Origin of the sequence: Cryobacterium sp. M15 (assembly GCF_002929675.1) — a bacterium.
GTDB classification, from domain to species: Bacteria; Actinomycetota; Actinomycetes; order Actinomycetales; family Microbacteriaceae; genus Cryobacterium; species Cryobacterium lyxosi.
Genome location: NZ_PJJW01000040.1, coordinates 1 through 113511 on the forward strand (window position 1 = coordinate 1; position 113511 = coordinate 113511).

Sequence of the window (113511 nt, forward strand, 5' to 3'; positions counted from 1 at the left end):
AAGACCATCTAACCCAGTGTCGGTGTCGCTATCGCTTCCGGTGCCGTTGAGGGGTGTGGTGGGTTCGAACCGTGGCGTGCGAGACCGGGCTGACAGGTAGGTGTCGAAGAGGGTGTCCATGATGCCGCGCAGCTCGGGGGTGACGTCGGCGCGCAGCGGGTATAAGCCGTGGCGCAGCAGCCCGAACGTCAGCGTGCTTTTCGCTTCGACGGTGTCGTCGTTGGGGGCGGTGCCGTCGGGATCGAGCCGGCCCTGCCACTCCACGGCTTGCGCCCGCAGCAGGTCGGGCGTGAAGCGGATGCCGGCTCCGGGTAGTCCGGCAGTTTCCGGGGTGATCGCCCCGGTCGCGGAGGCGACCAGGGCACGTTCCACACGGTCGAGGTCGTCCTGCAGCACTTTTCCGTGCAGCGCGGTCAACGTGCTGGCGATGATCTCTGCCGATTCCAGGCCCAGGTCGCCGCTGACCAGTGCTTCGGCGGCGACGGGGTACCGCGCTGGCACGGGCAGGCCCATCGGCGTGCGTTCCACGACGGTCTCGCCCAGCTTGAGGCGCCGTTGAGCTTCGCGGCTGGAGATGCCGGCGAGTTGGGTGATGAATTCAACCCGGTTACGGCATCCGTGTTGGTAGGCGAGGGACCCGTTGCCACGGTCGGTCTCAGCGCGCACGCCGATGTCGGCGGTGGCTCGTAGCCTGACACCATCGACCTTGCGGCCCAAACCCTCTAGAGCCACCATGACCGCGACAGCTTCGCTGTCATCGAGCTGCCCAAACTGCACCCCATCAAACGCCAAAGCCAGAATCGCACCGGCCTTTGCAACGGCCGCAACCCGAGAACCCTCAGGTTCCGGCACGGAGCCAGTTGCAGTGGGCGGGGCGGTGAGGGTCATGGCGTCAGTGCCTCCTTCACCCCCAACTATAGCCCGAATCGACCACTAAAGCGAGTAAATCTCAGCATAAAAATGATGTCAGATCAGAAGTTTCTTCTCATCTTCAAGAAGGCAAAAACTCGTCGTTTTAGTGGCCCAACGCAACTACTTTCGCATTCTCGAGAACAGTGGCCGGAAGGGGATCGTTTGGTTTACCGTGCCGACAGAATGTCGTCGCCTTCGCTGCCCATCTGCCAGGTGCGACCAGCCATATTTCTTGAATTGGGCGGGAGCACCATTTCTCGAGGATTGCTAGATTTAGGTATGCGAGAACTCCAGGCGCGAATCATCGCCGAACTCAACGTGTCACCCACTATCGACCCGGCCGCTGAAGTGCGCCGTCGGGTGAAATTTCTCAAGGAGTACCTGAAACGCACCGGCGCACAGGGCTTCGTGCTCGGCATTAGCGGCGGCCAGGACTCCACCCTCGCCGGCCGCCTTTGCGCCCTGGCGGCAGGCGAACTGACCGAGGAAGGGCATCCGGCCACCTTTGTGGCAGTGCGCCTGCCGTACGCAGTGCAGCGGGACGAAGTGGATGCTCAACTTGCTTTGAAATTTATCCGCCCGCCCTCGCAGGCTACTTTCAACATTGAACTCGCCGTCGATGGATTTGAAAGTGAATTCCTGGCGAGCCTCGAGGTGGCTATGACGGACTTCACCAAGGGCAATATCAAGGCTCGCTCACGCATGATCGCCCAATATGCCGTGGCCGGTCAGCTCGGCCTGCTCGTGGTCGGAACCGACCATGCTGCCGAAGCTGTGACCGGATTCTTCACCAAGTACGGCGACGGCGGCACCGACATTCTGCCCTTGACCGGGCTGACCAAACGCCAGGGCCGCGCCCTGTTGATGGAGCTGGGTGCGCCCGAACAGCTTTATCTGAAGGACCCCACCGCTGACCTGCTCGACCACACTCCCGGCCAGACCGATGAGGCCAACCTCGGTCTTCAGTACGAGCACATCGACGACTTCCTCGAGGGCCGGTCGGTCGAAGATGAAGTGGCCGAGGCCATCGAGGCACGCTATCTCAGCACCGAGCACAAGCGGCGCGTACCTGCGTCATTGTTCGACACGTGGTGGCACTCGTCGCCGACGCGGTAAACAAAACACGAGCCGGTCAGCGCTGAGAAAGCGCCGACCGGCTCGTCGGTTGTCTGAGAAGAGCGACTATAGGGTGGGGGCCGCCGAGGAGCGCGTGAGCGGGTCGGTGCCGCGCACCTCGAGCTTGTTCACGTCATCCAAAAGGCGCTGGGTTTCGGTCGAAGCGTCCGAAGCCGTCGAAGCGGACGAAGCAGTTCGGTTGACGACCGCCGGTGTGAGCGGCGCGGCCCGCATCGGAGTGGGCGCCGAATCGGTTGGGTTGTACTGGTCGTGGTGCTGCTGGGCCACCCACGCTTCCTGCTCTGCCAGCAGGCTCTTCTCGGTGGAGGAGTTCTGCAACTTCCATCGGTCGAGATCGCCCTGAAAAATCTTGCGTGCGCGGGCGGGCTTGTTTTGCCATTCGATCAGTCGGTCACGAAACTCCACCAACGCCGGCTCCAGCTGGTATCCGAACGTGGCGGAGGTGCGCTTGAGTTCGTAGAGTTCGTGGGCAGCCCAGTTCGCGGCGATTCCCGATCCGCGAATTGGCAGCAGCCGTACCTGAATATCGGCCTGGGCGACCGCTCGGTCGCTCATGACTTGTTCCTGCGGTGTGAGCGAATTCCACACGGATGCCTCGGTGGCGGCATCGACGAGGGTCGCGATAGCAGCCACCTTGATCTCGCGATCGCGCTGGGTAATGAGCCGTTTGATGGCTCCGCGCGAGATCAACGCGGCCAGCACGCTGGCAATGACGATCGCGCCGATGAACACGACCGCAGTGAAAATCATCGGTTGGGTGTTGACGTCGGTAAACCAGGCTACGAAGTTATTCCACCATTCCATGTGCAGGATTTTATCCGTGCCGAACCCTGTTCTCTGGGATCAGACGCGGCGTGCCCTCAGGCAAGTGCACTCCTTGCCCTCACGAGGGTGTACTTCTTAGTGCGTTACTAGCGAAAGCAGTCCACCGCATCGTCGATGCGACAGAACTCGCCGAGGTCTCGGGTGCGGGTCGCGAAGACGATTCTCCGGGCGCTATAGCGGTTGCCGTCGACATCGACGTGGTGTTCGATATACCCGATGACAGCGCCGGCTGGATCGACAATGCGCCACAGCCCGTCGCGCACGAGGATGAAGTTGCGGCCACGCACCGTGGGAAGTGCCGTTGCGGGGCGTGCTGTGATGGAAATTGCTGTGCGAAGAATCGGTGCGATGAGAGTGGTCATTTGTGCGCCTCCGTAATAATGCCGCAGTATCCCAGCCGCCCTGGGTGTTTTTTGAGCGTACGGGCGACCACCGACATCCGCTTTAGGCGAACAGGCGGCGTGAATGCCGGTTCGACCGGAGGCTGCAGCAAGCAAAGAGTTATACTGATACGGTGCAAACTTTTGTGGTCGCAGGTGGATGTTTTTGGTGTCTCGATGCCGTGTATCGGGTCTTACGCGGAGTAAGCGATGTCGTGTCGGGGTACACCGGCGGTACGACAACCAACCCGAGCTATGAAGCGGTCTGCACCGGTCATACCGGTCACGCCGAAGCCGTCGCGGTGACCTTCGATCCCGATGTCATTCCGGCCAGCGTGATTCTTGATGTATTTTTCACCCTGCACGACCCCACCCAGCTCAATCGCCAGGGTAACGATGTGGGTACCCAGTACCGGTCGGCAATGTTCTATACCGACGACGCGCAGAAGCAGCTGTTTGAAACGGCCCGCGATCGCGCGACCGAATGGTGGGGTGCCGGCATCACGACCACGATCGAGCCGCTTGGCGAGTACCACGAGGCCGAGGACTACCACCAGGACTTCTTCACCAAGAATCCCGGACAGGGCTACTGCATGGCGGTCGCCGTGCCCAAGGTCAACAAGATTCGCAAGTCGTACTCGGAGTACCTGGTCAGCTAGTTCCTCCTCCACAGTCGTTTCGCTACCCCGTTCTCCACTGATCGTGCGCAGCGTGCGCCGCGGCGTTGTTCCGAGCGGCACACTCACAGTGTGCGATCCGGGAACGGCAAAGAATGGCACGAGTTGCCGTTTCCGGGTCGCTTGCGCCGGGTGTTCGCTCGGCGGCTTACGTGCGAGTCCTCACGCGCTGACCGTGCCGGGAGAAACTATGAGCGACCACATCACCGTATCCGGAATCATCGGCACCGTCCCCCGCCGCAGTGTGGGCAAAAACGGCGCCCCGATCACGTCCTTTCGACTGGCCTCCCGCCAGAGTCATCTGGACCGCGCGAAAGATGAGTGGGTTGAGGACGAGAGCAGCTGGTACTCCGTCACGACATTTCGCCAGTTGGCCACAAATGCGGCGTCGTCGCTCAGTAAGGGCCAGCACGTCATCGTGAGTGGCCGACTGGTTATTCGCACATGGTCCAACGCCGAAAAATCCGGAATTGACGTCGATATTCTGGCCGACGCTCTCGGACACGACCTCACTTGGTACACCACGACGCCGGTGCGCAGCAATGCTTCCTCCAAAACCCCTGCCGAGCAGACCAGGCCAGAACAGGTAGAGCCTGCAGAGTCCGCCGAATCAGCCACCGCGTATGAAGCGGAAAGTAGGCAGATCGACCGTTCCGACGACGGCTTTGTTCCGATCGACATCGACGCTGATCAGGATGCGTATGCCCGTTTAGACTCGTAGCATCGTCCACGTGCGTGGACTGGGGGAGGCAAATCTTGGGCGTGGCGAAACCAGCATGGCAGAGTGTGGGTGCGAAAACAGCGCGGCGACGTGCACGCTGCCCGCGGTTCGCGCTGGGTATGGTGAGCGCTGGGCTGCTCCTCGGGGTAAGCCTGACCGCGTGCACCGGCGTCCCAGCAAAACCCCCCGCTAACGACACGGCGCCGTCCAACTCCGGTGCGCCCGAGCCGTCGGCCACACCGGCGCCTGACGCGACGCTCGTGCCCGACGGAACCGCGGCCGAGAACCTGGTGTACTTCAACTTTCTCGCCGCCGCCGTCACCAAAGCCAACCCCGCAGCCGACGGACGCGCCTACATCGATGCGCTCGTGGCCGGCGGGTTCGACCGCGCCGCAATGGAGGTGACCTTTGATCGAACCCAGGCCGACCTGGCCGCCGACTCCATCCAGTTCTCCGTACGCTTCGCCGGGGAATGCCTGATCGGCCAGATCGGGCCGGCCAGCAACGGCTTCCACAGCGTGGTCGCGCCAATTTTGTCGACCGGTTTGTGTCTTGTTGGGTCCACCCGGCAAATAGACTGGTAAACACTATGGCCGAATTTATTTACTCAATGGTCCGCGCTCGCAAGGCGATCGGCGAAAAGCTGATTCTTGACGACGTCACCATGTCCTTTTTTCCCGGCGCCAAGATCGGTGTGGTCGGCCCGAACGGTGCCGGAAAGTCCACCATCCTCAAGATCATGGCGGGCCTGGACACCCCCAGCAATGGCGAAGCGAGACTCTCCCCGGGCTACACCGTCGGTATCCTGATGCAGGAGCCGCAGCTTGACGAGAGCAAGACCGTGCTGGAGAACGTGCAAGAGGGCGTCGGACCGATTAAAGCCAAGGTCGACCGCTTCAACGAGATCAGCCTCGCCCTCGGCGAGCCCGACGCAGATTTCGATACGCTGCTCGCCGAAATGGGCGTGCTGCAGGAAGCCATCGATGCAGCGGATGCCTGGGACCTCGACTCGCAGCTGGAACAGGCCATGGACGCCCTGCGCACCCCGCCGGGAGACTCCGAAGTCTCCAACCTGTCCGGTGGTGAGAAGCGCCGGGTGGCCTTGACCAAACTGCTGTTGCAGAAGCCTGACCTACTGCTTCTCGACGAGCCCACCAACCACCTCGATGCCGAGAGCGTGCTTTGGCTCGAGCAGCACCTCGCCAAGTACCCGGGCGCTGTGCTCGCCGTCACTCACGACCGGTACTTCCTCGACCACGTGGCCGAGTGGATCGCCGAGATCGACCGCGGACACCTGTACCCGTACGAGGGCAACTACTCAACCTACCTCGAGAAGAAGCAGGAGCGTCTGCTCGTGCAGGGTAAGAAGGACGCGAAGCTGTCGCGTCGTCTCGCCGACGAACTTGAGTGGGTGCGTTCCAACGCCAAGGGCCGCCAGGTGAAGTCGAAGGCGCGACTGGCTCGCTACGAAGAGATGGTCACCGCCGCCGAAAGCACCCGCAAGCTCGACTTCGAAGAAATCGTGATTCCGGTCGGCCCGCGCCTCGGCGCCCAGGTGATCGACGCAACCAAGCTGGAGAAGGGGTTCGACGGGCGCATACTCATCGAGAACCTCAGCTTCACCCTGCCGCGCAACGGCATCGTCGGCATCATCGGCCCGAACGGAGTGGGAAAGAGCACCCTGTTCAAAACCATCGTCGGCCAGGAACCCCTCGACGGCGGCGAGCTCAAGATCGGCGAAACGGTGGACATCTCCTACGTCGATCAGGACCGTGGCGGCATCGACCCGAACAAAACCCTGTGGGAGGTCGTCTCGGACGGCCAGGACTATATCCAGGTCGGCAAGACCGAGATTCCGTCGCGCGCCTACGTGTCGACCTTTGGGTTCAAGGGTCCAGACCAGCAGAAGAAGGCCGGTGTGCTCTCCGGCGGTGAACGGAACCGCCTGAATCTGGCGCTCACCCTGAAGCAGGGCGGCAACCTGCTGCTCCTCGACGAGCCCACTAACGACCTGGACGTTGAAACTCTCGGCTCGCTCGAGAACGCGCTGCTCGAGTTTCCCGGTTGCGCCGTGGTGATCACTCACGACCGGTGGTTCCTCGACCGGGTGGCCACGCACATCCTCTCCTATGAAGGAACGGATGACAACCCGGCCAACTGGTATTGGTTCGAGGGAAACTTCGAGTCGTACGAGCAGAACAAGATCGAGCGGCTCGGCCCGGATGCAGCCAAGCCGCACCGCTCTGCGTATCGCAAGCTCACCCGCGACTAAACAGAACAGGTAAATCTGGTGAAGCTGCACGTACCGATTCGCCTGCGTTGGTCCGACCTCGATGCTTACGGCCACGTGAACAATTCTGAGATGCTTCGCCTGCTCGAGGAGGCGCGCATCCTGGCGTTCTGGGTGACCGAAGACGACGGAGCGATCGGAGCGAGTACGGCCGTGCTCGACGGTCGCCCCGGGGCGTCGACCCTGACGTTGATCGCGCGCCAGGAGATCGAATACCTCGCGCCGGTGCCCTACCTGCGCCAGCCCCTCGACGTGAGACTCTGGCTCGGCAAACTCGGCGGTGCCAGCCTCGATGTCTGCTACGAGGTATACAGCCCGGAGGGCGTCACACCCGAGGTTCTGTACGCCCGGGCGAACACCACCATTGTGCTCGTCGACGCGACGAGCGAACGCCCGCGCCGCATCAACGACACGGAGCGGGCGGCCTGGACGCCGTACCTCGATGCACCGATCGAGTTCGCGCGGCGGTGATAATCGCCGCACTCTGCGGCTAGAGTTCCCGTAATACCGGTACTACTGAACCACACACGCGTTCACCGCGTGTTAAGCAGGGGAGGTACTTATGGCCGATGAGCGCGCCGAACTCTTGCAGGCACTGCACGATGAACACGCACCGCTTTTGTGGCGCTATGTCGTACGGTTGACGCAGGATCCGGCCTTTGCCGATGATGTGGTGCAGGAGACGCTGCTTCGAGCGTGGCAGCGCCCTCGCCTGCTCGATCAGACCGAAGTGTCTGCGCGCGCGTGGCTGTTCACGGTGGCCCGAAACCTGGTGATCGATGACCGGCGCTCGGCCCGTGCCCGCCATGAGATTCCCACCGACCAACTGCCCGAGGTGCCCACCGACGATCAAACCGATGCCTTGCTCGATGCCTGGCTGGTCGCGGACGCGCTGCACGATCTCTCTCCCGACCACCGGGCGGTCATTGTCTGCGCATATTATCGAGGCCAATCCGTGGCCGAGACTGCGCGCGACCTCATCATTCCCGAAGGCACCGTGAAATCGCGGCTGCACTATGGACTGCGAGCCCTGCGACTCGCACTGCAAGAACGTGGAGTGACGGAGCGATGAACACTCCAGCAGATCTATATGCCGATTGGGACGGCGCGTATATGCTCGGCGCCCTGTCACCGGGCGACCGCCGGGACTACGAACGGCATCTCAACGACTGCGTCGCCTGCAGCCAGGCGGTCGCGCACCTCGTCGGCTTGCCGGGGCTGTTGGCCCAAGTCCCACTCGATCAGGCATTGCAACTCGGCCCGTCCACCGAGACGTCCACCGAGACCAGAGCGGATGCCGCGCACTCCGCCACCCTGTTGCCCCGCCTGGTGCAGGCGGCGCGGGCCAGTGTCCGGCGCGCCCGTCTGCTCGCCGCCGGAGCCGTGGTCGCGGCCGCTGCGATCGCGGCATCCGCTGCCCTCGTCGTACCGGGGTGGCTCGAACAGTCGGGCGCGAGCGTTACCGCACCGGCCGTGGCTATGGCCGCGGTGGTTCCCAGCCCGCTCACCGCATCCTTTCGCCTGGCCGGCGAAGACTGGGGCACCCGGATCGACGCGAACTGCAGCTATGCCACGAGCGCTAACGATTTCGGTCCGCAGGCCTACGCCCTGTTCGTGACCGACCGGGACGGGCAGGAGACCCTCGTCGCCAGCTGGATCGCTGGTCCCGGAAGCACGATCACCGCTACCGGCACCACGAGTGTGGCGGAGAACGATATCGCCAGTGTGGATATTCGCTGGATGCCCGACGAGCGGGTGCTGTTGGAATCCACACCGACCTGGTAGGTGCTCGAGTTACTCGAGGATGATGGGGACGCGCAGCATGCCCTCCTGCGCAACGGTGGCCAGGAGCACGCCGTCGCGGCTGAAGATACTGCCCGTGGCCAGGCCGCGGCCGCCCTGAGCGCTCGGTGAATCCTGCACATAGAGCAGCCATTCATCGACCCGACCGAAACGGTGCCACCACATGGCATGGTCAAGGCTTGCGACCTTGAGGCCGGGGGAAGACCAGGCGATGCCGTGCCGACGCATGATCGGCTCCATGATCGAATAATCGCTGGCATAGGCCAGGGCGGCGCGGTGCAGATCGGGGTCGTCGGGCAAAGGAGAAAAAGTCTTCATCCACACGGCTTGGCGAGAGGTGTGCTCACCGTTCACCTTGAGGTAGATCGGTGAGGGGACATGCCGCATATCGAAGGGGCGCTCGCTCGCCCAGTAACGGGCCACCGAATGATCGATGTGTGCAAGCGCATCGGATGCCGTTGGCAGGCTCTCCGGGTCGGGGATATCCTTCGGCATCTCGATGTGGTGCTCCAGGCCCTCATCGGCGTCCTGGAACGAGGCGATCATCGACAGGATGGGCACGCCCTCTTGGTAGCACTGCGTGCGGCGGGTGGAGAACGAGCGACCATCGTGAATGCGCTCGACCGAGAAGGTGATCGGCGCTTTGACATCGCCGGGACGCAGAAAATAGCCGTGCATGGAGTGCACGTGGCGTTCGTCGGGAACGGTGCGCATCGCGGCGACCAGCGATTGGGCCAGGACCTGCCCGCCGAACACGCGGCCAAGCGGCATCCACTGGGACGGACCGGTGAAGATATCTTCGCTGGTGCGGGCACCGGTGTCGGTCAGATCGAGAACGGCCAGGAGGCCTTCCATCGGCTTGTGCATGCTGTCTCCTCGGGCAAGTTCGCGACCGCGGCACGCGGATGTTTCGTATCTTGGTAGTTTAGGAGGTGATGAGCCAGTCATTCACTCTTACCGATTCCCAGTCCCTCAGCGATTTGATCGTGTTTCTCTCACGATCCGGCCGCGTCCTCGATGGTTCCGTGCGTCTCATGGCGTCCGAGGGCGTTCTCGCGGTCTACACCGCCATTTTCTATCCGCGCGGTCTGCTCGACGCGAGCCCGACCGTGCTCGGGCTGCGCACCTTCGCCCTGACGGAGCCGGTCGACCTCGACAAGGTCGTGCCGGTGCGGTCCCTGCTAGAACGCCTCAAACGCCTCGAATCCACCGCGCGTGACCTCACCGTGCCGGTGGTCGTGACCGTTCCGCTGGAGGTGAATACCGTGACCTGGACCGGCATCTCGCCGCCGAAGGGCGGCTGGGAACCACACGGCCAGACGCCGGCATCTCACCTCGAAGCGGCCGCTCGGAAGGGCATCGACGAGGTTGCCGCCGCCGTGCCGGAGGGCACCGGAGAGTTGATCGTTGAACGCGTGCGCTCTGAGGTCTGGGGCCGTCAGGTCGATGGGCTCGAATTCGTACCGACCGGGGCCGGTTTCGCAGCCTTCAGCCTGGGCTTTCTCGCCGACGACGAACCGGTGCACCTGTTCGAGTCGGGCCTGTGGACCCGCCTCAGCACGAGTCGCGGCCACGTTTTGGTGCGACGCAAGCCGTGGACTCTCAAGGCCTGACCGGCTAGAGGCTGCACTGTCGGTCGCGAGGACTCGATGGTGGCGGACTGCCGCTGTCGGCCGTCACCGGACGGCCCACATCATGGATTCTCCACAGGCCGGCGGCCTTGGTGGTATCTACGCCGTAACCCGCTTGCATCCGAAGTCACCACAGCAGCGACAGGGGCTGGTGCGTTGGATGCCCCTAGGCTGTGGGGCATGCCGATACTGTTGCAGCTCGATTCGTCCGCCGACCTCGTGACCTCGCGCTCGCGTGCGATTACGGCGACTTTCGCGGATACCTGGCGCGGTCTGAGCAATGAACACACCGTCGTTCACCGTGATCTGCACCGGGAACCGTTGCCCCACCTGACCGATGCCGCGCTGCACTTTCCAGCACGGCTCCGCCCGGAGGGCGCGCGCCCCAGCGCGGAGCAGGAAACGCTGCAGCAGCTCCTCATTGCGGAACTTGTCGCGGCCGACGTGCTGTTGATCGGTGTTCCGCTGTACAACTACTCGATGCCGTCGACCCTGAAGGCGTGGATCGATTACATTCACCTGCCGACGGTGACCGCTCCGTTCGACGACCCGACCAGTCAGCAGCCCCTCGCTGGTCGCCCGGCCGTACTCGTTTCCACTCGCGGCGCGGTCTACGACCCGGGAACCTCCACGGAGTTCGACGATCACGCGCTACCGGCGCTGACCCTGATTTTGGCGAATGCCTTGGGAATGACCGTCGAGACGATCGTGGCCACCCGCACTCTCAGCGAACGGTTCGGTGCGCCCGCCGACGAGGTCGACACGCAACACGAAGAGCTGGCCGCGGCGCACGAGTCCGCTGCCCGGGCCGCCCGCCGTCTGGGCTGACGGACGCCGCGACGACGTGACGCTGAGTGCAGTCGGCGTACATCCAGGGCTGCGCCGCAACGTCGCCTTCTGGCAGGCCGTGCTGTTGACCGGTACCGGCGCGGTGCTGGGCGGAATCCTCGGCCTGCTGGGGCCCACCAAGCTCGGGCTGGTCGGTCTGCTGCCTTTCGCACCGCCGTGGCACCAGGTTGCCCTGCTCGTTCTGGGGTTACCCGTGATCATCGCGGTCGGCAGCTGGATCCTCGCCCGTCCGGCCGAATTCGAAGAGCGTCTGCAGCGCACGCTGAACTGATCCTGGTCAGGATGCTGCTGGCCGACACCGCTCACGTTGATGCGTTGCATGGCGACGATTGCGGCCTGGCAGGCCTGCCCACCTGCGTCGCCCAGCGCGCTTACTTGGCGGCGAGCAGGCGCGCAACGCGGGGCTTGACCTCGGTGGCGAGCAGGGTGATGGACTCGAGCAGGTGTTCCTGGGGGAGCCCACCGTGGTCGCCCTGCAGAAAATGACGCATGTGGCCGAGGTGCCTGTGCAGCGCGACAATGCGTTCCGCGACGTCGTCAGGGTCGCCCACGAAGTAGGCGCTGGGTGCATCGACCTGAGCCAGATAGGAACTGCGCTGCGGCACCGGCCAGCCCCGCAACCGACCCATCTCCACGTTCAAGTTCACCCAGCCCGGATACATCCGCTCGACGGCTTCCTTCTTGGTCGGGGCCACCAGGCCGAAGGTCGCCACCGAGACCTTGATGTTGTCGCCGGTGTGGCCGGCCTGCGCAGCTGACTGCCGGTAGAGGTTGGCGAGGGGCGCGAACCGGTGCGGCTCTCCGCCGATGATGGCGTAGGCGAGGGGGAGACCGAGGCGCCCAGCACGAGCCGACGACGGCGCGCTGCCGCCGGTCGCGATCCAGATGGGGAGTGAGCCCTGCACCGGGCGCGGCACGACGTCGAGCTGGGGGATCGACGGACGTGCGGTGCCCGACCAGGTCACGTTTTCGGTGGCGCTGGTGTTGAGCGTGAGGAGCAGGTCGAGCTTCTGGGCGTAGAGCTCGTCGTAGTCGTTCAAGTCGTAGCCGAACAGCGGAAAAGTCTCGACCGAGGAGCCGCGGCCGGCGGTGATCTCGATTCGGCCACCGCCCGAGATCGCATCAGCGATGGCGAACTGCTGGAAGACCCGCACCGGATCATCCGTTCCGATGATGCTCGCCGCGCTGCCCAGTTTGATCTGACTCGTCGCGGCGGCGGCCGCTGCGACGATCGCACCGGGCGAGGAGGCTGGCATCGAGACGGTGTGGTGCTCACCGACACCGAAGTAGTCGAGCCCGGCCTTATCGGCCAGCACGATGGCGTCGAACAGGTTCCTGATCGCTTCCGCGGTGGAGCGTGAGCTGCCGTCGGGGTTGAGCTGAGTGTCGCCGAAGCTGTAGGCGCCGATCTCCATGGTGTTCTCCATTGTGTACGGGATAGTGAGGCGGCGTCCGGGAACGGGCGCGCCTTCTGGTGCAGAAACCCTCCGACGACCTCACGCGTCGTGCGCGAGTCGCCGTAGCTAGTTTCGCGCCTCTGTTGCCAATTCGCGCAGCCCTGTGGACAGGATGCGCGCGTCGCCCGGAGCGTGTGCGGGCTCTCGTTCTCGTGTCCGTGACGATGACACGCAGAAGCGATGTTGACTGGCTCTTCCGCGAGACTGGACGGGTACACCCAAAGTATATACAAAATGTATCAAAATAGTAGTATTATGCGGGTATGGGTTCACTGTTACAAATTCGGAACGTGCCCGATGAAGCGCGCCGGGCGCTGAAGGCCAGGGCCGCAGCTCAAGGCGAGTCCCTCAACACGTATCTGCTCGATCTCGTTTCCCGAGAGGTCGCTCGTCCGACGGTCAGTGAGGTACTCGAACGCGCAGCCCGTCGAACGGAACACGCGCAGGCGTCCGCGCTCGAGGCGCTCGCGGTCGCACGAACGGAGCGCACTGGCGAGGTGCAGGACCGGTCCGGCGCGTGATCGTTGTCGACGCCGCCGCTGTGATTGATGCGTTGACCGCGGTCGCTGGTACCGATGGTCTACGCTCCCGCCTGGCAGCTGAAGAGCTGCATGCGCCGAGCCTGCTCGATTATGAAATCGTCTCCGCCTTACGCGGCCTCACGCTGGGCGGGCACCTGAGCGCGGCTCGGGCGCAGGACTTGTTAGTCGACTTCGAAGATTTGCCGATCCGACGGTGGCCCTCGGCTGAACCGCTGCGCCGGCGGGCGTTCCAGTTGCGCGACACTGTTTCGGCCTACGACGCTGCCTACATTGCTTTGGCCGAAGCGCTGCGTTGCCCGCTGCTCACCCGCGACGCACGATTGGCCCGAAGTAGCGGGCACAGTGTGCGGATTGAAGTGCACTAGCGGGCATCAGCTGCTCACGCGGATGTCTGTCGGTACCGCCGCGCCCTAGTCTTCGAAGCTGTTCACCATCGCGAAGGCGGCGCGTTCCATATAATCCCAGAGAATTCCCCGCTGCAACGGTGGCAGATTGGCGGCGTCCACGGCGACTTTCATATGGCCCAGCCAGCGGTCGCGGGCATCCGGGTTGACCTTGAACGGAATGTGACGCTGACGCAGACGCGGGTGGCCGCGCTGCTCGCTGTAGGTTCCTGGACCGCCCCAGAACTGCTCGAGGAACATAACCAGGCGGTGTTCGGCCGGTCCGAGATCTTCTTCGGGATACATGGGCTTCAGCACCGGGTCGGTGGCTACCCCGACGTAGAAGTCGTGCACGAGCTTTTCGAAGAACGGGGTTCCGCCGACCTCGTCGAAGAAAGTGGGCACTGCGGCGGGACCGTTCTCACCCTCGCGCAGGTACACGTCGGCACGGCCTGCAGGCTGATCGGTGGGGTGTCGTTCAGTGGTCACGTGGTGCGGCTTTCTTCTGTTGGGTGGGTTCAGTGTCAGTCAATGCCATCCCCACGAACTTCAGGGTCGGGCGTCTTCATCGGAGCCGGAACATTTTTGGGCTTGCGCGGCCCACGGGGCTTGCGTACCGCGACCGGGCCGGTGCGCACGCCGGCGACGGCGTCGGGTACGGCCGCAGCGGCCTCTTCGGCGGCATCGAGGGCGCCATCGGCCGGTTCACTGGTCGACCCCTCAAGGGTACCGTCGCCGGTGGTCATGACCACGCTGTTGAGCGGCGTGAGTGGCACTCCCATACCGTCGAGGGCCTTCTTCATGTGCAGGCGCAGGTCACGGGCGAAGTCCCACTTGGCCGAGACCCGGGTCTTGACCACGAGCCGGGTCACGAGGGCTTCGGCGCTGATCGACTCGAGGCCCCAGATCTCGGGCTTTTCGAGAATGAACGCGCGCCACTTGCGACTTGAGGCGAGGGCAGTGGCCACGCGCAGCAGCTCGTCTTGCACAGCCTCCACGTCGGAACTGTAGGGGATGGCGAGGTCGATGATGACGCGCGCCCAGCCCTGCGACATGTTGCCGACCCGCAGAATCTCGCCGTTGCGCACGAACCAGAGCGTGCCATCGATGTCGCGTACCTGAGTGATGCGAATTCCGACCGTTTCGACGACACCGGATGCGAATCCCACGTCGACGATGTCGCCCACGCCGATCTGGTCTTCCACGACCATGAACAGGCCGTTGAGAATATCCTTGACGATGTTTTGTGCGCCGAAACCAAGGCCGGCGCCGAGCGCGGCGGTGAGCAGAGCGAAGGAACCGAGAATGTCCTTGTTCAGGGTCGTGACGATGAGCAACAGGGCGGTGATCAGGATGAACACGTTCACGATGTTCGCCAGCACTGCCCCGAGGGTGCGTGAGCGCTGGACAACGCGAACCGCCGCGAGCGGTGACACATTGAGTGCCTGGGTGTCGTCGACCTTCTGATTCTTCTTGACGCCGGAGACGATCTGCTGCACCACGCGCCGAATGACGAACTGCAGAACCCAGCGCAGGGCGAAAGCGATGATGATGATCATCGCGACAGCGAAGGCTTTTCCTCCATAGTCGGCCCAAGCTATTTGAGCGAAGTGGGCGCCGAGGTCAGTCCAGAAGGTGTTCCAGTTCATATCCAGACCAGTCTACCGAGAGGCCGTTTGTGGAACCCGGGAAGTGACCCCGGCCACGGTATCGACGCCTGCGACACGCGGTCGCCGCAGACCGGTCTCGGCACCGCAGGCAGTGGCATCCTCTCGGTAATCGTGGAGTTTGCTGTGAACCTCACGGGATGCGTGAAGCCCGCGGCCAGTGGTCGGCTGGCTGCGGGCTTCATGGTGTTCCCTGCCGACGGCTAGTCGGCGTCGCGCGCCTGTACCTTCAGCGATCGCTCGACTCCGGCCAGGTTCTCGACCACGAGGCGGCGAAGCGCTGCCGGCTCCGGGTTCGCATCGAGCCAGGCCCGGGTCGCGTCGGCGAGGGCCTGGTTGTTTAGCGGCGCCGGGTAGAGACCGATGACGAGCTTCTCGCCGATCGAGAAGCTACGCGCCTCCCACACGCGCTGCAGCATCTCGAAGTAGGTCGCGACAAACGGCTCGAGCAGGGCTGCGTCGTTGACCCGCAGGAACCCGGCGGCCGTCGTGCGCACGATGGTCGTCGCTGCCGTGTCAACGTCGATGAGTGACGACCAGGCGGCGAGCTTGCCGTCGGCGGTGGGGAGGGCGGCCCGAGCCAGGGCGGCCGACTGGGCGCCGGTGGCCGTGTTGTCGGCCGTGAGCGCCGCGTCGATCTCAGTGGCGTCGGCGCGTCCACCGGCCACAAGGGCGGTGAGCAACTCCCAGGCCAGGTCGGTATCGACCGTGAGGCCCTTGAGCACGGTGCTGCCCGACCGCAGGGCAGCTACGTTCTCGAGGTCGGCTGGGTTGGTCGCAACGGCGGCGAAGAACTTCACGAACTGGAACTGGGCGTCGCTGCCGGCCACAGCATTCTGGGCCAGCGTCCACAGTGCCGCGGCGACCTCGGTCGTGACGGCAGCGCGGTGTGGCTGGCCGACGTAGTAGTTCGCTGTGAGGACGACCTGGCCGAGTACGGTGCGCAGCGTGGTTGACTCGGTTTCGGTGGCCACGTTGTTCAGCACCAGGCGCACGAAGTCGCGCGCCGTGGTTTCAGCGTCGCGGGTGGCGTCCCAGACCGAACCCCAGACCAGAGCGCGGGCGAGCGGGCTCTCAATGGCGGAGAGATGTTCCAGCGCCACCGCCTGCGAGGCCGGGTCCAGGCGAACCTTGGCGTAGCTGAGGTCGTCGTCGTTGAGCAGGATCAGGTCGGAACGCTGGCGACCGACGAGGGCGGGGACATCCGTTCGCGAGCCGTCGACGTCGAGCTCGACCCGGTGCGTGCGCACGAGCTTGTGGGCGTCGTTGAAGGTGTAGAAGCCGATGGCCAGGCGGTGCGGGCGAATGGTGGGGTAATCGGCTGCGGCGCTCTGTAGCACCGTGAAGCCGGTGATGACTCCGGCCTCGTCGACGGTGATCTCGGGGCGCAGGGTATTGACGCCGGCGGTTTCGAGCCACAGCTTCGCCCAGTCGCGAAGGTCCCGGCCGCTCGCCGCTTCGAGTTCCACGAGCAGGTCGCGCAGCTCGGTGTTGCCCCACTGGTGCTTCTGAAAGTAGGAGCCGACGCCGGTGAAGAACGCCTCGATACCCACCCAAGCGGCGAGCTGCTTGAGCACGGAGCCGCCCTTGGCGTAGGTGATGCCGTCGAAGTTGACGAGCACGTCGTCGAGGTCGCGGATGGTGGCGACGACCGGGTGGGTCGAGGGAAGTTGATCTTGCTTGTAGGCCCAGCTCTTCTCCATCACGGCGAAGGTGGTCCAGGCTTCGTGCCACTCGGTGGCTTCGGCGGTGGCGATGGTCGATGCCCACTCGGCGAAGCTCTCGTTGAGCCAGAGGTCGTTCCACCAGGTCATCGTGACGAGGTCGCCGAACCACATGTGGGCAAGCTCGTGCAGAATCGTCACAACCCGGCGTTCCTTGACGGCGTCGGTCACCTTGGAGCGAAAGATATAGGTTTCGGTGAAGGTGACGGCGCCTGCGTTCTCCATGGCGCCGGCATTGAACTCCGGCACGAACAGCTGGTCGTACTTGTCGAAGGGGTACGCATATCCGAACTTCTCCTCGTAGTAGGCGAAGCCCTGGCGGGTCTTCTCGAGGATGTAGTCGGCGTCGAGGTACTCCGAGAGGCTTTTGCGACTGAACACGCCAAGTGGGATGGTGCGTCCGTCGCTTGAGACGAGTTCGCTGCGCACGACGGCGTACGGGCCGGCGATGAGCGCGGTGATGTAGCTCGAGATGGTGTGGGTGGGCGCAAACGCCCACGTGCTGGCGCCGTTGCCGGCATCGATGGGTTCGGGCGTGGTGGAGTTGGAGACGACCTGCCACTCGCTCGGCGCCGTGACGGTGAAGGAGAATTTTGCCTTCAGGTCAGGCTGCTCGAACACCGCGAACACGCGGCGGGAGTCGGGTACCTCGAACTGGCTGTACAGGTAAACCTCGTTGTCGACCGGGTCGACGAAGCGGTGCAGGCCCTCACCGGTGTTGGTATAGAGCGCGTCGGCGACGACGACGAGCTCGTTCTCGGTCTGCAGGCCGTCGAGCTGGATGCGGATTCCGTCGCTCACGACGGCCGGGTCGAGCACGGCACCGTTGAGGGTCACCGAATGCACCTGCGCTGTGATGGCGTCGATGAAGGTCGAGCCGCCGGGGGTGGCGTTGAAGCGCACCGTGGTGGTGCTGCCGAATGTGGTGGGGCTGGTAGTGAGGTCGAGTACAACGTTGTAGCTCGCTACCGTGACGAGCGCGGCGCGCTCGGACGCTTCCAGGCGGGTGAGGTTCTCTCCAGGCAACTTAATTCTCCAATTCGATTCACGATTCGATTCGCGACGGATTCCATTTGGAACGGTGCAGCTTCGGCGCTCGTGGCGCCAACGCACCCCGCAAGCCTAGCCATGATTAGGATGTGGGCATGAGAGCGAGCACCGATCCCGGCGTCGCGACCGCTGAACGCTACCGGGCCTTCGCCGAGGTTGAAGCCCGCGGAATGAGCACCTGCTACGAACGCTGGGCCGCTGGGGTTGCGGCTGATCCTGAGATCGTGACCCTGATCGATCTGCTGCCGCCGGTCAAGCGGCAACCGAACCTGGTGTTCAGCGCGGCCCGGTTGCACGGGGCTGTTGCCGGGGAGTACCCGGCTTTCGCGGCCTGGCTGCGCGAGCACTGGGCGCTCGTCGCCGCCACCTGCCTGACCCACGCCACCCAGACCAATGAGCCCGGTCGGTGCGCTGCGTTGTTACCGGCCCTGGCGGCGCTCGCCGGGCCGCTCGCGATAATCGAAGTGGGGGCATCCGCCGGTCTCTGCCTGCACCCCGATCGGTACAGCTACCGGTATCGGTCTGCTGATGGCGGCGAGTGGATGCTGCACCCGACCGACGGCCCCAGCCCGGTCGTTCTGGACTGCGCCGTCACCGGCCCGGTGCCGCTGCCCGAGCGGATGCCCGACATCGTGTGGCGGGCCGGAATCGACCTTCACCCGCTCGACGTGCACAGCGACGCGGACGTGGCCTGGCTCGAGGCGCTGATTTGGCCGGAGCACGACGACCGTCGCTCCCGGCTGCGCGCCGCGGTTGCCGTGGCCCACCAGGAGACGGTCGAGATCGTACCGGGGGACCTGAACGACCAGATCGAGGCGCTCGTCACCCGGGCACCGGCCGAGGCAACGGTTGTCGTGTTCCACACCGCGGTGCTCGCCTACCTGAACGAGCGGGACCGCAATCGGTTCGCCGCGCAGATGACCCGACTGCCGGTGCGCTGGCTATCGAACGAGGGGCAGAGTGTGGTGCCGGGGGTACTGGAGCGGCTTGGAAAGGCTCCGGCGAAGGAATCCGCTTTCATTCTTGCCCTGGACGGCGAGCCAATTGCCTTGACCCAGCCGCATGGTCGCAGCCTGCACTGGCTCGGGTGACTCGGCGGGCGGCTCGGTCGACGGCCCCGCTGACAACGGCGCCGCGCTACCGGTCGCCCAGCCGAAGGATGCGGATTGGAGCTGCTCGCCGATTCCGATGACGTGGTCGGTGATGGTGCCGAGGATACCCTCCGGCAGCACGATGGTGGCCGTCGCTACGACGGGTCGTTCCAGAAAGGTGATTCCGGCTCCGGCTCCGGCTCCGTCATTGGTTTGCACGAACGAGAGCACCTGTCCGCGCAGCACGCTGTGCTCGATCATGCGTGCGCGCAGGTGCTCGAGAAAACCGGTGACCGTGTGCGGCGACTCGGCCATGATTTCGAGCTGGGCCGTGTTACGCCCGAATTGCGGGTTCGATACGCCCCGAAGCGCGGCCGGATCGGAGCCGACCAACGCGGTCAGGGCGATGTCCGCGTCGACGAGTCGATGATCCAGTCGCCGACGGCCCGATGTTACCAGGCGCCGGGCTGGTAGTCCTTGAGGAAGACGCCGTAGAGGTCTTCGCCGGCCTCGCCGCGCACGATCGGGTCGTAGACCCGGGCTGCGCCGTCAACCAGGTCGAGCGGCGCGTGAAAGCCCTCCTCGGCCAGGCGCACCTTGGTCGGGTGTGGCCGTTCGTCCGTGATCCAGCCGGTGTCGACGCTCGTCATGAGAATGCCATCATCGAGCATCTCCTTGGCGCTCGTACGCGTGAGCATGTTCAGCGCTGCCTTGGCCATATTGGTGTGCGGGTGGCCAGGGCCCTTATAGCCGCGACCGAAGACGCCCTCCATCGCTGACACGTTCACAATGTAGGTACGACGGGCAGCGGATGCCGTGAGCGAGCCGCGCAGACGGCTCACCAGCAAAAATGGTGCGGTCGTGTTGCACAGCTGAACTTCGAGCATCTCGAGCGGATCGACGTCTTCGACGTTGGCCGTCCAACTGTTCACGTCGTGCAGGTCGGGAACAAGCCCGCCGGCGTCAATGGCGGTGCCGGCGGCAAGACGCTCCAGTGACGAAGACCCGGCGGCGAGAGCCAGCCGGGTAAGGTCGTCCGCTGTGAGCGCGCCGGCGCCGGACGCGGCCGCGAGCAGCGGATGCCCGGAGACCGACGCAGCCAGGGCGAGCGGGTGCGCATCATTGGTGTGCCCGAACGACACGATCTCGGGCAGGGGACCGTCGGGCAGCGGAGCATCCTCGGCCTCGACCAGGGGGGAGTACGAGCCGCGCGAGCGTCGCACGGTCTGCGCTGCATTGTTGATGAGAATGTCGAGCGGACCCTGGGCAGCGACGGAATCAGCCAGGGCGATCACCTGGGCCGGGTCGCGCAGATCGATTCCGACGATGCGCAGGCGGTGCAGCCAGTCCTTGGAGTCGGGCATGGCGGCGAAGCGGCGAACGGCGTCGCGCGGAAACCGGGTCGTGACGGTGGTGTGGGCGCCGTCGCGCAGCAGGCGGAGTGCGATGTACATGCCGATCTTGGCACGGCCGCCGGTGAGCAGTGCGCGTTTGCCGGTGAGGTCGGTCCGAGCGTCACGCTTGGCGTGACTGGAGAGAGCGCAGCTCGGGCAAAGCTGGTGGTAGAACGCGTCGACCACGGTGTACTTCTGCTTGCAGATATAGCAGGCGCGCGGAACAAGCAGCTCACCGGCGGTCGCCGCGCTGGTACCGAGGGAAAGCTGGGCGCCCCGGGTCTCGTCGTCGATGCGGGTGGGCGCGCCAGTGGCGGTGGCCGCGATGACGCTGCGATCGGCGTCGGCGATGACCGCGCGTTTCTCGATGCGACGCACCATCTTGACCGACTTGAACATCTTGGCAGTGGCCTGGCGCACGGTGACGAAGTCGGGGCTGTCCGGATCGATGTCGGCCAGGGAGGCGAGCACGCGGAGGGTGACGGCGAGATCCTGTGGATCGATTCCAGCGAACTCGGTAGCCGGTGCTGCCGACTCGGCGGCGGTAGTGGGCGCGGAAGTCATTAGAGAATCCTACGCGGACCGACTGGGATCATCTGCGTCAGCGAAACGACGGCGCCCGTACGAAAAGCCCATTCGAACGCACTCCGACCAGGTCCGAGATCCCACGGGGAGAAGTCCTGGAACTGGCTGTTTCATGCCTTCCTTATTTGTCAGGTGGAGGCGCGTTGCGCGCGCGCCTCCACCTGATCATCGACTGGGCCCGGCGAACAGATACCGGGAAGCACTACACCTTCGTCGATTCCTGAGCCGGAATGGCGCTGGTCGGCGGCTCGAAGGTGTGGTCGAACGGCATCTGGTCGGTATCGAGCAGGGGATTGTCATCTTGCGTTTTGACGAGTTCATGCGCTTCCTCTTCGCTGTTCACGCTCGGCATGGAGCCAGGAAGATGACGGTTGGCCGATTCCCGCAGGAAGAAGATGGCGATCGCACCGATGAACGACGTGCCCATCAGGTAGAACGCCGGCATCATGTCATTGCCGGTGCCCACAATGAGCGCCGCGATGATGAATGGTGTGGTCCCGCCGAATATGGCTACGGCGAAGTTGTACGAAATACCCATGGCACCGTACCTGCTCGCCGTCGGAAACAAGGCAGGCAGGGCGGAGGCGAGGTTGGAGACGTAGAACGTGACCGGGAACGCGATGAACGCCAGGCCGAGCAGAGTCGACCAGACGTCGCCGATACCGATCAGCAAAAACGCCGGGTAGGCCAGTACGACCGTGCTGATTGCTCCGATCCACAGCACCGGTCGGCGCCCGATGCGGTCGGACAGGCGACCCGCCAGCGGGATGCACAGGGCCATGACGACGAGAATAGGAATTGTCAGTGCTGTGCCGTGCAATTCGTCGTAGCCCTTGTTCTCGGTTAGATAGGTGGGCATATACGAGGTGAGGGCGTAGCCCACCGTGTTCGCGGCGGCGACGAGGATCATCGCGATGATGATGTTGCGCCAATACGCCTTGAATATGGCGATCGGGCTCTTCGGGGTGTCCGCCGTGGCGCCGATGGGATTCTTCTGCGCTTCCTCCTGGGCGTCGAGAGTGGCCTGGAAGGCGGGCGACTCGTCGATCTTCAACCGGAAGTAGATTGCGACCAGGCCGAGCGGCCCGGCGATGAGAAACGGAACCCGCCAGCCCCATTCCTCCATGACCGACTGCCCGAGCGTGAGCTGGAGTACCGAGACGAGTGAGGCACCGATGGCGAAACCGAGGTAACTGCCCATATCGAGAAAACTCGCAAAGTAACCGCGCTGTGTGTCGGGCGCGTGCTCGCTGACGAAGGTTGTCGCCCCCGCGTACTCGCCACCGGTTGAGAACCCCTGTACGAGCTTGACGAACACCAGCAGAACCGCTGCCCAGACGCCGATTTGGGCGTAACCGGGAAGGATACCGACGGCAAAGGTCGAGGCGGCCATCAGCGTCAGCGTCGTGGCGAGCACCTTCTGCCGGCCGATGCGGTCACCCAGCCAACCGAAGAACACGCCGCCGAGTGGGCGGGCGAAAAAGGTAGCGGCAAAGGTTCCGAGCAGAAACAGGGTTTGCACGGATGCGTCCGCCTCCGGCAGAAAGACCGGACCCATCGTGGTGATCAGGTAACCGAAGATACCGACGTCGTACCACTCCATGGTGTTTCCCACGATGGTGCCACCGAGGGCACGCTTCATGATGGGTTTGTCGACGACGTTCACGTCGGACACGGCGATGCGTCGGCGGCGCAAGGGTCTCGCGGGCTTTTTCCTCCCGGTCGAGGCGTTTGTGGCGTCGAGATTCGGGTTGGATGTACTTCGGTCAGTGGGCATGAAATTTCTCTCGTGGAGATATTGTGCTGCGAAGTCAAGGATGTACTGCGTGGTGCAGTTTTTTCAGTTGGACAAGAGTACCCCTAAATGGGGGCATTGCCTAAATAGCAAATCTCGGTAGCGGGGAGGGCCCCGCGAGTTCTGCTTAGGCTGGAGGTATGACTGATTCCGTAGATTTCTGGTTTGACCCCTCGTGCCCCTGGGCCTGGATGACTTCGCGCTGGGTGGACGAGGTTGCGCGCCTGCGTAATCTCGACGTGACCTGGCACGTGATGAGCCTCGCTGTACTCAACGAAAACCAGGATGTGAGCGCGGAATATGCGGCATTCTTTCCGCGGGCGCTCAAGTACACCCGACTCGTGGCCGCCGCTGCCGAACTGCACGGCCAGCCGATGGTCAAGGCGCTGTACGACGCGCTCGGCACCCAGATTCACCCGGGCGGTAGCAACAATCCCGACGAGGTCATTCCCGCAGCGCTCGCCGAGGTGGGCCTGCCCGCCAGCTTCGCGGCCTTCGCCGACAGTGAGGAGTATGACCCCCAAATGCGCGCGAGCCACTTCGACGGCATCAATCGGGTTGGCCAGGACGTCGGAACCCCGGTGATCGCGGTCAACGGTGTGGCGTTCTTCGGCCCAGTCATCTCACCGGCACCCATGGGGGACGCCGCACTGGCCCTATGGGACGGCGTCGTGGCGCTCGCGAGTTACGACGGGTTCTTCGAGCTCAAGCGCAGTCGTACCCGCGAACCAATTTTCACCCCAGTCGCCAGCACTAAATAGACTGATCACATGCGCATCCACATCGCCACGGACCATGCCGGTCTCGACCTCAGCCACCACCTGATCACGCACCTGAGTGCGGCCGGTCACGAGGTCATCGACCACGGCCCCCGGACCTATGACGCCCTCGACGACTACCCGGCGTTCTGCATCAACGCCGCGCAGGCAACCGTCGACGACCGCGAGTCCGGTATCGAAGCGCTCGGCGTCGTATTCGGCGGTTCGGGCAATGGCGAACAGATCGCCGCCAACAAGGTATCCGGAGCCCGAGCAGCCCTCGTCTGGAATCTCAGCACGGCCCGGCTCGCTCGTGAGCACAACGACGCCAACGTCATTTCCATCGGGGCCAGGGAGCACACGATCGCGGAGGCCACGAGCTTTATCGATGCCTTTGTTGCCGAGCCGTTCAGTGATGAGGAACGGCACACGCGGCGCATCCGTCAGCTCGGCGAGTATGAGCGAACCGGAACCATCGCCGGGAAAAACGTCGACGGCAGGTGAACTGAGGTGCCAGAGGGTCACTCCGTTCATCGCATCACCCGCCAGTTTCAGCGCAATTTCATCGGCCACCGCGTGACGGTCAGCTCGCCGCAGGGCCGGTTCGCGACTGGCGCCACCCAGCTCAGCGGACATTCGGTGACAGATGCTCGCGCCGTGGGCAAGCAGATGTTTCTGGAGTTTGATCACGGATTGTGGTTGCGCATCCACTTGGGATTGTATGGCGCCTGGGATTTCAGCGGCGAGGTGCTCATGGATGCCACGATGGCGTCGGCCAACGGCCGGATGGGCCAGACCAATCAGCACGGCACCAAGGTCGCGGCGGGGGCCGAGGCCGCGACCTTTGACGCCGATGGTGAAAATTCGATCTTCAGTATCGGGGCGCCGCGGCGCACGCGGGTGCGCATGTCCGAGCAGGAAAAGGAGATCGAGCCCGTCGATATCTTTCCCCCCGAACCGGTCGGCCAGGTACGGGTGCGGCTGCTCACCGACACGGTGTGCGCCGACCTGCGTGGACCGACGGCGTGTGAGGTGCTCGACCCGGCTCAGGTCGACGCTGTGATCGCCAGGCTCGGACCCGATCCGGAACTGGAGAACACCCCCGCGGCCGAGGAACGCTTCGTTTCTGTCGTGCGAAAAAAACCCACGCCGATCGGCCGGCTGTTGATGGACCAGAGCGTGGTCAGCGGAATCGGCAACGTCTATCGTGCCGAAATACTCTTTCGTGCCGGTCTCAACCCGCACACTCCCGCCAAGTCACTCAGTGACGAAACCGTGCGCGCGCTGTGGCAGGACTGGGCCCACCTCTTGCATAAAGGTGTTGCCACTGGCCAGATGATGACCATGGACAAGCTCGAGGGCGCCGGGTACCGGCGCGCCATGAGGAGTCGGGCCCATCGGCACTGGGTCTACAAACGCGAAGGCCTGCCCTGCCGAGTCTGCGGTACGCACATCGTGCTCGAAGATATGGCGGCCCGCAAACTGTACTGGTGCCCGCGATGTCAGGCGTAACCGCTCCTGCTGCACGGTGAGGGGGCCAGCACGCGTGGTACTCGGGTGTCGGGCATGCTGCGAAAATAAAGTCATGATCCATCGTCGATTTGCCCGGCCACTCCGGCGTGTTGCAACCATCGTCAGCGGTGCCATCGTCGGAGCGGTCGTCATTACCGTCGCACTGACCGCCTGCTCGAGCGACAACGGCGCCGGCGTCATCGACACCGTCGGCAGCATCGACTTCGTCAATCCGCTCGCGATCCCGCCGCTGGCCGAATCGACCGTGAATGCCGCGGGTGAGCGAGTCTTCGACCTCGCCGCCCAAGAGGGAACGAGCGAGTTCGTGCCGGGCATCAGCACCGCCACCTGGGGCTACAACGGCAGCTACCTCGGCCCCACCCTCGTCGCCGAGCGCGGCGAAAACGTGCGCATCAATGTCTCCAATAACCTCCAGGAAGCTACGAGCGTGCACTGGCACGGCATGAACCTGCCCGCAAAGATGGACGGCGGCCCGCACCAGATGGTCGAGCCGGGCGCACAGTGGAGCCCGAACTTCACGATCGACCAGCCCGCCGCAACCCTCTGGTACCACCCGCATCCCGCCGGCACAACCGAGCACCAGGTAGAAATGGGCCTGGCCGGCCTGTTCCTGATCCAGGACGACGAGGAGGCCGCACTCAACCTGCCCCGCAGCTACGGAGTCGATGACATACCCGTTGTGGTGCAGGATCGCCGCTTCGACGCTAAGGGCCAATTCATCAGCAACGTGCGTGGTTACATCGGTCCGATCGGCGATGAGCTGTTGGTCAACGGCACCCTCGCGCCGTACTTCGACGTGACGACCGAGATGGTGCGCTTGCGCCTGGTCAACGGGTCGTCGGCGCGCGTGTACGACTTCGGGTTCAGCGACGGCCGGTCCTTCGACCTGATCGGAACCGATGGGGGACTGCTCACTGAGGCGGCACCGATGGACGGCATCCGCTTGTCACCGGGGGAGCGCGCCGAGATCCTCGTGAAAGTGATCCCGGGTGAGACTGTGAAGCTGCAGTCCACCCCGCCCAACCTCGGCACCTCGGCCCGAGCGGCGACCCGCAACGCCGGTGATGACACGCTCGACGTGCTGGAGTTGCGCGCGGCCGACACTCTCGGCAGCATCGGCGCCGTATCGACGACCTTGGCGAACATCGAGCCACTCCAGAAAGCGGATGCCTCCGTCGACCGCTCGTTCACCCTCAACGGCTACACGATCAACAACCGGCTCATGGACATGACACGCATCGACGAGACCGTCGAGGCCGGTGCCACCGAGGTGTGGACCGTCGATAATGCCATGCCGTTGCCACACAACTTTCACGTTCACGCCATGCAGTTTCAGGTACTGCGGGTGGGTACCGAGCTACCGTCGGCCGAACTCTCGGGCTGGAAGGACACGATCTATCTCGAGCCCGGTGTGCGCTACGAACTCATCATGCAGTTCGCGGAATATACCGATCCGGACTTTCCGTATATGTTCCACTGCCACATGCTTGCCCACGAAGATGCCGGAATGATGGGCCAGTTCGTCGTGGTCAAGCCCGGTGAGCAAGCCGGCACCCCGCCGACCGCACACGACGTCATCGTTCCGCAAGAGAACCTGGCCGTGGGAAGCGGGCCGCGCCCGGTCAGCACGACCCACGGCCACTACACCGATTAGGCGCTGAGCCGATTAGGTGCTGAGCCAATCAGCTGCTGAGCCGCAGGGCTGCTGAATTACACGGTACTTTTTTCGGCTCAACATTATTGCCTACCCCTGCGCGGTTGACCAGTCCCATTTTGGGTGTTTGTGAGCAATTCTCATAGCAAGTAACTTTCAGGTATTGATCGGCACCTGGGCTGATTTCTCACAGAATGGACGACCCGACATGAAGTTTTTCACCCAGATTTCCGCATTCGCCAACAGCCTGCGTTCAGAAGAAAAGGGCGCGACCGCAGTGGAGTACGGCCTCATGGTCTCGCTCATCGCCGTTGCCATCATCGCCGGCGTCACCCTGCTCGGCGGCAACCTGCAAGCCCTCTTCGATGGAGTCGCCGGCGAAATCAACGCCCCGGTAGTAGCTCCTTAGCTTTATCGAAGCGGTCGGCTAATCGCCCGACCGCACGCCACGATGGTGTTGTTCGGCGGCGGCCTCCTCAGGGAAGTCGCCGCCGCGCAAGCAGAAAGGACCTGCGATGTTGGAGTTACGTCGACGACTGATGCGCCTGCATTCCGGTGAACGTGGCGCCGCAGCGGTGGAGTTCGCGCTGGTACTGCCAATTCTGATCATTCTTATTTTCTTCATCATCGAGTTCGGCCGGCTGTACAACATACAGATTTCGCTCACCGGCGCCGCCCGTGCGGGTGCCCGTTCGATGGCGATTCACCAGCCTACAGACGTCGGCGGTGCGGTTGCCAACGCGAAGGCAGCCACTCTTCAGGCTGCTCCGTCCGTACCCCTCACTCCGGCCGAAGTCACCGTCACCCCAAGCAGCTGTGCGGCCGGTTTGACCGTCAAGGTCAAGGTCACGTACACGGTCGATCTCATCTCGGGTTACTTGCCATACACATCGATACCGCTGACTGGGACAGGAGTCATGCTGTGCGGTGGCTAAATCATCTGCTACGCGCCGAGCGCGGCTCCAGCGCCGTCATGGTCGGCATCCTCATGATTCCCCTGCTGGGGTTCTTGGCGATCGCGATCGACGTCGGCGCCCTTTACGCCGAAAAAGCCCAACTGCAGAACGGTGCGGATGCGGCGGCACTCTCCATCGCCCGCAACTGCGCAATCGACGGCCTGTGCAACTCCCCGACCACGGCCGTGACGCAGGCAGATTCCTTTGCGGACGCCAACTCCAACGACGGCACCTCCAACGTTCTGACGCCGACATTTCACACCACCAGCAGCGTCCCCCCCACCACCAGCGTTCGCGTCGAAGCAAGTACGCGCGAGACGTCGGGGGCGAACGCGCTCAGCCATCCGTTTGCCCGCATGATCGGTACAGACTCGACTACGGTCAAAGCGGCAGCAACCGCGACCTGGGGTGGGCCCCAGTCCGGGCCGGTGTTTCCGCTGGCACTGTCGTATTGTGAATTTCTGGCCACAGGACTTCTGCCGACACCGGGCCTCGTCACAATTCGCTACGACGAGAATAAGACCTGCAAGAAAACACCATCCAGCCCGGACATTCCCGGCGGTTTCGGATGGCTCGACCAGCTCGCCAACACCTGTGAGACTCAAGTAGACCTTGCGGACGCGAGCGTTGGTAGCAACCCCGGCAACGATCCGCCAAAGTACTGTAACGAAGTGCTCGCCGGACTCGAGAACCAGACCGTCCTTATCCCTGTCTTCGACGCCTCGACCAATCCGGGCGGCAAGGGAACCTTCCACATTTACGCTTTTGCCTCGTTCACGGTGACCGGCTGGAAGTTCGGCAATGGGTCCCTGCTCAACAACGTTGACCCGGCTGCTCCGGCGTGTATGGACGACAAGGCCAAGGCCTGTGCCGGTAACGCTCGATTCATCCAGGGCAAATTCGAACGATGGGTCGAAGTCGACCCCGACTTCGTGCTCGGTGGCCCGACGCTCAACGGCTTCGTCGTCAGACTGACCAAATAGGAGATGCCATGAAGACTCGACTCATCGGTGCGATCGTCGCGATCGTCTTGGCCCTTGTGGGCACCTTCGCGCTCACTGGCTACGTGCGTGGTGCCGATGCCCGAGCCGCCGACGGCGCAGCCCTGGTCTCCGTGTTCGTCGTGACGACTCAGATTCCGCAGGGCACCAAGGCCGAAGACATCACCACGTTCATTGAAGAGAAGCAGATTCCTGCGGTGGCCGCCGTTCCCGGCCGGGTGACCAAACTCAGCGCACTGGCCGGCACGGTAGCGGATGCCGCGCTCGTGCCCGGCGAGCAGCTGATCAGTTCCCGTTGGGTCGAAGCGGCCGACCTCGCCGCCCGCGGTGACGTCAAGGTTCCGGACGGCATGCAGGTTCTCACCCTCGCCCTACCGCTGGAGCGAGTCGTGGGCGGCGTGCTCAAAGCCGGCGACACCGTGGGGGTGGTGATCACCGCGACCAAAACTGTCGACGGAACGGAAGTTCTGCTGAGCAAGCAGGTCTTCCACAAGGTACTGGTCACGGCAGTGCAGGCCGGCACCACCACGACGCCCGACGCCGGAGCCGACGCTGCCCCGGTGAGCGTCATCATGGTCACCCTGGCTCGCACCACTCCTGACATCGAGTCTTTGGTCTGGGGCCAGCAGTTTGGAACGGTCTGGCTCACGATCGAACCCGACATGGCCTCCGAGGCAGGATCCCGGGTCGTCGATGGGTCGGAGCTGTTCCGGTGAGGCAGATGCAGAGTTTCGGGCCGCTCCCGCAGGGTAGCCTCGGCGGAGTAAGCCCCGTACCCGACCAGGTGGTCATCGAAATGCCTGATGAACCCGTCGGCCCGGCAGCGGCGACGAGTTTCCAGCCGGCGGCACAAGACCTTCCTCCGGCTGGCAGCGCACCGCGGCGACGCATTATCGCGGTCGTCGCCCCGAAGGGCGGCCTCGGCAAAACCACGGTCGCCACGAACCTCGCCGTCGGACTCGCCCGGCTGGCCCCGCACTCCGTCGTACTCATCGATGCTGACGTGCAATTCGGAGACGTTGCCATGGCGCTGTCCCTGGAACCGACGCTGACCCTGCCCGACGTCGTTCTGGGGAGCGCCGTCGACGACCTCATGGTGCTCAAGTCGTCGCTGACCGCACATCCGAGCGGCTTCTACACGGTGTGCGGTTCCGACCAGCCGGATGCCGGCGATCGCGTCACCGGGGAACAGCTCGGTCATCTCATCAATCAACTCGCCGACGTGTTTCGGTACATCATCATCGACACGGCGCCGGGCCTTGGCGATCATGCCCTTGCTGCTCTGGAACTGGCCACCGATGCCGTCTTCCTCTGCGACATGACGGTGCCCAGCGCCCGGGGGTTGCGCAAAGAGCTCGCCGTGCTCGAGCGCATCGGCATTATGCCGCCGCAGCGTCACGTCGTGCTCAACCTCGCCGATCGGCGCAGTGGGCTGAGCGTTCGGGACGTCGAGGCGACGATCGGAGTGCCGGTCGACATCGCCATTCCGCGCTCTACCCTGGTCTCGGTGTCGACAAATCGCGGCGTACCGGTGCTGCAGGAGGGCGGGCGCAATCCCGTCACGCGCGCGCTGGACAAGCTGGTCGCACGGTTTGACGCCGGTGCCCCGAAGAAAACCTTTCAGCTACACAAGAGGGTGGTTGTCTCATGAGACTCAATGAACGAATGGACGCCGCACTGCGCGACGGTCCGCTGCCCCGCGTCGACCGCACCGCACCGCTGCATCCGCTGCCAAGCGTGCCTGACGACGGCGTCGTGCCGGCGGCCCGCACCGCCCCACCAGTTGAATTGGCGCCGATCGCCGTCGATCCGCTCGCCGACATCAAGGAGCGGGCCGCCCAAGAATTGTTCGAGCGCATTGGGTTTCGGCTCAACGATTCGAGCCTCACCGAAGAGCAGCTGCACAGCTACGCGCGCACCGAGCTGGGCAATATCGTCACCGACGAGCAGGTGCCGCTCAACTCCGATGAGCGGGCCCGCCTGATCAATGAGATCGGCGACGATGTGCTCGGCTACGGGCCGCTTGAATTGCTGCTCGACGATGACACCGTGACCGAGATTATGGTCAACGGGCACGAGCACATCTGGGTGGAACGTTTCGGCAGGCTCTCCCGCAGCGATACGCGCTTCACCAGCGAGGCCCAATTGCGTCGGGTGATCGAGCGCATCGTGTCCAAGGTCGGTCGACGCATTGACGAATCGTCACCGCTCGTTGACGCCCGCCTCGCCGACGGCTCACGCGTCAACGCCATCATCCCGCCGCTCGCCGTGGACGGCTCCTCCCTCACCATTCGCAAATTCGCGCGCGAACCGTTCACGGTCACCGACCTCATCCGGTTGGGAACGATGAGTATCGAGATGGCCCAGGTGCTCGACGCCTGCGTCAAGGGGCAGCTGAACATCATCGTGTCGGGTGGCACGGGTACCGGCAAGACGACACTGCTCAACGTGCTGTCCGGGTTCATTCCCGAGCACGAGCGCATCGTGACTATCGAGGATGCCGTCGAGCTGCAGCTGCAGCAGGAGCACGTGATTCGGTTAGAGTCGCGCCCCGCCAACATTGAGGGCAAGGGCGAGGTCAGCATTCGCGACCTCGTACGCAACTCCCTGCGCATGCGCCCCGACCGCATCGTCATCGGTGAGTGTCGCGGCGGCGAGACCCTCGACATGCTTCAGGCCATGAACACCGGTCACGAGGGATCGATTTCCACGGTGCACTCCAACTCTCCGCGCGATGCCATCGCCCGCTTGGAAACGCTCGTGCTCATGGCGGGTATGGACTTGCCGGTGCGAGCGATCCGGGAACAGATTTCCGCCGCCATCGACGTGATCGTGCAGATCAGTCGAATGAAAGATGGTTCCCGGCGCATTACCCACGTTACAGAGGTGCAAACCATGGAGGGCGAGATCGTTACCCTGCAGGACGTGTTCGTGTTCGACCATCACGCCGGGGTCGATCCCGATGGAAACCTGCTCGGTCGCGCCGTTGCCACCGGCGTTCGCCCACGGTTTGCCGAACGTTTCGGCGACCTCGGTATCGCCCTGGACCCGAGCGTGTTCCAGGCCGACCTGCTGACGCGAAGCACGAAGGCGCTGCGATGAACACCGCGACCTTTGCGATCGGCGTGCTCTGCGTTGTCGTCGCGATGCTCGTCGTCGTGTTTCTCGTCATCGCGCCGCCGATGTTGCGGGTGCCGTTAGATCGCCGCCGCGCTCCGGGGGCCGTGCAAGCCTCCGGGCTGACCAGGCTCACCGATCGCACGGTCGGGGCGATCGACCGGGTCATTCGGCGACGCAACGTGGTGCCGTTCACCGCGTCGGAACTGGAGCAGGCCGGAATCCGACTGCAGCCATCCGGTTTCATGCTCATGGTGATCTCGGCTGCGACAGTGTCAGCCCTGCTGGGTCTGCTGCTCAGTGAGGGCACTATCTGGGTGCTCCCGATCATGACTCTGTTCGCGGCGCTGGCCGTCGTCGGAGCCAAGGTATGGCTGCGGCTGCGAACCGGGCGCAGACGCGCCAAATTCGCCGATCAGCTGGACGAATCCCTCAGTCTTCTGGCCGGCGGACTGCGCGCCGGGCACAGCCTGATGCGGGCAGTGGATGCCGTTTCTCACGAAACAGAACAGCCCACCTCCGACGAATTTGCGCGCATTGTGAACGAAACGCGCATCGGCCGTGACCTGAGCGATGCGCTCGAGAGCACCGCTGTACGCATGCGCAGTGACGATTTTCAGTGGGTGGCCCAGGCTATCTCGATCAACCGGGAGGCTGGTGGCAACCTCTCAGAGGTGCTCGGCCAGGTGGGACACACCATTCGGGAACGCAATCAGGTTCGGCGCCAGGTCAAGGCGCTCGCCGCCGAGGGAAAACTCTCCGCGTGGGTGCTCGTCTTGTTGCCGATCGGAGTGTTTGCCTTTCTGGTCATCACCCAGCCCAACTATTTCAACGGGTTCCTCGGCAACATATTCGGCATCATCGCGCTCATCGTGGCCGCCGTCCTGCTCATTGTCGGGTCGCTCTGGATGATGGCCGTCGTCAAAGTGAAATTCTAAGGAGAAGCGGATGTCGACACTGCTCGCCTTTTTCGCGGCCCTCGCCGTGGCGGGTGGCCTCGCCGCGCTCGTGGCTATTCTGGTCGGCTCACGCCGAACCGATCCCGTCGCCGACGCCGTCACCGCGCTGCCCGGAATGAGCGGCCCCGGGCTGCTGACTTCGCGCACGGGTTGGGTCGCTTCTGGCCGGAATTTTGCGCCGAAGGGGTATCTGGGATTTCTCGAACATCGTCTCAACCTGGCCGGCCGCCCGGCAGCGTGGACCCTCGACAAGATTTTTATGGCCAAACCAGCTTTGGCCGGTGCCGGGCTCCTGCTCGCCGTGCTGTGGATCAGCAATGACCCGATTCCGCTACGCATTCTGCTCGGCAGCTTATTGGTCGTGCTGTGCTTCTTCGTGCCAGACCTGGTGCTCTATAGCCATGGTCAGGAACGTCAAGCGACCATGCAGAACGCGCTCGCCGACACGCTCGACCAGATGACCATCTCGGTCGAAGCCGGTCTCGGGTTCGAAGCAGCCATGAGCAAGGCCGGAACAAACGGGTCAGGGCCGCTGGCCGAGGAGCTCATTCGCACCCTGCAGGACATGAGCATAGGCCGAACCCGCAAGGACGCGTACCAGGCACTCGCCGAACGCACCGATTCCGCCGATCTGCGCCGCTTCACCAGATCGGTCATTCAGGCCGATACTTATGGCATTGCAATTGCCGACGTGCTTCGTGTGCAGGCGGGGGAGATGCGCCTGCGGCGCCGCCAGCGTGCCGAGGAACAAGCCATGAAGGTACCGGTCAAGGTAATCTTCCCGCTCGTTTTCTGCATTCTGCCGGTGCTGTTCATCGTGCTGCTGACCCCCGCGGTGATCAACATCGTCAAGGCCTTCTCGCTCTAAGGTGCGCACAAAGAACCGCCTCCACTACAGCAGCGGACACGGTTCTTCGTGGGGTGACGGTCACAGCCGCAGCCGAAACGACTGACCGAACAAGGGAGGGGACGACGGGAATCGAACCCGCGTCATAAGTTTGGAAAACTCAGGCTCTACCATTGAGCTACGTCCCCAGGCTCAATATTTGAGCACTCGAGTATCCTAGTACAGGAAACCGGGGGACGTTTGCCAGTGCGGGCGCATCCGTTCGAACGGCGTGCATTAGACTGGGCGAGGTCAATCCGCCTGTCGTGAGCTTTCGCTTCCGCCAACAGATTGGTTCCCCAACAAAGCAGTATCGATGGGTCGAAGTAGATCCGGGGCGTAGCTCAGCTTGGTAGAGCGCTCGTTTTGGGGGCGAGAAGTCGCAGGTTCAATTCCTGTCGCCCCGACATTATCCGCAGCACACCGTTTCAATACACAGGAGAGTCTCGAGTGAAGTCCACGGTCGAAAAACTGAGCCCCACGCGCGCCAAGCTCACCATCACGGTGAGCCCCGACGAGCTGAAGCCAGCCATCACCCACGCCTACGGCCACATCGCCGAGGACATCAACATCCCCGGTTTTCGTAAGGGAAAGATCCCGCCGGCCATCATCGACCAGCGCGTCGGCAAGGCCGCTGTCCTGGAACACGCCGTCAACGAGGGTCTCGACGGTTTCTACCGTGCGGCTGTCGAAGAGAACAAGCTGCGCCCCCTGGGTCGTCCAGAGGCCGACATCGTCGAATGGCCGAGCAACACCGACTTCTCCGGTGACCTGCTCCTCGCTATCGAGGTTGACGTACGCCCCGAAATCGACCTGCCCAGCTACGCCGGCCTCAAGCTCACCGTTGATGCCGTCGCGGTATCCGACGAAGAAGTTGCCGAAGAACTCGACAAGCTGCGTAGCCGGTTCGGTACGCTCATCACCGTCGATCGTCCCGCCAAGACCGGTGACTTCGCTCAGATCGACCTGAACGCCGCAATCGACGGCGAAGAGGTCGACACCGCCAGCGGCATCTCCTATGAGGTCGGCTCCGGCGACCTCATAGACGGTATCGACGAAGCGCTCGACTCGCTCAGCGCGGGCGAGACCACGACCTTCAATTCCGACCTCATGGGTGGGGACCACGAGGGTGAGACGGCTGAGATCACCATCACCGTGATTGCCGTGAAGGAACGCGAGCTTCCCGCCGCCGATGACGACTTCGCTCAGATCTCGAGCGAGTTCGACACGATCGCTGAGCTCACCGAGAGCCTCAAGGTCCAGGTCGAGAAGTCCAAGGCCTTCGGACAGGGTAGCCAGGCCCGCGAGCGTCTCATCGAGACGCTCCTCGGCTCGGTCGAGGTTCCGATCCCCGCCGCGATCATCCTCGACGAGGTGAACCGTCACCTCGAGGGCGAAAGCCGCCTCGAGGACGACACACACCGCGCCGAGGTCACCGAAGCCAGCGAGAAGACCTTCCGTCAGCAGATCCTGCTCGACACGATCGCCGAAGCTGAGCAGGTCAAGGTCAGCCAGGACGAGCTCACCCAGTACCTCATCCAGGGTGCAAGCCAGTACGGCATGGACCCGAGCGAGTTCGTTCAGACGCTCAACACCAACGGCCAGATTCCGTCGATGGTTGCCGAGGTTGCCCGTAACAAGGCCCTCGCCATTGCCCTGGGTCGGGCTGAGGTCGTTGACTCCAACGGCAAGCCGGTCGACCTGAGCGAGTTCACGGGCCCGGTCGACGATGAGGGTGCTGGCGAAGAGGATGCTGCTGACGCGGCCGTTGACGCTGCACCCGTTGACGCTGCACCCGTTGATGCTGCACCCGTTGATGCTGCACCCGTTGCCGAGGCTGACGCAGAGGTCGACGAGAAGCCGAAAAAGAAGAAAGCCGCTGCTAAGAAGTAGCGTGCGTAGTACTACTCCCTAAGCGCGTGCATAGGCCGGCCGGATTCACTCCGGTCGGCCTTTTGCATGCTGTGGGAGCCTGGGCGTGCGCCCGGTTATCTGCCGAGGGCGAACACAGCCGTTTTCCGCCGCGCGCTCCGATAGATTCATTGAGAAGCGACAACTGAAACGGAGCACGACATGGCCGACCCGACACCCACTAACGGTGTATTTGACCGACTGCTGAAGGACCGCATCATCTGGCTCGGCTCAGAGGTCCGTGATGAAAACGCCAACGAGATCTGCGCCAAGATTCTACTTCTGGCAGCCGAGGACTCAAAGCGCGACATCTATCTCTACATCAACTCTCCCGGTGGTTCGATTACCGCTGGAATGGCGATCTACGACACGATGCAGTTCGTACCCAATGACATCGTCACGGTCGGCATCGGGATGGCGGCCTCGATGGGCCAGTTCCTGCTCACCTCGGGCACCAAGGGTAAGCGGTACATCACTCCGAACGCTCGTGTGCTTTTGCACCAGCCGTCCGGCGGATTCGGAGGCACGGCGGCCGATATCCAGACACAGGCACGCCTCATCCTCGATATGAAGCAGCGACTGTCGGAGATCACAGCCGCGCAGACCGGCAAGACCCCCGAGCAGATCAACGCTGACGGTGACCGCGACAACTGGTTCAGCGCTCAGGAAGCCCTCGAGTACGGTTTCGTCGACCACCTCCGCGCATCCGCTTCGGATGTCATCGGCGGCGGCGGCACCGATCCCGACGCCGACGCCACCAAGTAGTCCGCCGAAACTGAACAGGAAGAAATCATGACTATCCCCACATTCGGTGGAACGGCCTACAGCTCGATGGGCGGCTCGACCAAGAACTCGCCCGAATCCCGCTATATCCTTCCCACCTTCGAAGAGCGCACCGCCTACGGGTACAAGCGCCAGGACCCTTACGCAAAGCTGTTCGAAGACCGCATCATCTTTCTCGGTGTGCAGGTTGACGACGCTTCGGCCGATGACGTGATGGCCCAGCTCCTCGTGCTTGAGAGCCAGGACCCGGATCGCGACATCACCATGTACATCAACTCGCCCGGTGGATCGTTCACCGCCATGACGGCGATTTACGACACCATGCAGTACATTCGACCCCACGTGATGACGGTCTGCCTCGGACAGGCGGCATCTGCTGCGGCCGTGCTTCTGGCCGGCGGTACCGCGGGCAAACGTCTCGCCCTGCCGAACGCGCGCATCCTCATTCACCAGCCCTCGGTTGGCGGCCAGGGCGGCGGCCAGGCCTCGGATATCGAGATTCAGGCGGCTGAGATTCTGCGCATGCGCGTCTGGCTCGAAGAGACCCTCGCCCACCACTCCAACCGCAGCGTGACGCAGGTCAACAAGGACATCGACCGCGACAAGATCATGAGCGCAGCAGAGGCCCTCGAATACGGTCTCATCGACCAGGTTCTGACCAGCCGGAAGAACCTTCCAATGCTCGTCAAGTAGCCTGTGGCCTGAACCGGCCTGACCGGCGCGTCGCCTGCGGGCGGCGCGCCGTTTCGGTTTATTGCGTGCTGCACCTAACTGTCGGATGCACGGACTAGGCTAAATTGCAGCGAGACCAATGGAGGAGGCTGACATGGCCCGAATCGGTGAAAGTGCCGACCTGCTCAAGTGTTCCTTCTGCGGAAAGAGCCAGAAGCAGGTGCAACAGCTCATCGCCGGCCCCGGCGTGTATATCTGCGATGAATGCGTCGAGTTGTGCAACGAGATCATCGAAGAGCGCCTGGCTGAAGCCGGCTCTGAAGACACGACCGGCGAGTTCGACCTCCCCAAGCCCAAAGAAATCTTCGGCTTCCTGGAGGAATACGTCATTGGCCAGGAACCTGCCAAGCGTGCCCTCGCCGTTGCCGTTTACAACCACTACAAGCGTGTCCGGTCCCGGGCTACACTCACCGCCGCCGAGGCTATCCACGACGACGTCGAGATCGCCAAGTCCAACATTCTGCTCATCGGCCCGACCGGTTGCGGCAAGACCTATCTCGCCCAAACCCTTGCCAAGCGCCTCAACGTTCCCTTCGCCGTAGCGGATGCGACGGCCCTCACCGAGGCCGGGTACGTCGGCGAAGACGTCGAGAACATTTTGCTCAAGCTCATCCAAGCCGCAGACTACGACGTCAAACGGGCCGAGACAGGCATTATCTACATCGATGAGATCGACAAGATCGCCCGCAAGGCCGAAAACCCGTCGATCACCCGTGATGTTTCGGGCGAGGGCGTGCAGCAGGCGCTCCTGAAAATTCTTGAGGGCACGATCGCCTCGGTTCCCCCGCAGGGTGGGCGCAAGCATCCGCATCAGGAATTCATTCAGATCGACACCACGAACGTGCTGTTCATCGTGGCCGGCGCTTTTGCCGGGCTCGAAGACATCATCTCGTCCCGCGCCGGCAAGAAGGGCATCGGTTTCGGAGCTCCCCTGCACGTCAAGGGCGACGACATCAACCTGTTCAGTGAGGTTTTGCCCGAAGACCTGCACAAGTTCGGACTGATTCCCGAATTCATCGGGCGTCTGCCCGTCGTCACGACGGTCACGCAGCTTGATCAAGTGGCCCTCATGCAAATTCTGACTGTGCCCAAGAACGCGCTCGTGCGACAGTACCAGCGCATGTTCGAGCTCGACGGGGTTGAGCTCGAGTTCGAACAGCCGGCACTCGAAGCCATTGCCGACCTCGCCGTGCTCCGAAAGACCGGGGCCCGAGGCCTGCGAGCCATCCTCGAAGAGGTACTCGGCCCGGTCATGTTCGAGGTTCCGTCGAGCACCGACGTGGACCGCGTCATCATCACGCGCGATACGGTGTTGAACAACGCGCCCGCTGAGATGGTGCTGCACAAGACCCACCAGGTGAAGTCGGCCTAAGTCGGGCTCATCGTGCGGGGGCCTGCGCTCATGACACCGACGAACGCTTGGCGGCGGTGTCACCCGTTTGGGCCAATCGTGCCCGCAGGATGATCCCGGCTACCGTGCGCTCGATGGTCAGCGCCGATAGTGCGGCGCTCAGGGCGAGGAGGGCGCCGGTCACTTCAAGTCCCTCTTCGATGCCGACGAGCAGGTGATACGGCAAGCTGCCGCGCGATAGGTCATCGAGGCGGCCTCCCACGACGATGCCGCCCATGGCTTCAAAGCCAACGGCGCCGAACAGGTAGATGGCTCCCGCGACAATGAGTCGGCGGCGAAGCTGTCGGTCGATCGAACGGGCGACCCAGAGCATGAGCAGGCCGGCGACAATGGCCAATGGCACACCGATTGTGAGCCAGGCAAACGTGAAGCCGGTGCCGAGATCGAATCGAGCCAATTGTTCGTGCAGTTGGGCGATTTCGTCGGCCGACAACTCGAGGGCGATGGCGGCGAGAATGAAGTACGGTGCACCCCGTTTTGCTTCATTGCGAACGGCGAACCCGACGGCGACCAAGCACAACGCGATGCCGGAGAGGAGCAGCCCAGACGCCCACGCCCAGAGGTTCCCTTCACCGTCGGCGTAGAGCAGGCTCGCCAGGGCGCTGAGAATGCGCCAGCCCGGGGTCGTGATGTCGATGTTTTCGCGTAGGTAGTGTGACACAACCCCACCCAGCAACATGAGTGCGAAAACGATGGCGACGACCCAGAGAAACCAGCGCACCCCAGGGCCGTGAGAACGAACTGTCGGAATGTCCATGGGCACGTAGCTTACGGTGCCGACGCCGTTAACACATCCCAAATACTGAGGGTCCTGGAAAGTATTTGCTCGGCGGCGCCTGCGGCCCATCCCGCTAGGTGTTTGTCCTAATTGAGGCCGCGTCGGTCGAGCAGTGGCTGCAGATCGGCGTCCCGGCCGCGCCAATGCCGGTAGGCCTCGAGCGGATCCTGAGTGCCGCCGACTCCGAGCAGGCGATCACGAAAACGATCGCCGTTGGCGCGAGTCAGGCCGCCATTATCCCTGAACCATTCCACGGTGTCGGCATCGAGTACCTCGCTCCAGATGTAGGAGTAGTACCCGGCGTCGTATCCTCCCGAGAATGTGTGCGCGAAATACGTGCTCGCGTAGCGGGTGGGAACAGCCGGATTGTCCAGTCCAACAGAAGCGAGGGCATCCGCTTCGAACCGGGCGACGTCGGCGACGGTGGTGTCGGCGTCAATGCGGTGCCAGGCCTGGTCGAGGAGTGCTGCGGCGAGATACTCGCTGGTCAGGAAGCCCTCGTTGAAAGTCGATGACGCCTGGATGCGGTCCACCAACTGCTGCGGCATCGCCTCACCGGTCTGGTAGTGACGGGCGTAGTTGGAAAGTATTTGGGGCCAGAGCATCCACATCTCATTGACCTGACTGGGGAATTCCACGAAGTCCCGATACACGTTGGTTCCAGAGAACTTGGGATAGGCCGCGCGGGCCAGGAGCCCGTGCAGGGCATGACCGAATTCGTGGAACAGGGTGGTGACCTGGTCGTAGGTGAGCAGAGTCGGCTGCCCGGCAGCAGGTTTCGACACGTTGAGGTTATTGCAGACCACGGTCGTATCGGTTCCGAGCAGCGCTGACTGCGAGACCAGGGCGTTCATCCAGGCTCCGCCGCGCTTGGAATCGCGAGTGTAGAAGTCGCCGATGTACAGACCAAGCGCAGAACCCTCTTCCGTGGTGACCTCGAAGACGCGCGATTCGGGGTGCCAGCCGACCAATTCGGGCTTCGCCGTGAAGGTCAGCCCGTAGAGCTGGTTGGCCGCGTAGAAGACGCCATTGGTCAGTACGCTTTCGAGTTCGAAGTAGGGGCGCATGGCCGCGGTGTCCACGTCGTACTTTTCCTGCCGCACCTTCTCGGTGTAGAACGCCCAGTCCCAGGCAGCCAGCTCAAAACCGCCGCCCTCGGCATCGACCACGGCCTGCAGGTCGGCCTGTTCCACGCGGGCATTGCGGGCAGCGTTTGGCGCGAGGCGCCCGAGCAGGTTCCAGACGGCATCGGGTGACTTGGCGGTTTCATCGGCGGTCACGTAAGCGGCGTGACTGTCAAACCCGAGCAGGCGGGCGCGCTGGGCGCGGAGGTGAGTAATCTCGATCACGAGAGGCCGGTTGTCGTTGGCCGCTCCCGTCGCATCCGAGCGGATGCCGCGGGCTCGGCTCGCCGCGAGCAACCGTTCGCGCACCCCCCGGTCGGTGAGGCTCGCAAGGTAGGGGTGCGAGGTGGGGAGCACAAGGTTGATCAGGTATTTGCCGTCGAGCTGGCGTTCCCGAGCGGCCTCGGCCGCCGCCGAGATCTCGCCATCCGTGAGTCCGTCGAGCTCGGCCACGTCGTCAATGACGAGGGCGAGCTCGTTGGTGTCGGCCAACAGGTTCTTTTCGAAGCGGGTGGTGAGGGTCGACAGCCGCGAGTTGACATCACGCAGTGACTGTTTGTCGTCATCGCTCAGGCCGGCGCCGGCCAATGTGAATTCGGTGAAATAGCGGTTGATGAGGTACAACGATTCGGCGTCGAGTGGGAGGCTGGAGCGCTGCTCGTGCACGGCTTCGAGACGCGCGTAGAGGACGGGATCGAGCCGGATCGCGTCGGTGTGGGCGGCCAGCAGCGGCGCGAGTTCTTCTTCGAGCTCGTTCGTGAAGTCGCTGGAGTCGGACGAACTCTTGTTGAAGAAGACCGCAGAGACACGGGCGAGCATTTGTCCGCTGCGCTCGAGGGCGACGAGCGTGTTGTCGAAACTGGGGGCATCCGCTGTGCCGGTGATGGCGCTGACTTCGGCGAGCTGCTCGGTCATGCCCTGCAGAAAGGCCGGCCGATAGTGTTCCTCGGTAATAGACGCGAAGGGCGGCAGCTGGTACGGCAACGTGCTGCGCGTGAAAAAAGGGTTGTTCGCTGTGGAAGCCATGCGTCCACACTAGCCAAGGCAGCCGCCACGCTCGTGCGGGGCCAGCTGCGCGTCGGAGTTCTGACGCCGATGTCGGACATCGAGCAGCCCACCCGCCCGAGTTACGAGTTACTGGTGCGCGACCACTCGGCGCGCACGGCGCTGAGCGCATCGTCGAGGCTGACTCCCCGTCGATGTAGGGCCTGCGCGAAGAGTCGCGCACTCGCACGAGATTCGTCGTCGATGCCCTGACCGGCGCGCACCCTGGTGCCACTGCCCCGACTGGTCGAGATGAGCCCCGCCGCCTCTAACGCGGCATAGGCACGCGCGACGGTGCCCGTCGCTATCCCCAGATCGGTCGCGAGCTGGCGCATCGAGGGCAGCCGCTGGTCCGCCACGAGCGATCCAGCCCGGATCTGATCCGCCAGCTGGGCCCGAATCTGCTCGAACGGCGGTGTGGCCTGGTCTTCGTCGATGGTGATCATGTGCCACGGCTCATGAGTGCTGAGTGGATGCCGCATTCGCTGTCGAGGCGCGTGCCGGATAAACGCGGCCGAGTGGCTGCGTGGTGGCATCCAGGATCGAGAGGCTGACCAGAACCCCTCCGAGTAGAGCGACGACCAGCCCGGCGACCAGCTCGGTGAGACCGAAGGCGGCGGCTGGCTGCACAGCGGAGATAGCCCCGCCGGGCAGGAAGGTGATTGCAGCGTTTCTCGTGGCCCAGCCGGCGACGAGCAACACGCCGCCGGAGTAGAGAAACAGTGCTCCAGAACTGAGCTGCATGACGACGCGCGTGGCCAGAACTCGCACGGACCGATCGAGCTCGTCGAATTGTTCTGAGCGCGCTGCCGAGGCGATTCGACCGAGTGCGAACAGTGTCGCCGCGGCAAGCAGCACGGTCAAGCCGATCAACGGCACACCGTAATACCAGCCCGGGTAGGGGCCCGCTGTGCGTGAGCCGATGGTGATCGAACGAAAAGCGCCGTCAGGCGGCGCGCTTGCGGCCAAACCGGCGATGATCGCGAAGACGACCACGGCCACTGCAGCACAAAGCGGCAGCAGGAATCCCCAGGCCGGTCCGTACGTCCACACTCGGCGCGGCACCAGGTTCGCCGAGCGGCGTTTAGGCCGGTCGGTCACGATGCGAGTGGGGGTCAGTGCGAAGACCAGCAGGCCGATTGCCGCAGCGACGCCGGGGGCCAGCATCAGCGGCAAACCATACCAGCCCGGTTGCGCCTGGTTGACCCGGTCGAGCGCCCAGAGCGTGACTCCGCCGGCCGCGAGGGTGCCGACGTTGCGAAGCATGATCGAGCGCGCGAACCTGCGCGCGGTCACCGTGCCAATCCCGGGAACCGTCACGACGAGACGGGCCAGGCTTTTTCGGCTACCCACCCGAACAATTCCGACCACCAGGAAAACGAGTAGGAAGTAGATGAGAAACAACATGCACGCCGCCTTTTGTGTATCACTCAGGTGATACACAAAAGGCTAGCAGGCGTGTCATCGCGCAGCTACACGTGAGACCCTAAATCCATTCCTCGTCATCATCGTCGACGTTGGTTGACGGCTGCGTGATGGTTGCGCTGTCGTCGACCGGGTTGAACCGGATGATGGTGCCATCGTCGAGCTCGATCACCGGCTTGGACTCCAGCCAGGTCAGGGTCCAGCGCCACGTGCTGCTGTCGACGGCCAGCGCCGCGACGTCTTCTTCGACCGATCGCACGGCGATCTCAACAACCTGCGGCAGCCCCGCCGGCAGGGTGCCGCCCAGGGCCCATCGGGTGCCTAACTGCATGATCTAGACGTCGATCTCGTAGGTGACCCAGTCGGTACGCGTTCCGAGCTGGTCGTAGAGCACCTGCGCGGTTGCGTTCTCGGCGGCGGTCACGAGCTGAATCTGGGCCAGCTTGTGCGCCCGGGCATAGGTCTTGGTGAATTCCATCAAAAGGGAGCCGACGCCATTCTTGCGCGCGTCCTCGGCCACATAGAGATCGTCCAGGAACAGCGCCAAGTCGCCGCTAAGGGTGCGCGGAACGGTGCGATAGTGGGCAAAGCCGACGAAGTCACCATCGTCGTTGACCGCCACGGCACCAACAAGGGCGTTGTTCGCGTCGATAATCCAGCTCCACACCTGCAGGGCTTTCTGATCGGTCAGTTCTCTCTCGTAGAACGCGCTGTAGCCTTCGAACAGGCCCAGCCAGGCAAAAAAGTCCTTGTCGCCCAGTGGGCGAACGGTCACTGACATCTGGTTTCCTAACTTTCCAACACGGTGGCGAACACGATGTCGGTCACAGCGAGTTCGCTGCCGTCGACAAAGGTCAGATTGTGAATGCGACCAACAGCTTTGAGATCAGCGGCGGCCAGGGTGAGCAGGGCGATCTCGGCGGGAGCACCGCATATTACTGCGGAATCCACCTCGGACTTTTGCGACGCCTTCGCATCCGTTTTGGCACGACGGATTCCCGTCAAAGCGCGGCTGGCCAGATCGAGCAGAGCGATATTGCCGGTGGCAACCTCGTCACTGCCGAGCAGATCGGCTGCGACCGGCCATGGCGCGGTGTGCACCGAGCCGTCGTTCGACCAGGACCAGGCTTCTTCGGTCGCGAACGGAACGAACGGCGCGAACAGGCGCAATAGTGTCGCCAGTGCAGTGCGCAGCGCGGCAACGGCGGAAGCCTGGCCGGGCCCGGGCTCGCCGTAGGCACGTTCCTTCACCAGCTCGAGGTAGTCGTCGCAGAAGGTCCAGAAGAAGCTTTCCGTGGTCTCCAACGCGCGCGCGTGATCGTAGTTCTCAAACGCGGTCGTGGCTTGGGCGACGACCGCGGTGAGGCCGGCGAGCATGCTCTGGTCGACTGGTTCGGTGATCGGGGCCGTACTGCTGCCCTGCGACATGGAGACGAACTTGCTCGCGTTCAGAATCTTGATGGCGAGGCGACGGCCGATCTTGATCTGCGTCGGGTTCTGTGGGTCGAAGGCCGCGTCGGTGCCCAGGCGCGAGGATGCCGCCCAGTAGCGCACCGCGTCGGATCCGTGCTTCTCGAGCATGTCGGCCGGGGTGACGACGTTGCCCTTCGACTTCGACATTTTCTTGTGGTCGGGGTCGACGATGAAGCCGCTGAGCGCGGTATGCTGCCACGGCGACACACCGTGTTGCTGCTCGGCGCGCAGCACGGTGGAGAACAACCAGGTGCGGATGATGTCCTGGCCCTGCGGGCGCAGCGAATAAGGGAAGACGAGCTGGAACAGTTCCGGGTCTCGCTCCCAGCCACCGGCAAGTTGCGGAGTGAGCGAGGACGTGGCCCAGGTATCCATGACGTCGACTTCGCCCACGAAACCGCCAGCCTCGCCGCGCTGGTTCTCGGTATAGCCGGGCGCGGCATCCGAAGAGGGATCAACCGGCAGCAGGTCGCGCGTGGCGACAATCGGCTGGTCGAACACCGGGTTGGCGTCGGTGTCGAGCGGGTACCAGACGGGCAGAGGCACGCCGAAGAAGCGCTGGCGGGAGATGAGCCAGTCGCCGGTGAGACCATTCACCCAATTCTCGTAGCGCACCTTCATGAATTCAGGGTGCCAGGCCAGCTCGGTACCGTGCTCGAGCAACCGTGCGCGCAGTTTTTCGTCGCGGGCACCGTTCCGGATATACCACTGGCGAGTCGAAACGATCTCCAGCGGTTTGTCACCCTTTTCGAAGAACTTGACCGCGTGCACGATCGGCTTCGGCTCGCCGATCAGGTCACCGCTGGCTGTCAAAAGCTCAACCACGGCGGCCTTCGCGCCGAACACGGTCTTGCCGGCAAGCTGCGCATACGCATCGCGGCCGACGACGGAGGTGATCGCCTCCGGGGCTTCTGCGATGATGCGACCATCGAAACCCATGATGGCGCGGTTGGGCAGGTCGAGTTCGCGCCACCAGACCACGTCGGTCACGTCGCCGAAGGTGCAGATCATGGCGATTCCGGAACCCTTGTCCTTCTGGGCGAGGTGGTGCGCGAGCACGGGAACCTCGACACCGAACACCGGCGTCGTCACGGTAGTGCCGAACAGATGCTTGTAGCGTTCGTCATCGGGATGCGCGACGAGGGCGACGCACGCCGGGAGAAGTTCGGGGCGGGTTGTCTCGATCTCGATCGTGCTGCCGTCGGGCTTGAGAAACGACACCCGGTGATACGCGGCGGGCATTTCTTTGTCTTCGAGTTCGGCCTGGGCCACAGCGGTGCGAAAAGTGACGTCCCAGAGGGTCGGCGCCATCGCCTGGTACGCCTCGCCGCGTGCGACATTGCCAAGAAAAGCGAGCTGCGAGGTGAACAGCGCCTCCTGGCCGATGGTGCGGTAGGTCTGGGTCCAATCGACACTCAGGCCGAGGGTACGCCAGAGGGCTTCAAACTGCTTCTCATCTTCTTTGGTGAGGGTTTCGCACAGTTCGATGAAGTTGCGGCGGCTGATCGGCAACTGGTCGGCGGCCTTGGAGCTCTTGCCGTCTCCACCTTCGAACGGTGGAACAAAGTTCTCGGTGTAGCCGAGCGAGGGGTCGCAGCGCACGCCGTAGAAGTTCTGCACTCGGCGTTCGGTGGGCAGACCGTTGTCATCCCAGCCCATCGGGTAGAACACGTTCTTGCCGCGCATCCGCTGAAAACGGGCAACGACATCGGTGTGGGTGTACGAGAAAACGTGGCCGATGTGCAGTGAACCAGATGCGGTCGGCGGGGGAGTGTCGATCGAGTAGATCGTCTCGCGGGTGGCGTTCGCTCGTGCAAATCGGTAAGTGCCGTCGGTTTCCCAGCGGGACTCCCACTTGGTTTCGAGCCCTTCGAGCGCAGGCTTTTCGGGGACGCGGTCGGCGTGGGTCATAACTCTCCGGTTCGGTGTATTCGGCACCGTGTGAATGGTGAGGTGCCCGAGTGTGCCCATCCAATCTACCCGATCGGCTCTTTTTCCCCGAACGGGGGCCTTCCTCCCCAGCGCGAATGCGCTCGTTTCACACGGGTGCGCGGGGCACTGCGGCGAGTAACTGCGCCGAGTATGGATGCTGTGGCGTGGCAAAGACGCGCTCCGCCGGGCCGATTTCTACGATGCGCCCGTCACGCATGACCGCGATCTGATCACTGATGTGTTGCACGACACCGAGATCGTGCGAGATGAAGATGAGGCTGAGCCCGCGCTCTCGCTGCACGTCGTCAAGGAGATCGAGCACTTGGGCCTGAACCGTCACGTCGAGTGAGGAGACGGGTTCATCACAGATGAGAATCTCGGGTCGACCGGCTAGCGCCCGGGCGATACCAACCCGCTGTCTCTGCCCGCCGGAGAGTTCGAGCGGGCGTCGGGGCAGCACGGTCGGCGCAAGGCCGACCTCGTCGAGCAGGCTGGTGAGTCGCGTCGTCGTGTGCGGTGCGCCGCGCTCGTGCCGCAGGTTCAGGGCGTCGGTGAGGATTTCGGCGACACTCCAGCGCGGATCGAACGAGCCGAGGGCGTCCTGATAGATCGCCCCAACGGATGCCCGCAGTCCGCGCCTGGTCTTTTCGCTGGCCGCGCTCCACGGCTCGCCGAAGACGTGAACTTCACCGTGCTCTGGCGCCAGCAACGCGAGCAGAAGACGAGCTACCGTGGTTTTGCCGGAGCCGGATTCGCCGACGATGCCGAGGGTACTGCCGTGGTGCAATGTGAACGAGACGTCGTCGACGGCGAGCTGGCTGGTGCCATCGGGGCGTCGAAAACTCTTCGACAGCCCGATGGCTTCGAGCACGACGGTGCTCTCGAGCGAAACCTCAGCGCCGAAATTGGTCGAGGTGCTGAGAGTGCTCGGTGTGCTGAGAGTGCTCGGTGTGTCGGGAATGCGCGGTGTGTCGGGAATGCTCGGTGTGTCGGGAGTGCGCGGTGTGTCGGGAGTGCGCGGTGTGTCGGGAGTGCGCGGTGCGTCCGGCCTGGCGGACGGGCTCAGTCGCGTGCCGCGTGGTTTGTCGGCCGGTATCGCGGCGACCATTCGCCGGGTCTGCTCGTGCTGGGGCGAGCCTAGAACCTGTGTTGTGCGGCCGGTTTCCACGAGCTGTCCGTCGTGCATGACGGCGACCCGGTGTGCGACCCGACTCACCACGGCCAGGTCATGGCTGATCAGAAGCACGGCGGTTCCGGCACCGGTGATCTGTTCAAGCAGTGCCAGAATCTGCGCCTGTACGGTGACGTCGAGCGCCGTCGTCGGTTCGTCGGCGATCAGCAGCGGCGGGTTCAACGCAATTGCCGCCGCAATCAAAGCGCGTTGACGTTCGCCGCCGGATAGCTGCCCCGAGAGCTTGCGCACCTGCAATTCGGGGTGCGGCAGTCCGACCGCGTCGAGCAGCTCGAGCACCCGCCGTGCCCGGCCCGCAGCACCAAGAGTGGTGTGCAGCCGGAGCGAATCAGCGATCTCTCGGCCGATCGGCCTCAGCGGATCGAGCGAGACCAGGGCATCCTGTAACACCAGGCCGACGTCCTTGCCTCGTCGGGCCTGCCATGCGCGATCGGTCAGCCCCAGAACGTTCTGCCCGCCGAGCTCGAGCCGGTCGGCACTGACCCGGGAATTCCTACCGGCCAGACCAAGCAGGCTGCGGGCGGTCACACTCTTGCCCGAGCCGGATTCGCCGACGATGGCGAGGCACTCACCCGGGGCGACGACGAACGACACACCGCGAACGACCGGTTCGGCCGAGCCGAAATCAACCCGCAGATTGCGCACGGTCAACGCGGCAGCACTGTCACTTGTGAGTACCGGCCCATTCATACGTGCCTCATCCGCCGGTCGATGCTGCGGCCGAGTACCGTGGCGGTCACGGCGGTCAGCACGATGAACAGGCCGGGAAAGAAACTCATCCACCAGGCCGAGGTGATGTAGGTGCGCCCGGCCGAGAGCATGGCGCCCCACTCCGCGGTCGGCGGTTCGGCGCCGAGCCCGAGGTAGCTCAGCGTTGCCGCCCAGACAATGGCCTGGCCGATGCCGAGGGTTGCGAGAACGAACAGGGGGGCGAGGGTGTTGGGCAGAATGTGGCGCAGCAGAATCTGCCACCGAGTGCGGCCGAGCACGGTCGCCGCCTCGACGAACGCTTGTGATCGCACGGTAATCAGCTGGGCCCTGATGATGCGCGCATACCCGGGTGCTGTCGACAGTCCAACAGCAATCGTCGCGGTGACCACGCCGGGGCCGAAGATGACAATGAACAAAAGCGCCAGGAGTAACCCCGGAAAAGCGAAAAGTACCTCAAGAAATCGATTGACGGTGAAATCGATGACACGGCCCAGCATCCCAGCCAGGGTGCCCAGCACGATGCCGAGCCCTAGTCCGATCGCGGTAGCGGCAGCCCCGATCACGAGTGAATACTGAGTGCCGTGCACGACTCTGGTGTAGATGTCGCGGCCCGATTCGTCGGTGCCGAACCCGTGTGCGAAGTTCGGCGGCTGGAACGCCGAGAGCGGGTCGATCGCGAGGGGGTCGCCCGGTGCCAACAACTGTGGCACCACCGCTGATGCCACCAGGAACAAGGCGAGAACGCCAGCTGTTGCCTCGGCAACCCCGAGACGGCGCGACGGGCCGGACCGGCGGGATTGGGCCGCGAGGCCGGCCTGCACTTCGAGGTCGCTCATGTCAGACGCAATCGCGGATCAACGAGGCGACTGGCAGCATCCGTGAGCAGTGTCATCAGGATATAGGCGACCGCGACGATCATGACCACGCCGATCACCACCGGAACGTCCCGAAGCGTCACGGCATTGAGCAGGGTGCGGCCGAGGCCGGGGCGGGCGAAAATGGTCTCGACGACGACCGCACCGCTGATCAGGGAACCGAACGCCCATCCGGAGAGGCTGATCGCTGGCAGCGAGGCGTGGCGCAGCGCGTGCACCCAGCGCACACCACGCTCACTCTCGCCGCGGGCGCGAGCCGAGAGTACGAAGGGGCTCTCCAGCGCGCCGAGGAGCGATTCGCGCATGATCTGCCCGAGAAATCCGGCCAGAGGAACGGCCAGGGTGAGAACCGGCAACACGAGCCCGGCGATCTCGCCGGTGCTGATCGGCGGCAGCACGCCGAGCCCGATGCTGAACACGACGATCAACGAGGTCGCGAGCCAGAAGTGTGGCAGTGCGGCCGCGACGATTTCAAGGCTCGACCCTACCCGGGCGGCGACTTTGCCGCCGCGGGTCGACCAGGTGGCGAGGGCGAGGGCGAGCAGCCAGGCGAGAATAAGGGCAAGAACGGCCAGGAGCAGGGTGCCGCCGAGCTGGCTGAGCACGAGCGGTCCGACATCCATGTTGAGTGCATACGACCGCCCGAGGTCGCCGGTTATGAGCCGGCCCAGCTGGGCGAAATACTGCACGATCACCGGTTGGTCGAAGCCATATTCGGCGCTCACGGCAGCAAGCGCCTCCGGCGAGGCTTGCGATCCCGGACCCCCCAGAACGGCCTGGGCGGGGTCACCCGGAATGAGTCGCACCGCAAAGAACGTAATGGTGGCCACCATCCACAGCACGAAGACCGCTCCGGCCAGTCGGGCTGCGAGTCGGGAAAGCACAAGGGCCAACATCTCGAGCGCGACGGGGAATCGAGCGCGCGCGCTGGCACCGTCCCGGTCGGGGAGAGCCCGGCCCGGTCCGGGGCGACCGGCCGGCGCTACCGGTTCAGCCACGCGTCGTACAGCGTGGGAACGGCCACGGTCGGCAGGGTACGCAGGCCTATCACGTCGCTACGCAGCAGAAAGTGGTTCTGTTGGTCGTAGAGCGGCAGAATGTAGAAGCCCTCCAGAATGCGGTCTTGGGCATCGGAATAGAGTGCCGCGCGTTCTGTGGCATCCGCCGTGCTCGCAGCAGTCGTGAGCAGCTCGTCGATCGCGGGGTCACTGACCTGGGCGAGATTGGCGAAATAGCCGCTCGGTGCCGGCACGATGCTGTCGGAGTGGTACAGAATGCGCAGTACGTCGGGGCCGACCTTGGTGTACGGCGCGCTGACCGCGTCGTAGTCGTTGCTGGCGAGGGCGGCGTACCAGCTGGAAAGATCCATCGGGCGCAGTTTTACCTCGAAACCGGTGGCCTTCGCCGTGGCCTGGATCTGCTCGAATACGCTCTGCTCGGCGGGAATGGACTGGTTGGTACTCACCGGAAACTCCACCGTCAGGCGAACGCCGTCTTTGATGCGGTAACCGTCGGCATCAGTCTCGTTCCAGCCGGCTTCATCGAGCAGGGTACCGGCAGCGGTCGGATCATAGGCGAACAGGGCGGCGTTCGAGACGGCGGTCGGCTCGACGCTCGACAGTGCCGAGTACGAGCGGGTCGCCGTGCCCTGGAACAGGCTCGACACGGCGTCGTCGACGTTCGCCGACCGGATGAACGCCTCCCGAACGCGCACATCGTCGAAGGGAGCTTGACCCGAGTTCAGTTCGATGCGGTTGGAAGAGCCGGGACGCGGGGAATCGAGCTCTTCGAGTGAATCACTCTGTTCGGCCTGCACGATCGTGTCGGGCTGGGCGTTGTCGATCACGTCGACCTCGCCGGACTGCAGGGCTGCGTACCGCGAAGCGGAATCGGGAATGAACCGCCAGATAACCGTGTCGAGGTAGGCGGGACCGGAATGGCCGGCATCCGCTGGCGGGGAAACGTAGTCATCGTTGCGCACCAGGGTGATGGCGTTCTGTTTCACCCAGCTCTCCACGATAAACGGGCCGGTGCCGACCGGGGCAGCGCAGTTCTCGTCCTGGCTGCGTTCGAGCGCCGCCGGCGATTCGATGGCGAGCCACGGCTGGGACAGCGATTCCAGCAGGGCACTGTCGGGTTCGCTGAGGGTGAAGCGCACGACGGTGGGGGAGACCGCCTCGGTGCCGGTGACCTTACCGAGGGCGAGGTATCCGGTCGAGGACAGCGTCGTCGGGTCTTGCAGATGAGCAATGTTGGCCTGCACCGCGCTCGCGTCGAAAACCGTGCCGTCGGTGAAAGTCACGTCGTCGCGCAGGGTGAATTCCCAGGTCAGGCCGTCGGCGCTCGGAACCCAGGACTCGGCCAGCCAGGGGATGATCTGGCCACTGCTGTTGCGGGAGACGAGCGACTCGAGGTATTGGGCGCTGACCAGCGCCTGGGGAAAGTTTCCGCCGACGTGCGGGTCGAGGCAGCTTGGTTCGGCGTCGCCCGAGGCGTAGGTGATCGTGCCGCCACTTTTGGGCTCACCGACCGATTTGGTCGAACCGGCCGCGGTGCAGCCGGCTACGAGCAGCCCGAGGGCGACCAGGCCGGCGAGGGAACCAAGCGCACGAGTAGTGCGCCGTGGAGCGGTTCGCGCCGGAGTGCCAGTTGGGGCGGGGCTGTGGGAGGCGGGCCGGGTAGGCATTCACAAACTCTTTCCCCGGCATTCGCTGCCGAGTTGATAGCACGTTGAACCGGCCCCTCGTGCGAATGAACCGGCCTTTAACACTAACGCCGCCTGCGTTCCGGTAGAATCAAACGCGAATGACAGTGACCCGGCTATCACCGGGAAGTCTTCGGAAGAACGGATGCTCACCCCCGGGTGGACAGCTCAGTAGAACCGAACGAGTCGGGCCCGTCACAGCCTGTGAACAAGCGGTCGCCCGGCAAGTGTGGGCGGCAAGCGAGGTGGTACCGCGGCGATTTCTACAGGATCGTTCGTCCTCGTGGAGCAGGGCCCCTGTGACCCGTCCCGGTAGGAGAAGCAATTTGTACCCCAAGAAGCGCAACGCCCCCAGTGGCAGCACCCCCCTGAACGGTGAGCCGACGCCCGGCGCGAACATCGTTCCGTCGCCGAACTTTCCCGCGCTGGAAGCCGACATACTCGCCTTCTGGAAGAGCGACGACACGTTTCAGGCCTCGATCGACCTGCGTGAAGGCGCCGAGGAATGGACTTTCTACGACGGACCACCCTTCGCCAACGGCCTGCCCCACTACGGTCACCTCCTCACCGGCTACGCCAAAGACCTGTTCCCACGGTTTCAAACCATGCGCGGCAAGCAGGTACACCGCCGTTTCGGCTGGGACACCCACGGCCTGCCGGCCGAGCTCGAGGCCGAACGCAAGCTCGGCATCACCGACAAGAGCCAGATCGAAGAGATGGGCCTGGCCGCGTTCAATGCCGTCGCTCGCGAGTCGGTGCTCGAGTACACCAAGGACTGGGAAGAGTACGTCACTCGCCAGGCTCGCTGGGTCGACTTCGACAATGATTACAAGACCCTCGACATCACGTTCATGGAATCGGTGATCTGGGCCTTCAAGCAGCTGCACACCAAGGGTCTCGCCTATGAGGGCTACCGGGTGCTGCCGTACTGCTGGCGCGACCAGACCCCGCTGTCCAACCACGAACTGCGCATGGACGACGACGTCTACAAGATGCGCCAGGACCAGACGGTCACCGTGACCTTTCCGCTGATCGGCGCTAAAGCCGAAGCGCTCGGCCTCACAGCGGTCCGGGCCCTGGCCTGGACCACGACCCCGTGGACCCTGCCGACGAACTTCGCGCTCGCCGTGGGCCCCACAATTGTCTACGCCGTGGTGCCGGCCGGCCCAAACGGAACGCCAGACGCCGAGGTGCTGCGCGAGGGGGCAGTGGCGTCAGCTGAGGTGCTCGGCGCCGAATACCTCATCGCGATCGACCTGGTCGGCAACTACGCGAAAGACCTCGGCTACGAGAACGCAGCGGAAGCATCCGCTGCCGTATCGCGCACCGTGCTCGGCAGCGCACTCGAGGGGGTCTCCTACGACCGCCTGTTCGACTACTACGCCGACGCATCGATCTGGGGCACCCAGAACGCGTGGCGCATCCTCGTCGCCGACTATGTCACCACGAGCGACGGCACCGGCATCGTGCACCAGGCGCCCGCCTACGGCGAGGAGGACCAGAAAATCGGTGAGGCCGCCGGCATCCCGGTCATCCTCTCCCTCGACGACGGCGGAAAGTTTCTCAGTGACGTTCCCGAGGTCGCCGGAGTGCTCTGGAGCGATGCCAACAAGCCCCTCACCGCGCTGCTCAAAGCCAACGGCCGGCTGCTGCGCCAGGCCAGCTATGAACACTCGTACCCGCACTGCTGGCGCTGCCGCAACCCCCTTATCTACAAGGCGGTGTCGAGCTGGTTCGTGCGCGTCACCGACTTTCGCCCGCGCATGGTCGAGCTCAACCAGGAAGTGAACTGGGTTCCGGAGAATGTGAAAGACGGCCAGTTCGGCAAGTGGATCGGCAACGCCCGCGACTGGTCCATCAGCCGTAATCGGTACTGGGGCTCGCCCATCCCGGTCTGGAAAAGCGACAACCCCGAGTACCCACGAACGGATGTCTACGGCTCACTCGACGAACTGGCCGCCGACTTCGGCGTACGCCCCACCGACCTGCACCGCCCCTACATCGACGAACTCACCCGCCCGAATCCCGACGACCCCACCGGCCAGTCCACGATGCGCCGCATCGATGACGTGCTCGACGTCTGGTTCGACTCCGGCTCGATGCCGTTCGCCCAGGTGCACTACCCGTTCGAGAACAAGGACTGGTTCGAGGCGCACAACCCGGCCGACTTCATCGTCGAGTACATTGGGCAGACCCGCGGCTGGTTCTACCTGCTGCACGTGCTCTCTACTGCATTGTTCGACCGGCCCGCGTTTAAAAACGTGGTCAGCCACGGCATCGTGCTCGGCAACGACGGCCAGAAGATGAGCAAGTCGCTGCGCAATTACCCCGACGTCAATGAGGTCTTCGACCGTGACGGCGCCGACGCCATGCGCTGGTTCCTGATGAGCTCGCCGGTGCTGCGCGGCGGCAACCTCGTCGTCACCGAGGAGGGCATTCGCGAGGCTGCCCGCCAGGTCATGCTGCCTTTGTGGAGCACCTGGTACTTCTTTTCGCTCTACGCCAACGCCTCAGGAACCGACGGTGCCACCGGCTCCGACTCACGGGGTTATGAAGGCCAGTGGCGCACCGACTCCACCGACGTTCTCGATCGCTACCTTCTCGCCAAGACCCGTGACCTGATTGTGGGTGTCACGACCGATCTCGAAGCGCTCGATAGTACGGTCGCGGCTGCTCGCCTGCGCGACTTCGCCGACGTACTCACCAATTGGTACGTGCGCCGGTCACGCGACCGATTCTGGGGTGGAGCGGCCGAAGGTGCTACCGCCCACGAAGCCTTCGACACCCTCTTCACCGTTCTCGAAACCCTCTGCCGGGTCACCGCGCCGCTGCTGCCGCTGGTCACCGAGCGCATCTGGCAGGGCCTGACCGGCGGTCGCAGCGTGCACCTCGAGGACTGGCCAGACGCCACCCTGTTCCCCGCCGACGAGAACCTGGTCGTCGCGATGGACCAGGTGCGCCTGATCAGCAGCACCGTGTTATCGCTTCGCAAGCAGGCAAGCCTGCGCGTGCGCCTGCCGTTGACCAACCTCACCGTCGTCACCGGCAATACCGCCGCACTTTCGGCGTTCGTGGGAATCCTCCGCGATGAGCTCAATGTGAAAACGGTCACCTTGATCGAGCTTGAAGATGACAGTGCCGCCGCCTACGGTGTCACGAGCAAGCTCGTCGTCAACGCCCGGGCTGCCGGTCCCCGCCTCGGTAAGCAGGTGCAGCACGTTATCAAGGCCGCGCGTGCCGGTGACTGGAGCGAGTCCGACGGCGTCGTCACGGCCGGTGGCATCGCGCTCGAAGCGAGCGAATTCGAGTTGACTCTCGAAGCGAACAACGTCGGTACTGACGGCGGGACGGCCTTGGCGTTGTTGCCCGGCGGCGGTTTTGCGCTTCTCGCGACGAACACCACGCCCGAACTTGAGGCTGAGGGTTTCGCCCGCGACCTGATTCGCGCCGTGCAGGACACCCGCAAGTCGGCCGGTTTTTCGGTGAGCGACCGCATCCGTCTCGATCTGGTCTTTCAGAGCGAAACGGATGCCGAATCCTTCGACCTCGCCCTCGGGGTCGATGTGGCGGCCGAGACACTCGCCACGAGTTTCACCACGCATCGCCCGTCAACCGGGGAAATTCTTGCGGAGTTGCCGTCGGAGTGGCTCGAGGCTCGCGTCGGCGCTCCCGTCGAACACTACGTCCGGTTTGAAGCACACCACTATGTCAACCAGGGCGCCGTCATTGTGGCCGTCGCGCGCGTGAACGGAGCCATCCTTGTCTGAGAACGACACCCCCATCGACGACACCCCTACCGACGGCGCACCCGCCGACGACAGCACTGATTGGAAGAACATCACCGGGCGCGGCGACGACGAGGAGCCGATGAACCAGCCGGCTCCGCTGGACGCTTTTCGCGAAGCCGGCGACGCTGTTTTCGCTGAATTATTGCAGCGGGTGGGGGAATCGCAGCCGCAGCCGCGCCTGGCCCCAACCCGGCGCGCCCTCGATTTTCTCGGCGACCCGCAGGGGTCGTACCCGATCATCCACGTGGCCGGCACGAACGGCAAGACCAGCACGAGCCGCTTGGTCGAGAGCATTGTTCGGGCCTACGGGCTGCGCACTGGTCTGCTCACCAGCCCGCACCTGGTGCGGCTGAACGAGCGCATCGTCATTGACGGCGAGCCGATCAGCGACCAGATCCTTGCCGCTAACTGGGCCGACATCCAGCCCTACCTGCAGCTCGTCGACGCCGAACTCGATGCCGCCGGCGAAGTGCCGCTGACCTTCTTCGAGGCGCTCACCGTGCTCGCGTACGCCTGCTTCGCTGACGCGCCGGTAGACGTGGCCGTGATCGAGGTCGGGATGGGCGGCGAGTGGGACTCCACCAACGTCGCCGACGGGCAGGTCGCGGTGTTCACGCCGATCGCGCTGGACCACACCCTGCGACTCGGCACGACCGTTGCCGAGATCGCCCGCACCAAGAGCGGCATCATCAAGCCGGCAGCCGCCGTTGTCTCCGCAGCGCAGAGCGCCGACGTGCAGGCCGAACTCAACCGTGCCGCCGAGCTGAGCGAGGCGACGCTCGCGCGTGAGAACGAGGGCTTCGAACTGATTTCCAGTACCGTCGCTGTCGGCGGGCAGGTCATCTCGGTCCGCGGTCTCGCCGGCACCTATACGGACCTGTTCCTGCCGCTGTACGGCACTCATCAGGCCCACAATGCGGCGCTTGCCATTGCTGCCGTCGAGTCGTTCCTCGGCGCGGGCAGCCAGGCGCTGGTCGGTGACCTGCTTGCCGAAGGCCTCGGCACGGCGACTTCGCCCGGTCGCTTGCAGCTCGTCGGCATCGAACCGACCGTTCTCGTAGACGCCGCGCACAACCCGCACGGCGCCGGCGCTCTCGCCGCCGCCCTCGAGGACTACTTCGACTTCGATGAAATCGCCGTGGTTGTCGGGATTCTCGCCGACAAGGACGCCGAGGGCATCATTGCCGCCCTCGCCCCCCAGGTCGACCGGTTCTACGTCACGGAGCCGCACTCCGAGCGCGCCGCGCGCATGGACGACCTCGCTGACAACATCGCCGAGTGGACGAGCGATGAGGTTACTTTTCGCTTCGACGACCTGGCCGGCGCGCTGGAGAGCGCACGGGAATGGGCCGCCGAGGCCCCCAAGCGTGCCGTGCTCGTCACCGGGTCGATCGTGCTCGTCGGCGAAGCGATCACCCTGGCGGTCGCCGGCGAATGGATGGAGAAATGAGCTCCGTGGGCGCCGACGATGCAGACGCTGACTCGCGCGCAGGTCGGTTTCGCCGGTCGCCCGGCCCGCGCTCGGTCAAACGCACACTCGCTACCATCGTGCTCGGCTTCGAAACCATCGTCGTATTTCTTGGTGCGGTGGTCACTCTCGGGCTGGTATCGGTGGCGACCGAGCCGGGTCCGGTCTCACCGCTGACTGTCATCATTGGCGGTGTGCTGCTGTGCCTGGCCATGGTCGTCCTGATCGCACTGCTCCGTTTTCGCTGGTCCTACCCGATCGGCTGGCTGCTGCAGGCGGTCATCATCGCTACCGGGTTCATCACCCCGGCCATGTTTTTTGTTGGCGCACTCTTTGCTGCCATGTGGACGTACTGCATGGTCACCGGCTCACGAATAGATCATCAGAAGGAGATTGAATGAACACCACGGTCGAAGAAACCCTCGTTTTGGTCAAACCCGACGGCGTTGCCCGCAACCTGACCGGCGAGATCCTGCGCCGCATCGAGGCCAAGGGATACTCCCTGGTTGACGTGAAGCTGGTCGAGCCTGACCGCTCGCTTCTCGCGGCACACTATGCCGAGCACGAGGGCAAACCGTTCTTCGAGCCGCTCGTTGAATTTATGGAAAGTGGGCCCATCGTCGCGTTCCGCGTCGCAGGCAACCGGGTCATCGAGGGGTTTCGCGCCCTGGCCGGCACGACCGATCCCACGACCGCCGCGCCCGGCACGATCCGCGGTGACCTCGGCCGTGACTGGGGCTCCAAAGTTCAGCAGAACCTCGTGCACGGCTCGGACTCGCCCGAGTCGGCCGCGCGTGAGCTCGCGCTCTGGTTCGACTGACCGAACAGCATCCGGTAGGCCAGGAGTGGCCCGTCTCATCAGTGAGGCGGGCCACTTCTGTCTGCACCAGCGCGTCACAGCCGATTCAACACGTCCATGTTGACCTGCGCGACGATGAAGAACACGATGTAGCAGACGATGGTTATGACGAATATCCAGGAATACGCGGCGTCGGCCACACGGCGAACGGATGCCCCACCGGGCAGATTGCCCACCGTGAAGTTATACAGCGTCACAGCCAAAAAGGCCGGAATGGTCACCGCCCAGGTCACCATGCACCACGGACACAGCACGTCTAGCACGAAAATACTCTGGGCGATCAGCCAGATCACGAAAACAATCGCGGCGAGCATCCCAACGTTCAGGCCGATCCAGAACCAGCGGGCAAATTTGGCCCCGGCCAGAATGGCGACACCGATCGTGACAACCACGCTCCAGGCGACGAGCCCGATCAGCGGGTTCGGAAAGCCGAGCACTGCGCCCTGGGGCGAGGCGAGGTTGGTCGCGCATCCGATGAGAACACTGAAGCTGCAACTCAATTGAGCGTTCGGATCCTCCAGCAGGCGGATCTTGTCGAGTGTGAGGGCGAATGCCGCTGCGAGTGCGATTAATCCGGCGATGATCAGGAAAATAGCCAGGCCGGTTGGACGCTGAGAACGCTCTGTCTGAGGCACGCTTGCGATTATGCCACGCGTGCTGCGTGGGTTTGTGCGATTACATGCGATAATCACTGGTAGTCGTTGAGCCGCGCTCAAGCAGACGCCAAAGAAGCTTGCCTGGGCAATAGTCGCCCAGAATTAGGGTCCCACGATCCGAAGTATTTGCAGCCAGAGCACAGTCCCCGAACAGCAACAGGGGGCAACGCCGGGTGCCGTAGTAAAAAAAGTTCGCGGAATCGTCACGAAGGTGACAATCCCGCACGAGAGAGTAACCGGTGGGTGGCGCGGTCATCCACAGCGGTCAAGGAGCGCACCAGTGATGGTGGAAGACAACGAAAACAAGAAACGCAAGAGCCTGTTCGGCCCTCGCAAATCAACCCGGAAGGCGCCGGTCACCCGTTCGACAGAACCAGCGATCGAGGCCCCGGCAGCGTCAGTCACCGCTGAGCCTGCAACCGCTGAACCTGCAACCGCTGAACCTGTACCCGCCAAGACAACCATCGCGGAGTACAACAACGTCACCGGAGCGCAGCAGATGACCGCTGCAACGCCGGCAAACGACACGGCGAACGACGGACCAGCCGCGCAGGCAGCGGCACCCGTACGCCCGTCGTTGTCCCTGTTGTTCCAGGCACCGGAAATTCTGCCGATGATGGCACGCACGGGTATCCGCTCGGCGCAGGAGTCGCACCAGCAAGAGCGCGATCTGGATGACGACGAGGAAGAAGAGGCGACGACGGTTCGTCGTCGAGCCCGTCGGCGCACCGGCGATGAGAACAGATCAGGCACCGACGACCCGGCCAATACGGTGGTCAAGGTACGCGCCCCGCGCGAACCCGAACTCATCACCGAACCTCAGCGCATCAAGGGATCGACCCGGCTCGAAGCAAAGAAGCAGCGTCGCCGCGACGGCCGTGACGCCGGACGTCGCCGCCCGGTTATCACGGAGGCTGAGTTCCTCGCCCGTCGTGAGTCCGTCGACCGCCTCATGGTCGTGCGCGCCAAGCACAATAAAATCCAGATCGGTGTGCTTGAAGACGGCGTGCTGGTCGAGCACTACGTCGCCAAGAACCAGGACGCCTCCCTCATCGGCAACGTCTACCTCGGGCGAGTGCAGAACGTGCTCCCAAGCATGGAAGCCGCCTTCGTCGACATCGGGCGTGGTCGCAACGCTGTGCTCTACTCCGGTGAAGTTGACTGGGATGCTGCCGCCGAGAACTCCGGCAGCAACAATCAGGCCCGCCGCATCGAGCTCGCGCTCAAGCCCGGCGACCAGGTGCTCGTGCAGGTCACTAAAGACCCGATCGGGCACAAGGGTGCCCGCCTCACCAGCCAGGTCTCCCTGCCTGGCCGCTACCTGGTCTACGTACCCAACGGTTCGATGAACGGCATCAGCCGCAAGCTTCCCGACACCGAACGCGCCCGCCTGAAGAAGATTCTCAAAGAGGTACTCCCCGACAATGTTGGCGTGATCGTACGCACCGCTGCTGAGGGCGCGACCGATGAGCAGCTCACCGTCGACGTCAACCGGCTTCGTGAGCAGTGGGCGAACATCGCTGAGCAGGTCGAGTCCGCGCAGGCGCCCGCCGAGCTGCACAGCGAGCCCGACCTGCTGGTCAAAATCGTGCGGGACGTCTTCAACGAAGACTTCCAGCGCATGGTCGTGGCCGGCCCCGACGTGCGGTCCACGATTGAGACGTACCTCAGCCAGGTCGCTCCCGATCTGCTCGAGCGCGTTGAAACCTACGAGGGCGAGATTGATTCCTTCGACGCGTTCCGCATCTCGGAGCAGATCGAAAAGGCCCTCGACCGCAAGGTCTGGTTGCCGTCCGGCGGATCCCTCGTGATCGACCGCACCGAGGCCATGACCGTCGTCGACGTCAACACCGGCAAGTTTGTCGGCAGTGGGGGAAACCTCGAAGAGACCGTCACCAAGAACAACCTCGAAGCGGCTGAAGAGATCGTGCGCCAGCTGCGCCTGCGCGATATCGGGGGCATTATCGTGGTCGACTTCATCGACATGGTGCTCGAGTCCAACCGCGACCTCGTGTCGCGCCGGCTGATCGAATGCCTCAGTCGAGACCGCACCAAGCACCAGGTGGCCGAGGTCACCTCGCTCGGGCTCGTTCAGATGACGCGCAAAAAGCTCGGCCTCGGACTGTTGGAATCGTTCAGCGAAGACTGTGAGACTTGCGCCGGCCGCGGCATCATCGTGCACCACGACCCGGTCACCAAACACCGCCAGACCGCGCAGCCGCCGCAGGAACGCCGTCCGCGCGCCAAGGGCGGCAGCAATGCGGCGGGCACCAACGGTGGAGGAAACAACGGGTCGGGAAACGGCCGCGACAATTCGGGCCAGCGCGACGGTTTCAACCGTGACGCGCATTCCGGCAGCAGCGCCGGGTTCGACGCGCCGAAAAGCGGTCAGGGCACCCACGGCATCACGGAGGACGCCAAGCAGGCCCTCGCGCTGATCGCCGCTCGTACCATCACCCGCACCGGCTCCATCGCGATCATCCCAGCTTCGGATACGCGGGCAGCGGATGCTGATGCTGGTGCAGCGAAGGTCGCACCGGTCACCACCGGTACTGCCACCACCGGGGCTGCCAGTATCGAGCTGGCTGGCACCGAGTTGGCTGGCATTGTGCTGGCCAGCACGGAACTGGCCAGCACGGAACTGGCGAGCACCGAACTGGCCAGCACCGAGCTGGCTGGCGCTGGACCCGCCAGCACCGAAGCGGTCGAACCGATGACTGCCGAGCGTTCACGAGGCCGTCAGTCTCGTTCGCGCGGTCAGGGCGGGCGCGGCCAGCAGTCGCGGTCCGAACAAGCTCGTGCTCGTCAGGCTGGCACGAAGCAGGCTGGCACGGAACAGGCGGACGCCGAGCCGGGGAACATCGGTCAGGCCAACACGGAACAGACCGACGCAGCCGTATTGACTACGCCGGTCACCGAGCCACTCGTCGGCACCGCCGCCATGGCAGGGGCGCCCCGCACCCGCGGTGGTCGCAGCGCCCTGCCGGCTGGGGCGCCGGCCGTGCAGTCGCCCGTCGCCGTGCAGTCGCTCGCAGCCGATATATCGGAGTCTGTCGATATCCTCGACATTCCGGTGAAGAAGGCGACGCGTACCGCGCGGCGCCCCAGCAAGCAGGTCACTGACCAGCTGCTGGACTCGGTGTTGGATTCGCTGCCCGAGCCGAAACTTCCCGGTCAGGGACGCGCGCGCAGCCGCCGCGTCACGACCGCCGGGGGTCCTGGTGGGCAGGCCATTCTGTCCAAGACGGGTACGGCGACGTCCGCATCGGCACCGAGCCAGTTGCCGCCGGGTGAATAGGCCGCGGCGCCAGGCCAGGCGATAACGCAATCGGTGCGTAGGTCTCCTGCGGCGATGGCCTGCCGGCCTTGCCCCAGGGGACCTGCTCACCATCGACACTACGCAGCGGGTCGTCGGATGGGGCTGCCACATCCTCGTGGCACGCCCACCGATTCGATGCGGGCGTGAGCGCGGCGAGCGACCCGGTCGCGTTCACCCCGGTCGAAATTCTGCCGGTGGATCAGGCGAACGATATTCTGCCTTCTGAACAGGTTGCCGATCGCTGAAGCGTGACACCAAACTTTTTCGACGGTGCCCGGTCAGCGCCGAGGCAGCGAATGCGACGATCGTGGTCGTGAACCTGCGGCCGGTTTGCGGCGCCCCGGCGTGCTCGGGTTCGACGCTACGTGAGCGTACGCGGGAAGCAGTTTGCTATCCGAGACGCCGTTCTCGAGCCGTCACACGCAGCCCGCTGGAGCGCAACCGCACGATCATCTCGCGAAAGCTCACCGGCAGTGCCCCGGCGGCGACCAGATCGGCGTAGCGAGCCTCAGGGACGTCGTAGTGGTCACGGTCGAAACCACGTCGCGGAACGCCGGCTGCGGCCGCGAAAGCGTGCAATTCGTCAAGATTCGCATCACTCACGAGGTGTGCCCACACCGTTCCGTGCGCCGGCCAGCTAGGCTGGTCGATAAGTATTGCCATGATCGAAGTCTATGAGCCGCACTGGTTCAGACACCGTGGTTCAGACACGCCGCGCCATTGGTTTGACCACGGGTAGCGGATCAGGTAAAGTCAACCCTTGGTGTGCGTTAGGCAATATCAACGCAAACACCATGATTTTCTGAGTGCTCTGGGCCAACCGGCCCGGCCATGCAGCAAATTTCCAGATTCGGAGTCTTTTGGGGCTCCCCAACGATTGGTACGTAAAGTGGTTTACGCAGTTGTGCGCGCCGGAGGGCGGCAGGAGAAGGTAGAGGTCGGTACCATCGTGACGATGGACCGAATCAAGGCTGACAAGGACGGCAACGTCGAGCTGGCCGCCGTGCTTCTCGTCGACGGCGACAAGATCACCTCTGACTCTACGTCGCTGGCCAAGATCAAGGTCACGGCCGAGGTTTTGAACAACCTTCGCGGTCCGAAGATCGTCATCCAGAAGTTCAAGAACAAGACCGGGTACAAGAAGCGTCAGGGGCACCGTCAGGAGCTCACTCGCGTTCAGGTTACCGGCATCGCCTAGGCCTGAGGAGATAGACAGATGGCACACAAAAAAGGTGCGAGTTCCACTCGCAACGGTCGCGACTCGAACGCCCAGCGCCTCGGCGTGAAGCGCTTCGGAGGTCAGGTTGTCGGCGCGGGCGAGATCATCGTTCGTCAGCGCGGCACGCACTTCCACCCCGGCATCAACGTCGGTCGTGGCGGAGACGACACGCTCTTCGCCCTCGAGGCCGGCTCCGTGCAGTTCGGCGCCAAGGGTGGCCGCAAGGTCATCAACATTGTGGTCGCAGCCGCGTAGGTTTCCACACCACAGTAATTGTTAGCACAGCGTCAGGGCGGGCTTCGGTCCGCCCTGACGTGTTTGTCCGTGACAGATTTGATTACCGCACATAGTTTCATAGCACCGTGTTTTGAAGCACTTCTTGCGCCACCTGAAAGGGGCACTCCATGGCCACATTCGTTGACCACGTGACGCTGCATTTACGAGCGGGCAATGGAGGAAACGGATGCGTTTCGGTCAAGCGCGAAAAGTTCAAACCCCTGGCCGGCCCCGATGGCGGTAACGGCGGCGGCGGCGGAGACCTCGTACTCGTCGCCGACCCGAGCACGACCACCCTGCTCGGCTACCATCGTTCGCCCCACCGCAGCTCCGACAACGGTGGACCAGGTATGGGCGACCACCGCAATGGCCATAACGGTGACCTGCGCGAGCTCATGGTGCCCATCGGCACGGTCGTCAAAGACGTTGAGGGCAACCAACTCCTCGATATGAACGAACCTGGCCTGCGCCTCATCGTCGCACCCGGTGGCCAGGGGGGGCTCGGTAATGCTGCCCTCGCCTCGACCAAGCGCAAGGCCCCAGGCTTCGCCCTGCTCGGCACGCTCGGCTGGGAAGGCGACGTCTATCTCGAGCTCAAGACCGTAGCGGATGTCGCGCTCGTCGGGTATCCCTCCGCAGGCAAGTCCAGCCTTATCGCCGCCATGAGTGCGGCTCGGCCCAAGATCGCCGACTACCCCTTCACCACGCTGCACCCCAACCTCGGCGTCGTCGAGTCCGGTGAATCGCGCTACACCATCGCCGACGTGCCCGGCCTCATCGAAGGAGCGAGCGAAGGCAAGGGCCTCGGCCTCGAGTTTTTGCGGCACGTCGAGCGGTGCACCGCCCTGCTGCATGTGTTGGATTGCGCCACACTTGAACCTGGCCGAGACCCGATCAGCGACCTCGACGTCATCCTTGGCGAACTTGACGCCTACCCCGTACCCGAGGGGCAGAAGCCGCTGCTGCAGCGTTCTCAGCTCGTTGCTTTGAACAAGATCGACGTGCCAGAAGGCCGCGAGCTGGCCTCCTTCGTCAAGGCAGACCTCGAAGCCCGTGGCTACCGCGTGTTCGAGATCTCCAGCGTCACCCACGAGGGTCTCAAGCAACTCAACTACGCCCTTGCCGAGGTCGTGGAACAGGGCCGCGCCGAGGCGGCCGCAGCCGAAGCGAAGAAGCCACGCATCATCATCCGTCCCAAGGCCGTCGACGAGGGTGGTTTCGTCATCAAGGTCGAGGGTGGCACCTTCGGCAACATCTACCGCATCCTCGGTACCAAGCCGGAACGCTGGATTCAGCAGACCGATTTCACCAACGACGAAGCCGTCGGCTTCCTCGCCGACCGGCTCGCCAAACTCGGTATCGAGAACCAGCTGTACAAGTCGGGGGCTATTGCCGGTTCGACCGTCATCATCGGCCCTGGCCACGGTGTCGTCTTCGACTGGGAGCCGACGCTGACCTCGACCGCCGAGCTGATCACCGCTCCGCGCGGCACCGATTCCCGCCTCGACGAGCCCAAGCGCCGCACGAGCAACGAACGCCGCGAGGAATACTTCGGTCGAATGGACGCCAAGTCCTCGGCCCGCGCCGAGCTTATTCGCGAGCGCGAAGCCGGCATGTGGCAGACCGGCGAAGAGGAATACAACGAAGACGTGCGCCTCGCCGACGTGGAGTTGACCACCGATGGGGGAGTCGCTGCCGCCGACACCTCGTCGGCGGCGGACGAAGCCGCGACTGAAGCCGAGACTGAAGCCGAGTTCGACCGTAGCAACGACGTCGACAGTGACACTGTGGAGGAAATTCAGAAGTGAGTGGCTTAGCCAGAGAAAACGTAGCGGGCGCGAAACGCGTCGTTGTGAAGGTGGGGTCGTCATCGATCAGCGGCGAGAACTCCGACCAGATCACCCCCCTCGTTGACGCTTTGGCCGAGGCATACGGTCGTGGGATCGAGGTCGTACTGATTTCTTCGGGTGCCGTCGCCACCGGAATGCCGTTCCTCAACCTCGAGGAGCGACCCAGCGATGTCGCCACGCAGCAGGCAGCCGCCGCCGTCGGGCAGAACGTATTGATCTTTCGCTACCAGGAAAGCCTGGACCGCTACGGCATCGCGGCGGGCACGGTGCTATTGACCGAGGGTGACGCGCTCAATGAACCGCATCGCAGCAATACCCGGCGCGCGCTCGAACGCCTGCTCGACCTGCGCATTCTGCCGGTCGTCAACGAGAACGACACCGTGGCCGTGTACGGTTTGCGGTTCGGAAGCAACGACCGCCTCGCTGCTCTGGTGGCAACACTCATCCGTGCGGACCTGTTGATCATGCTCAGCGACGTCGATGCGCTCTACACCAAGCCTCCACACCTGCCGGGGGCGGTAAAGCTCGACTTCATTGGCGCGGATGATCCACTCGACGCATTCGTGTTCAGCTCGAGCGGAGCGACCGGAGTCGGCACCGGAGGAGCGAGCACCAAGGTCGTGGCGGCCCGTCTGGCGACCGAGGCCGGCACCGCTGTTCTGGTGACGTCAACCGAGCTGGCCGCCGCCGCCCTCCGCGGCGAGCACGTCGGCACCTGGTTCGAACCGAAAGCGACTGAAGAGCGCCACGCGCTGCTCTAGTGAAGTCGGGGCAGGCGCACTGTGTCTGAACGTGAGTACCCTGGTCAGGGGTGTCATTGTGACTCGCCTCCCGCGTGACGATTCCCTTCCCCCAGCAGATGGATGCTCTTCGGACGCCACCAGGCGACTTGCGGCGGTGAAAAACGTTCGCTGCATTCGGTAAGCTGCCACTAACCGCGCTCGGCGCGGTTGTTTTTTCGCCGAAGGTTGAGTCCGTGGGGTTGCACGTCGTGAGTGGTGAAATCGTGGGGCTCGCGAGGCTATGAGGGCGCACTCGCAGCACGTCGTTCGATCGGCGTCGCGCATCGTAGTCAAGGTGGGCTCCTCGTCGATCAGCGGTGAGAACTCCGGTCAAATTGCGCTACTCGTTGATGCTTTGGCCGAAGCCCATGGTCGGGGTACCGAGGTGGTTCTGGTGTCATCCGGTGCTATCGCGATCGGAATGCCCTATCTCCAACTGCAGGAACGCCCCACCGACCTGGCCACCCAGCAGGCGGCGGCATCCGTTGGGCAAAATCTGCTGATCTTCCGATACCAGGACCGCCTCGATCGCTACGACATCGTGGCCGGCCAGGTGTTGCTCACAGCGAGTGACCTCGACAACGCTACTCACCGCGGCAACGCCCAGCGCGCCATGGAACGCCTGATGGCACTGCGTATACTTCCGATCGTCAATGAGAATGACACGGTCGCCACCCACGAAATTCGATTCGGCGACAATGACCGGCTGGCCGCGCTCGTTGCCACTCTCATCGACGCCGACCTGCTGGTGCTCCTCAGCGACGTGGACGCCCTATACACCTGCCCACCGGACGTGCCCGGGGCAGAGCGGATCAGTCATGTTGCGTTCGGTGACCCCTTACTCGGCATGAAATTTGGCGCCACAACCGTCAATGGAGTCGGTACCGGGGGAGCCAGCACCAAGGTGACGGCGGCTCGCATCGCCGCCCAGGCCGGAACCGCAGTGCTGGTCACCGCTACCGGGCTGGTGGCCGAGGCTCTGCGCGGAGACCCGGTGGGAACCTGGTTCGAACCCTCGACGGCGCCATCGGCATTGCGGATTTCCTGAGAACCGAGAATGCTCTCCTGGATGCCTCCCGTAAACTACGGAGTATGTTGCAGTCCCCGAACGATGTAGCCCAACTCACACCCACCCTCGAGGCCGCGCGCACCGCCTCCGTGTCACTCGCGTCGGCGCCGACGGAGCTAAAAAACAAAGCCCTCAAGCTGATTGCCCAGGCGCTGCGTGACCATGTCGCAGAGGTCGTCACTGCTAACGGGGCCGATCTCGCCGCCGGCGTCACCAACGGTCTCCGTGACGGACTGCTGGACCGGCTGAAGCTCGACGAGCCCCGAATATTGGCCTTGGCGGATTCCGTCGACCAGATCGCGCTGCTCACCGATCCGGTCGGGCAGATCGTGCGCGGCAGCAGCCTGCCCAACGGCATCAAAATCAGCCAGGTGCGCGTTCCCTTCGGCGTGATCGGGGTCATTTACGAAGCTCGTCCCAACGTCACGGTCGACCTCGCGGCCCTCGCGCTGAAGAGCGGAAATGCTGTCGTACTCCGCGGCGGTTCCGCTGCCGAGAACAGTAACCGGGTGCTCATCGGCCTGGTGCAGGCCGCGATCATCGACGCCGGACTCAACCCCGATTCAGTGCAGACCATCGATCCCTTTGGTAGGGCCGGTGCTACCGAGCTTATGAAGGCCCGCGGCTACGTCGACGTGCTCATTCCCCGCGGCAGCGCCACCCTCATTCAGACCGTGGTGGCGCAGTCCCAGGTGCCAGTCATTGAGACGGGAGCGGGCGTCGTGCACGTCTTCCTTGATGAGTCGGCCACCAAGGAGTGGGCGATCGAGATCGTGCACAATTCCAAGACGCACCGCCCGAGCGTATGCAATGCCCTCGAAACCCTTCTCGTGCACCGAAGCGCCGCCGAACGACTGCTTCCCGCCGTGTTGGCCAAGCTTGCGGCATCCGGTGTCACCATCCATGCGGATGCCCGCACGCGGTCGATCTATCCGGCCGCGGTCCCGGCGACCGACGAAGACTGGGGCACCGAGTACATGAGTCTTGACATCTCCGTAGCAATCGTCGACTCACTCGACGAGGCCATCGCCCACATTCGCCGCTATTCCACGGGGCACACCGAGTCGATCATCACCAATGACCTGCAGAACGCGGAACGTTTTCTGAACGAGGTCGATTCGGCCGCGGTCATGGTCAACACCTCGACCCGGTTCACCGACGGCGGCGAGTTTGGGTTCGGCGCTGAGGTGGGAATCTCTACCCAGAAGCTGCACGCTCGCGGGCCGATGGGTTTACCAGAATTGACCAGTACAAAATGGATCGTGCGCGGCACCGGACAGGTGCGTGCTTAGGTCCGATGGCGGGGTCCGGCTAGAATGGGGCGATGGCGTGAGTCGCCAAGCCTGCGACCCGTCGCTGTCATCTCAAGCCGCGCCTAACCTGTGCAGCCCGTGAATGGAGAACCGATGTCTTTTCTGACTGCCGTGCTGACCGAGGTCGAGCACATCGCCCTGCCGTTGCCGCTCGTCGTCTACCCGCTGGTCGCGGCTGTGTTGTTCCTGGCCCTCGGGGTCGTGCTGTGGAGCTTTCGTGATGTAGCGAACCGTCACAGCGGCAAAGCCAATGCTTACGCGGCCGCGCACGGTGGACATGGTGGCACCTCCGACACCGGTGGCCATTAGAAGCCTGATTTCACCGTGACAGTTCGTCGTCCGCGCATCGGCGTGATGGGCGGAACGTTCGACCCCATTCACCATGGGCACCTCGTCGCCGCCAGCGAGGTGGCACACAGTTTCGACCTCGACGAGGTGGTCTTCGTGCCGACCGGGCAGCCGTGGCAGAAAAGCGGCGTAACCCAAAGCGAACACCGATACCTGATGACCGTGATCGCAACCGCCTCCAATCCACGGTTCACGGTAAGCCGCGTCGATATCGACCGGGTCGGGCCGACGTACACAATAGACACGCTGCGTGACCTGCATGAAGAGCGTCCGGACGCCGAATTGTTCTTCATTACCGGAGCGGATGCCATCACCCAGATTCTCGGCTGGAAAGACGTACGTGAACTCTGGGAGCTGGCGCACTTTGTCGCTGTGAGTCGTCCGGGGCATGAGCTGAGCGTTTCAGGATTACCGAACCAAGACGTAAGCTTGTTGGAAGTCCCTGCACTGGCCATTTCGTCCACTGACTGCCGGGCACGGGTCAATCGGGGATTCCCGGTCTGGTATCTGGTCCCCGACGGGGTTGTCCAGTACATCTCAAAGCATCATCTGTATCGGAGTGTGGCATGACGTCGGGAGAGCCTCAACCGCTCAGTCGACGTCAGGCGCGCGAACTTGCCCGCGACCAGGGCGAAGAAACGGCCGCGCCACACGACGCAATACCGACTCTCGACGTTCCGGTCCTGGCGCCGGCCGCGCTCAGCCCTGCATCCTTCTCCGCCTCAACGCAGCCTGCGACCTCACGTCGAACGAACCGGCACCATACGATTCCCGCAGTAGACGAGGCCCAGGAGGCAGTACTTCCTGGCGCAAGTGCACTTGCAGCCGAGCCCGCGCCGTCTGCTCTGGTTTCGGCACCATACACGCCCAGTCGCCGGGAATTACGTGCATTGCACGCGCGTGAGCAAGAGCAGGCCCTCTCTACCGGCGACTTTCCGATTTCCGCTGGTGAGCCGGTCGAGGCGAAAGTTACTGATGCTGCGCCCGCTGATGCTGCGCCGGTCGAGCCCGAGCTGATCGAACCCGAGCTGATCGAGCCCGAGCCGGCCACTCCGGTCGTCGTCGACCGCATCGAACCCGAGCAAATGTACGCCGAACCGATCGTGGCCGAACCTATCGTCACGGCGCCGATCGAGGCACCAGGCTCGGTTATCAGCTCCACCACCGGTTGGATACCGCCGATCGGGCACTGGTCGGTCGATGAGGATGCTCTGCGCGTCGAAGCGCCGCAGCGCGACCAGTCCCTCGATGAACTGATCAACCGCGGTATCGGGGCCGGTGGAATTCCCACCACCACGAACGCGCTCATATTGCCGTCGATTCCACATCAGGGCAGCAGCGTGAGTCCCATCTCCAACACCGGTGAGATCATGATCACCGGTTCATTCGATCTGCCGCGTAGTCTTGGATCGACCGGCGCGCATCCGAATCTGTTCGATTCGTCGGAGATAGACCACATGATGGACCAACTCGACGCCGATCAACTCGGGGGGGACTCGGCCCCGGTTAGTGCGAGTCGCGCTGTGAGCACGCATGCCTCGACGCGGGGCATGCTGGCCCCGCCCAAGAAACGCCGTGCCTCGCTTCCGATGATTCTCGTCATCGCGACGGCAGTTTTGGCTGTGAGCGTTCTAGCGCTTTTCGTGACCGGCTATCTGCTGGGCAATTTCTAGTGGCTCGAATCATTCAACCTCGTCCCGCCCGCTCTGTGAGCCCCTGCTGTTCGCTTTCTTTCGTTCCCTCTATCATCGCCACAATGGCAATACCGCCTCGCTTTACAATCTCAAGGATTCATTCATGACCACTTCACCTCACGCCCTCGAGCTGCTTGCAATCGCCGTCGCCGCCGCCGACTCCAAGGGAGGAGAAGATCTTGTCGCCCTCGATGTCTCAAATCCGCTTCCTCTGGCCGACATTTTCTTCATCGTCACTGGCCGATCCGAACGCAACGTGGTTGCGATTGCCGGTGAGATCGAAGACAAACTGATCGAGGCCGGCTACAAGCCGCTTCGTCGTGAGGGACGGGCTGCCGGTCGCTGGGTGCTGGTTGACTTCGGTGACCTGGTCGTGCACGTCTTCCACGAGGAAGAGCGCCAGTATTACTCCCTCGAGCGTCTGTGGAAAGATTGCCCGGTGATTCCAACCGGGATTCCCGCCAAACTGTCGGTAGAAGACGCCGCCGAAGAGGTCGCGGAGTAGCTTCGGTTTCGCAGATCCCAATCTGTGTTGTAAGCTAACAAAGTTGTTTCGGAGCAATTCGAAACAACAATCTGGGTCCGTGGCGCAGCTGGTAGCGCACCTGCATGGCATGCAGGGGGTCAGGGGTTCGAATCCCCTCGGATCCACCAAGTATGAAATAGCTCCGACGTTGTCGGGGCTATTTCTTTGTATCGGCAGTGTAGAAGTTGTGAATGCAAAAGAAATACCGCGTGGCGGGTATCGGAATGCGGGTGGGGCAGCCATAATCTGTTAGTGGTTATTGCCACAACGAATGCATCCATCCCGAATGTATTCGACACTGCATTGGAGAATCTCAGAATGAAGAAGACCACGGTTCAGCTGCTCGACGACCTTGACGGCACCGTTATCGAGAATGACTCCGGAGCGACCGTTTCCTTTACCTTTGAGGGTGACTCTTACGAGATCGATCTGTCAGCAGGGAATCTCGCTGAATTCCGATCTGCAGTCAAGCCTTACATAAATGTTTCACGGCGCGTTGGCTATGTGCCCGCCAAGCCGCGTGGTGCCAGTTCGGCCGGTTCAGACCGGGCCGAGCTGCAGGCCATCCGCGCCTGGGCCGCCGCCAACGGCACGCACGTGTCCGACCGTGGGCGCATCTCCGGCACCGTGCGCGAGGCTTACGCCAAAGCGCAGGCGTAGCCGACTGTCAGCACGGCCCATCACTGTGCATCAGCGTTGTCCGTGCCTGAGCGGCGACACCTACTCTGTCTGCTGCGGCCGCTATCACAGTGGTGCTGCTTCACCACCAACGGCTGAATGGCTCATGCGTTCGCGGTATAGCGCTTTTTACCTCGGCAACGCCCAGTACTTACTCAAGACCTGGCATCAGCAGACCAGACCTGAGTCATTCGAACTGGACCCGGAGATAACGTGGTGGCGGCTCGATATCGTGCGCACAGAACGCGGCGGGTTACTCGATAAAGAAGGCATCGTGGAATTCGCAGCGCACTATCGTGAAGACGGCATAGCAAGACAGCAGAAAGAAATCAGTCGCTTTCTCAAGGTCGACCGCCAGTGGTATTACCTCGACGCTGCGGCAGAGGGTCTGGCATCGGCATAACCCGGCCCGGCAATGGTGTGCGTCGAATTCCAACACAGATGTCACCGACGGGAATATCCGGCGGCCGTTTCCCAGACACCTAACCTAGTTTTGATAAATGTCAGAGCACCTCTCCCGCGATATGGCCAGCGGCAATGACCCGCGGCATCCGGTGCGGCGGGCGCTGCGCCGAGCTCGCACGTGGGTCGACGGGCACCCGCATCTGCTCTTCGTCTATCGCCTCGGCGTCGCGCTGCTCGGCACGATGATTATCGCGATCGGCGTCCTTCTGATTCCTTTGCCGGGACCGGGGTGGCTCATCGTCTTTTTGGGCTTCGCCGTGCTCGGAACGGAATTCGCGTGGGCGCGTCGGTTTGGCGCATTCCTCAAGCGCATTGTTGCTCAGGTCTGGGCGTGGTGGCGCGCGCGACGTGACCGCCGGGTGGCCAGTTCTTCCTGAGCGCAAACGTGCATCTGCCGGCGGCGGATGCGATTGGTCAGCGGCCCAGCGACGGTGCGGGAACGGTGATGAAAAGTGAAATCAAGACGGCGACGTAGACGATCACGAAGATCGCCGGGGTCACGTAGCGCACGACATTGACCCACGCTGCCATAGCGACGATGCACCGGGTAACCGAACTGGGCGCCGTCACGGAACGCAGGTCGGCGATGACGGCCAGTCCCTCGTTGGCGGCGGCTATTTGCGCGAGCGCCCCGAAAATACCCGACGCGAGCAGAATACCCGCCGCGGCAATGCGCACGGCCAGGTCGGCGGTGCCGAGTCCGAGTGCGAGAAAGCCCACGGTGGCGGTCAACAGAAAAGTTGGGGCGGCCTGGGACGCGATGATGTGTGCTCGCGCCTTGACCCACAAACTGATGAGGTCGATTTCGGTCATGGGGGTCTCCAGTCGTCGGGTGCAGAGAGCACGTGGTTCCATTTTGGTGGCTCTGGCAGTGCAAATCGAAAATGATGAACGAAATTCTGTCAGGACCTCGTTGCACCGGCAGCTGCATGTGCCGGGAAATATTCGTGTCTCGTGAGAAGCCGTAATCGCGTGACGTACACACGTGAACCGGGACACGATACTTTCGCCGTCGCCGTCGCCGTCGCCGTCGCCGTCGCCGTCGCCGTCGGAGTCGCCGTCGTCGTCGCAGGGCGCCAGGCGCCGGGAAGGCGGATATGCCGCCGGATGCCTGTAGCGTATTCTGCAAGCGCGATCCGATCACCTGGCTGCGCGCGCCCTCGTCGCTGCTTTTGCACCTGACCGTGTCTTATCTTCATCCCGAGGAGTCTCATGGAAACCTGGCCTGGAACCGCCTACCCCCTCGGCGCGACGTTTGACGGGAGCGGTACCAACTTCGCCCTGTTCAGCGAAGCCGCCCAACGCGTCGAGCTGTGTCTCATCGACGAGAACGGGGGTGAGACGCGGGTGGAGGTGCGCGAGTCATCCGCTTTTATTTGGCACTGTTACCTACCACTCGTACAGCCGGGCCAGCGTTACGGGTATCGGGTGCACGGCACCTATGACCCGGCGGCCGGTAATCGGGCCAACCCGAGCAAGCTGCTGCTCGATCCATACGCCAAGGCCACTACTCAGGCCATCGACTGGGATCCATCGTTGTTCTCCTACGATTTCGATGACCCCGATGCGCCGAATGACGAAGATTCCGCCTCGCACATGATGCTCGGCGTCGTCGTCAACCCGTTCTTCGACTGGACCGGTGACCGGTCTCTGCGCACGCCATACAGTGAGTCCTTCATCTACGAAGCACACGTCAAAGGCCTCACCAAGCTGCAACAATCGGTGTCCGAAACGCAGCGCGGCACCTACGCCGGGTTGGCGCATCCGTCGGTCATCGACCACCTGCAAAAGCTCGGTGTGACCGCGATCGAGCTGATGCCGGTGCACCAATTCGTCGACGACGGAACCCTCGTTGACCAGGGCCTGAACAACTACTGGGGCTACAACACGATCGGATTCTTCGCGCCGCACAGCGCGTATTCCTCGACCGGCGACCTTGGGCAGCAGGTGCAGGAATTCAAGGGCATGGTGCGCAGCCTGCACGCCGCCGGCATCGAGGTCATTCTCGACGTGGTCTACAACCACACCGCCGAGGGCAACCATATGGGACCGACCCTGTCGTTCAAGGGCATCGACAATGAGGCCTACTATCGCCTGATGAACGACGACAAACGCTACTACATGGACTACACCGGCACCGGAAACACCCTCAATGTGCGCCACCCGCACGTGCTGCAGCTCATCATGGACTCGCTGCGGTACTGGGTGCTCGAGATGCACGTCGACGGATTTCGGTTCGATCTGGCGTCAGCCCTGGCCCGAGACCTCTACGACGTCGACAAGCTCTCCACCTTCTTCGAGCTTGTGCAACAAGACCCGATCGTCTCGCAGGTCAAGCTCATCGCCGAGCCGTGGGATGTCGGTCCCGGCGGCTACCAGGTGGGAAACTTTCCTTCCCAGTGGTCAGAATGGAACGGTCAGTACCGCGACACCGTGCGCGATTTTTGGCGCGGTGAGCCGTCCACTCTGGGCGAATTCGCCTCCCGCGTGGCCGGATCCGCCGACCTCTACGAACACTCCGGGCGCCGCCCGATGGCCTCGATCAACTTCGTGACCGCGCACGACGGTTTCACCATCGCCGACCTCGTCTCGTATAACGAGAAACACAACGATGCCAACGGCGAAGACAACACAGATGGCGAGTCGCACAACCGCTCGTGGAACTCCGGTGTTGAGGGTCCCAGTGATGATCCCTCGATTCGCGGGCTGCGCGCTCGGCAGGCACGCAACTTCATTGCGACGCTGCTTTTGTCGCAGGGAGTACCGATGCTGCTGCACGGCGACGAGCTGGGCCGTACGCAGCTCGGCAACAACAACACCTACGCGCAGGATTCCGAGCTGACCTGGATTCACTGGGACAAGGCCGATGTGCCGCTGATCGAATTCACGGCGGCCGTATCCCGCCTGCGCCGTGAGCATCCAACTTTTCGGCGCAGCAGATTCTTCGACGGTCGACCCGGTAAGCGGGTGGCGGGCGAATCGCTGCCCGATATCGTCTGGCTCAACACCGATGGTGAACCGATGGTGCCTAAAGACTGGGATGAAAGCCTGGCCCGCACAGTGGCCAAATTTCTCAACGGCAACGGAATCCGCGAGCGTGACGCGCGAGGTCAGGACGTCACCGACGACAACTTTCTCCTATTGTTCAACGCCGACGCCGAAGACGAGGAATTCACGCTCCCGCCCGATGAGTATGCTCCGGCCTGGGAGATCGTGGTCGATACCGCCGGCAACGGCGCCGATTCCACCCCCCGTCCGGCCGGAGCGATTCAGACCGTGGCCGGTCGTTCCCTCGCGGTGCTGCGCGCCTATCACGAACCCGAAGTTGTGCCCGATCACTCCGTCGCAGCGTCATTGGCCGGTGCCACCGGTCTGATGACCCTGGTTAGCCACAGCTGAGGGCCGGGCCGATGACCGACGAACCAGGTAGTGCGGCAGCGGAGCCGGTACCCGTACCGCGCTCGACCTATCGACTGCAGATCACCGCAACCTTTGACCTGGATGCCGCCGCGGCAACGGTCGACTACATTCGCGATCTCGGTGCCGACTGGGTCTACCTCTCACCGTTGCTGCAAGCCGAGGCCGGATCGGATCACGGGTATGACGTCGTCGATCATTCCCTCGTCGACCCGGCCAGGGGCGGGGCGGATGCCCTGAACCGGTTCGCGACAGCGGCCCACCTGTCGGGGCGGGGCGTACTCGTGGACATCGTGCCGAACCACATGGGGGTCGCGACGCCGCGGCAGAATTCCTGGTGGTGGGACCTGCTCCAAAATGGCCAACAGTCGCGTTACGCCGAGGCCTTCGACGTGGACTGGGCATTCGGCCACGGGCGAATTCGTATTCCGGTGCTGGGCGACGGGCCTGGCCAGCTCGACCAGTTGAAGATCGTCGACGGCGAACTGCACTATTTCGATAATCACTTTCCGATTGCCGCCGGATCGGCCGACGACGGTGCCAACCCAGCCGGTGTGCACGATCGGCAGAACTATGAGCTGGTGAACTGGCGGCGGGCCGACGACGAATTGAACTACCGTCGATTCTTCGCTGTGAACAGCCTGGCCGGTATTCGTGTCGAAATGCCGTGGGTGTTCGAGGAGTCGCACCGTGAAATCGTGCGTTGGGTGCGTGAAGGTCTCGTGCAGGGACTGCGGGTCGACCACCCGGATGGCCTGGCCGACCCGGCGCGTTATCTCGAGGCGCTGCGTCGTGCCACACACGGCGCTTACGTTCTGGTCGAGAAAATTCTCGAGGGGCCAGAGCAGCTACCCACGAGCTGGGCTACAGCCGGTACCACCGGGTATGACGCCCTCACCGACATCGATCGGGTTCTGGTTGATCCGGCCGGTCAGGCGGATCTTGACGCCCTGGAGTTGCGGCTGCAGGGGGAGAACGCGGCCGGGTGGGGAAAACTGGTGTATCACAACAAGCGCGTGGTGGCCGATGGCATCCTGCGCTCGGAGGTGCTGCGCATCGCTCGCCTGGTGCCCAGCGACGAGCAGAGTAACGACCACACCGCCGACGCTCTTGCCGAACTTCTGGCCTGGTTCCCGGTCTATCGTTCCTACCTGCCCCTGGGCCGGGACAACCTGCAGGCGGCGGCGAATCGATCGATCGCCCACAGACCCGAATTCGAGGCCGAAATCCACCGGCTGCTACCGCTGCTGGGCGACCAGGAGCATCCGGCTGCTGTGCGCTTTCAACAAACGTCGGGCATGGTCATGGCCAAGGGTGTCGAAGATCGGGCCTACTATCGATTCAGCCGGCTTACCTCGCTCAATGAGGTCGGCGCTGACCCCGATGAGTTTGCGGTCACGGTAACGGAGTTCCACGATCGGCAGCGAGCGCGCCAGGCCGGGTTCCCGCTGTCGATGACAACCCTGTCAACCCACGATACGAAACGTGGCGAAGACGTGCGGGCGCGCATCTCGGTGCTCGCTGAGATCCCCGCCCGGTGGAGGGCCGTGCTCGAGCAACTGCGGGCGCGCCATCCGATTGGTGACGCGCCGTTCGAGAACCTGCTCTGGCAGGCGATCGTCGGCGCCTGGCCAGCCAGCAGGGAGCGTCTCTTCGCCTACGCACTCAAGGCGGCGCGCGAGGCCGGTACCTCGACCACCTGGACGGAGCAGAACGCTGATTTTGAGGCGAAACTCGATGGGCTCATCACCGCCGTCGTCAGTCCCGGGCCGACCCACGACCTCATCATCGATCTGTTCTCTGAACTGCAGCAGGCAGGCTGGAGCAATTCGCTCTCGCTCAAACTGTTGCAACTGACCATGCCGGGAGTCCCCGACGTCTATCAGGGCAGTGAGCTGTGGGAGACGTCGCTGGTCGACCCGGACAACCGCCGCCCGGTCGACTATGAGCTGCGCCGCGAACTGCTGACCCGCATCGACGACGGATGGCTCCCTCCCATCGACGAGGGCGCGGCCGCGAAGCTGCTGATCACCTCACGCGCCCTGAGGCTGCGCCGCGACCGGGCGGACTTGTTCACTCGCTACGTTTCGATACCCGCCTTCGGCGCGGCCGCCGGGCACATCGTGGCATTCGATCGCGGGGGAGCGATCGCGCTGGCCACCCGGCTGCCGGTCGGACTGCGCAGCGCCGGGGGCTGGGGCGACACGACCGTTGTGGTGGCCGGCCGCAGCTACATCGACGTGCTCACCCAGGAGAGGTTCGATGGTCCGAGCTTGCGCGTCGCTGACGTTCTCGCACGCTACCCCGCGGCTCTGCTGGTCGCCGATGACGATGACCGAGGTTTCCCGTTCGACCCCACCCTTCACAACCGCACAGGACGACACGCATGAACGATCAGAAATTTGAGGTCTGGGCACCCGACGCGCACGCCGTGCAGGTGCAGCTCGGGCCGCGCAGGCTCGAGCTGACGGCGCGCGATGACGGGTGGTGGGAGCTGCCGGCATCCGTTCCCCCTGCCGGTGCCGACGGAATCGACTATGGGTTCATTGTCGACGGGAGTGGGCCGTTCGCAGACCCGCGCGCGCGGCGTCAGCCCGGTGGGGTTCACGCCCTGTCGCGCACCTTCGACTCCGCCGAACATATCTGGCAGGACACCGACTGGACCGGTCGCCAACTCGCCGGCGCCATCATCTACGAGCTGCACGTGGGAACCTTCACACCCGAGGGCACGTTCGAAGCGGCAGCGAGCCGGCTCGATCACCTGAAATCGATCGGTGTCGACTTCGTTGAACTGTTGCCGGTGAACGCGTTCAACGGAACGCACAACTGGGGTTACGACGGTGTGCTCTGGTACGCCGTGCACGAGGGCTATGGCGGCCCGGCCGCGTACCAGAGTTTTGTCGACGCCTGCCACCGGCATGGCATCGGCGTGATCCAGGATGTCGTTTACAACCACCTCGGTCCGAGCGGTAACTATCTGCCCCGGTACGGTCCATATCTGAGCGAGGCTGCAGAAAACACCTGGGGTTCCTCGCTCAACCTCGACGGGCCACACTCCGACCCGGTGCGCCGCTATATTCTGGATAATGCCCTGATGTGGCTCGGCGATTACCACGTCGACGGCCTGCGACTCGACGCTGTCCACGCGCTGCGCGACACGAGCGCCACCCACCTGCTCGAGCAGCTCGCCACCGAGGTCGGCGCGCTCAGCGCCGCGATCGGGCGTCCGCTCACCCTGATCGCCGAATCCGACCTCAACGATCCGCGCCTCATCACGCCCCGAGAGGCCAACGGTTACGGCCTGGACGCCCAGTGGAGTGACGACTTCCACCACGCCGTGCACGTGGCCCTCACCGGGGAAACCGCCGGGTATTACGCCGACTTCGAGCCGCTTGATGCCCTCGCCAAGGTGATCACCCACGGATTCTTTCACGACGGCACGTACTCGAGTTTTCGCGAACGCACCCACGGCCGCCGCATCGATCGTGAACGGATGCCCACCTGGCGACTGGTCGTCGCGTCCCAGAATCACGACCAGATCGGCAATCGGGCCATCGGCGACCGTCTCAGCGCCCAGCTGGATGTGGGTCAACTCGCCATTGCGGCGACGCTGACCCTGCTCGGGCCGTATACGCCGATGCTGTTCATGGGGGAGGAATGGGGCGCGACAACGCCGTGGCAGTTCTTTACGTCGCATCCCGAGCCTGAGCTCGGCACAGCAACGGCCACCGGGCGTATCAACGAGTTCGCCCGGATGGGCTGGGATCCGCAGATCGTTCCCGACCCGCAGGACCCGGCCACGTTCGAGCGTTCCAAACTCAACTGGAGTGAGTCGAGCGAGACCGAGCATGGTCGGCTGCTCGGGTTTTATCGTGACCTCGCGGTGCTTCGCCGTTCGTATCCCGACATCACGGATCCACGGTTCGACCAGATTGCCGTGGAGTTCGATGCCGCCGACGGGTGGTTGCGGCTGCGCCGTGGCGGCACACAAATTTTGATCAACTTCGGTGAGCGGTCGGTACACGTGCCGGCCAGTGGGGGAGAGGTGGTGTTGTCTTTCGCGACCGGTCCCGATGCTGTGCAGGGCCGGCTGCCCGATGCCCTGACGCTGGCTCCGCACTCCGTCGTCGTGTTGGCCTGACCGGTCTGGGCTGGGCTGGGCTGGGCTGCGCTGGGCTGGGCTGCGCTGGCGACGGACCTGGTCTGGCAAGATGGGTCTGCTGACACCGGTTGCAGCAGATTTGATGAGGACCAGGCATGGGATCGTTTTTAGCGCCGACGACAGCAGCCGCGCTCGAGCGGCTCCTGGCGCTGCACACGGATGCCGGCAGCTCGCCCCTGGACCGGCTGCGCGCCATCCGCTCGCTGCAGGCCTCCCTCGATCAGGACCCGGCAACGCTCGTCGCGGTGCGCGCTGCGCTCGCCGCCGACACGTCGTGGGAGCAGGTCGCCGATGCCACAGGGCTCAAACCGCCGGCGGCCAGATGGCGTTGGGGCGGCACCGACGATGAGATCAGCGCCCGCCTTGAAGCTGGCCGCAAACGCTCCGTGCGGCCGAGCAGTGTACCCACCGACCTCCCCGGTCTGTCGGTCGCCGAGGCGGCAGCTGAACGTGGGGTGAGTGCCCAGGCCATCTACCTGCAGGTGCGTCGCGGCACCCTGGTCAGCCGCACGGTGACCCTGCCAGACGGCCGCAGCTACAAGCGGGTGTTCCCCGCCGGCACGACTGACCCCGATTCCAGCCACGACCGAAGTGGCGACCTCAAGGGAGATGTCGCACAATGACCACCACCCTCACGATTGACCGCCGCGTCGACCGGGTGCACGTTCAGCTCGACCGGCCCGATGTGCGCAATGCCATCGACCAGACCATGATCGACGAGCTGCACGCCGTCTGCGCCGAACTCGAGCAGCAGCCGCGGATCCTCATTATCAGCGGTGCGAATGGTGTTTTTGCCTCGGGCGCTGACATCTCCGAGCTGCGCGAACGTCGTCGCGACGATGCGCTGCGTGGAATCAACTCTGCCCTGTTCTCGCGCATTGCACAGCTGCCGATGCCCGTGATCGCCGCGATCGACGGCTGGGCGCTCGGCGGCGGAGCCGAACTCGCCTACGCGGCCGACTTTCGCATCGCCTCAACGAGTGCCCGGCTCGGCAACCCGGAGACGGCACTCGGCATCCTGCCCGCCGCCGGTGCGCTCTGGCGCCTGGCCGAGCTTGTCGGCGAACCGGTGGCCAAGGAGATCATATTGGCCGGACGCATCCTGAGCGCCTCCGAATGCCTCGCGGTACACCTGGTCACCGAGGTACACGACCCCGATGACCTGCTCGTTGCCGCTCACGCACTGGCCGACCGGATCGCCGCCCAGGACCCGCTGGCGACCAGGCTTGCCAAGGAGGTCTTCCACGCTCCGCGGGCCGCGCATCCGCTCGTCGATAACGTCGCCCAGTCGATCCTGTTCGAGTCCGAGGCAAAATTCACCAGAATGGATGCGTTCCTCGCCCGTCGAAAGCGCTAGCCCTTCCGCGAAAGCGCGTAAAGGGTTGCTTCAGCAGCCATGACGCAAGCCATTACGCGCTTTGGGAAGGAGTTTCCTGAATAGGCCAGGGCCGGTTCGTGATTGGATGGACTCGGTGCGATGGTGGACGTACCCGCCCACACTCATCGGGGGACCTCATGACACTGGTGAATAGTGCGGCGCCAACCCGCCCGAGGGATGTCGCTGCAGCCCTGACCCTGTGGCTGCCGGTTCTGGCGGTTATCGTCACCTGGTTGCTCTGGATCGACCGCTTGCCCGACGTGCTGCCCCGGCAGTGGGGGCGCGATGGGGCGCTTGGGTGCTGTTCACCTTTACCGCTTGCGGCTATGGTGCGCTGCCGTTCCTGATCGCCCATAAGTGGGTTGTTCCGGCGGCCGTGGTTGAACCCGTCGATGCGACGGCAGAGACGACCGCTGTCGACCTCACCGCCACCTGGACCCAGCTCGTGACAAGTCCGGTCATGGCCGTCATCGGCGGACTCATCGTGCTTGGCGGAATCATCGGTGTGATCGCGGTGTTCGGCGAGGACGGTCAGGCTTCTGCGGTGGGCGCCGGTGTCATGACGATGGTGATTGTCGGGCTGATCCTGGTGATGACTCTCGCCTTTGCGCAGGTTCGGGTGAGCGTGGATCGGCGGGGGCTCCGCGTCGTGTCCCGGCTGCTGGGCATCCGTTTGAAGCGGGTGTCGCTCGACCAGGTGGAGTCGGCGTTCGCCGACACGGTGAGCCCGCTGCGATCCGGTGGCTGGGGGTACCGCATGACGGGCGGGCGTACGGCAGTGGTCATGCGCGGCGGGCCTGCACTCGTGGTGAACCTGCGTCGCGGCAACCAATTCGCTGTCACGGTCGACGACCCGCACACCGGCGCTGCCCTGCTGACCGCCCTGGGCGCCGAGAACCCGTCGGCGCACTAGCTTCTGGGTCCACTATGGGAAGGTAGGTCCAGTTTCTCAGCTGAGCCCGGGCCCTGAAGGTCACGGCGGGAGCTAGGGAGCTATGGCGTCCGGCCGGCCAGGCGGGCCACCTCGTAACCTCCGGCGGAATAGATCGTCGTGAATGCCACCCCGGGGTGCAGCGCTTCGCCCACGACCTGCGCCGACGTCCACTCGGCGGGCAGACCTCCGGCGACAAGGTCGATCACGAGATAGTCCGGCAGGGGGTTCTTGTTGCCGAGCCAGAAGACATCCGTTCGTTCCACGAGATAGTTCATCAGCCCAATATCTGATTCAACCCGGGCGCCGTCGGGCACGACCCGCAGAGCAGCGGTCGCAGCGATGGTGCGATCCGTTGAAATATTGCCCGCCATATCCGTCAGTGTGAACAAGGGCAGCGTCGTGGCGAGCACGAGGGCGGCGACAATCGAAACGGATGCTGCCTGCCGCCCGTATCCGCGCAGCCAACGGCGCCGGCTGCCGCGCGCGAGCGCGATGCCGTCGAGGGCGGCGGCGAACACGATCGGCATGAGCACGGCGCTGTACTGCCAGGTCGGCCCCCAATAGCCCGAATTATCGGACAGGAACCGCCAGGCGAGGGTCGGCAACAGCACGAGCGCGAGCGGTGAACGCACCGCGATAAAGCCGCCGGCCACGAGGAGCAGCGCGAGAGTCACGCCCTTCTGCGGCTGAAACAGTGCCGCCGGGTCACCCATAATTTTGAGTAGGTCGATGCTGCTCGAATATGCCCAGGCCCCATTCGGGTTGAGCAGCGGCAGGATGACCAGGCTGGCCAGGGCGAACCAGCCCACGCCCCAGACCGCCAACCACACTCCGAGCGGATTCCGGCTGCGCACGGCCAGTACGATGCCCAGCGCGGCCACGGTCAGTCCGAGGTCTTCTTTCACGAACACGAGCGGCATCGCCCAGAGCAGGCAGGTTACCCACTTTTGCCCAAGAAAGGCCGTCAGAGACAGCGCCAGCAACGGAACGGCGAAGGCGATCTCGTGGAACTGCGCCTCGACCGCGGCTTGCAGACCAAAGCTGAACGCAAACGCCAACCCGAACAGAGTGCCGGTGAGCGACCCCAGCAGTCGGATGGCGGCGTAAGCCAAGGCTGCCGCGGCGATCCCCAACATCGCATTCTGCACCACCAGCAGGGTGAAAGCGTGCGGAAAGATCGCGAAAATCGGGCCGAGCACCACCAGAAGCGGATGAAAGTGGTCACCGAGCAGGTTGAAACTCTCGCCCTTGATCGTGACAATGGGCGCCTCAAGTGCCGCGTACTGCCGGGCCAGCTGCGTGAAGATTCCGAGGTCCCAGGACGGCGCGGCGAAACTGCGCCACTGCAGGTTCGAGAACACGGTGTACAGCGCGGTTGTCACGATCCCGACGCCCACCGGAAGTACGAACGGTCCGAGCGCCCGCCGCCATTCAGGCAGTCGCCGACCGCCGCCCATTCCCCTCATCCGACCACGCTAACGCACCCCCCGGCTGATCCTGTAGCGGTACGGGACCTATGGCCCTAGATGACCGACGATGCAGGCGGCACACTGAGAGCGTGCCCCAAACAACGGCGCACTCGGAGATCGCATGACACTCACTTGCCCCTTCTGCCATTCCCGGGCCCGACTCAGCCCGAATCCGGCCCATGCCGAGCGCAATTCTCTTCCCGTCTACATCTTCACGTGTTCCGGATGCGACCACACCAGTGTGCGTGCCACCCTGGTTCGCGGCCAGCTGGCCACCACAAACGCCTCTGGCGCCTGACAGTACGGAAAAATTACCGCGTTTTTTCCTGCGGAACTACAGGTCGGCCAGCAGACTGACCGGGTTTTCGATGCAGCGAGCCACAAAGGTGAGAAACCCGGCCGCGGTTTTGCCGTCGCAGACGCGGTGATCGAACACCATCGACAGTTCAACGACGGTGCGCACCGCGAGTGCGTGGTCGACCACCCACGCTCGCTCGATCATGCGGCCGATGCCGAGGATCGCCGCCTCCGGGTGGTTGATGATCGCCGCCGAACCGTCGACACCGAGCGATCCGAAGTTGTTCAGGGTGAACGTTCCGCCGGTGAGCGCGCTCGGCGGGAACGTGCCGTCTGGCGAGTGCGCCACGAGCTCGGCGAGGGAATCGCGCAACTGCCGTGTAGTCATCGCGTGCGCGTCGTGGATCACCGGAACCATCAGCCCGCGCGAGGTCTGCGCAGCAATGCCGAGGTTCACCGCGCCGTGTTGCAAAATCTCCTGGCTCGCGGTGTCGACCGAGGAGTTGAGCAGCGGAAACTGTCGCAACCCGGCGACCACGAAACGCGCGATGAGCGCCGTCACGCTGAACCGCTCCCCGGTCGCCGTCAGCAACTGATCGCGGGCGGTGAACAATGCCGTTGCGTCGACGTCGAGCCAGATCGTCGCCTCGGGAATCTCCTGCCGCGACGTCGTCAACCGCGCGGAGACGGCCTTGCGCAGGCCGGTGATGGGAATGCGGATGTCGGCACTCACATCGGCCGGTTGGGCGGCGTTGCGGGCAGGCGTCGCACGGGCAGTCGTCGCACGGGCGGGCGTCGCACGGGCAGGCGCCGGGCGGGCAGTCAGGTCGCGAATATAGTCGTCGACGTCTGTGCGCAGCACCAGGTTGTTCTGCCCGGTGCCGGCGAGCATGCTCGCGTCGAAGCCGTTGTCTCGGGCGAGTCGACGCACGATCGGCGAGACGACGGGGGAGCGGCGGGCCGGGTGCAGCACGCCGGTCATGACGGATGCGGTCGGCGTAGTCTGCGCCGCGGCCACCGGGAGGGTCGGCGCGGGCAAAGCCGCGGCATCCGCTGGAAAAACGTGGGTTTCGCTCGGCGTTCCCGTGCGGCCGAAACGTCCGGCGGCCACCGTGCGGGCCGGCCGGGTGCTTTCCGTTGTGCCGTAGCCGACCAGTACGGCGCCGGAGTGTTCGGACGGGGTGGCGGCGGTCGCTGTGGCAACCGGAACGTCTGGAACGTCCATAGCCGTGGCGGCGTCAGCCACGGTCAGTAACACCTGCCCGGCGTGGATGATCTGCCCTGGCTCACCGAACAGGCTGGCCACGACACCGCCGTATGGTGATGGCAGTTCCACGATCGACTTCGCCGATTCGACCTCGACCACAGCCTGATCGATGACAATCGTGTCGCCGGGAGCGACCAGCCACGCCACGATCTCGGCCTCGGTGAGGCCCTCGCCGAGGTCGGGCAGCAGAAATTCGCGGCCCATCAGGACCACTCCCAGGTCGACAGTGCGGCAAGAATGCGGTCCGGGGTCGGCAAGTAGTACTCCTCGAGTTTGGGTGACGGGTAGGGGATGTCGAAACCGGTGACGCGCAGAATGGGTGCGGCCAGATAGAAGAAATTGCGTTCGGTCAGGCGAGCGGCGACCTCGGCGCCGTAGCCGCCGAACTGGGCGGCTTCGTGCACGATGCAAGCGCGGCCGGTCTTGCGAACGGATGCCCCCACCGTTTCGTCGTCGAAAGGTGAGAGCGAACGCAGATCGATGACCTCGATCGAGAGCCCCTCAGCGACAGCCTGCGCGGCCGTGGCGAGTGCGGTCTTCACGGTCGGCCCATAGGCGATGAGTGTGACATCGGTGCCGGCGCGCAGCACGACCGCCCGGTTCAAAGGCTCGGTCTGCACCGGCAAGGCCACGGAAGCCTTGCTCCAGTACCGGCTCTTCGGTTCCATGAAAATAACCGGGTCATCGCTTGCTATGGCGCCCCGCAGCATGGAATAGGCGTCGGCCGGGTTCGACGGGCTCACCACGGTGAGTCCGGGCGTAGCCGTCCAGTAGGCCTCGGAAGAATCGGAGTGGTGTTCGACCCCGCCGATGTCGCCGGCGTAGGGAATGCGGATGACGATTGGCAGCTGGATTTTGCCGCGCGTTCGATTGCGCATCTTGGCCACGTGCGACACGATCTGTTGAAACGCCGGGTAGCTGAACGCGTCGAACTGCATCTCCACGACGGGGCGCAGGCCGTACATGGCCATGCCGATCGCGGTTCCGACGATGCCGGCTTCGGCCAGTGGGGAGTCGCTCACGCGGGTTTCGCCGAATTCGGCGTAGAGCCCGTCGGTGACTCGAAAGACGCCGCCGAGCGGGCCGACGTCTTCGCCGAACAGAACGACCGTCGGATCATCGACCATGGCATCGTGAATGGCGGCGTTGAGCGCGGCGGCCATGGTGAGGTTCTCTGGCACGCGCACCGCAGTGCCGGTCTGCAGGGGCTGCTGTGAGCTCATCGGGTGCTCTTATCACGAGCAACAACGGATGCCACAGCGTCGCCATCGAGTTCGGCCGCCAGAAAGGCGCGTTGCTCCGCCAGGGCGGTGCGCGGGGTGGAGTAGACGTGCTCGAACAGTTCCAGCGGGTCGACGACCGCCTGCTCGGTCATGCAGTCCCGGGTTGTGGTGGCGAGCTCCTCGGCGGCCGCCAGAATCGAAGCACGCACCTCATCGGTCAGGGCGCCCTGCGCGACGAGGTATTTTTCCAGACGTTCGATCGGGTCTCGGTGGCGCCACAGGTCGACGTCGGCCGCCTTTCGGTAGCGCGTGGGGTCATCCGAATTGGTGTGTGCTTCGATGCGGTAGGTGAGGCCCTCGATCAGGGTTGGGCCACCGCCGGTGCGAGCGCGGTCCATGGCCGCCGAGATGACGGCGTACATGGCCGCAACGTCGTTGCCGTCGACGTAATAGCCGGGCATGCCGTAGCCGATCGCCTTGTCGGCGATGGTGCGGCAGGCCATCTGCTTATCGAGGGGCACGCTGATGGCGAACTGGTTGTTCTGCACGACGAAGACGACGGGAGCCTGCCAGACGGCCGCGAAATTGAACGCCTCGTGGGCGTCACCCTCGCTCGTGGCGCCGTCACCGAGCAGTGTCAGCGCCACGGTGTTGTGGCGTTTGAGCTTCGCTGCGGTGGCCAGACCGACGGCGTGGAGCGCCTGAGTGGCCAGCGGGGTGGCTTGCGGGGCGATGCGGTGCGTGTGATAGTCGTAGCCGCTGTGCCAGTCACCGCGGAATGAGGCGAGGATGTCTTTCGGCTCGACGCCCCGGGTGAGCAGCGCGATGCTGTCGCGGTAGGTCGGAAACAGCCAGTCCTGCGGGTCGAGCGCGGCGACCGCGGCGATCTCACAGGCTTCCTGGCCGAGCGCGGAAGGGTACGTGGCAAGGCGACCCTGCCGGGTGAGGGCGGTGACCTGTGCGTCGAAACGGCGGGCGATGACCATCTGCCGGTACAGACTGAGCAGGGTGTCCACGACCGGCAGGGTAAAGTCGCCGCTCTCGTTTTGCGGGACCATACGGCCGAGGTCGTCGATCAAACGCAGGGGTGGGGCCGGTAGCACGGTGGTCATGATCGGGTTCTCGACATTGAGGCTCATGAGGCAATGGTGCGCCTTTGCGCCAGTCCGCACCCAGCTTTTTTGCAGTTGTGAACGATTGGCCGTGCACATGCCAGACAGCGACCAAACGGCATTACTGAAGTGTGTCTCAGTGCCAAGCGTCCGGAGTAGTTCCGGGCGCGTGACCGACGATCTCGTCGAGGATTAGGTGCGACCGGGTCGAGATCACCCCGGGCATGCTGTGGATGTCGCGAAGAATGGCCTGGCTGAGCTGTTCGTGGTCGGGAGCGCTCACGGTCAGAATAATGTCGATGTCCCCGCTCACTGCCTGCGCCTTCTCGACGAAAGGGAGTTCGGCCAGCTGCGCGGCGATATCACCCCAGGCCACGTCAGCGATCTTCACGATGACGAGAGCCGACACATTGAGGCCGAGGGCCTTACGGTTGGTCTGGGCGCCGAAACCGGTGATCACACTATGGCTGATGAGCTTCTGCACCCGGGTGTGTGCGGCGGTGCGGGAGATGTGCACCTGCAGGGCCAGCTGGCGAATGGACAGTCTGGAGTCCCGGCTGAGCTCGGCGATGATCTGGCGATCAACGCCGTCGAGTCCGGGGTGGGGTGTCTTCGGCTGCGTCATTGGACCCTCATGCTACCGGCGTCGATGCGGGCGGCGCCGACGCGCGCACCGACGCGCGCAGCGTCGATGCGCGCAGCCCGGACGTGCGCAGCAGGCGCAGGTAGTGATTTTTCGGCCAATGTCGTATTAGGCGCGGCAGCCGCGGATAAACCAGGCGGATGCCGCCCAGCACCAGGTCAAAGCATCGCTGGTGCCGCGTCGACCAGGGCAGGTCGAAGAGCACCCGAACGTTCGGAGGCAGCAGGCCGGCGGTCAGCAGGCGGGCCACGGGCAAGGCGGCGCGATACCAGAGCGGTGCGGTGCGCGAGTGCAACAGTTCGTGCGCGACGGCGCGGGTAGCGGCATCCGTTGTCAACAGGGCGAGCTGCTCGTTCCAATACAGGCGAAACGCCGCGCGGTCCGTCGGCCACAGCTCTGGCGGCACCTGCAGCGACGTGCCGAGGCGAGAGTATTCGCGGTAGACCTCATCGGCCGCCTGGTCGTCAAGCGCACCGAAGAGCAGGCCGTGCAGGTGAGTGGCCGATTCGTACAGCGTCGCGGCGACCCAGAGCTGCAGCTCGGGGGTGAAGGCGTTGTACCCGGGTGTCGTGCCGGTTGAATGCACGGGACCGTGTGCGTGGTTGACCCGCGCCGCCATGGTGGCGGCCAGCTCCGCATCGCCGAACACGATGGCGTAGACGTAGCTGAGCGTGCCGTTCAGCCGATCGAGGGGACGATCGGCGAAATGACTGTGATCGGCGACGCCGTGGCCGATGGCCGGATTGGCCAGCTGCAGCAGGATGGCGCGGCCTCCGGCGGCAATCAGGATGCCCTCACCAGCGACCCCCATCAGACTCGGGGCTATCCTGCGGGAACGACCTATGCGCACAGCTACCTCCCGATAAACACGCAGAACCCCGTGACACGCTGAGTTTATTCGGTCGGCCTGCATGCGCGCTTCGTCCTCATACCCAATGAGGGGAAGATAAATTCTTACCTTCCCGGGAATACGACCGAGTTCTATGCACTTGCATGTATCCGAGGGCGACAATTCCTGGGCCCACACACTGGAGGAGAATTTCTATGAGCAAGAGCACCGCAACGAGCATCCCCGGCTTCAAGGCCGGAACCTGGACCATCGACAAGACGCACAGCTCGGTGAGCTTCAGCATTCGCCACATTGTCATCAGCAAAGTCAAGGGCACCTTCGAAGACTTCGACGCCACCTTCGTGACCGGTGAAAATCCGCTCGAGACGAGCGTCACCGCCTCTGCCAAGGTCGTCTCCATCAACACCAACGAGCCCAGCCGTGACGGTCACCTGCGCACCGGGGACTTCTTCGACGCCGAGACGTACCCGACCATCGACTTCGTGTCGACCGGTATGCGCGAAGTCAAGGGTGACTATCTCGTCGACGGCAACATCACCATCAAGGGCGTCACCAAGCCGACCACCTTCGAGCTCGAGTTCGGCGGCTTCGGCGGAGACCCCTACGGAAACTACAAGTTCGGTGCCACGGCCAAGACCGAGGTCAACCGCGAAGACTTCGGCCTCACCTACAACGCCGCCCTCGAAACCGGCGGCATGCTGCTCGGCGACAAGGTCACCATCACCCTCGAACTGCAGGCCGCGCTCAACGCGTAACCCGTAAGTCGTCGGTCAGGGCTCCACTTCGGTGGGGCCCTGTGTCGTTAAGAAGCCACGACTCCTGGGTGAGACAGAAACGAATGCCATTCGCTAAGTTGCGCGATGGCCGCGAACTGCGCCCCGCTGCGCTTGCCGAGGCTCAGACCGGGCGGGTGTCCTTGCCATCAAGCCACAACTCGACAGTCTCGTCGCGGTGTACGCCATCTGTGCCGACATGTTTTTCGTTGATCGTGGCACCATTCTTGATGACATAGACCAGGGCCATGGCGTGGCCGCGACCCAGTCCGTAGTCGGCCTTGAGCCAATCGACGATGACGCCGGCCTTCGTGGTTGGTTCGTCGAGACCGCGTTCGTGCGCGAGGGCGACCAGCGCGCGCGGCGTGAACCCCGTCTTCTCTTCGATCGCGGTGAGATAAGCCTGAAATGACATGGGGTCTCCTGACGTCGGGCGCACTCGTCAGTATGCGGGAGCCGGTACTGCGGGGCTAGGGTGAAATGATGCCCGTGCATTAATCCCGGTGCGTCGCGTGTATAAGAGCAGGCGACACGAGAATTAGATTGCCGGTCCAGTTATTAGAACAATGGTCTAATCAAACGAGGAGATTCCCGTGTTCACCCTGAACGACCTGAAGATTCCGATTCTCGCGGCGCCCATGGCCGGCGGCGCCTCAACGCCCAACCTCGTGGTCGCCGTGAGCGACGCTGGCAGTCTCGGCTTTCTGGCGGGCGGCTACAAAACCCCGCAGGCCCTGGCCGAGCAGATCATCGAGGTGCAGCAGCGCACCGAGAATGCGTTCGGCGTCAACCTGTTCGTCCCGCAGCCGCCCCTGACCGACCGGGCCGCTGTTCTGGCCTATCGTGACGCACTGGCAGACGAGTACACAACCGCGTTTTCCGAGATCGTCGCCGAGGACGACGATTATTTCGTCGAGAAGGTGGCCGTGGTCATCGATCAGAAGGTTCCGGTGGTCTCTTTCACCTTCGGACTGCCTCCCGCAGATGTGGTGACACGGATGCACGCGGCCGGGTCGTACCTGATCGCCACGGTCACCTCGGTCCCGGAAGCCCTGCAAGCGGTGGAGCGTGGAGTGGACGCCCTCTGCGTGCAGGGGCCGGAGGCCGGCGGACACCGGGCGACCTTCCAGACGCAAGACGAACCGGACACCCTCGCATTGGGCGCGCTGATGATGGCGATTCGTGCGGAGGCGACACTGCCCCTGATCGCGGCGGGCGGCATCCACTCGGGGGAGCAGATCGCCGGGTTGCTTGAGGCCGTCGCCGAGGCTGTTCAGGTCGGCACGGCCGTTCTGCGCACCGACGAATCGGGCGCGACCCAGGCCCACAAAGACGCGCTGGTCGAGTCGCGATTCACGGAGACAGTGATCACCCGCGCTTTCTCGGGCCGTCCGGCGCGCGCCCTGCTGAACGCTTTCATCGTCAACCACGGCGCTGATGCACCGAGCGAGTACCCCCAGGTGCATCACGTCACCAAGGGTCTTCGAGCGGATGCTGCCCGCCGGGGTGACGCCGACGGGCTCGCCCTCTGGGCCGGCACCGGGTATCGCGCTGCGACCGCGGGTTCTGTCCAGTCTGTTCTTGAGGCCCTCTGGCTCGATGCGACGGCGGCGACCGCTCGCCGTTAGCCGGGCGCCAGCTCAGCGGATGAGTTGTGGCGGAACGGGGCTGACCCTCCGCTTCGGGGTCGTGAGCGGCACGCAGGTTGCGCTGCGTTGACTGGTCAGGCGGCGGGGTTTTTCACCGGAGCCATGTTGCTTCGGGGGAGACGGTCGCGGATCAGCAGAACGACGGTGATCCCGACCACGGCACCAATAAGGGTTTCCAAACCGCGGTCTGCGAGCAGGGACACCGGGTCGACCGGGCTGGCGAGTTGAGTCATCAGCAGTATCACGGGCGTGAAAAAAATGAGGGCGACACCGTAATGGCGCATCATGAATAGTTCCGCCGGGAACTGCAGGGCCATGACGAGGATAACCAGCACGGTCGTGCCGGGATGCAGCAGCAGCACACCAGCCGTCACGCCCAGGCCGGCATAGGTCCCGAGTATGCGATGGATGCCTCGCTGCACCCGGCTGGAAAGATCGGCACCGGCGAGGGGAACGGCCGCAGCGGCCATAGCCCAATAGGCGTGGCCGATTCCCAGGAGGAGGCCGAGAGCACCGGCGGCTGCAACGGCGACGATATAACGAGTGGCGTGCACGCCCGCCTTCGGGAGCCATGGTCCGGAGCGAGATTCGGTAGTGCGTCTCGCCGTGGAATCCCAGGTGCGGTTTCCAAACCAGCCGGTGAACCCGACCAGCAGGGAAAAGAGTGCGGACGCGGCGCAGACGAGCGCGGCCGTCCACAGTGGGATGACCGTGGGGATCGACGCGCAGGCTCCCAATGCAAAAATGCCGAAGAATGGCCCGGCGGGTCTGAGCTTTATTTTGTCGGCTACGAGTGAACCGAGTCCGGCCAGGAGTGCCTCGATAAAGACCAGCCCCCAGGCCTGAACGTGGGTGATGGACAGAGCCACACCGACAGTCACCCCGGTCAGCAGTAACGCCGCAGCCTGGGTCTGGTGCACCAACCGTAGCTGATGGGTTTCACCACGGCCGTACATGCCCGTGAAAGCACCGAAAACGGCATAGATGGTCAGCTCAGGGTGGCCAAGAAGCAGCAAGAGTAATACTGGGACGGTGACACCCAGGCCGACGCGAAGCGCCGGCCAGTGATCGTTGACCGCGGGTGGGACACTGACGAGTGCGCGCAGGTAGAACAGGACCGGGCGCACAGGGTCTCACGGCCTTTCGAACAGAACAGTGGTGGCGCGGCGTAAACAGCAGAACCCGGTTGGCTGGTTTCACGCCCGACTGCTGCGCTCACTCCAGTCTGTACCGCTTTGCCTCGCCGGTCCAAGACTTGAATTCAACCAGTCGATAACCAGACATTATCAATCAGCCAGTCGCGTCGCGGGCGCTTCGGGCACGATCGACGAAAGCCCCCGATCGAACAGCTCACCCAGGGAAAGCCGCGCTGCAACGGCCGCGAACGCCCGTGCGGTCACCGAACCAGGCGACGCGGGACTTATCGCCGCAGCAACGCGCGCGGTGGCGACGGGATCGACGAGTGGCACAATGCGGGTCCGCGATGACGGTGTGATGGTTTGCACCCACGAATGTGGCACGATGCTGGCCCACTGGCCTGTCTTCATGTGCGCGTGGAGGGAGGCGATCGAGTCTGTTTCTACCTGCGGCTCCATCCGAATCTGGTTCTGGCTGAAGGCATCGTCGATCACTTGTCTGCTGCGCATTTCCGTTGTCAAGACAGCAAGGGGGAGCGCGGACGCCTGACGCCAGGTCATCGTCGCTGGAATCTCTGGAAGGAGTTCGTCGGAGGCGATGAGAACATAGCGTTCCTCGTACAACGGCACGAAGAAGAGTCGCGGGTCTTCCCCGTCATCGAGATAGGTGACGCCGGCATCCAGCTCGAAATTTCGCAATCGCCGGCTAATCTCGGCCGCGGACAGGCCCGACTTGATTTGGACCTTGGCCAACGGATGCGCAGCACAGAACGCGGCCACCACCAGCGCGATCGTCGTCGAGGCACTCGGTACCACACCCAGCCGTAACACGCCGGTCACTCCGGACTGGACGGCCTGCACCTCCGCCTTGAAAGCGTCGTGCTCGGCGAGGATTCGTTTGGCCCAAATCACCAAGCGTTCGCCCTCCGGCGTCAGCCCCTCAAAGGTATGACCACGATTGATCAAAGAAACATTGAGCTCCTGTTCCAATCTGTTGATTGCCGCGGAGAGGGCAGGCTGGGAAACGTGGCATGCGGCGGCCGCACGAGCGAAGTGCCGTTCCCGGGCGACAGCGACAAAATATTCGAGCTGGCGAAAACGCATAGGCTCTTCTTTCACGTTGGTAATCAGTGGGGCGTGTACCCCAAGGTAGGCTCGTTTCGACAGGGTGTGCAGCAACCGCCCTGGGGTAGATCAGCGTCGATCGGCGCGAAACAACTCTCTGGCCGCCAGTCCAAGCAGATCGCACGACAAGAAATGGTTTTCCTTTGCGCAAAATGAATATGTCCCGGGCAAGAAAGCTGTCGGTTGCCGTCACGGCGCTGCTGGCCCTCGCCAGCGGGTTCGCGGGCGTCAGCGCCGTGGCCGCGAGCGAGCCGAGCAGCCACGTCCAGCCCCGGACATCGGTCGCCGGCGAAACCTACGTTATCGGTACCGACACGACCTTCGCACCGTTTGAGTACCGCGAAGACGGTGAACTGACCGGCATCGACATGGACTTGATTCGTGACATCGCTGCTAACCAAGGCTTCACCGTTGAGATCAAGTCGCTCGGCTTCGACGCCGCGCTGCAGGCGTTACAGTCCAATCAGGTGGACGGCGTCATCGCCGGAATGTCGATCACCGACGAGCGCAAGCTGGTGTTCGATTTCTCCGACCCGTACTTCGACTCCGGTGTGCAGATGGCTGTCGCCGAAGACAACACCGAAATCACCGGTTACGCCGACCTGGCCGGTGAAACCGTCGTTGCCAAACGCGGCAGCGAGGGCGAGACCTTCGCCAACTCGATCAAAGACGAGTACGGCTTCACCGTCAAGGCCCTGGCCGACTCGGCCACGATGTACGACGACGTCAAGGCTGGCAACTCTGTCGCCGTCTTCGATGACTACCCGGTCCTCGCCTACGGCATCAACCAGAACAACGGGCTCAAGTCGGTCACCGAGAAGGAACAGGGCAGTTCCTACGGCTTCGCTGTCAACAAGGGCCAGAACCCCGAGCTGCTTGCTGCCTTCAACACCGGTCTGGCCGAGCTGAAAAGCAAGGGTGATTACCAGTCCATTCTCGATACGTATCTGGAGCAGCCGGTGCCCGTCGCGGCATCCGGTTTCTTCGGGCTGTTGTCCGACAGCCTGCCGGCCCTCATGAAGGGCCTCGGCCTGACGCTGCTCGCGACCGGGCTGTCGATCGTGGTCGCCCTCGTGCTCGGCGTACTGTTCGGGTTCTTCAAGGTCTCCGAGAGTCGCGTGCTGCGCGGCTTGGCGAGCATCTACGTGAGTATCTTTCGGGGTACCCCGCTGCTCGTGCAGGCGTTCTTCTTCTACTTCGGCCTGCCGCAGCTCACCGGGCAGCCGATCGACGTACTCACCGCCGGTGTACTGACCCTGAGCCTCAATGCCGGCGCCTACATGACCGAGATCGTGCGCGGCGGTATCCAGTCGGTCGACCCGGGCCAGACCGAGGCCGGCCGGAGCCTCGGCCTCGGCTACGTCACGACGATGCGACGCGTCGTGCTACCGCAGGCCGTGAAGATCATGACGCCGTCGTTCATCAACCAGTTCGTGATGACGCTGAAAGACACCTCTCTCCTGGCGGTGATCGGCTTCGCCGAGCTCACCTACCAGGGCCAGCAGATTTACGCCGCGAACTTTCGCACCGGTGAGACCCTGCTGATCGTGGCCGCGCTGTACTTCATCGTCATCAATTTGCTCACCATGCTCTCCAACACGCTCGACAAGAGGTTCAACAAATGAGCAAGAACAGCGCCGGCAGCACAATTCCCGCCGGCAGTAAAATCAGCGTCAGGGGACTGCGCAAGTCGTTTGGCTCCAACGAGGTGCTCAAGGGCCTCGACGTCGAGATCAACGAGGGCGAGGTCGTCTGTGTCATCGGTCCGTCGGGCTCGGGCAAGTCCACGTTTCTGCGCTGCCTGAACAAGCTCGACGAGCTCAGCGCCGGCACGGTCATCGTCGACGGATTCAACCTCGGCGATAAGACGGTCGACCTCAACGAGGTACGGCAGCACATCGGCATGGTTTTTCAGCACTTCAACCTGTTTCCGCACATGACGGTGTTGCAGAACATCATGCTGGCCCCGGTTGAGTTGAAGAAGGAATCCAAGACGGATGCCCGCGCCACCGCCCTCAAACTGCTCGACCGGGTGGGCCTCGCCGACAAAGCAGACGCCCGTCCCGGCCAGCTTTCCGGCGGTCAGAAGCAGCGTGTCGCCATCGCTCGATCCCTCGCTGTGAACCCCGACATCATGCTCTTCGACGAGGCCACGAGCGCCCTCGACCCGGAGATGGTCGGCGAAGTGCTGCAGGTCATCCGTGATCTCGCCGCCGAGGGCATGACCATGGTCGTGGTCACCCACGAAATGGGTTTCGCCCGCGAAGTCGCCGACCGGGTCATCTTCATGGCCGACGGGGTCATCGTCGAAGAGGGCACCCCGGCCGAGCTGTTCGGCAACCCGCAACAGGAACGCACGCAGGACTTCCTCTCCAAGGTGCTGTAGTTTCACCGCGCCCCAGTGCGGTGGCCGCTGCGGTAACCCCTGGAGCGCGCACCGAAGTAGCACGCACCTGCTCGATATATACTGCACCCACGGTGCGCGCAGCATCCGTTACTGCGCAGGCGTTTTAGGCGCGGTCGCCGACGATTTCTTCGCGCACCCGGCGCAGGTCTTCCATGAGCGATCCGATCAGAATCCAGTGGTCAGGGTGCGGCGTCACGATCTGCAGCGGCGCGGTCAGGGCGAGCACGTCGGGCGCGGCCGGCTCCGGTACAGACTCACGGTCACCGTCGGCGCGGGCGAGTAGACCCAGGTCGTGCGCCGCCCGGGCTAGTTCCTGAGAGAAAGCCTGAACGGTGGGCTCGAACTGCAGTGATGGGTCGTAGTGGTCGTGCAGTGCTCGAGTCATGCCGATTGCGCGGGTCACGAGAGTCGGCAGTCGCTCGATCATGTCGTGGTCGGCGTCGAGGGCTACTCGCAGCTTGGCTTTGCGAGGGTTGAGCATGAGGCTCTCCTCGGCCTGCGCGATGGCCTTCTCCGCCGACGCGAGCATGGGGCGCAGCAGCCGGGCCTTGATCATCAATTCCATCAGGTCGATCGGGCTCTGTGGGGTGAGCAGCGCCCGGGCGATGCGGTCGAAGGTGTCGGCCAGCTCGCGAGCCAGCAGGCCGACGGCGTCGCGGGCGGGCGCAATCAGTACCGGGGGAACGATGAGGGCATTGATGACGAGGGCGATTCCTGCTCCGATGAACGTCTCGAAGATTCGATCGAGGGCGTAGCCGGGTGTCGTGGCGCCGAGGGCGAGTACGAGCATGGCACTGATGGGAATCTGGCTCGCCGACGACGGGGACAGGCGCAGCGCCCAGGCAACGAGCAGGCTGACCATAATCGTGCCGAGAACGACCCAGCTGGACTCGCCGAGGAAGAAACCGATCGTGGAAGCGATGACGACACCGCCGATGACGCCCGCGGTGCGTTCGATCGCTCGCCCGAGGGTCTGGTTGACGCTCGGCTGCACGACGAGCAGGGCAGCGATCGCAGCGAAGATCGGCAGGTCGCTCGGTAACAACAGCTGGGAGACGACCCAGGCCAAGGCGACGGCGACGGCCACCTTGACGACCTGCAGCAGCGGGAGTCGTTTGGAGATGCGCAGGGCCGAGGTTAGTTTCACTGGTCAAGGGTAACCCGGGCCGGGTCAGTCAAGCGGATGCCGGCGCATCCGCTTCCAGGGTCTGCCGCAGGGGCACGCCAAGAAACCGGGCGTAGTCCTGCACGGCCTGGCCCAAGCCCCGCTGCGTTTTCGCGGCCCGAGTCCGGGCGGCGATCGCAGCTTCGCGGGCCCGCTCCAGCACGGCCGGGTCGAGGCCGAGTCGCTCGTTGGTCGTTCGGGTTTTCGCGAGCAGTCGCGGTGTCGTGAGGCTCTGTATCCAGCCCAGTTCGCGGGCCGGAACGAAATGCAGCGTGCCCCGCATCGGCCACGACCGCACGATCTCGCCGGCCGAAATCAGGGCCTGCACGTCATGGAGCGTAGCGCCGGGGGAGCGCACCCCCAGGGCCCACTGCGCCGCAGGGTAGTCCTGGGCTTGCACCGCGAGCATCCGCTCGGCGACGGCGACCGCACCGGGGAGCGGAACCCCGGCCAGCCCCTGGGCCTGGAGGCGCAGGCGGACGACATCGGCGCGGGAGGCGGCAGCTGGCATGACACCAGTATGCCGACTCCCGCGCCGAGCGTAACTCACATCAACCGATGTGCTATTTTTCGCGCCGCCCGACTTTGGATCGAACCACGCGAATCACCCGGGCGCTTCCGTCCGACGTCTGGGTTCCGAAGGTATCCAACTCCACGGTGTCATCTGCCTCGGCGCCGTCGCCATCGGTGTCATCCGTGCCGCCGCCTGCCAGGGAGCCGTCGGTAGGTCCGCCGCGTCCGAAGCGACGGCGCAGTGCCTTGACCAGCGGCGGGCCGATCAGGAACAGCACGATCACGGTGTAGACCACGACGGCGACCGGTTCGCTCACAAGCGCAGCGGGGTCGCCAGCGCTGATCTGTAGCGCGCGGCGCAGCTGGCGTTCCATCTCCGGTCCGAGGATGGCGCCGACGATGATCGGCAGCACCGGAAAACCGAAACGTCGGGCCGTGTAACCCAGGGCACCGAGCAAGAGCAGGATGCCGATGTTGAAGGTCTGCATACCCGCCGCGTAGGCGCCGAGGGTTGCGAAGAACAGAATGCCCGCGTAGAGGTAGGGCCGCGGAATGCGCAGCAGCTTCGCCCAGAGCGGAGCGAGCGGCAGGTTGAGCGCGAGAAGCAGCGTGTTGCCGATGAACAGGCTCGCGATCAGGGTCCACACCAGAATGGGTTCGGTCTGGAACAGTAGCGGACCAGGGTGGATTCCGTACTGGTTGAACGCGGCGATCATCACGGCGGCGGTCGCCGTGGTGGGCAGGCCGAGGGTGAGCAGCGGCACGAGCGTTCCCGCGGCAGAAGCGTTGTTGGCTGCTTCCGGCCCGGCTACGCCCTCGATGGCGCCGTGGCCAAACTGCTCCGGATGCTTGGACAGCTTCTTTTCCGTCACATAGGACAGGAAGGTGGGGATCTCGGCCCCGCCGGCCGGGATAGCCCCGAACGGGAAGCCGATGACCGTGCCGCGCAGCCACGGCTTCCAGGAGCGTGTCCAATCGTCCTTGCGCATCCACGGCACACCCACCGGGATCGTCGCGGGGGTGCCGTGCCGCAGGTGCGCAGCAATCCAGAGCGCTTCACCGACCGCGAACAGGGCGACGGCGATGACGACGACGTCGATGCCGCCGGAGAGCAGCGGCTGGCCGAACGTCAGCCGCGGCTGCCCGGTCGTGCCGTCGAGGCCGACCAAGCCGATGGTGAGGCCGATGAACAGCGACGCGAGCCCGCGAATGCGGCTCGAACCGAGCACGGTGCTCACCGCGATGAAAGCGAAAACCATCATCGCGAAGTACGAGGGGGCCCCGAGCCCGATAGCGATCGCCACGACGAACGGGGCGACGAAGACAAGGGCACCCGTGGCCAGGGTTCCGGCCACGAAGGAGCCGATCGCCGCCGTTGCGAGCGCTTGGGCGCCGCGGCCGGCCTTGGCCATTTTGTTTCCTTCGAGCGCTGTGACGACCGAGGAAGATTCACCGGGGGTGTTGAGCAGAATCGATGTCGTCGACCCGCCGTACATGCCGCCGTAGTAGATGCCGGCGAACATGATCAGCGATCCGGTCACATCAAGCGCGTAGGTGAGTGGCAGCAGCAGGGCCACTGTCATGGCCGGTCCGATCCCGGGTAGCACCCCCACGGCGGTGCCGAGCAGCACGCCGATGAGGGCGAACAGCAGATTCTGCAGGGTCAGCGCGTTGCTGAATCCCTCCATCAGAAGGGTCAGGTTGTCCATTTAGAGAATTCCCGTCAACAGGCCGGCCGGCAGGTTGATGCCGAGGCCCAGTACAAAGCCGTAGAACGTGCCGACGGCGAGAAAAATGCCGATCGCGAGTGCCCAGATGAAGCGGCGGGAGCCGAGCAGCAGGGCGGATCCGTAGAACAGCAGCGCGCTGCCGATCACGAATCCGAGAAAGTCCATCGACAGGGCGAAGACAAGAATCAGCCCGCCGAGGCCGAAGACGGTCGGCCAGTGGGCCTTCTGGGAGAGGTCGATGTCCTCGCCGTCTTCGGCTTCGGCGTGGCCGCCCCTCAGTACAGAGATCGCCAGGGCGATCGCGCAGAGGCCCAGGCCGATCGCGATAATCGTCGGAACGACCCGTGGTCCCATCACACCGGCATTGATGGCGGTGTCACGGATGTTCGCGGTATCGACCGCGATCACGATCGCGATCACGGCGAGCAGTGCGGCGACGCCGAGCTCGGAGCGACCCTGGAGTCGAGCGCGCAGCCCGGAAGCCGCGCCTGCACTGGGGGCGGTCATGCTTAGACCAGGCCCAGGGTCTTCAGCACGTCGGCGACGCGGGTGTCCTGCTCGGTAAGGAAGGTGCTGAAGTCGTCGCCGGTGATGAAGGCATCGGTCCAGCTGTTGTCGGTCAGAACCTGCTTCCACTCTGCGCTGTCGTGCATGGCCGTGACGGCGTCGACGAGGCGAGCGATTTCCACATCCGACAGCCCTGGAGCGGCCAGGAGCCCGCGCCAGTTGGTGAAGACGAGATCGATACCCTCTTCGGTGAGGGTGGGGGCGTCGATCACCGGAACGCGCTCTTCGCTCGTGACGGCGAGCACGCGCAGGTCGCCCGACTTCACCTGTTCGAGGAACTCGCCGTAGCCGGAGGCCCCGAACTGCAGCTTGCCGCCGAGAATGGCCGGCAGCAGCTCGCCGCCGCCGTCGTAGGGCACGTAGTTGACGGCCGTGGGGTCGATGCCGACGGCATCGGCAAGCTGCATGGGCAGCAGGTGGTCGGGGCCTCCCGGGGAGGAGCCGCCGCCGACGGCGAAGGAAGCCGGGTCGGCCTTCCAAGCGGTGACGAGATCGTCAATGGTCTCGTAGGGAGAGTCGGCAGCGACGAAGATGGCGCCGGCTTCTTCGATGAGCCCGGCGATCGGGGTCGCGTCGGCAACCTTGGCATCGCCCTCGTTGGTGTACGCGGCACCGACGACGCCGAGCCCCATCATGAGCATGAAGTTGGCGTTGCCGGTCTCGGTGAGGGTACGGGCCAGGCCCACAGTCCCGCCGGCGCCGGCCAGGTTGGTGACCTCGGTGCCGGAGGCCAGCCCGAGGTCGTCCATCACCTTGACCGCTGCGCGACCGGTGACGTCGTAGCCACTGCCGGGAGCGTTGGGAATCATCACCTGTAGGTTTTGGATCGGGCCCTCGTCGGTGGTCTCGGTGGTCGTGGCGCTGGTGACTCCGCAGGCGGTGAGGGCGAGTGCGACGGCACCGGCGAGAAAGACGGTGCCCGCCGTGCGGCGCGTGCGCGTGGTGCGTGCTGTGATTGGCATGCTCAAATCCTCTTCGATTTCTGGCGAGCCTCTTTGCTGGCCGAATTCAGCCTGCCGGGTGTGCCCGGCCAGACACAACTTGTGACTCTAGTGAACGTTGTGTAGCTTGCGGTTGCGCGCGGGGTGATTCGGATAATTTCGGTTTGGCTTCACGATGAGGGAGTATCTCTTATGGCCAGAGTCGACCGGAGGAACCCGATGCGAAAACGTGAGGCGCCGTCACCACTGCCGGCGGCGGGCTCGCGCGGGTCGGGCATCCGTTCAAGCCGCCTGAGCCTGACCCGCCAACTGTTGCTCTTCCAGTTGAGCCTGATCACCCTCGTTCTCGTCGCTGTCACGGCCATCTCGATCGAGCAGACCCGCAGCGGCTTCGAAAGCGGCGCCCAGCGACGCATGCTGACGGTCGCCGAGTACACCGCTGCCAACCCGCTCGTGCGCAGCCTGCTCGACACTGCGGCGGTGCCCCAGCAATACTCCGTTCCGGTCGAAGCGCTCCGCACCACAACCGGGGTCGACCAGCTGATCGTAACGGATGCGGTGGGCCGAATCATCGCCTCGCCGGCTGATCCGCGGCTGCTCACGACCGACCTGGCCATCGATGCCGCGCCGGACGAATCTGATGCCGCCTGGGCCGGCGCTGCCCCGATCGGCGCGAACGACTACGTTGTCGCGCAGGTGCCGGTGCTGTCCAACTCCGGTGAGGTCGTGGGCTCGGTTGTGGCCGCCCGCGAGTTTCCGGCCGTAGCTGAACTGCTCAAGGCCGCAGCGCCGAACCTGCTCACGTATCTGGGCGTGGCCGGGGTGCTCGGCGTCGTGGGATCGTTGCTGCTGGCAGCCCGGGTGAGACGGCAGACCCTCGGCCTCGAGCCGGAACAGATCGGTCGGCTGGTCGAGCATCGCGACGCCATGATCCACGGCATCCGGGAAGGGGTCATCTCTGTCGACACCGACGGACTCATCACGCTCGCCAATGACAGCGCGCGCACCCTGCTTGGTTTGCCCGCTGACGCGGAAGGCCGGGCGATCGATGCGGTCGGCCTCGATGACGAGGCGGTGCGCGCGCTACGCCAACAGGAAATCGGCGACATCGACACAGTGTTCGTGAACAGAGGGGTGCTGCTGGTGCTCAACCAGACGCTCATTCACCCGCCCAGGTCGCGGCCCGAGGTTGTCACCACCCTGCGCGACCGCACCGAACTGGTCACTCTGCAGCACGATCTCGGCAGCAGCCGGCAGGCTACCGATACCTTGCGCGCCCAAACCCATGAGTTCGCGAACCGGCTGCACACCATTTCGATGCTCATACAGCTCGGCGACACCGATGCGGCGGTGGAATACGTCGACGCCGTCACGCGCGAACGCACCGACCTCGACAACTCAGTCATCACCCGCCTGCAGGAGCCGGCGGTCGCCGCACTCGTGATCGCCAAGACCTCGCTCGCCCGCGAACGCGGCGCCACGCTCGTGCTCTCGGCCGAATCGACTTTGGCCAGGGTCGACGCTGATCTGTCCACCGACCTCGTCACTGTGATCGGAAACCTGGTCGACAACGCCCTCGACGCCGTCACCGGAGCCCGGGAACGCAGTGTGCGGCTCGACGTGCAACCAGTTTCAGGTACCGGTGCCGGTGCCGTGCGGGTGACGGTGAGTGATTCCGGACCGGGCATCGATATCGCACTGATCGACCGGGTCTTCGAAACTGGCGTGACCAGCAAATCGGTGCTCGGCGATGCCGACGCCCACGGCTACGGACTGGCTATTGTGCGACTCGTTTCGACGCGTCGCGGGGGATCGGTCGGCTACCGGGCCGAGAACGGTGCCGTGTTCGAGGCTGTGCTCCCGATTGATGCGGCCCGGTCACCTCAGGAGAAGGAGCTGACCCGTGTGTGACGTGCTCATCGTCGACGACGATTTCATGGTGGCGCGCGCGCATGAACGCATTGTGGCGCAGCAGGTCGGTTTCACCGTGGTCGGCGTCGCTGCGTCCGGGTCGGACGCGCTCGCCCAGATTGTCGACAAGGCCCCGCACCTCGTCCTCCTCGACATGTTCCTGCCCGATATGACCGGCCTCGACGTGATCCGTCGCGCGCGAGAGGCGGGGTGGGCTGTGGACTTTCTCGTGCTCAGTGCCGCCCGCGAGGCTGAAATGGTCACCGCGGCGCTGCAGGGTGGCATTGTGAGCTACCTGCTCAAACCATTCAAGATCATCGAACTGCAGTCGCGGCTGGCGGGATACGTCGAAAGACGACGACTGCTCGACCGCGCGGGAGACCTCAACCAGAGCGAGCTCGACCGGATGATCGCACCCGCGTTCGCTGTGCCACCCGCGGGAGCAATCTCCGCGCTACCGAAAGGACTGAGCAAGGAGACGACTGCGCTGACCACTGCGGCCCTGGCTAACAGCAAACCAGACCTGGCCGCGTCGGAGTGCGCCGAACTGCTCGGCTTGTCTCGGGTGGTGGCACGCAAATACCTGGAATACCTCGTAGCGACGGGGCAGGCGGCCGTCAGCCTGCGCTACGGCCAGACCGGCCGTCCGCAGCGGCGCTACGCCTGGGTGGTCGGCTAACTTTCCAGCTGGTTAGCCCAAGTCGTCGTCGGTGCGAGCGCCGAACACGATCTCGTCCCAGCTCGGCATGGATGCCCGGCCGCGTTTAGGTGTCGTACGAGTGTGGTTCGTGCGTTCCTGGGCGCGGGCAGCCTGGTTGGCCCAGGCATTGCCGGTCGGCTCAGGAGTGGTGGATGGCGCCGCAGTGGCCTCATCGGTGACCGTGGCGGCGGTCGGAGTCGCGGGCCGGGGCCGGGATGGTTCGGTGGAAACCGGCACCGAAGCGGATGCCACCGGCTTGGCTGCAGACGCATCCCCGCTCGACGCCGCTTCGCGTTCACCGCGTCGTCGACGCAAAGATTCTAGGAGGTCGGCGGTTTCGCTCATGTTCGAGGCCGGTTCTGCGGCACGCTTGATCGCCGCTTTCGACACCGCATCGTCCCGGCTCAGCGAGCGCGAGTACGGGACGGCTTCGAGGTTGGGGCTGGTGTCGTTCAGAATCTCGTCGGCGAGGGATTCCTTGAAGTTGAAGGCGTTACTGTCGAAACGCGATACGTCGGCCGCGCTCGTCTCGGAGCCGACGGCACGCAGGCGCGGAATCAACGAGCCCTTGAGCTCCCCCTGCTGGGACAGCGCGATGGCTTCGCTACCAACCGGAGACAAAGCATTCTTCTTCGGTTCGAAAGCCCACCGAGCGTCATGGTCGATCTCGTCGGCGGTGAACGATAATTTGACGATCCAGCCGCCACCGGGTTCTTTCCAGCTCGCCCAGCGCTCACCGGTGGCCCCGAGGGAGGCGAGCCGTTCGCGAATGACACTGCCGAAGTTGACGTTCTCGTCGATCGGATCCGGGTCGATGGCGGTGTGCACCGGAACGCTCAACGCCGACGAGACGATGTACTCCCGCTCGGCGACGACCGGGCCCTCGAAGCGGCGTACGTAGTCGAGTGATGCCCCCGTGACCGCAGCGACGTCCTCGGCGGACATTCCAGAGCGAATGTGCGCCTGAACTTCCCGCGGGGAGAGCTTGGGAGCGTTGACGCGCTCCGTCTGGGTTTGGCGAAGCCGGGACTGAAGAACTTCGTCGATGGCGATGCGATATCGGTCGCCATCTTCGGACGCTGCGAGCAGCGCACCGTTCTCAACTCCAATAACCTTCAATTCCTGCATGAAGACAAGCCCTCTCGCGATTACCGTTGGCTGCAAGACTGCCACGAGTTGGTGCCTTTTCGCGGGAATACGCCGGGCGTGCCGCAAGTTGTTTCTTCGTGTCCGAATAAAAAGGTTGGCGGACGGTTTGCTATTCCGTCTGGATTGTTGGAAACTGTGGCCGCCGATTTCGTTTTTCGGCGTAACTGAAATGGATGGGCATGGCAACCGATTACGACGCACCCCGAAAGACTGAAGACGACTCTGAGTCGATCGAGGCTCTTAAGGAACGTGTGCCAGACAAGATGTCCGGCAGCGTTGATGTCGACGACTCCGACAACCCTGGGGGGTTTGACCTTCCGGGCGCTGACCTGTCCGACCTGGACCTCGATGTCGTCGTTCTGCCCGCGCAGGCCGACGAGTTCACCTGCGTGAATTGTTTCCTTGTGAAGCACCGCTCGCAGATGGGCCACGAGACCAAGCTCGGCACCGTCTGCTTGGAGTGCGACTCTTAAACCTTCGCTTTATTCCACGTTGGCCGTTCGCGATTCATTGATCGCGGCGGCCAATTGTGTTGGGTGGCGGCTGGAGATGATCCAGTACGGTGCTGGGTCGGTCGCATCGACGATGGGCACGCGCACAACCGGGTCGATCCATCCGCGAATGAGCAGCCAGGCTCGGGCGTCCAATCGGGTTCCGCGCTCCTGGGTCGCTTCGGTCTTCTCATATGCCGTTGCTTCGCCGAGCAGCCCGGTGGAGATCGTGGCGGGGCCGGCGGTCAGTACGCCGTTCTGAACGCGTACGACCGGCGCGGCCAGCACGAGCAGCAGCACGCATCCGCCGTACAAAACGGCGGCCGTGACGATACCCGCAAACAGGGAAATCGGCACGAGCACGAGAATGCTCGCCGGTATCACCAGGGCGGTGACAAGGAAGGCCCATACGTTGGGCCACAGTTTTTCGCGGTATTCAGGCATGGCTCTATTCGATCAGATATCTGCACTACCCTCGACACGTGGCAGAAAGCGTCGAAGTACTGATCCAGGCATCCATCCTCCCAATCTACGCACACCCCGGTGATGCCGGGGCTGACCTGCATGCTGCCGAGGCTGTCGTGCTCGGCCCGGGAACCCGTGCACTTGTCGGTACCGGCGTGTCGATCGCCCTTCCCGATGGCTTTGCGGCTTTCGTCGTTCCTCGCAGCGGCCTTGCGGTCAAACATGGCATCACGATCGTGAACTCGCCCGGAACAGTGGATGCCGGCTACCGCGGTGAAATCAAGGTGGCGTTGCTGAACACCGATCCGAATGAGTCGTTCACGATCGCGATCGGCGATCGCATCGCCCAAATCATCGTGATGCCTGTCGTTCGTGCCACATTCATTGCCGTCGACAAACTGCCCGGCAGTCAGCGTGGCGAGAGCGGTTTTGGCTCGACCGGAGTTTTGCCCCGCGCGGCAACCAGCACTTCCAACAGCGCGCCAGTATCGGGCCCTACGGTCCCGCAGTCAGGAGACAACCGGTGAGTGACCTCACGAACTCTGGGGAGATCCCCGAATCGATGCCGAAGTCGGCACCCGAAGACCGCGAAACCGAGGGCCCGCTCGACGAATCAGAGGCCAACCCGGTGCGTCCGTACGTGGACCTCGGTGGGATCAAAATCCTTCCACGGGAGGGTCTGCACCTGCGCCTCGAAATCGAAGAGGGCAGTAAGCGAGTGGTAGCCATCGGCCTTGACTTCGCCGGGTCGACTTTGCAGGTACAGCCGTTCGCCGCGCCGCGCTCGAGCGGCCTATGGCATGAAATTCGAGAGCAGATCGCCGACCAGATCGGCAAGCAGGGTGGAACCACGACTCCGCGAGAAGGCCCCTTCGGCCCCGAACTCGTCGCCGAGATCCCCGTCGCGGCCGGACAGCAAGCCGGCGGTGTCACCCGCCTCGCGCGCTTCATCGGTGTCGACGGTCCGCGCTGGTTCCTGCGGGGCGTCATCGCGGGCGAGGGCGCAATCGACCCCGATGCTGCCACGCAGATCGAAGACCTGTTCCGCAGCATCGTCGTCGTGCGCGGGTCCACACCGATGCCGCCGCGCGATCTGATTCCGCTGCGCATGCCGGCCACCCCCGCCGGCGCGTCCGAAACCACCGCAGTCTAAACAGGCGATGAGCGACACCCCCAAAGAGCGGCCCGAGCAGCCCGGTCAGCCCGAGCCGTCTGGTGAACCGCGTGGCGAGCCGAAAGACGCATTGACTCCGACAACCTCCGGACTGTTTGCTGAGTCGATGGCCGGCGCAGCGCGGCGCGCCGGGTTTGGCGCGGCAACCGAGGGAAAGCCGATCAGTGGCCAGGCGCTGCTGGTGGCCATGGGCGGCATTCGCGGCCTGATTGAAGCTGTCCTGCCGGGCCTGGTCTTCCTGATCACCTACTCGCTCACTATCGATCCCTCCACTGATGTGACGAGCGACCCGATCGGAACTCTGCTGCCCTCGCTCGTGGCGCCGCTCGTGATCGGCGTGATCTTCGTCGCCCTGCGGGCGATCACCAGGCAGACCACGACGCCCGCACTCGGTGGCCTGGTCGGAACGGCGATCAGCGTCGCGCTGGCACTGTTCTCAGGCAAACCGTCCGACTTCTTTCTGGTCGGCCTGTGGACCAACGCCGGTTACGGTGCTGCCCTGCTGGTCTCCGTACTCGTGCGCTGGCCGCTCATCGGCGTGGCCGTCGGTTTTCTCATGGGCGACGGTGTCGCTTGGCGCCTCGACGCGTCGAAGCGCCGGGTGCTGACCATCCTCACCCTGTGTTGGACCGGTCTCTTTCTGGCTCGTCTGGCCGTGCAGCTGCCGCTCTACCTGGCTGACAACGTCGAATTGCTCGCCACGATGAAACTCCTCATGGGCATCCCGCTGTATGCGCCGCTCCTGATCGTTTCGTGGCTCATGGTGCGCTCGGTCTATCGCAAAGCGGATGCCGCTGATGCGGTGTGAATGACGACTCGGACACCCGCTCTCCCTGCTAGAGTTATCTCGACGTCAAGATAGTTGTTCGGCGAGGAGTCGCCGGGCAACTCGATGGAAAAAGGCAGCTCCCGGCATCCGCTGGTTAGGCTTGCCTTGCTGGCACGAGGCTGTGCCTGCCAGAAGAATTGAGGATTGCCGCCGGTCTCCCGTCGGCTCCCACAACGGAGAGGGCATTGTGTCGGAATCAACAAATACCGCGGTAAACAGCTTCGGAGCCAAAGACACCCTGCGCGTCGGATCGACGGAATATGAAGTCTTTCGTCTGGACGCGGTCGACGGCTACGAGAAGCTCCCATACAGCCTGAAGGTACTGCTCGAGAACCTCCTCCGCACCGAGGATGGCGCCAACATCACCGCCGAGCACATTCGCGCTCTCGGCGCGTGGGTACCAACCGCTGAGCCCGACACCGAGATCCAGTACACGCCGGCTCGCGTCGTGATGCAGGACTTCACCGGTGTTCCCTGCATCGTCGACCTCGCTACCATGCGCGAAGCCCTCGTCGAACTCGGCGGCGACGCCAAAAAGATCAACCCGCTCGCCCCGACCGAAATGGTCATTGACCACTCCGTCGTGGCCGACCTGTTCGGCACGACCGACTCGTTCGAACGCAACGTGGAAATCGAGTACGAACGTAACGGTGAGCGCTACCAGTTCCTCCGCTGGGGCCAGACCGCGTTTGACGACTTCAAGGTCGTTCCGCCGGGAACCGGCATCGTGCACCAGGTCAACATCGAATATCTCGCGCGCGTCACCATGACGCGAGAGGTCAACGGCGTTCTGCAGGCCTATCCCGACACGTGTGTCGGCACCGACTCGCACACGACCATGGTCAACGGCCTCGGCGTGCTCGGCTGGGGCGTCGGCGGAATCGAAGCCGAAGCAGCCATGCTCGGCCAGTCGGTCTCCATGCTCATTCCGAAGGTTGTCGGCTTCAAGCTCTCCGGAATCATCCCGGCCGGCGTCACCGCAACGGATGTCGTGCTCACCATCACCCAGATGCTGCGGGGGCACGGCGTCGTCGGCAAGTTCGTCGAGTTCTACGGATCGGGCGTGGCCTCTGTCCCGCTCGCCAACCGCGCCACCATCGGCAACATGAGCCCCGAGTTCGGCTCGACGGCCGCCATGTTCCCGATCGACGACGTCACGCTCGGCTACCTGCGCCTCACCGGCCGCAGCGAGGAGCAGGTCGCGCTGGTCGAGGCCTACTCCAAGCTGCAAGGACTCTGGCACAACCCCGACCAGGAGCCGGTCTTCAGCGAGTACCTCGAGCTCGACCTCTCCACGGTCGTTCCCTCGATCGCCGGACCGAAGCGTCCGCAGGACCGCATCGTCCTCTCCGAGGCCAAGACCCAGTTCGAGCGCGACCTGGACAACTACGCCAATGCGCCCGTATCCCTCGTGGACGCGGCAATAGAGGGCACTTTTCCGGCCTCAGACCCGATCGGCCTTACTCCGCAAGACGAAGAGACCGCGCACAACCACGCGTTCGAGAGCGGCCTGGCCCGCCACACCAGCCACCCGACGCAGTCGCACCCGCAGCCGACCGACGTCACCTTGGCCGACGGCCGTGAGTTCACGATCGACAACGGTTCCGTTGCGATCGCGGCCATCACTTCCTGTACCAACACGTCGAACCCGAGCGTTATGCTCGCGGCCGGCCTGCTGGCCCGCAACGCGAGCCTCAAGGGCCTCAAGAGCAAGCCGTGGGTCAAGACCACGCTCGCTCCCGGCTCCAAGGTCGTCACCGAGTACTACGCGAAGGCCGGCTTGAACGGTTACCTCGAAGATCTCGGCTTCTATCTTGTTGGCTATGGCTGCACCACCTGCATCGGTAACTCCGGCCCGCTCGAAGATGAAATCTCCACCGCAGTGCAGGAGAACGACCTCGCCGTTACCGCGGTGCTTTCGGGTAACCGCAACTTCGAGGGACGCATCAACCCCGACGTGAAGATGAACTACCTGGCCAGCCCGCCGCTCGTCATTGCCTACGCCCTGGCTGGAACGATGAACTTCAACTTCGACACCGACTCGCTCGGCACTGACCAAGAGGGCAACAACGTGTTCCTCAAGGACATCTGGCCTGATGCCGACGAGGTGCAGAAGACCATCGACGAGTCGATCGACTCGAACATGTTCGAGACCCAGTATGCCGGGGTCTTTGACGGCGACGAGCGCTGGCAGTCGCTCGAAACTCCCGTCGGCGACACCTTCGCCTGGGACGCTGAGTCCACCTACGTGCGGAAGCCTCCGTACTTCGATGGAATGACCCTGGAAACCAGCCCGGTCGTCGACATCTCCGGTGCTCGCGTACTCGCCAAGCTCGGCGACTCCGTCACCACCGACCACATCAGCCCGGCCGGTTCCATCAAGGCAGACGGCCCAGCCGGCCGCTACCTGGCCGAGCACGGCATCGAACGTGGCGACTACAACTCCTACGGCTCGCGCCGGGGTAACCACGAGGTCATGATTCGTGGAACGTTCGCGAACATTCGCCTGCGCAACCAGCTCCTCGACAACGTCGAGGGTGGCTTCACGCGCGACTTCACCGTCGCCGGAGGACCGAAGGCCGACATCTACGATGCCAGCCAGAACTACCAGGCCGCCAAAACTCCGCTCGTCATCTTCGGTGGCAAGGAGTACGGCTCGGGTTCCAGCCGCGACTGGGCAGCCAAGGGCACGAGCCTTCTCGGCGTCAAGGCCGTCATCGTGGAGAGCTTCGAGCGCATTCACCGCTCGAACCTCATCGGTATGGGTGTTGTGCCGCTGCAGTTCCCGGCGGGTCAGAGCGCCGATTCGCTCGGCCTCGATGGTACCGAGATCGTTTCGGTTTCGGGTATCACCGAGCTGAACAACGGCACGACCCCGAAGACCGTGCACGTGACCTGCGCTCCGAGTGAATTCTCGGCAGCAGGCAAGGCTCCGGTCGAGTTCGACGCCATCGTGCGCATCGATACGCCGGGCGAGGCCGAGTATTACCGTAACGGCGGCATCCTGCAGTACGTGCTGCGCTCGCTCGTCTAAGCCAGTAAGCGGGCTGGAAGCGCCTCGCTCTACCAACACGACACCGGCGCGTAGACTCGATTCATTCGGGTCTGGGCGCCGGTTTGTGTCAGTGCCGGTTCAACCAATTCAACAGATTCGTGAACAAACGACGTGAAAGGTGTGACGGATGATCCTTCTGGAGACAATTCATGGTCCCCGGGACCTCGATGGTCTCTCGAAAGAGCAGCTGCCCCAGCTGGCCAGCGAGATCCGTTCCTTTCTCGTGCGGGAGGTTTCCAAGACCGGTGGGCATCTGGGTCCCAACCTCGGCGTCGTTGAGCTGACCATTGCCATCCACCGGGTTTTTCATTCGCCGATCGACCCCATCGTCTTCGACACCGGTCACCAGTCCTACGTGCACAAGCTGCTCACCGGGCGCCAGGACTTCAGCAAGCTGCGCCGGCTCGAGGGGCTTGCCGGCTACCCACAGCGGTCCGAGTCCGAACACGACATCGTCGAGAGTTCACACGCGTCGAGCTCGCTGTCCTGGGCCGACGGCATCTCTCGCGCCTTTGAAATCACTGGCCAGACTGACCGACACGTCGTCGCCGTCGTCGGCGACGGGGCACTGACCGGGGGAATGACCTGGGAAGCGCTCAATAACATCAGCGACGACAATACCCGCAAGCTCATCATCGTGGTCAACGACAACGGGCGATCCTACGCACCGACCATCGGCGGCATGGCGCGTTTCCTCAACACCATCCGCACGCGGGCCAGCTACCGGGATGCCTACCTCACCAGCAAAGACGTGTTCGATCGCCTGGGCGCTCCCGGACGCGCAGTCTGGCGCGGCGTGCGCGGTGGCATGCACGGTTTCCTCGCCCGGGTCACCAACAATGAAGCCCTGTACTCCAACCTCGACATCAAATACATCGGTCCCATCGACGGGCACGACGTACACGCGATGGAAGAGGCCCTCACCCAGGCCAAGGGTTACGGCGCACCGGTCATCGTGCACGCCATCACGCAAAAAGGTAAGGGCTACGACCCGGCCGTCAAGGACATCGCCGACCAGTTCCACGCGGTCGGGCAGATCGACCCGGAAACCGGCGAATCCGTCGAAGAATCCGGTGCAGAATCCTGGACCTCGGTCTTCGCCGACGAACTATTGCAGTTAGCGATCGGCAACGAGCGCATCGTGGGCATCACCGCCGCCATGCTGCGTCCGATCGGCCTGCACAAGATGGCCGAGCGTTTCCCTTCCCGCGTGCACGACGTGGGAATCGCCGAACAACACGCGGTGACCAGCGCGGCCGGCCTGGCCTACGGTGGTCTGCACCCCGTCGTCGCGCTCTATGCAACGTTCATCAACCGCGCCTTCGACCAGGTACTGATGGACGTTGCCCTGCATAAAGCCGGGGTCACCTTCGTTCTCGACCGCGCCGGGGTAACCGGGCCGGACGGCCCCAGCCACCACGGCATGTGGGACCTCGCTATTTTGCAAGTCGTTCCCAATATTCGCCTGGCGGCGCCGCGCGATTCTGTTCGGCTGCGCGAAGAACTGGCTGAGGCCGTTGTCGTCGACGACGGACCGACGGTCCTGCGCTATCCCAAGGGCACCGTCGGGGTCGAGTTCGATGCCATTCGCCGCCTCCACGACGGTGTTGACGTGCTCCAGGAATCCACCCAGCTCGACGTCCTCATTGTGACAGTCGGCCCCATGGCGGCGATGGGGCTCGACATAGCTGACCGCCTCGCCGCCCAGGGCATCGGTGCAACCGTCGTCGACCCACGCTGGGTCGTCCCCGTGCCGCGGAGCATCATCGGCCTCGCGGCCGCGCACCGTATCGTCGTCACGATCGAAGACGGCATTCGCGTGGGTGGGATCGGCACGCGGATCCGTCAGGACCTCCGGGAGGCGGGCGTCGACACGGCGGTGACCGAACTCGGTTTGCCCGATCAGTTCCTCGATCACGGTACCCGTGCCCAGATTCTCGAGCGGGTCGGGTTGACCCCGCAGGTGATTGCCCGCGACGTGGTCGCGATGGTGCTCGGCAGCAAGATTCCCAACGCGCGGCCGCTGCCTGCCGATTACACCGACACCGGTGCCATCCAGGTAACCCGCCGCGACTAGCCCCCTCCGCCGTCTCGCACTGTCCCCTCCGGTCCTGTCTTAAATACGGACGGGGCCCGGGCCCCGTCCGCGGGCCCAGTTTATAAACTGGGCCCGCGTTCACAAGGTGGGCCCGTTACCAGGCCGCCCGGAGGCCCGGTTAGCTGCGGGTGACCGCGGGCACGGATGCAGCGATACCGCGGATCGGCGGCGTGTGGAACGTACCGCCGAACACTCGCTCACTCGCGCCGACGCGATCGAGGTACGGGGTGATGCCGCCCATCTGGAACGGCCAGCCGGCTCCGAGGATCATGCACAGGTCGATGTCCTCGGCCGCGTGCACGACGTCTGTGTCCAGCATTCGCTTGATCTCGTCGACCAGGCCGTCTTCAACCCGCTGCAGAATCTTCTCGGCCGTCATCGGTGTGGCGCCGCCGGCGACGATCTTCAGTGCGCCCTTGTCGAAGCCCGTGCGACGTCCCTTGCCGTCGCGCTCGAGAATCTTGCCGTGCTCGGCGAGCCTGTGCAGGTTGTCACTCTCGAAGAAGCGTTCGGGGAACGCCGCGTGGTGCGTGTCGAGCACGTGAGCGCCCACGGTGAGACCGACGAGCTCGAGCAACTCGAACGGGGTCATCGGCAGTCCGAACGGCGCTACGGCGGCTTCCACGACCTCGAACGGCGTGCCGGTATCCACGGCGTGCATGGCTTCGCCGAGCAGCTTGGCGAGCACTCGGTTGACCA

Annotated in this window: 110 protein-coding genes and 3 tRNA genes (1 of these 113 only partly in view); 71 read left to right on the plus strand and 42 right to left on the minus strand. The window is 64.0% G+C overall.

Features of this window, described 5'->3' with window-relative positions:
* A partial coding sequence (locus CXY83_RS13160) for a DUF222 domain-containing protein (protein ID WP_146069935.1) occupies nt 1-888 on the minus strand: 888 nt, incomplete at its 3' end.
* A 303-nt stretch (nt 889-1191) separates the two neighbouring features.
* On the opposite strand from CXY83_RS13160, the gene nadE reads away from it, so the two are divergent.
* The gene (gene nadE, locus CXY83_RS13165; protein WP_104197800.1) at nt 1192-2028 is read left to right on the plus strand and encodes an ammonia-dependent NAD(+) synthetase; all 837 of its coding nucleotides are present in this window, start codon (nt 1192-1194) and stop codon (nt 2026-2028) included.
* 66 nt (nt 2029-2094) lie between these two features.
* Here the strand turns inward: nadE and CXY83_RS13170 are convergent, their stop codons facing one another.
* Both CXY83_RS13170 and CXY83_RS13175 read right to left on the minus strand, forming a co-directional pair.
* A complete protein-coding gene (locus tag CXY83_RS13170) occupies nt 2095-2853 on the minus strand; it encodes a hypothetical protein (RefSeq protein ID WP_104197801.1) in 759 nt (252 codons plus the stop codon).
* A 107-nt stretch (nt 2854-2960) separates the two neighbouring features.
* Nucleotides 2961-3236 (minus strand): DNA mismatch repair protein, encoded by a 276-nt coding sequence (locus CXY83_RS13175; protein WP_104197802.1) that lies wholly within the window; start codon nt 3234-3236, stop codon nt 2961-2963.
* A 152-nt stretch (nt 3237-3388) separates the two neighbouring features.
* Here CXY83_RS13175 and msrA point away from each other — a divergent pair, with 152 nt between their 5' ends.
* The 7 genes from msrA (at nt 3389) to CXY83_RS13210 (ending at nt 8727) form a co-directional block, all read left to right on the plus strand.
* Nucleotides 3389-3913 carry a peptide-methionine (S)-S-oxide reductase MsrA gene (gene msrA, locus CXY83_RS13180; RefSeq protein ID WP_104197803.1) on the plus strand — a complete coding sequence of 175 codons (525 nt, stop codon included), beginning with the start codon at nt 3389-3391 and terminating at the stop codon, nt 3911-3913.
* 208 nt (nt 3914-4121) lie between these two features.
* Nucleotides 4122-4652, plus strand: a complete 531-nt coding sequence (locus CXY83_RS13185; protein ID WP_104197804.1) for a single-stranded DNA-binding protein — start codon at nt 4122-4124, stop codon at nt 4650-4652.
* 65 nt (nt 4653-4717) lie between these two features.
* On the plus strand, nt 4718-5236 hold the full coding sequence (locus CXY83_RS13190; RefSeq protein WP_233200946.1) for a hypothetical protein: 519 nt from the start codon (nt 4718-4720) through the stop codon (nt 5234-5236).
* A gap of 5 nt (nt 5237-5241) precedes the next feature.
* The gene (gene ettA / locus CXY83_RS13195; RefSeq protein ID WP_104197806.1) at nt 5242-6924 is read left to right on the plus strand and encodes an energy-dependent translational throttle protein EttA; all 1683 of its coding nucleotides are present in this window, start codon (nt 5242-5244) and stop codon (nt 6922-6924) included.
* An 18-nt stretch (nt 6925-6942) separates the two neighbouring features.
* The gene (locus CXY83_RS13200; protein ID WP_104197807.1) at nt 6943-7413 is read left to right on the plus strand and encodes a thioesterase family protein; all 471 of its coding nucleotides are present in this window, start codon (nt 6943-6945) and stop codon (nt 7411-7413) included.
* Nucleotides 7414-7504: 91 nt separating this feature from the next.
* Nucleotides 7505-8014: a sigma-70 family RNA polymerase sigma factor gene (locus CXY83_RS13205; RefSeq protein ID WP_104128928.1), complete on the plus strand. Its 510-nt coding sequence runs from the start codon at nt 7505-7507 to the stop codon at nt 8012-8014.
* Complete coding sequence (locus tag CXY83_RS13210; RefSeq protein ID WP_104197808.1) at nt 8011-8727, plus strand: zf-HC2 domain-containing protein; 717 nt, start codon at nt 8011-8013, stop codon at nt 8725-8727. Before CXY83_RS13205 ends, CXY83_RS13210 begins: the two co-directional genes overlap by 4 nt.
* A gap of 9 nt (nt 8728-8736) precedes the next feature.
* Here the strand turns inward: CXY83_RS13210 and CXY83_RS13215 are convergent, their stop codons facing one another.
* Nucleotides 8737-9612 (minus strand): acyl-CoA thioesterase II, encoded by an 876-nt coding sequence (locus CXY83_RS13215; protein ID WP_233197926.1) that lies wholly within the window; start codon nt 9610-9612, stop codon nt 8737-8739.
* Between the two features lie 68 nt (nt 9613-9680).
* Here CXY83_RS13215 and CXY83_RS13220 point away from each other — a divergent pair, with 68 nt between their 5' ends.
* The 3 genes from CXY83_RS13220 to CXY83_RS13230 all read left to right on the plus strand — a co-directional run bounded on the left by CXY83_RS13220 (nt 9681) and on the right by CXY83_RS13230 (nt 11496).
* Nucleotides 9681-10358, plus strand: a complete 678-nt coding sequence (locus tag CXY83_RS13220) for a hypothetical protein (RefSeq protein ID WP_104197809.1) — start codon at nt 9681-9683, stop codon at nt 10356-10358.
* Between the two features lie 198 nt (nt 10359-10556).
* Nucleotides 10557-11204 (plus strand): FMN-dependent NADH-azoreductase, encoded by a 648-nt coding sequence (locus tag CXY83_RS13225; protein WP_104197810.1) that lies wholly within the window; start codon nt 10557-10559, stop codon nt 11202-11204.
* 16 nt (nt 11205-11220) lie between these two features.
* Nucleotides 11221-11496, plus strand: coding sequence for a hypothetical protein (locus CXY83_RS13230; protein WP_104197811.1), 276 nt, complete (start codon nt 11221-11223; stop codon nt 11494-11496).
* A 100-nt stretch (nt 11497-11596) separates the two neighbouring features.
* Here the strand turns inward: CXY83_RS13230 and CXY83_RS13235 are convergent, their stop codons facing one another.
* Nucleotides 11597-12652 (minus strand): LLM class flavin-dependent oxidoreductase, encoded by a 1056-nt coding sequence (locus CXY83_RS13235; RefSeq protein ID WP_233200948.1) that lies wholly within the window; start codon nt 12650-12652, stop codon nt 11597-11599.
* Between the two features lie 293 nt (nt 12653-12945).
* On the opposite strand from CXY83_RS13235, the gene CXY83_RS13240 reads away from it, so the two are divergent.
* Nucleotides 12946-13203 (plus strand): hypothetical protein, encoded by a 258-nt coding sequence (locus tag CXY83_RS13240; protein ID WP_104197813.1) that lies wholly within the window; start codon nt 12946-12948, stop codon nt 13201-13203.
* A complete protein-coding gene (locus tag CXY83_RS13245) occupies nt 13200-13589 on the plus strand; it encodes a type II toxin-antitoxin system VapC family toxin (protein ID WP_104197814.1) in 390 nt (129 codons plus the stop codon). The genes CXY83_RS13240 and CXY83_RS13245 overlap by 4 nt, the downstream gene beginning before the upstream one ends.
* Before the next feature lie 45 nt (nt 13590-13634).
* On the opposite strand, the gene CXY83_RS13250 is transcribed toward CXY83_RS13245, so the two are convergent.
* The gene (locus CXY83_RS13250) at nt 13635-14042 is read right to left on the minus strand and encodes a globin (RefSeq protein ID WP_304466254.1); all 408 of its coding nucleotides are present in this window, start codon (nt 14040-14042) and stop codon (nt 13635-13637) included.
* A gap of 89 nt (nt 14043-14131) precedes the next feature.
* The gene (locus CXY83_RS13255; protein WP_104197815.1) at nt 14132-15256 is read right to left on the minus strand and encodes a mechanosensitive ion channel family protein; all 1125 of its coding nucleotides are present in this window, start codon (nt 15254-15256) and stop codon (nt 14132-14134) included.
* A gap of 27 nt (nt 15257-15283) precedes the next feature.
* Here CXY83_RS13255 and CXY83_RS13260 point away from each other — a divergent pair, with 27 nt between their 5' ends.
* Nucleotides 15284-15481, plus strand: a complete 198-nt coding sequence (locus tag CXY83_RS13260; RefSeq protein WP_104197816.1) for a hypothetical protein — start codon at nt 15284-15286, stop codon at nt 15479-15481.
* On the opposite strand, the gene pepN is transcribed toward CXY83_RS13260, so the two are convergent.
* Nucleotides 15478-18024, minus strand: a complete 2547-nt coding sequence (gene pepN, locus CXY83_RS13265) for an aminopeptidase N (RefSeq protein ID WP_104197817.1) — start codon at nt 18022-18024, stop codon at nt 15478-15480. The two genes, CXY83_RS13260 and pepN, sit on opposite strands and share 4 nt — an antisense overlap.
* Before the next feature lie 119 nt (nt 18025-18143).
* Between pepN and CXY83_RS13270 the strand changes: the two genes are divergently transcribed.
* Together CXY83_RS13270 and CXY83_RS13275 are read left to right on the plus strand one after the other, a co-directional pair.
* Nucleotides 18144-19139, plus strand: a complete 996-nt coding sequence (locus CXY83_RS13270; protein WP_104197818.1) for a DUF2332 domain-containing protein — start codon at nt 18144-18146, stop codon at nt 19137-19139.
* A 75-nt stretch (nt 19140-19214) separates the two neighbouring features.
* On the plus strand, nt 19215-19613 hold the full coding sequence (locus CXY83_RS13275; protein ID WP_104197819.1) for a hypothetical protein: 399 nt from the start codon (nt 19215-19217) through the stop codon (nt 19611-19613).
* Here the strand turns inward: CXY83_RS13275 and CXY83_RS13280 are convergent.
* Together CXY83_RS13280 and CXY83_RS13285 are read right to left on the minus strand one after the other, a co-directional pair.
* Nucleotides 19592-21097, minus strand: coding sequence for an SDR family oxidoreductase (locus CXY83_RS13280; protein ID WP_104197820.1), 1506 nt, complete (start codon nt 21095-21097; stop codon nt 19592-19594). The genes CXY83_RS13275 and CXY83_RS13280 overlap by 22 nt on opposite strands.
* A 223-nt stretch (nt 21098-21320) precedes the next feature.
* Entirely contained in the window at nt 21321-22895 is a 1575-nt protein-coding gene (locus tag CXY83_RS13285) for an MFS transporter (RefSeq protein WP_104197821.1), read from the minus strand.
* A gap of 158 nt (nt 22896-23053) precedes the next feature.
* On the opposite strand from CXY83_RS13285, the gene CXY83_RS13290 reads away from it, so the two are divergent.
* The 12 genes from CXY83_RS13290 (at nt 23054) to CXY83_RS13345 (ending at nt 33759) form a co-directional block, all read left to right on the plus strand.
* A complete protein-coding gene (locus CXY83_RS13290) occupies nt 23054-23674 on the plus strand; it encodes a DsbA family protein (protein WP_104197822.1) in 621 nt (206 codons plus the stop codon).
* 9 nt (nt 23675-23683) lie between these two features.
* Nucleotides 23684-24175, plus strand: coding sequence for a ribose-5-phosphate isomerase (locus CXY83_RS13295; protein ID WP_104197823.1), 492 nt, complete (start codon nt 23684-23686; stop codon nt 24173-24175).
* Between the two features lie 6 nt (nt 24176-24181).
* Complete coding sequence (locus tag CXY83_RS13300; protein ID WP_104197824.1) at nt 24182-25183, plus strand: Fpg/Nei family DNA glycosylase; 1002 nt, start codon at nt 24182-24184, stop codon at nt 25181-25183.
* Between the two features lie 73 nt (nt 25184-25256).
* Nucleotides 25257-26858 (plus strand): multicopper oxidase family protein, encoded by a 1602-nt coding sequence (locus tag CXY83_RS13305; protein ID WP_104197825.1) that lies wholly within the window; start codon nt 25257-25259, stop codon nt 26856-26858.
* A 208-nt stretch (nt 26859-27066) separates the two neighbouring features.
* Complete coding sequence (locus tag CXY83_RS13310; RefSeq protein ID WP_104197826.1) at nt 27067-27267, plus strand: Flp family type IVb pilin; 201 nt, start codon at nt 27067-27069, stop codon at nt 27265-27267.
* 106 nt (nt 27268-27373) lie between these two features.
* Complete coding sequence (locus CXY83_RS13315; RefSeq protein WP_233200950.1) at nt 27374-27793, plus strand: TadE/TadG family type IV pilus assembly protein; 420 nt, start codon at nt 27374-27376, stop codon at nt 27791-27793.
* Complete coding sequence (locus tag CXY83_RS13320) at nt 27781-28797, plus strand: TadE/TadG family type IV pilus assembly protein (RefSeq protein ID WP_146069936.1); 1017 nt, start codon at nt 27781-27783, stop codon at nt 28795-28797. Before CXY83_RS13315 ends, CXY83_RS13320 begins: the two co-directional genes overlap by 13 nt.
* A gap of 8 nt (nt 28798-28805) precedes the next feature.
* A complete protein-coding gene (locus CXY83_RS13325) occupies nt 28806-29531 on the plus strand; it encodes a Flp pilus assembly protein CpaB (RefSeq protein ID WP_158251884.1) in 726 nt (241 codons plus the stop codon).
* Between the two features lie 80 nt (nt 29532-29611).
* Nucleotides 29612-30466 carry an AAA family ATPase gene (locus CXY83_RS13330; protein WP_158251885.1) on the plus strand — a complete coding sequence of 285 codons (855 nt, stop codon included), beginning with the start codon at nt 29612-29614 and terminating at the stop codon, nt 30464-30466.
* Nucleotides 30463-31917, plus strand: a complete 1455-nt coding sequence (locus CXY83_RS13335) for a CpaF family protein (protein ID WP_199184968.1) — start codon at nt 30463-30465, stop codon at nt 31915-31917. Before CXY83_RS13330 ends, CXY83_RS13335 begins: the two co-directional genes overlap by 4 nt.
* Nucleotides 31914-32870, plus strand: coding sequence for a type II secretion system F family protein (locus CXY83_RS13340; RefSeq protein WP_104197830.1), 957 nt, complete (start codon nt 31914-31916; stop codon nt 32868-32870). Before CXY83_RS13335 ends, CXY83_RS13340 begins: the two co-directional genes overlap by 4 nt.
* A 10-nt stretch (nt 32871-32880) precedes the next feature.
* Nucleotides 32881-33759, plus strand: a complete 879-nt coding sequence (locus tag CXY83_RS13345) for a type II secretion system F family protein (RefSeq protein WP_104197831.1) — start codon at nt 32881-32883, stop codon at nt 33757-33759.
* 96 nt (nt 33760-33855) lie between these two features.
* Here the strand turns inward: CXY83_RS13345 and CXY83_RS13350 are convergent.
* Nucleotides 33856-33926, minus strand: a tRNA-Gly gene (locus CXY83_RS13350).
* Between the two features lie 184 nt (nt 33927-34110).
* Between CXY83_RS13350 and CXY83_RS13355 the strand changes: the two genes are divergently transcribed.
* The 5 genes from CXY83_RS13355 to clpX all read left to right on the plus strand — a co-directional run bounded on the left by CXY83_RS13355 (nt 34111) and on the right by clpX (nt 38575).
* A tRNA-Pro gene (locus CXY83_RS13355) sits at nt 34111-34184 on the plus strand.
* A gap of 43 nt (nt 34185-34227) precedes the next feature.
* Nucleotides 34228-35670: a trigger factor gene (gene tig / locus CXY83_RS13360; RefSeq protein WP_158251886.1), complete on the plus strand. Its 1443-nt coding sequence runs from the start codon at nt 34228-34230 to the stop codon at nt 35668-35670.
* 180 nt (nt 35671-35850) lie between these two features.
* Nucleotides 35851-36453 (plus strand): ATP-dependent Clp protease proteolytic subunit, encoded by a 603-nt coding sequence (locus CXY83_RS13365; RefSeq protein WP_104133107.1) that lies wholly within the window; start codon nt 35851-35853, stop codon nt 36451-36453.
* 27 nt (nt 36454-36480) lie between these two features.
* A complete protein-coding gene (locus tag CXY83_RS13370) occupies nt 36481-37164 on the plus strand; it encodes an ATP-dependent Clp protease proteolytic subunit (RefSeq protein WP_104197833.1) in 684 nt (227 codons plus the stop codon).
* Nucleotides 37165-37297: 133 nt separating this feature from the next.
* Nucleotides 37298-38575: an ATP-dependent Clp protease ATP-binding subunit ClpX gene (clpX, locus tag CXY83_RS13375; protein WP_104198095.1), complete on the plus strand. Its 1278-nt coding sequence runs from the start codon at nt 37298-37300 to the stop codon at nt 38573-38575.
* Between the two features lie 28 nt (nt 38576-38603).
* On the opposite strand, the gene CXY83_RS13380 is transcribed toward clpX, so the two are convergent.
* From CXY83_RS13380 to CXY83_RS13430, 11 genes are all read right to left on the minus strand, one after another.
* A complete protein-coding gene (locus tag CXY83_RS13380; protein ID WP_146069938.1) occupies nt 38604-39371 on the minus strand; it encodes a hypothetical protein in 768 nt (255 codons plus the stop codon).
* Nucleotides 39372-39478: 107 nt separating this feature from the next.
* Complete coding sequence (locus tag CXY83_RS13385) at nt 39479-41542, minus strand: M3 family metallopeptidase (RefSeq protein ID WP_104197835.1); 2064 nt, start codon at nt 41540-41542, stop codon at nt 39479-39481.
* Nucleotides 41543-41643: 101 nt separating this feature from the next.
* The gene (locus tag CXY83_RS13390) at nt 41644-42006 is read right to left on the minus strand and encodes a GntR family transcriptional regulator (protein WP_104197836.1); all 363 of its coding nucleotides are present in this window, start codon (nt 42004-42006) and stop codon (nt 41644-41646) included.
* Between the two features lie 10 nt (nt 42007-42016).
* Nucleotides 42017-42967, minus strand: a complete 951-nt coding sequence (locus tag CXY83_RS13395; RefSeq protein WP_104197837.1) for a hypothetical protein — start codon at nt 42965-42967, stop codon at nt 42017-42019.
* 79 nt (nt 42968-43046) lie between these two features.
* Nucleotides 43047-43316 carry a hypothetical protein gene (locus CXY83_RS13400; protein ID WP_104197838.1) on the minus strand — a complete coding sequence of 90 codons (270 nt, stop codon included), beginning with the start codon at nt 43314-43316 and terminating at the stop codon, nt 43047-43049.
* Nucleotides 43317-43319: 3 nt separating this feature from the next.
* Nucleotides 43320-43766 carry a GNAT family N-acetyltransferase gene (locus tag CXY83_RS13405; protein ID WP_104197839.1) on the minus strand — a complete coding sequence of 149 codons (447 nt, stop codon included), beginning with the start codon at nt 43764-43766 and terminating at the stop codon, nt 43320-43322.
* 8 nt (nt 43767-43774) lie between these two features.
* Complete coding sequence (gene valS, locus CXY83_RS13410; protein ID WP_104197840.1) at nt 43775-46369, minus strand: valine--tRNA ligase; 2595 nt, start codon at nt 46367-46369, stop codon at nt 43775-43777.
* 127 nt (nt 46370-46496) lie between these two features.
* Complete coding sequence (locus CXY83_RS13415; protein WP_104197841.1) at nt 46497-48272, minus strand: ABC transporter ATP-binding protein; 1776 nt, start codon at nt 48270-48272, stop codon at nt 46497-46499.
* Complete coding sequence (locus CXY83_RS13420; RefSeq protein ID WP_104197842.1) at nt 48269-49129, minus strand: ABC transporter permease; 861 nt, start codon at nt 49127-49129, stop codon at nt 48269-48271. The genes CXY83_RS13415 and CXY83_RS13420 overlap by 4 nt, the downstream gene beginning before the upstream one ends.
* Nucleotides 49126-50064 (minus strand): ABC transporter permease, encoded by a 939-nt coding sequence (locus CXY83_RS13425; RefSeq protein WP_104198096.1) that lies wholly within the window; start codon nt 50062-50064, stop codon nt 49126-49128. Before CXY83_RS13425 ends, CXY83_RS13420 begins: the two co-directional genes overlap by 4 nt.
* An 86-nt stretch (nt 50065-50150) precedes the next feature.
* Nucleotides 50151-51854: an ABC transporter substrate-binding protein gene (locus CXY83_RS13430; protein ID WP_104197843.1), complete on the minus strand. Its 1704-nt coding sequence runs from the start codon at nt 51852-51854 to the stop codon at nt 50151-50153.
* Between the two features lie 344 nt (nt 51855-52198).
* On the opposite strand from CXY83_RS13430, the gene ileS reads away from it, so the two are divergent.
* From ileS to ndk, 4 genes are all read left to right on the plus strand, one after another.
* On the plus strand, nt 52199-55639 hold the full coding sequence (gene ileS / locus CXY83_RS13435) for an isoleucine--tRNA ligase (protein WP_369831169.1): 3441 nt from the start codon (nt 52199-52201) through the stop codon (nt 55637-55639).
* Nucleotides 55640-55739: 100 nt separating this feature from the next.
* Nucleotides 55740-57110 carry a folylpolyglutamate synthase/dihydrofolate synthase family protein gene (locus CXY83_RS13440; RefSeq protein WP_104198097.1) on the plus strand — a complete coding sequence of 457 codons (1371 nt, stop codon included), beginning with the start codon at nt 55740-55742 and terminating at the stop codon, nt 57108-57110.
* Nucleotides 57107-57529 carry a DUF4233 domain-containing protein gene (locus CXY83_RS13445; RefSeq protein WP_233200952.1) on the plus strand — a complete coding sequence of 141 codons (423 nt, stop codon included), beginning with the start codon at nt 57107-57109 and terminating at the stop codon, nt 57527-57529. The genes CXY83_RS13440 and CXY83_RS13445 overlap by 4 nt, the downstream gene beginning before the upstream one ends.
* A complete protein-coding gene (gene ndk, locus CXY83_RS13450; protein ID WP_104197846.1) occupies nt 57526-57948 on the plus strand; it encodes a nucleoside-diphosphate kinase in 423 nt (140 codons plus the stop codon). The genes CXY83_RS13445 and ndk overlap by 4 nt, the downstream gene beginning before the upstream one ends.
* Nucleotides 57949-58022: 74 nt before the next feature.
* Here ndk and CXY83_RS13455 read toward each other — a convergent pair whose 3' ends face one another.
* Nucleotides 58023-58622, minus strand: a complete 600-nt coding sequence (locus CXY83_RS13455; protein WP_199184969.1) for a vitamin K epoxide reductase family protein — start codon at nt 58620-58622, stop codon at nt 58023-58025.
* A gap of 304 nt (nt 58623-58926) precedes the next feature.
* Here CXY83_RS13455 and CXY83_RS13460 point away from each other — a divergent pair, with 304 nt between their 5' ends.
* Nucleotides 58927-61941 (plus strand): Rne/Rng family ribonuclease, encoded by a 3015-nt coding sequence (locus CXY83_RS13460; RefSeq protein WP_233200978.1) that lies wholly within the window; start codon nt 58927-58929, stop codon nt 61939-61941.
* A 411-nt stretch (nt 61942-62352) separates the two neighbouring features.
* Here the strand turns inward: CXY83_RS13460 and CXY83_RS13465 are convergent, their stop codons facing one another.
* Nucleotides 62353-62625, minus strand: coding sequence for a DUF4031 domain-containing protein (locus tag CXY83_RS13465; protein ID WP_104197847.1), 273 nt, complete (start codon nt 62623-62625; stop codon nt 62353-62355).
* A 226-nt stretch (nt 62626-62851) separates the two neighbouring features.
* Here CXY83_RS13465 and rplU point away from each other — a divergent pair, with 226 nt between their 5' ends.
* From rplU to CXY83_RS13535, 14 genes are all read left to right on the plus strand, one after another.
* Nucleotides 62852-63160 carry a 50S ribosomal protein L21 gene (gene rplU, locus CXY83_RS13470; protein ID WP_104081810.1) on the plus strand — a complete coding sequence of 103 codons (309 nt, stop codon included), beginning with the start codon at nt 62852-62854 and terminating at the stop codon, nt 63158-63160.
* Nucleotides 63161-63178: 18 nt separating this feature from the next.
* Nucleotides 63179-63436 (plus strand): 50S ribosomal protein L27, encoded by a 258-nt coding sequence (gene rpmA, locus CXY83_RS13475; protein WP_104128962.1) that lies wholly within the window; start codon nt 63179-63181, stop codon nt 63434-63436.
* Nucleotides 63437-63585: 149 nt separating this feature from the next.
* Complete coding sequence (gene obgE / locus CXY83_RS13480) at nt 63586-65265, plus strand: GTPase ObgE (RefSeq protein WP_104197848.1); 1680 nt, start codon at nt 63586-63588, stop codon at nt 65263-65265.
* Nucleotides 65262-66068 carry a glutamate 5-kinase gene (proB, locus tag CXY83_RS13485; protein WP_104197849.1) on the plus strand — a complete coding sequence of 269 codons (807 nt, stop codon included), beginning with the start codon at nt 65262-65264 and terminating at the stop codon, nt 66066-66068. Before obgE ends, proB (CXY83_RS13485) begins: the two co-directional genes overlap by 4 nt.
* 262 nt (nt 66069-66330) lie before the next feature.
* Nucleotides 66331-67137, plus strand: a complete 807-nt coding sequence (gene proB / locus CXY83_RS13490) for a glutamate 5-kinase (RefSeq protein ID WP_104197850.1) — start codon at nt 66331-66333, stop codon at nt 67135-67137.
* A 44-nt stretch (nt 67138-67181) separates the two neighbouring features.
* Nucleotides 67182-68450 carry a glutamate-5-semialdehyde dehydrogenase gene (locus tag CXY83_RS13495; RefSeq protein WP_104197851.1) on the plus strand — a complete coding sequence of 423 codons (1269 nt, stop codon included), beginning with the start codon at nt 67182-67184 and terminating at the stop codon, nt 68448-68450.
* Nucleotides 68451-68564: 114 nt separating this feature from the next.
* Nucleotides 68565-68780 carry a hypothetical protein gene (locus tag CXY83_RS13500; RefSeq protein ID WP_104197852.1) on the plus strand — a complete coding sequence of 72 codons (216 nt, stop codon included), beginning with the start codon at nt 68565-68567 and terminating at the stop codon, nt 68778-68780.
* 15 nt (nt 68781-68795) lie between these two features.
* The gene (gene nadD, locus CXY83_RS13505) at nt 68796-69389 is read left to right on the plus strand and encodes a nicotinate-nucleotide adenylyltransferase (protein WP_104197853.1); all 594 of its coding nucleotides are present in this window, start codon (nt 68796-68798) and stop codon (nt 69387-69389) included.
* On the plus strand, nt 69386-70492 hold the full coding sequence (locus CXY83_RS13510; protein ID WP_146069939.1) for a hypothetical protein: 1107 nt from the start codon (nt 69386-69388) through the stop codon (nt 70490-70492). Before nadD ends, CXY83_RS13510 begins: the two co-directional genes overlap by 4 nt.
* Nucleotides 70493-70616: 124 nt before the next feature.
* Entirely contained in the window at nt 70617-71018 is a 402-nt protein-coding gene (gene rsfS, locus CXY83_RS13515; protein WP_104197855.1) for a ribosome silencing factor, read from the plus strand.
* A gap of 73 nt (nt 71019-71091) precedes the next feature.
* Nucleotides 71092-71167 (plus strand) — tRNA-Ala (locus CXY83_RS13520).
* Nucleotides 71168-71357: 190 nt separating this feature from the next.
* Nucleotides 71358-71699 (plus strand): Lsr2 family protein, encoded by a 342-nt coding sequence (locus tag CXY83_RS13525; RefSeq protein ID WP_104197856.1) that lies wholly within the window; start codon nt 71358-71360, stop codon nt 71697-71699.
* A gap of 25 nt (nt 71700-71724) precedes the next feature.
* Nucleotides 71725-72120, plus strand: coding sequence for a YchJ family protein (locus CXY83_RS13530; RefSeq protein ID WP_104197857.1), 396 nt, complete (start codon nt 71725-71727; stop codon nt 72118-72120).
* A gap of 97 nt (nt 72121-72217) precedes the next feature.
* Complete coding sequence (locus CXY83_RS13535) at nt 72218-72559, plus strand: TIGR02611 family protein (protein WP_104197858.1); 342 nt, start codon at nt 72218-72220, stop codon at nt 72557-72559.
* A 37-nt stretch (nt 72560-72596) separates the two neighbouring features.
* Here CXY83_RS13535 and CXY83_RS13540 read toward each other — a convergent pair whose 3' ends face one another.
* A complete protein-coding gene (locus CXY83_RS13540; RefSeq protein WP_104197859.1) occupies nt 72597-72995 on the minus strand; it encodes a hypothetical protein in 399 nt (132 codons plus the stop codon).
* Nucleotides 72996-73394: 399 nt separating this feature from the next.
* On the opposite strand from CXY83_RS13540, the gene glgX reads away from it, so the two are divergent.
* From glgX to CXY83_RS13575, 6 genes are all read left to right on the plus strand, one after another.
* On the plus strand, nt 73395-75581 hold the full coding sequence (gene glgX, locus CXY83_RS13550) for a glycogen debranching protein GlgX (RefSeq protein WP_104197860.1): 2187 nt from the start codon (nt 73395-73397) through the stop codon (nt 75579-75581).
* 11 nt (nt 75582-75592) lie between these two features.
* Nucleotides 75593-77989 carry a malto-oligosyltrehalose synthase gene (gene treY / locus CXY83_RS13555; protein WP_104197861.1) on the plus strand — a complete coding sequence of 799 codons (2397 nt, stop codon included), beginning with the start codon at nt 75593-75595 and terminating at the stop codon, nt 77987-77989.
* The gene (gene treZ / locus CXY83_RS13560; RefSeq protein ID WP_104197862.1) at nt 77986-79740 is read left to right on the plus strand and encodes a malto-oligosyltrehalose trehalohydrolase; all 1755 of its coding nucleotides are present in this window, start codon (nt 77986-77988) and stop codon (nt 79738-79740) included. The genes treY and treZ overlap by 4 nt, the downstream gene beginning before the upstream one ends.
* Nucleotides 79741-79856: 116 nt before the next feature.
* Nucleotides 79857-80384, plus strand: a complete 528-nt coding sequence (locus CXY83_RS13565) for a hypothetical protein (protein WP_104197863.1) — start codon at nt 79857-79859, stop codon at nt 80382-80384.
* Nucleotides 80381-81118 carry an enoyl-CoA hydratase/isomerase family protein gene (locus CXY83_RS13570; protein ID WP_104197864.1) on the plus strand — a complete coding sequence of 246 codons (738 nt, stop codon included), beginning with the start codon at nt 80381-80383 and terminating at the stop codon, nt 81116-81118. The genes CXY83_RS13565 and CXY83_RS13570 overlap by 4 nt, the downstream gene beginning before the upstream one ends.
* A gap of 319 nt (nt 81119-81437) precedes the next feature.
* Nucleotides 81438-82052: a hypothetical protein gene (locus tag CXY83_RS13575; protein WP_104197865.1), complete on the plus strand. Its 615-nt coding sequence runs from the start codon at nt 81438-81440 to the stop codon at nt 82050-82052.
* Nucleotides 82053-82132: 80 nt separating this feature from the next.
* Here the strand turns inward: CXY83_RS13575 and CXY83_RS13580 are convergent, their stop codons facing one another.
* The gene (locus CXY83_RS13580; protein ID WP_104197866.1) at nt 82133-83539 is read right to left on the minus strand and encodes a DUF2079 domain-containing protein; all 1407 of its coding nucleotides are present in this window, start codon (nt 83537-83539) and stop codon (nt 82133-82135) included.
* Nucleotides 83540-83663: 124 nt separating this feature from the next.
* Between CXY83_RS13580 and CXY83_RS17665 the strand changes: the two genes are divergently transcribed.
* Complete coding sequence (locus CXY83_RS17665) at nt 83664-83840, plus strand: hypothetical protein (protein WP_158251887.1); 177 nt, start codon at nt 83664-83666, stop codon at nt 83838-83840.
* Between the two features lie 36 nt (nt 83841-83876).
* Here the strand turns inward: CXY83_RS17665 and CXY83_RS13585 are convergent, their stop codons facing one another.
* From CXY83_RS13585 to CXY83_RS13605, 5 genes are all read right to left on the minus strand, one after another.
* On the minus strand, nt 83877-85310 hold the full coding sequence (locus CXY83_RS13585; RefSeq protein WP_104197867.1) for a dihydrolipoamide acetyltransferase family protein: 1434 nt from the start codon (nt 85308-85310) through the stop codon (nt 83877-83879).
* Nucleotides 85310-86329 (minus strand): alpha-ketoacid dehydrogenase subunit beta, encoded by a 1020-nt coding sequence (locus CXY83_RS13590; protein WP_199184970.1) that lies wholly within the window; start codon nt 86327-86329, stop codon nt 85310-85312. The genes CXY83_RS13585 and CXY83_RS13590 overlap by 1 nt, the downstream gene beginning before the upstream one ends.
* On the minus strand, nt 86326-87468 hold the full coding sequence (gene pdhA / locus CXY83_RS13595; protein ID WP_199184971.1) for a pyruvate dehydrogenase (acetyl-transferring) E1 component subunit alpha: 1143 nt from the start codon (nt 87466-87468) through the stop codon (nt 86326-86328). The genes CXY83_RS13590 and pdhA overlap by 4 nt, the downstream gene beginning before the upstream one ends.
* Nucleotides 87469-87577: 109 nt before the next feature.
* Nucleotides 87578-88066 carry an Lrp/AsnC family transcriptional regulator gene (locus CXY83_RS13600; RefSeq protein ID WP_104197868.1) on the minus strand — a complete coding sequence of 163 codons (489 nt, stop codon included), beginning with the start codon at nt 88064-88066 and terminating at the stop codon, nt 87578-87580.
* Between the two features lie 7 nt (nt 88067-88073).
* Nucleotides 88074-88895, minus strand: coding sequence for an oxygenase MpaB family protein (locus tag CXY83_RS13605; RefSeq protein ID WP_104197869.1), 822 nt, complete (start codon nt 88893-88895; stop codon nt 88074-88076).
* Nucleotides 88896-89128: 233 nt separating this feature from the next.
* Here CXY83_RS13605 and CXY83_RS13610 point away from each other — a divergent pair, with 233 nt between their 5' ends.
* Entirely contained in the window at nt 89129-89689 is a 561-nt protein-coding gene (locus tag CXY83_RS13610) for a YceI family protein (protein WP_104197870.1), read from the plus strand.
* A gap of 142 nt (nt 89690-89831) precedes the next feature.
* Here CXY83_RS13610 and CXY83_RS13615 read toward each other — a convergent pair whose 3' ends face one another.
* Nucleotides 89832-90122, minus strand: coding sequence for a DUF4287 domain-containing protein (locus CXY83_RS13615; protein WP_104197871.1), 291 nt, complete (start codon nt 90120-90122; stop codon nt 89832-89834).
* Between the two features lie 178 nt (nt 90123-90300).
* Here CXY83_RS13615 and CXY83_RS13620 point away from each other — a divergent pair, with 178 nt between their 5' ends.
* Nucleotides 90301-91335, plus strand: coding sequence for a nitronate monooxygenase family protein (locus tag CXY83_RS13620; RefSeq protein WP_104197872.1), 1035 nt, complete (start codon nt 90301-90303; stop codon nt 91333-91335).
* A gap of 95 nt (nt 91336-91430) precedes the next feature.
* Here CXY83_RS13620 and CXY83_RS13625 read toward each other — a convergent pair whose 3' ends face one another.
* A complete protein-coding gene (locus tag CXY83_RS13625) occupies nt 91431-92483 on the minus strand; it encodes an FUSC family protein (protein ID WP_104197873.1) in 1053 nt (350 codons plus the stop codon).
* Nucleotides 92484-92642: 159 nt separating this feature from the next.
* A complete protein-coding gene (locus CXY83_RS13630) occupies nt 92643-93671 on the minus strand; it encodes a LysR family transcriptional regulator (RefSeq protein ID WP_304466252.1) in 1029 nt (342 codons plus the stop codon).
* 98 nt (nt 93672-93769) lie between these two features.
* Here CXY83_RS13630 and CXY83_RS13635 point away from each other — a divergent pair, with 98 nt between their 5' ends.
* Together CXY83_RS13635 and CXY83_RS13640 are read left to right on the plus strand one after the other, a co-directional pair.
* Nucleotides 93770-95242 (plus strand): amino acid ABC transporter substrate-binding protein/permease, encoded by a 1473-nt coding sequence (locus CXY83_RS13635; protein WP_233200981.1) that lies wholly within the window; start codon nt 93770-93772, stop codon nt 95240-95242.
* Nucleotides 95239-96003, plus strand: a complete 765-nt coding sequence (locus tag CXY83_RS13640; protein ID WP_104197876.1) for an amino acid ABC transporter ATP-binding protein — start codon at nt 95239-95241, stop codon at nt 96001-96003. The genes CXY83_RS13635 and CXY83_RS13640 overlap by 4 nt, the downstream gene beginning before the upstream one ends.
* Nucleotides 96004-96127: 124 nt before the next feature.
* Here the strand turns inward: CXY83_RS13640 and CXY83_RS13645 are convergent, their stop codons facing one another.
* The 5 genes from CXY83_RS13645 to CXY83_RS13665 are packed head-to-tail and all read right to left on the minus strand — an operon-like array spanning nt 96128 to nt 100961.
* Entirely contained in the window at nt 96128-97171 is a 1044-nt protein-coding gene (locus CXY83_RS13645) for an aromatic acid exporter family protein (RefSeq protein ID WP_104197877.1), read from the minus strand.
* Nucleotides 97172-97199: 28 nt separating this feature from the next.
* Nucleotides 97200-97700, minus strand: coding sequence for a DNA glycosylase AlkZ-like family protein (locus CXY83_RS13650; protein WP_104197878.1), 501 nt, complete (start codon nt 97698-97700; stop codon nt 97200-97202).
* Nucleotides 97701-97752: 52 nt separating this feature from the next.
* Entirely contained in the window at nt 97753-99411 is a 1659-nt protein-coding gene (locus CXY83_RS13655) for a tripartite tricarboxylate transporter permease (protein ID WP_104197879.1), read from the minus strand.
* Entirely contained in the window at nt 99412-99939 is a 528-nt protein-coding gene (locus tag CXY83_RS13660; RefSeq protein WP_104197880.1) for a tripartite tricarboxylate transporter TctB family protein, read from the minus strand.
* A gap of 2 nt (nt 99940-99941) precedes the next feature.
* Entirely contained in the window at nt 99942-100961 is a 1020-nt protein-coding gene (locus CXY83_RS13665) for a tripartite tricarboxylate transporter substrate binding protein (protein WP_104197881.1), read from the minus strand.
* 198 nt (nt 100962-101159) lie between these two features.
* Here CXY83_RS13665 and CXY83_RS13670 point away from each other — a divergent pair, with 198 nt between their 5' ends.
* Both CXY83_RS13670 and CXY83_RS13675 read left to right on the plus strand, forming a co-directional pair.
* The gene (locus CXY83_RS13670; RefSeq protein WP_233200954.1) at nt 101160-102851 is read left to right on the plus strand and encodes an ATP-binding protein; all 1692 of its coding nucleotides are present in this window, start codon (nt 101160-101162) and stop codon (nt 102849-102851) included.
* On the plus strand, nt 102844-103530 hold the full coding sequence (locus tag CXY83_RS13675; RefSeq protein ID WP_104197882.1) for a response regulator: 687 nt from the start codon (nt 102844-102846) through the stop codon (nt 103528-103530). Before CXY83_RS13670 ends, CXY83_RS13675 begins: the two co-directional genes overlap by 8 nt.
* Before the next feature lie 12 nt (nt 103531-103542).
* On the opposite strand, the gene sepH is transcribed toward CXY83_RS13675, so the two are convergent.
* Nucleotides 103543-104679: a septation protein SepH gene (sepH, locus tag CXY83_RS13680; RefSeq protein ID WP_104197883.1), complete on the minus strand. Its 1137-nt coding sequence runs from the start codon at nt 104677-104679 to the stop codon at nt 103543-103545.
* A 200-nt stretch (nt 104680-104879) separates the two neighbouring features.
* On the opposite strand from sepH, the gene CXY83_RS13685 reads away from it, so the two are divergent.
* Nucleotides 104880-105173 carry a DUF4193 domain-containing protein gene (locus tag CXY83_RS13685; protein ID WP_092112645.1) on the plus strand — a complete coding sequence of 98 codons (294 nt, stop codon included), beginning with the start codon at nt 104880-104882 and terminating at the stop codon, nt 105171-105173.
* A gap of 9 nt (nt 105174-105182) precedes the next feature.
* Here CXY83_RS13685 and CXY83_RS13690 read toward each other — a convergent pair whose 3' ends face one another.
* Nucleotides 105183-105635 (minus strand): DUF3093 domain-containing protein, encoded by a 453-nt coding sequence (locus tag CXY83_RS13690; protein WP_104197884.1) that lies wholly within the window; start codon nt 105633-105635, stop codon nt 105183-105185.
* 38 nt (nt 105636-105673) lie between these two features.
* On the opposite strand from CXY83_RS13690, the gene dut reads away from it, so the two are divergent.
* From dut to dxs, 5 genes are all read left to right on the plus strand, one after another.
* Complete coding sequence (gene dut, locus CXY83_RS13695) at nt 105674-106183, plus strand: dUTP diphosphatase (RefSeq protein ID WP_104197885.1); 510 nt, start codon at nt 105674-105676, stop codon at nt 106181-106183.
* A gap of 35 nt (nt 106184-106218) precedes the next feature.
* On the plus strand, nt 106219-106809 hold the full coding sequence (locus CXY83_RS13700; RefSeq protein ID WP_104129212.1) for a DUF3710 domain-containing protein: 591 nt from the start codon (nt 106219-106221) through the stop codon (nt 106807-106809).
* 7 nt (nt 106810-106816) lie between these two features.
* Nucleotides 106817-107638, plus strand: a complete 822-nt coding sequence (locus CXY83_RS13705) for a DUF3159 domain-containing protein (RefSeq protein WP_104197886.1) — start codon at nt 106817-106819, stop codon at nt 107636-107638.
* Between the two features lie 208 nt (nt 107639-107846).
* Nucleotides 107847-110693 carry an aconitate hydratase gene (locus tag CXY83_RS13710; RefSeq protein WP_104197887.1) on the plus strand — a complete coding sequence of 949 codons (2847 nt, stop codon included), beginning with the start codon at nt 107847-107849 and terminating at the stop codon, nt 110691-110693.
* Nucleotides 110694-110841: 148 nt separating this feature from the next.
* The gene (gene dxs, locus CXY83_RS13715) at nt 110842-112791 is read left to right on the plus strand and encodes a 1-deoxy-D-xylulose-5-phosphate synthase (RefSeq protein ID WP_104197888.1); all 1950 of its coding nucleotides are present in this window, start codon (nt 110842-110844) and stop codon (nt 112789-112791) included.
* 139 nt (nt 112792-112930) lie between these two features.
* Here the strand turns inward: dxs and CXY83_RS13720 are convergent, their stop codons facing one another.
* Nucleotides 112931-113511: the final stretch of a 3-hydroxyacyl-CoA dehydrogenase NAD-binding domain-containing protein gene (locus tag CXY83_RS13720; RefSeq protein WP_104197889.1), read on the minus strand. The gene runs 1588 nt beyond the window's last position; 581 of the gene's 2169 nt are visible here — the last part of the coding sequence; its start codon lies beyond the right edge, outside the window; its stop codon occupies nt 112931-112933.

What these genes read in the sequence shown, in the direction of transcription:
- CXY83_RS13385 (WP_104197835.1), bottom strand. Translation starts at nt 41,542, where the DNA reads ATGGCTTCCACAGCGAACAACCCTTTTTTCACGCGCAGCACGTTGCCG.
- CXY83_RS13240 (WP_104197813.1), top strand. Translation starts at nt 12,946, where the DNA reads ATGGGTTCACTGTTACAAATTCGGAACGTGCCCGATGAAGCGCGCCGG.
- CXY83_RS13220 (WP_104197809.1), top strand. Translation starts at nt 9,681, where the DNA reads ATGAGCCAGTCATTCACTCTTACCGATTCCCAGTCCCTCAGCGATTTG.
- CXY83_RS13380 (WP_146069938.1), bottom strand. Translation starts at nt 39,371, where the DNA reads ATGGACATTCCGACAGTTCGTTCTCACGGCCCTGGGGTGCGCTGGTTT.
- CXY83_RS13415 (WP_104197841.1), bottom strand. Translation starts at nt 48,272, where the DNA reads ATGAATGGGCCGGTACTCACAAGTGACAGTGCTGCCGCGTTGACCGTG.
- CXY83_RS13430 (WP_104197843.1), bottom strand. Translation starts at nt 51,854, where the DNA reads ATGCCTACCCGGCCCGCCTCCCACAGCCCCGCCCCAACTGGCACTCCG.
- CXY83_RS13280 (WP_104197820.1), bottom strand. Translation starts at nt 21,097, where the DNA reads ATGACTTCCGCGCCCACTACCGCCGCCGAGTCGGCAGCACCGGCTACC.
- sepH (WP_104197883.1), bottom strand. Translation starts at nt 104,679, where the DNA reads ATGCAGGAATTGAAGGTTATTGGAGTTGAGAACGGTGCGCTGCTCGCA.
- CXY83_RS13690 (WP_104197884.1), bottom strand. Translation starts at nt 105,635, where the DNA reads ATGCCTGAATACCGCGAAAAACTGTGGCCCAACGTATGGGCCTTCCTT.
- CXY83_RS13205 (WP_104128928.1), top strand. Translation starts at nt 7,505, where the DNA reads ATGGCCGATGAGCGCGCCGAACTCTTGCAGGCACTGCACGATGAACAC.
- valS (WP_104197840.1), bottom strand. Translation starts at nt 46,369, where the DNA reads ATGACCCACGCCGACCGCGTCCCCGAAAAGCCTGCGCTCGAAGGGCTC.
- CXY83_RS13510 (WP_146069939.1), top strand. Translation starts at nt 69,386, where the DNA reads ATGACGTCGGGAGAGCCTCAACCGCTCAGTCGACGTCAGGCGCGCGAA.
- CXY83_RS13610 (WP_104197870.1), top strand. Translation starts at nt 89,129, where the DNA reads ATGAGCAAGAGCACCGCAACGAGCATCCCCGGCTTCAAGGCCGGAACC.
- CXY83_RS13395 (WP_104197837.1), bottom strand. Translation starts at nt 42,967, where the DNA reads ATGTTGTTTCTCATCTACTTCCTACTCGTTTTCCTGGTGGTCGGAATT.
- CXY83_RS13670 (WP_233200954.1), top strand. Translation starts at nt 101,160, where the DNA reads ATGCGAAAACGTGAGGCGCCGTCACCACTGCCGGCGGCGGGCTCGCGC.
- CXY83_RS13640 (WP_104197876.1), top strand. Translation starts at nt 95,239, where the DNA reads ATGAGCAAGAACAGCGCCGGCAGCACAATTCCCGCCGGCAGTAAAATC.
- CXY83_RS13345 (WP_104197831.1), top strand. Translation starts at nt 32,881, where the DNA reads ATGTCGACACTGCTCGCCTTTTTCGCGGCCCTCGCCGTGGCGGGTGGC.
- CXY83_RS13635 (WP_233200981.1), top strand. Translation starts at nt 93,770, where the DNA reads ATGAATATGTCCCGGGCAAGAAAGCTGTCGGTTGCCGTCACGGCGCTG.
- CXY83_RS13665 (WP_104197881.1), bottom strand. Translation starts at nt 100,961, where the DNA reads ATGCCAATCACAGCACGCACCACGCGCACGCGCCGCACGGCGGGCACC.
- CXY83_RS13540 (WP_104197859.1), bottom strand. Translation starts at nt 72,995, where the DNA reads ATGACCGAAATCGACCTCATCAGTTTGTGGGTCAAGGCGCGAGCACAC.
- CXY83_RS13170 (WP_104197801.1), bottom strand. Translation starts at nt 2,853, where the DNA reads ATGGAATGGTGGAATAACTTCGTAGCCTGGTTTACCGACGTCAACACC.
- CXY83_RS13290 (WP_104197822.1), top strand. Translation starts at nt 23,054, where the DNA reads ATGACTGATTCCGTAGATTTCTGGTTTGACCCCTCGTGCCCCTGGGCC.
- CXY83_RS13565 (WP_104197863.1), top strand. Translation starts at nt 79,857, where the DNA reads ATGGGATCGTTTTTAGCGCCGACGACAGCAGCCGCGCTCGAGCGGCTC.
- CXY83_RS13650 (WP_104197878.1), bottom strand. Translation starts at nt 97,700, where the DNA reads ATGCCAGCTGCCGCCTCCCGCGCCGATGTCGTCCGCCTGCGCCTCCAG.
- CXY83_RS13660 (WP_104197880.1), bottom strand. Translation starts at nt 99,939, where the DNA reads ATGACCGCCCCCAGTGCAGGCGCGGCTTCCGGGCTGCGCGCTCGACTC.
- CXY83_RS13705 (WP_104197886.1), top strand. Translation starts at nt 106,817, where the DNA reads ATGAGCGACACCCCCAAAGAGCGGCCCGAGCAGCCCGGTCAGCCCGAG.
- rpmA (WP_104128962.1), top strand. Translation starts at nt 63,179, where the DNA reads ATGGCACACAAAAAAGGTGCGAGTTCCACTCGCAACGGTCGCGACTCG.
- CXY83_RS13465 (WP_104197847.1), bottom strand. Translation starts at nt 62,625, where the DNA reads ATGGCAATACTTATCGACCAGCCTAGCTGGCCGGCGCACGGAACGGTG.
- clpX (WP_104198095.1), top strand. Translation starts at nt 37,298, where the DNA reads ATGGCCCGAATCGGTGAAAGTGCCGACCTGCTCAAGTGTTCCTTCTGC.
- CXY83_RS13655 (WP_104197879.1), bottom strand. Translation starts at nt 99,411, where the DNA reads ATGGACAACCTGACCCTTCTGATGGAGGGATTCAGCAACGCGCTGACC.
- CXY83_RS13405 (WP_104197839.1), bottom strand. Translation starts at nt 43,766, where the DNA reads ATGTCAGTGACCGTTCGCCCACTGGGCGACAAGGACTTTTTTGCCTGG.
- rsfS (WP_104197855.1), top strand. Translation starts at nt 70,617, where the DNA reads ATGACCACTTCACCTCACGCCCTCGAGCTGCTTGCAATCGCCGTCGCC.
- glgX (WP_104197860.1), top strand. Translation starts at nt 73,395, where the DNA reads ATGGAAACCTGGCCTGGAACCGCCTACCCCCTCGGCGCGACGTTTGAC.
- CXY83_RS13225 (WP_104197810.1), top strand. Translation starts at nt 10,557, where the DNA reads ATGCCGATACTGTTGCAGCTCGATTCGTCCGCCGACCTCGTGACCTCG.
- CXY83_RS17665 (WP_158251887.1), top strand. Translation starts at nt 83,664, where the DNA reads ATGACACTCACTTGCCCCTTCTGCCATTCCCGGGCCCGACTCAGCCCG.
- CXY83_RS13365 (WP_104133107.1), top strand. Translation starts at nt 35,851, where the DNA reads ATGGCCGACCCGACACCCACTAACGGTGTATTTGACCGACTGCTGAAG.
- CXY83_RS13525 (WP_104197856.1), top strand. Translation starts at nt 71,358, where the DNA reads ATGAAGAAGACCACGGTTCAGCTGCTCGACGACCTTGACGGCACCGTT.
- CXY83_RS13700 (WP_104129212.1), top strand. Translation starts at nt 106,219, where the DNA reads ATGCCGAAGTCGGCACCCGAAGACCGCGAAACCGAGGGCCCGCTCGAC.
- CXY83_RS13535 (WP_104197858.1), top strand. Translation starts at nt 72,218, where the DNA reads ATGTCAGAGCACCTCTCCCGCGATATGGCCAGCGGCAATGACCCGCGG.
- CXY83_RS13255 (WP_104197815.1), bottom strand. Translation starts at nt 15,256, where the DNA reads ATGAACTGGAACACCTTCTGGACTGACCTCGGCGCCCACTTCGCTCAA.
- pdhA (WP_199184971.1), bottom strand. Translation starts at nt 87,468, where the DNA reads ATGAGCCTCAATGTCGAGAACCCGATCATGACCACCGTGCTACCGGCC.
- CXY83_RS13615 (WP_104197871.1), bottom strand. Translation starts at nt 90,122, where the DNA reads ATGTCATTTCAGGCTTATCTCACCGCGATCGAAGAGAAGACGGGGTTC.
- CXY83_RS13325 (WP_158251884.1), top strand. Translation starts at nt 28,806, where the DNA reads ATGAAGACTCGACTCATCGGTGCGATCGTCGCGATCGTCTTGGCCCTT.
- CXY83_RS13570 (WP_104197864.1), top strand. Translation starts at nt 80,381, where the DNA reads ATGACCACCACCCTCACGATTGACCGCCGCGTCGACCGGGTGCACGTT.
- CXY83_RS13605 (WP_104197869.1), bottom strand. Translation starts at nt 88,895, where the DNA reads ATGGGGGTCGCTGGTGAGGGCATCCTGATTGCCGCCGGAGGCCGCGCC.
- CXY83_RS13580 (WP_104197866.1), bottom strand. Translation starts at nt 83,539, where the DNA reads ATGAGGGGAATGGGCGGCGGTCGGCGACTGCCTGAATGGCGGCGGGCG.
- treY (WP_104197861.1), top strand. Translation starts at nt 75,593, where the DNA reads ATGACCGACGAACCAGGTAGTGCGGCAGCGGAGCCGGTACCCGTACCG.
- CXY83_RS13295 (WP_104197823.1), top strand. Translation starts at nt 23,684, where the DNA reads ATGCGCATCCACATCGCCACGGACCATGCCGGTCTCGACCTCAGCCAC.
- CXY83_RS13335 (WP_199184968.1), top strand. Translation starts at nt 30,463, where the DNA reads ATGAGACTCAATGAACGAATGGACGCCGCACTGCGCGACGGTCCGCTG.
- ettA (WP_104197806.1), top strand. Translation starts at nt 5,242, where the DNA reads ATGGCCGAATTTATTTACTCAATGGTCCGCGCTCGCAAGGCGATCGGC.
- obgE (WP_104197848.1), top strand. Translation starts at nt 63,586, where the DNA reads ATGGCCACATTCGTTGACCACGTGACGCTGCATTTACGAGCGGGCAAT.
- CXY83_RS13590 (WP_199184970.1), bottom strand. Translation starts at nt 86,329, where the DNA reads ATGAGCTCACAGCAGCCCCTGCAGACCGGCACTGCGGTGCGCGTGCCA.
- CXY83_RS13600 (WP_104197868.1), bottom strand. Translation starts at nt 88,066, where the DNA reads ATGACGCAGCCGAAGACACCCCACCCCGGACTCGACGGCGTTGATCGC.
- CXY83_RS13420 (WP_104197842.1), bottom strand. Translation starts at nt 49,129, where the DNA reads ATGAGCGACCTCGAAGTGCAGGCCGGCCTCGCGGCCCAATCCCGCCGG.
- CXY83_RS13310 (WP_104197826.1), top strand. Translation starts at nt 27,067, where the DNA reads ATGAAGTTTTTCACCCAGATTTCCGCATTCGCCAACAGCCTGCGTTCA.
- CXY83_RS13585 (WP_104197867.1), bottom strand. Translation starts at nt 85,310, where the DNA reads ATGGGCCGCGAATTTCTGCTGCCCGACCTCGGCGAGGGCCTCACCGAG.
- CXY83_RS13175 (WP_104197802.1), bottom strand. Translation starts at nt 3,236, where the DNA reads ATGACCACTCTCATCGCACCGATTCTTCGCACAGCAATTTCCATCACA.
- CXY83_RS13270 (WP_104197818.1), top strand. Translation starts at nt 18,144, where the DNA reads ATGAGAGCGAGCACCGATCCCGGCGTCGCGACCGCTGAACGCTACCGG.
- CXY83_RS13235 (WP_233200948.1), bottom strand. Translation starts at nt 12,652, where the DNA reads ATGGAGAACACCATGGAGATCGGCGCCTACAGCTTCGGCGACACTCAG.
- CXY83_RS13445 (WP_233200952.1), top strand. Translation starts at nt 57,107, where the DNA reads ATGAGCTCCGTGGGCGCCGACGATGCAGACGCTGACTCGCGCGCAGGT.
- CXY83_RS13500 (WP_104197852.1), top strand. Translation starts at nt 68,565, where the DNA reads ATGTCTTTTCTGACTGCCGTGCTGACCGAGGTCGAGCACATCGCCCTG.
- CXY83_RS13370 (WP_104197833.1), top strand. Translation starts at nt 36,481, where the DNA reads ATGACTATCCCCACATTCGGTGGAACGGCCTACAGCTCGATGGGCGGC.
- CXY83_RS13210 (WP_104197808.1), top strand. Translation starts at nt 8,011, where the DNA reads ATGAACACTCCAGCAGATCTATATGCCGATTGGGACGGCGCGTATATG.
- proB (WP_104197850.1), top strand. Translation starts at nt 66,331, where the DNA reads ATGAGGGCGCACTCGCAGCACGTCGTTCGATCGGCGTCGCGCATCGTA.
- CXY83_RS13185 (WP_104197804.1), top strand. Translation starts at nt 4,122, where the DNA reads ATGAGCGACCACATCACCGTATCCGGAATCATCGGCACCGTCCCCCGC.
- CXY83_RS13685 (WP_092112645.1), top strand. Translation starts at nt 104,880, where the DNA reads ATGGCAACCGATTACGACGCACCCCGAAAGACTGAAGACGACTCTGAG.
- dxs (WP_104197888.1), top strand. Translation starts at nt 110,842, where the DNA reads ATGATCCTTCTGGAGACAATTCATGGTCCCCGGGACCTCGATGGTCTC.
- CXY83_RS13340 (WP_104197830.1), top strand. Translation starts at nt 31,914, where the DNA reads ATGAACACCGCGACCTTTGCGATCGGCGTGCTCTGCGTTGTCGTCGCG.
- CXY83_RS13390 (WP_104197836.1), bottom strand. Translation starts at nt 42,006, where the DNA reads ATGATCACCATCGACGAAGACCAGGCCACACCGCCGTTCGAGCAGATT.
- CXY83_RS13285 (WP_104197821.1), bottom strand. Translation starts at nt 22,895, where the DNA reads ATGCCCACTGACCGAAGTACATCCAACCCGAATCTCGACGCCACAAAC.
- CXY83_RS13440 (WP_104198097.1), top strand. Translation starts at nt 55,740, where the DNA reads ATGAACCAGCCGGCTCCGCTGGACGCTTTTCGCGAAGCCGGCGACGCT.
- CXY83_RS13330 (WP_158251885.1), top strand. Translation starts at nt 29,612, where the DNA reads ATGCCTGATGAACCCGTCGGCCCGGCAGCGGCGACGAGTTTCCAGCCG.
- CXY83_RS13495 (WP_104197851.1), top strand. Translation starts at nt 67,182, where the DNA reads ATGTTGCAGTCCCCGAACGATGTAGCCCAACTCACACCCACCCTCGAG.
- nadE (WP_104197800.1), top strand. Translation starts at nt 1,192, where the DNA reads ATGCGAGAACTCCAGGCGCGAATCATCGCCGAACTCAACGTGTCACCC.
- CXY83_RS13460 (WP_233200978.1), top strand. Translation starts at nt 58,927, where the DNA reads ATGGTGGAAGACAACGAAAACAAGAAACGCAAGAGCCTGTTCGGCCCT.
- ndk (WP_104197846.1), top strand. Translation starts at nt 57,526, where the DNA reads ATGAACACCACGGTCGAAGAAACCCTCGTTTTGGTCAAACCCGACGGC.
- CXY83_RS13305 (WP_104197825.1), top strand. Translation starts at nt 25,257, where the DNA reads ATGATCCATCGTCGATTTGCCCGGCCACTCCGGCGTGTTGCAACCATC.
- CXY83_RS13425 (WP_104198096.1), bottom strand. Translation starts at nt 50,064, where the DNA reads ATGTTGGCCCTTGTGCTTTCCCGACTCGCAGCCCGACTGGCCGGAGCG.
- CXY83_RS13215 (WP_233197926.1), bottom strand. Translation starts at nt 9,612, where the DNA reads ATGCACAAGCCGATGGAAGGCCTCCTGGCCGTTCTCGATCTGACCGAC.
- CXY83_RS13400 (WP_104197838.1), bottom strand. Translation starts at nt 43,316, where the DNA reads ATGCAGTTAGGCACCCGATGGGCCCTGGGCGGCACCCTGCCGGCGGGG.
- treZ (WP_104197862.1), top strand. Translation starts at nt 77,986, where the DNA reads ATGAACGATCAGAAATTTGAGGTCTGGGCACCCGACGCGCACGCCGTG.
- CXY83_RS13315 (WP_233200950.1), top strand. Translation starts at nt 27,374, where the DNA reads ATGTTGGAGTTACGTCGACGACTGATGCGCCTGCATTCCGGTGAACGT.